Raw genomic sequence first — 87,257 nt, forward strand, 5'->3', positions numbered from 1 at the left:
CCCGGTGATCCCGATGACGTGAGGCGCCGAGCCCTTCCGTGGCGGGAGGCCGGCACAAGGCCGGCCATGACGTGGGGAGGTCCGCCGGACGGAAGCGGGATCACCGGCACGAGGCCGGTGATGACGTGCAGGTGTCTCAGCTATGGATCGGAGAGGTGTGGGTATGAAAGGCCTTCAGGCGCCGGAACAGAGGCGTGTCGTAGTTGGACGGCGTTTCGATCTCGCCGGTGATCCAGCCGAGGAGATCGCGGTCGCTCACCTCGATCAGACGCTCGAACTCGTCGAGATCCTCCTCCGAGAGGTCGCCGATCTCGGCATCCGCGAACCGGCCCATGATCAGGTCCATCTCGCGCATGCCGCGATGCCAGGAGCGGTAGAGGATCTGCCTGCGCCGGGTGTCGAGGCCGGCGCTGCTGCGTGTCGTTCCGCTCATGGCATTGCTCCGGTCGGTCAAAGAGGGCGCCGCGTCCGGGCGGCCCGCCGGGACCGCACCCGGCGATGCGCCGCATAAAGGATCGAGCCCCGGAATTGATCCCAAAAGTGCATTCCACTTTCGGCCCCGATGCTCTAGCCGCTATATAACCATCTCCCTGCCCGTTGCCATCCCGTCGAATGTCATTGCGTCCGTCCATTCTCGATCCGCTCTTCGCCCCGGCCAACACCCTGCCGGGCGTCGGTCCCAAGATCGCCCCCCTGCTCGACCGCCTCCTCGGCGAACCGGGCAAGCCCACGCGCGTCATGGACCTCCTGTTCCATGTGCCGACCAGCGGCATCTCGCGGGAGATGAAGGGATCGGTTGCCGACGCGCCCGTGGGCGAGCCGGTGACCCTGTCGGTCACCGTCGTGGCTCACCGCCCGCCGCCGCCCGGCCGCCGGGCGCCGTACCGGATCCTGGTCGAGGACGAGACCGGAGACGTGACACTGATCTTCTTCAACGGCCAGAAGGCCCGCCTCGAGAAGATCCTGCCGGTGGGCGAGCGCCGTTACGTGTCGGGCAAGATCGAGCTCTGGGACGGGCGGCGCCAGATGGTCCACCCGGATCGGATCCTCGACGAGAAGAGCATCGAGAGCCTGCCGGCCGTCGAGGCCGTGTACGGGCTGACCGAGGGGCTCTCCTCGCGCATGGTCGGCAAGTTCATCGGCTCGGCGCTCGACAAGGTGCCCGGGCTGCCGGAATGGCAGGATGCGGCCTGGCTCGACCGCAACGCCCTACCGGAGTTCCGGCAGGCTCTACATGTTCTCCATAGGCCGGACAGCGCATCGCAACTGTCCGAGGAGGCGCTCGCCAAGTCGGCCCCGCGCCGGCGCCTCGCCTATGACGAACTGCTCGCCTCCCAGCTCGCGCTCGCTCTGGTGCGAAGCCGCATGCGGCGCCTTCCGGGCCGGGTGAACGCGGGCGACGGCCATCTCGTCGAACGGCTGAAGGCCGCCCTGCCCTTCGGCCTCACGGGCTCCCAGGCCCAGGCTATCGAGGACATCCGGAACGATCTCGTGTCCGACAAGAAGATGCTGCGCCTGCTCCAGGGCGACGTGGGGTCGGGCAAGACCGTTGTCGGCCTCCTCACCATGGCGAGCGCCATCGAGGCCGGCCGCCAAGCCGCCATGATGGCCCCGACCGAGATCCTCGCCCGCCAGCATTACGAGCGTCTGGCCCCCATGGCCGAGCAGGCGGGGCTCACCATCGCGCTGCTCACGGGGCGGGAGAAGGGCGTCGCCCGCCGGACCATCCTGGCCGGTCTCGCGGACGGCAGCATCCAGATCGCGGTCGGCACCCATGCCCTGTTTCAGGAGGGGGTGGCGTTCCAGGACCTCGGCGTCGCGGTCGTGGACGAGCAGCACCGATTCGGCGTGCACCAGCGCCTGGCGCTCGGCTCCAAGGGCGAGGCCGTCGACATCCTGGTCATGACCGCCACACCGATCCCCCGCACCCTGGCGCTCACCTATTTCGGCGACATGGACGTGTCGGTGCTCAGCGAAAAGCCGGCTGGCCGCAAGCCGATCGCCACGAAGCTCATCGCCATCGACCGGCTCGACGAGGTCGTGGGCGGGATCGGGCGCGCCATCGCCAACGGCGATCAGGTCTATTGGGTCTGCCCGCTCGTGGGCGAGTCCGAGTCCATCGACCTCGCGGCCGCCGAGGAGCGGTTCGAGATGCTCCAGGGCTTCTTCGGCGACCGGGTCGGCCTCGTGCACGGCAAGATGGCCGGCCGGGACAAGGACGCCGCCATGGAGCGCTTCTCCGGCGGCGAGACCAAGATCCTCGTGTCCACCACGGTGATCGAGGTCGGCGTCGACGTGCCCAACGCCACGATCATGGTGATCGAGCACGCCGAGCGCTTCGGCCTCGCCCAGCTTCATCAGCTGCGGGGCCGCATCGGCCGCGGTTCGAAATCCTCCACCTGCCTCCTGGTCTACAAAGGGCCCCTCGGCCAGGTGGCCCAGGCGAGGCTCGAGATGATGCGGCAGACCGAGGACGGATTCCGAATCGCCGAGGAGGACCTGCGCCTGCGCGGCGAGGGCGAGGTCCTGGGCACCCGCCAGTCCGGCACGCCCGGCTTCAAACTCGCCCGCCTGGAGACGGACGGCGACCTTCTCGCCGCCGCCCGGGACGACGCCCGTCTGATCGTCGACCGGGACCCCGACCTGGTCAGCGAGCGCGGCCAGGCCCTGCGGGTCCTGCTCTACCTGTTCGAGCGGGATTCCGCGATCCGGCTGTTGAGGGCCGGCTAAACCAGTTTCAGTGCCATGAGGCAGCGCCGGGCCGGATCGTGCCCGGCCTCCGCCTCGGCGCGCAACTTGCCGCGATGACCGGGCCGGGCGTCCTCCGGGTCGATCTCGACGAAGCCGAGGCGGGCATAAAACGGTCCGTTCCACGGCAGGTCTCGGTAGGTCGTCAGCGTGATGGCGTCGAATTCCTCGCGTCTGCCATGTTCGATGACAGCTTCCACCAGCCGCCTACCAATTCCCTGCCGGTGACAGGACGCTGCAACCGACACCTCGGCGATGTAGAGATGCCCGTCCAGCTCGTGGGCGGCGAGGAAGCCGACCGGCTCATCCCGTTCGTCGGCAGCCACCCATACCGTTTCGTCCCGGCACAGGGCCGCCAGAACGGCCGAATCCATCGTGCCGCCCTCCGCCAGCCATGCCAGGCCCACATCCCTGAAGACCGAAGCCGCCGAACGTTCGACGCCGGCGAGCTTGGTCAGGTCGCCAGGTCGGGCAGGACGGACCGATCCACGGAACGCCGTCACTCCACCGTCACGGACTTGGCGAGATTGCGTGGCTGGTCCACGTCTTTGCCCATGAACACGGCCGTGTGATAGGCGAGAAGCTGGATCGGAACGGCGTTCACGATCGGCGCCACGATCGGGTGCACGGACGGCAGCACGATGGTCGCCATTGTGTCGAGCCCGGCTTCGAGGGCGCCGCGCTCGTCCGTGATGAGGATGATGCGTCCGCCGCGGGCCGCCACCTCCTGCATGTTGGAGACGGTCTTCTCGAAAATGGCGTCATGGGGCGCAATCACGATGACCGGCATCGTCTCGTCGATGAGCGCAATGGGGCCATGCTTCAGTTCGCCTGCCGCGTAGCCTTCGGCGTGGATGTAGGAGATCTCCTTGAGCTTCAGGGCGCCTTCCATGGCGAGCGGGTAGGACGTGCCGCGTCCCAGGTAGAGCACGTCCTTCGCCTTGGAGAGGTCGCGGGCCAGGATCTCGATCTGGTGCTCGCGTTTCATCGCCTCGGTCATCTGGCCGGGAACAGCGATGAGGGCGTCCACCAGTTCCTTCTCCTCGTCCGCGCTGAGCGTGCCCCGCGCGCGGCCGGCCGCGATGGCGAGCGATAGCAGCACGGTGAGCTGGCACGTGAAGGCCTTCGTCGAGGCGACACCGACTTCCACGCCGGCGAGCGTCTGCGCGATCACGTCGCTCTCACGGGCCATCGTGGAGGTCGGCACGTTCACCACGGACAGCGTATGCTGCTTCTCGGCGGTAGCGTAGCGCAATGACGCGAGCGTGTCGGCCGTTTCTCCGGACTGGGATACGAAAAGCGCCAAGCCGCCTGGCTCCATGGGAGCCTCCCGGTAGCGAAACTCGGACGCCACGTCGATCTCGACCGGGATCCGCGCGAGGCGCTCGAACCAGTATTTGGCGATCAACCCAGCCAAGTAGGCCGTTCCGCAGGCTGAAATGGAGATGCGTTTCAGAGACTTGAAGTCGAAGGGCAGTTCGAATGGAAGTTCAACACGTTCGGAGGTGAAATTGACATAATGGGCGAGCGTACGGCCTACGACCTCGGCCTGTTCGTGGATCTCCTTCGCCATGAAATGGCGATAATTGCCCTTGTCGGCCAGAAAGTTTCCGACCGGGATCTTATGACGAACCCGCTGCACCGGCCTGCCGCTCTCGTCCCGGATATCGGCGCCGCGGCGGGTCAGGATCGCCCAATCCCCGTCGTCCAGATACGCGACCTCGTCGGTGAACGGCGCCAGCGCCAGCGCGTCGGATCCGAGATACATCTCGCCGTCGCCGTACCCGATGGCGAGAGGAGCTCCGTGCCGGGCGCCGATCAGCAGGTCGTCCTCCCCTGAGAACAGGAAGCCGAGGGCAAACGCGCCACGCAGCCGCGGCAAGGTCACGGCAACCGCCTCGATGGGCGGGCGCCCCTGACGGATCTCGTAGGTCACGAGCTGAGCCACCACCTCGGTGTCCGTCTCGGTTTCGAACCGGATGCCCTTGGCTTCGAGCCCGGTCTTCAGTTCACGGAAATTTTCGATGATTCCATTGTGAACGACTGCGAGCCTGTCGGTGGCATGCGGATGGGCGTTGGTCTCATTGGGCTTGCCGTGGGTGGCCCAGCGGGTATGGCCGATCCCGATCACGCCGGACAGCGGGGACTGGGACAGCTTCGTCTCGAGATTCCGCAACTTGCCCTCGGCGCGCCGGCGGTGAAGGCGCCCCTCTTCAAGGGTTGCGACGCCTGCGGAATCATAGCCCCGATATTCGAGCCGCTTGAGGGCCTCGACGATCTGAGACGCAACAGGAGCTTTTCCGACGATTCCAACGATCCCGCACATGCCTGCTACCTTCTCATCCGATCAGCGCCACGCTTGCCGTTCTCTTACAGAGGCTCGACGGCGCGGGGGAATCAACTTGCATAACGTATTGTGACAAGGGCGTTTATTTTCCCTTGGCGGCCTGCGCCTTTTCCCGGAATGCGATGGCCCAGTCCTCCTTCACAATCTGACGTCCACGGCCAAGACCCAAGGCATCATCGGGGATATCGTCCGTAATAACCGAGCCGGACCCGACGAAAGCGCCCTTCCCGATCGTGACAGGAGCGACGAGCGAGGAGTTCGACCCGATGAAGGCTCCCTCGCCGATCTCGGTCCGGTATTTTCCGAAGCCGTCGTAATTGCAGGTGATCGTGCCCGCGCCGATATTCGCCCCGGCCCCAACGCTCGCATCACCGAGATAGGTCAGGTGGCTCACCTTGGCGCCGGCTCCGAGTTCAGTGTTCTTGATCTCGACGAAGTTTCCGACTTTAGCCTTCGGGCCGACGGAAGCGCCCGGACGCAGTCGCGCGAATGGTCCGACGCCGGCCCCGGGTGCGATCCGTGCGCCCTCGAGATGACTGAAGCTGTGGACGACAGCGCCATCCTCGACGACCACACCGGGGCCGAAGACCACGTGAGGCTCCACCACGACGTCCCGGCCCAGTCGCGTATCGTGGCTGAGAAAAACGGTCTCCGGCGCGACCAGGGTGACGCCCGACGCCATGACCTCCTGGCGCAGCCGATCCTGGATCATACGCTCGGCGGCCGCGAGCTGGGCTCGATCGTTGACGCCGTGGACCTCGTCCTCCGGCACGATGGCGACGGCCGTTCGGTATCCGAGGCCATGGGCGATCTCGACGATGTCGGTCAGATAGTACTCGCCCTTGGCGTTGCGGTTTTCGACCCGCCCGAGCAACGAGAGCGCCAGGTCGCCGCGGATGGCCATCAGGCCGCCGTTGCACAGGGTGATCGCCTGCTCGGCCTCGGTGGCGTCCTTGTGCTCACGGATAGCGAGAAGCTCGTCGCCCGAGGTGATGAAGCGGCCGTAGCCGGTGGGATCCTGTGCCTCGAAACCCATGGCGACCAGACCCGCCCCTCGAGCCAGAGGAGCCCGAAGCTTGGCGAAGGTTTCGGCCAGGACGAGCGGCGTATCGCCAAAGGCGACGATCACGTCGTCTGCCCCCTGCTCGAGAGCGTCCCGGGCGCTCAGGACCGCATGGGCGGTGCCGAGTCGGTCCCGCTGAACGAAGATCTGCGCTCCGGGGAAGCCTTTCCGAACCTCGTTCGCCACGTCCTCGCGGTCAGGTCCGACGACTGCCGCAACGCTCGTGGCACCAGCCTTCGCGAGGGTGGACAGCACGTGTCCGATCATGGAGCGGTTCGCCACCTGGTGCAAAACCTTGGGCTTCCCGGAATTCATCCGGGTGCCTTCGCCGGCCGCGAGCACGACGGCAAGGCAGCTCCGATCAGAGGGCGTCTTGAAGGAGGCGGTCGAGGTCATACAGTTTCAATCCGGTGGCGCTTTGCCGTGGAGCTAGATCAGAAGGAGTATTTCGGCAATCATTTCATGAGCAATGGGGCGCTTTCCGCTGCGGGGCTCGTTTACTTCATGCTCACGATTGACGATATGTATAGGGCATTCCAACTGTCTGGCTGAAGAGCCTCGTTCACACAAGAGTATTGCTGTGCCGGTTTCGCCAAGGGGCCCGTCCCCCTTCTCCCTTCGCCGGCGCGACATGCTGGCCTATATCGGCGTCTCCGTCGCCGGGCTTGCTTTCGCGCCAGTCGTCCGAGGTCAGACACCCCAGGCGACGATTTCGGCCAGGATGGGCGACAATCAGCGGTTCGACCCGGCGGTCGTGGTCGACATCGCGCGGCAACTCTCCAAGAAGCCCTATGCGGCCGCCCCGAACGACCTGCCGGACGTGTTCGCCAACCTGAACCAGGAGCAGTACTCAGCGATTCGGTATACCCAACCTGCCATCTGGAGCACCGAAGCCCGCGGCATCTCCGTGGAACCGCTCCACCGAGGTTTCGTCTTTCGGGATGCGGTCGACCTGTTCGTCGTGGAGGACGGCGCCGTCCGGCGGATCGGGTTCAGCCCAACGCAGTTCGATTATGGCCGCATCAATCTGCCGAACAATATAGCGGATATCGGCTATTCCGGCTTCAAGTTGATCGCGCAGCTCGGAAACGGCAAGCCGTTCGACTTCGCCTTCGTTCAGGGCGGCACGTTCTTTCGTGCGATTGCCCGGGGCCAAACCTATGGGGCCATCGCAAGGGCCTTGACCCTGCGTCCGGCCGAAGCTCGCGGCGAGGAGTTTCCGGTCTTCCGCGCCTTCTGGCTGGAACGGCCAGGAGTCGGCAGCAATGCCATCACGGTCCATGGGGTGCTCGACTCGGAATCGACCAGCGGAGCGGTGCGCATGACCTTCCGCCCGGGCGACATGACCATCGTCGACGTGGAAACGACCCTCTTCCCACGGGTCAACCTGGAACATGTTGGCTTGGGCGGCATCGCGTCGACGTATCTCTACGGACCCAACGATCTCCTGAACTCCGACGATATCAGACCGGCAGTCTATGAATCCTCCGGTCTCCAGATGCTCAACGGGTCTGGAGAGTGGCTGTGGCGTCCGTTACACAATCCGGAAACCCTTCAGATTTCGGCCTTCGTCGATAGCTCGCCACGCGGATTCGGCCTTTTGCAGCGCGAACGCTCCTATGAAGCGTTCCAGGATGACGAGCAGCGGTTCGAGCGCCGTCCCAGCCTCTGGATCGAACCCCTCGGCGATTGGGGCCAGGGCAGCGTCCAACTCCTCGAGATCCCGACGGATGCGGAGATCAACGACAACATTCTCACCTACTGGCGGCCCAAGGCGCCGATGACGGCTGGATCCGAGGTCGCGGTTGCATACCGTCAATACTGGGGATGGAACTCGCCCGAGCGTCCGCCGCTCGCGACCGTGTCATCCACCCGCTCTGGACGAGGCAGCGGAGGCCGGAGGCGGCGTTTCACCGTCGACTTCACCGGGGACGCGCTGGGTGACAATTTGCCGGCGGACCTTAAATCCGTTCTAACCGTTGGCCCTGGGACGTTCCAGAACCTCAAACTTTTGCCATATCCGGAACGAAAGACGGTACGTGTTGCATTCGAGCTTGACCCGGGCAACGAAAACGCGTGTGAGATGCGCCTGATCCTTGAATCAGGCGGGAAACCGATTAGCGAGACATGGCTTTATCGTTGGACACCGTAAGTCCCGACACAAACCCGAATGTGGCCGCGCTCGAGCGGCCTGCATCCGCTATGCCCCCGGAAAAGCACCTCGACATGCCGACGCAATCGCTGCGGCATTGGTCGGACGCGGAGGAGCGCAGGCCGCTTTCCCAGCATTCCAAGATGGGAACATGGCTGGCCCGTCTCTTCGTGTTCGGAGGAGGCCTGCTGCTGACGGCCTACGGCACCTACGAGATGTACCAGGTCGTGTCGGTGAGCCGCACGACCGCCCTCCAGTGGGTTCTCGTTGCCCTGTTCACGGTGAATTTCTCCTGGATTGCGGTTGCGTTCACCAGCGCCCTGTTGGGCTTCTTCGCCCTGCTGCGACGGCCCGGGCACCGGGGACCGCTGCCGTCCTCGCTGCAGCAATGCACCGCCATCGTCATGCCGGTCTACAACGAACAGACCGACCGCACCTTCGCGGCCCTCGAAGCGATCTATGAATCAGTTCACGCGACGGGTCTGGGTGATCATTTCGATTACTTCATCTTGTCCGACACCACGAATCCGGATGCCTGGATCGCCGAGGAACGCGCGTTCCTGGCTCTCAGGGAACGGTTGGGCCCCAATGCGCGGTTCTACTACCGGCACCGGCAGAAGAACCATCACCGCAAGGCTGGCAACATCGCCGATTTCGTGTCCCGGTGGGGCGGTCACTACGAGCACATGCTGGTGCTTGATGCCGACAGTCTGATGACTGGCGACTGCATCGTGCGGCTCGCGGCAGCCATGGAAGCCGATCCCGATGCCGGCATCATCCAGTCGCTGCCGCTGATCATCAACCGCAACACGCTCTTCGCCCGCCTCCAGCAATATGCCGCCCGGGTCACCGGGCCGGTCATCGCCATGGGGCTGGCGGTCTGGATGGGACGCGACGGCAATTACTGGGGCCATAACGCGATCATCCGCACCAGGGCCTTTGCCGCGCACGGCGGGCTACCAGACCTCAAGGGCAAGCCCCCCTTCGGCGGCCATATCCTGAGCCATGACTTCGTCGAGGCCGCGCTGCTGCGCCGCGCCGGCTGGTCGGTCTACATGCTGGCCGACCTTCAGGGATCCTACGAGGAGAGCCCGCCGTCCCTCATCGACCTGTCGGCCCGCGACCGGCGCTGGTGCCAGGGCAATCTCCAGCACATGCGGGTCATCGGCGCAAAAGGCTTGAAGCTGCCGACGCGACAGCATTTCGCAACCGGCATCATGTCCTACTTGGCCTCCCCGTTCTGGCTGTTCCAGCTGATCGTCGGTATCGCGCTCGTCCTGCAGACGACCTATATCCGGCCGGAATATTTTGCCCGCGACTTCCGGCTCTACCCGATCTGGCCCCGGTTCGATCCCGAGCGAGCCCTGGCGCTCTTCGCGCTGACAATGGGGATTCTGCTGGCACCGAAAGTCTTCGGTCTTCTGCTGATGCTCATCCGCAACCACGACCGGCGCGCGTCCGGCGGGGGCATCCGCCTGATCATCTCGTCCACGATCGAGATCATTCTGTCTGCCCTCCTGGCCCCGATCCTGATGCTCATCCAGTCCGGGTCGGTCTTCCAGATCCTGCTCGGCCGCGACACGGGCTGGCAGCCGCAGCGCCGCGACGACGGATCGATTCCCTTTAAGGATATCGTCCGCCGCCACCGGGCCCATACGGTTCTCGGTGCCCTGGCGGGCATCTCGGCCTTCATGATCGCCACGTCCCTGTTCCTGTGGATGTCGCCGACGATCATCGGCCTGCTGCTCGCCATTCCCCTGTCATGGCTCAGCGGTCGGCTCGGGGCCGGACTGGCGCTGAAACGCCTCGGGCTCCTGAGGACCCCGGAGGAGCATCAGCCCCCAGCCATTGCAACCCGCGCGAACGAACTGCAGGCGCGCAACGTGACGTTCGGCTTCGACGATGCGGACAGCATCCGGGCCATCTACGCGGATGCGAACCTGAGGGAGCGGCATATCGAGATGCTTCCGCCCGCCCTGCCGCGCAAGCGGGGCATCATCGAGACTGAGCGGGCTCTGGCCGAGGCCAAGCTGGTCGACGCCGAAACCATCGAGGATGCGGTCAGCTGGCTTCACAACAAGGAGCGCATGGTCGTTCTCCACGACCGGGCGCTGATCGACATGCTCGTCCACCTGAAGGCGAAGTCCCCGGAGGCTCAGGCGGCCGAGTAGCGATCACAGAAATTCGGGGCGTCAGGCCCCGTTTTTCATCGGGCCTCCGGGAGAGGCCCTCTCGCTATCGCCGACCACTTCGCTCAAGACCCAATCGCGGAAGGCTTCGATCTTCGCGGAGCGTTTTCGGGCCTTCGGGTAAACGAGCCAGTAGCTCCGATCCGTCGTAGCCAGCAGGTCGAACGGCTTGACGAGCCGTCCGGATGCAAGATCGTCGGGAAAGAAGAACGGATTGATGAGCGCCACGCCCTGACCGGCAATGGCCGCCATGCCTTCGAACTGCTGAACGCCGAGGGAATTGTCCGGACGGCGCGAGAGATCGACATCCTGCACGCCGGCTGCATTGAACCAGTCCTGCCACCACGGATCGCTCGGCGATATGAGAGGAAGCTTCAGGATGTCGACGGGCTCCCGCAGCTCGACGTCCCTGAGCAGGGCCGGGCTGCACACGGGCACGAACTGGTTCGGAAACAAGACATGGGCTTCGAGCCCTGGCCAATCCCCTGTACCACTTCTGATCCCGATATCGAACTCGCTTTGAGCGAACTCGACAACCTCGGTCGAGACGGAGATCTGAACCGCGATATTCGGATGGAGCTGGCGAAAGCGGCCCAGGCGCGGCACGAGCCAGTTGGAAGCGAACGTCGACAGGGTGGTGATCGACAGGACCGTCTGCACCATCTCCTCCACGCCTGCGAAGGCGTTGCGGAGGGATTCGAAGGCTTCCGTCACGGCCGGGGCGAGTTGCTTCCCCTTGGCCGTCAAGGTCACCTGACGGGGCAATCGGATGAAGAGCGGTGCCCCGACACGATCCTCGAGGATCTTGATCTGGTAGCTCACGGCAGCCTGCGTCATGCCGAGCTCCTCTGCCGCACGGGTAAAGCTCTGATGACGCGCAGCCGCCTCGAAGACCCGGACAGCGCTCATCGGCGGGAGTTTTGACGGCGGTTTAGACATAATGATCCATAAGGCTGCCTTATGCCAGCCCATCGGCATTTGCTTTGTCAAGTGCCGCCCTCCGGCGCATCCTCAATCTTATCGGCCGGGGCTCTCACGCCCCACCAAACAACCACGGTAGCTGTCATGAGATACGACGATGCCCGCCGCCTTCGCGGCGCCGAGGGCGCTTGGCTGCGCCTGAAGCTCTGGTTCCGGCCCGTTTCCCGGAAAACACGACCCGTGATCTGGGATCTGGGTGCCCTGTCCGATCACGAACGTCGCGACATCGGCCTGCCGGAGCCTGTCCGCTACATGGATTGGCGCGCCCTGAGGGACCAGAGGTAGATCGAAGGTTACGACGTCAGGCGGCTCGGCTTGAGCTCTCCGCTCTGCTCGAGGAGCGAGTGCCCGGTCGAGGCGATATGCGCTTCGATTCGCTTGAGATCGCGCACGATATCGAGCTGAAGTGCGCTGGTGTCGCCAGCCGTCCTGCCGGACCGAAGCTGTTCGAGGTGTTTCTGGGCGACAGCGCGCTCGAGATCCCGGAAGCGCTCCTTCTCGGACACGAGCCGGCGGGCTGACCCGAGGTCCTGGAACATCAGAACGGATGCCGCGAGTTGCAGATGTTCCAGCAGCTTCCCGTGCATGCCAGTGATGTCGTCAAGGCTGTCTTTCGGCAGGCGGAGGTGGTTCTTGATGCGCTTGGCCGCCAGTTCCATCAGGTTCTTGTCGATGATGTCGCCGACATGCTCCAGGTTGATCGCGAAGGCCAGAATATCGGAGAGACGTTTCGCCTCCGCTTCGCTCAAGGCCTCATGGTTGATCGAGCTCAGATATCGGCGAATCGCGCTGAAGAGCCGGTCGAGCACGTCGTCCGTCCGGCTGACCTGATCGACCCGGCTGATATCGTCCAGACGGAAGAGATCCTGAGAGCTGCGCAGCATCGACTCCACCGTATCGACCATGCGCAGCACCTCGCGGGCGGCATTGGACAGGGCGACTGAGGGCGTGTCGAGGGCATCCTTGTCGAGATATTGCGGCGTGCCCGGGTCCGAGGGGCGGAGCTTCTCCGGAAAGGTCTTCAGCAGGAGATCCGCGATCCAGGGCAGCGGCAGGATGAAGACCGCCGCGATGGCGACGTTGAACAATGTGTGAAAATTCGCCGCCAGCCGGGCCGGGTGCGGGTCGAAGACCGCCATGGCGGCAAGGATCGGGTCGATCAACGGCAAGGCCGCGAGGCAGCCGACAGCCCGCATGGCGAAGTTGCCGAAGGGGACCCGCAACTTGGATGGGTCGCCTCCCGCCCCTTCGAGCAGAGGATTGAGAGAACTGCCGAGGTTGGCGCCTAAGACCATGACCAGCGCCGAGTGAGCATCGATGACGCCGGCGCCGGCGAGCGACATGATGAACAGCAGAGCCGCGACGCTGGAATGGGCAAGCCAGGCGAACAGCGCGGACAGGAGCACCATGATCAAAGGATCGGGGGCGATAACGGCCAGTAGATCCTTGATGACTTTGGACGATTCGATGGGCCTTATCGTTTCGCCCAGGAGATGCAGCGACAGCAGCATCAGCCCAAGACCGATGGTCACTCGCCCGAGATCCTTAATCCGGCTCGTTCTTCCCCTGCGATAGGCCACGAAACCGCCGAAAATCAGGGCCGGAAAAATCAGAGATACGTCGAACGACAGAACCTGGACGATCAGTGTCGTCCCCACATTGGCGCCGAGCATCACGGCCAGGGCGGGAACGATGTCGACAGCCCCGCCTGCCGTGAAGGACGCCACCATGAGGGCCGTGGCGGTGCTGCTTTGAAGGACCGTCGTCACGCCGAGGCCGGCGAGAAAGGCCTGAAGCCGTGTCCGCAGTGCCACCCCGAGAATCCATCTCAGATCACTGCCGAACGCCCGCTGAACACCGCTGTTGACCATGTTGATGCCCCACAGAAGCAGGGCAATCTCACCGAACAGGTGGATCAAGACGGAGGTTGCAGACATTCAGTCCTCTGAAATCGGGAAATGCGGCACAATCCTGTTACATACCGGCCAATCGTCGCGACCGCAATCAGGTTGCCGGCTAATCATGAATATGTCTCGGAACAAACTCTGGAAATTCGCGACGAATGCCTGCCTTGGGGAATGTTGCAGGCGAGAGACCCGACCTGCGGATCCGTTGCGCTGTGATTCTCAACCAGACGATCAAGCTAAGCCGTTAGAGTTTCGTCATGAGCTGAAAATCCAACAAGATCGCCCCGATACCAATTTGGCTACTCCTAACGCATGCCGCCATCTCCTTAAGGTCGTCTGCTCTTTTCGTCATATAATCGGTACGCATGGAATGTCCTAAAAGCTAAGTTCTAAGGCGGTTCGGGCGTTGATTGACGGGATCTCACTGGTTGGTGTGCGAGGGCGTGAGATGGGTTTGGACGATCCATTTCCAATCGAGAAATGCTCCGGACGCGTCCGGGGAGCAATCTTGGCGGAATTTCGTGGGAGGTGCCCCACCATCCGCGAAGTTGCCAGCATTTCAGATGCCCAATGGCTCACCGTGCCCAATATCGGCCCAACCACCCTGGAGGAGTTGCGCAGCATGACGCAACCTGCCCCCAACGGAGAGTCTCGCCCGAGCCCGACAGGCATGCAGGACGGTGAACTCCTGTCGCGCCTCAACCGACTGCAACGGGAATTGAACATCATTGTCGGAGAAATCCGGGCACGCTTCAGCGCCGGCGCCTCGAAAAAGAACCAGCCACGATAGGTCCGAGGTCCTGGACAACCAACAGGCGCGATCATCTCGATGCCGCATCTGCGAGCGTCGCGCCCGTTCCGAACACCGTCTTCGGGTTTTCAAACTCAGATCGCGAAGGACAGGACCGCCCGGGTCCCGGTATGGCTCTGATCGAACTCGATAGAGGATTGCAGGTTGGACGCCATGGCCTTCACGATCTTCGTGCCGAGGCCGCTTCCCTGGACCACACCGGTGCCCCTCCACCCGATTCCGTCATCTTCGACGACGAGCACCGCCTGCCCCCCTGAAGACGACAAGGCGACGCGGATGTCTCCCGTCGCGCCATTCGGATAGGCATATTTGAAAGCGTTCGTGACGAGTTCGGTGACGATCACGCCAAGGGACACCGCCTTGTCGGTCGGAACCGAGGTCGGCTGGGCGCTCAGGGTGATCGTATGCTCCCGCCCGGCCGCCCGCATGGCACCCTCGAGCTCCTCCACCAGACCCTGCAGATAGGTGTCCATCTCGACGAACCGCACATCGTTCGATGTGTACAGCCGTCGATGGATCTGTGAGATGGCCGTGATGCGGCTTTGGGTTTCGGTTAGGGTATCCCTGGCGATGGTATCGCTGCTCAAGGCGCGCTGCTGCATCGCGACGAGGGCCGCAACAAGCTGGAGACTGTTCGCGACGCGATGGTTGACCTCGCGGAGCAGCATCTCGGCCCGCTCGCGCGCCTCGCGCATTTCCCTTTCGGCCACTTCCTTTTCCCGGCGGAGCCTTTCGGCGGCGAGCGCCTGCTCGGTGGCCGTCCGTAGGAGATCGAGGAAAACCCCGCCGACATCCTTAATGACGTAGTCGGCCGCCCCCGCCTTCAAGGCCGCGACCGCGATCCTGCCCTCGTCGGCCCCGGTCACATAAATGACCGGAGGAGGGTTCGGCATGGCTTGGATGTCGGAGAGGACCTCAAGCCCCTCCTTGCCGGGCATGAAATGGTCGAGCGCGACCACGTCGAACTTCCCGGCGGCGAGCTGGTTCAGCCCCTCATCACCGCTGAGGGCGTGCCTGACCTCGAATCCATGGCGCGCGAGGGTCCTTTCGACGAGGCGGCCCAGGCCGTGATCATCGTCGATATACAGCAGGCGGATGGGTGGGCTTTCGGCAGCTCCCACGCTCATAGGGTCTCGGGAACCTGAATCACTGATAGAAAAAGCCCGAGCTGACGGATGGCCTGAGAGAACGACTCGTATTCCACCGGCTTGGTGATGTAGACATTTGCGCCAAGGTCGTAACAGCGCTGCACTTCGCGCTGATCGTCCGTGGTGGTGAGCACCACCACGGGTGCACGTCTCAACTTCTCGTCGTTTTTCAGACGGGCGAGAATGTCGACCCCATTCATGTCCGGCAGGTTGAGGTCCAGCAGCACCAGGAAGGGGCCGGCGTTGCGCACCTCTTCGTTGAACAGATGCTCCAGCGCGGCCGTTCCGCTGGCGAAGGTGCGAAGCTCGTTGCAGACCCCTGCCCGGCGGATGTTCTTTTCGATCAGGCGGGCATGTCCCTCATCGTCCTCGACCATGATGATGGTGACGGCATTTTGCTGCGGCATCAGGCGGCTTCCGAATTCAGGCTTATATATCTTGGCAGGGCAACGGTGAAGGTCGAGCCCTCCCCTGGCCGGGACGATACGGAGATCGTGCCCCCAAGCCTTCGCACGAGAGCTCGCACATGCGCAAGCCCGATTCCCTCGCCCTGCTGATCCTGTACGCCGGAACGCCGGAACAGATCGAAAATCCTTTCGAAATCCTTCGGATCGATACCGCGTCCATTGTCTTCGACTTCGTAGAGAACCTCCGACCCGCGCTCAAGCCCCCGGACGACGATCCGGCCCGGGCGGGACGGCTGAAGGTACTTCACGGCGTTGTCGATCAGGTTTCCGAAGATCTGCTCGACGGCGAGACGGTCGCTGGTGATGTCGGGCAGAGCCTCGATCAGCAGGTCGGCGCCCCGTTCCTGAAGCTGGTGGGCCACGCTGCAGCGCTGGGCCTCGAGCAGTTGAGCCATGTCGATGGGTTCTGGGGCCAGAACCCGTCTCCCTTCGCGGGACAGCCGCAGGATCGCGCTGATCAGCTTGTCCATCTTCAGGGTCGACGACCGGATGAAGCCGATGGCCTCGGGCAGGTCCGCCTCGATGGCTGCCCGGGTCTCCGACGCGATCAGGCCAGGGTCGGCCTGGCTGACATTCCGATAGAAGCGTTCGATCTCGGCCTGAGCGCCTTCGAGTTCGCTCGTAAAGCCCATCACGTTGACGAGCGGCGCCCGCAGATCGTGGCTCACGATATAGGCGAAGCGCTGGATCTCTTCGTTGGCGGCGTCGAGTTCCGCCACCCTGTCCGCCAGGATCGATGCCAGCCTTCGGGTTTCCTCCTCCGTGCGCAGCGCACGCTCCCGGCTCTCCCGGAGAGCATCCTGGGCCTGCTTCAGATCGTGGATATCGGTGCAGGTTCCGAACCAGCGCTTGATCCGCCCGTCCTCGTCGCGCACCGGCTGCGCCCGTCCAAGGACCCAGCGGTACTCCCCCGAGCGATGACGAAGCCGGTACTCGATGTGATAGGGCTCGCCGGTCTCGAGGCAGTGGCGCCAGACGCCCCAGGCCCGCTCCTGATCGTCCGGATGGAACATGCCGTTCCAGGCCTCGCCGTCCGTGGAACCCTCCGGGACGCCCGTGTACTCGTACCAGCGTTGATTGTAGTAGTCGTGAAAGCCGTCGGGACGGGTCGCCCAGATCAGCTGATCGATCGAATTGGCAATGGCCCGGAAGCGCTCCTCGCTTTCCCGCAGGGCGGTCTCGACCCGGCGCCGCTCCTCGAGTTCCCGTTGGGCGGCCTGGAACAGGCGGGCATTGTCGATCGCGACGGCCGCCTGGCCGGCGATACCGGCGAGCAGGATCTCATGTTCCTGCCTGAACATGCCCGGCTGGGGATGGCCGAAGAACAATCCGCCGAGCACCTCGCCCGAGCGCGATGTGACCGGCACCGCCAGATAGCTGCGAACCGGCAGGTGCCCTTCCGGCATTCCTCGATGGGGGCTGTTCCGCCCGTAGCGCGGATCCTGGAGAATATCGTCGGACCGGATGATCCCCTCGCCCTGAAAAGTCGGCTGGAACACGGCGGTCGCCCTCGGCATCGGGAAAGCGGCGAAGGCCCCTCGCTCCACGCCGGACAGGGCGTAGAGCATGTAGCTTTCGCCCTTCTCGTCCAGGACATTGTAGAAGAAGGCCCCGAAACGGGCGCCGGTCAGCGCTACGCCCGCATCCGTGACGATCTGGACCACGCGATCGAGATCGAGCTCCGCCGCAATCGACGCGCCGGTCCGGTTGAGGATGGCCAGATTCCGGGTTTCGGCCCTGAGAGCCTCTTCGGCCTGACGCGTCTCGGTGACGTCGTGCCCTTGGACGAAGATGCCCGAGACCTGCCCGTCCGACCCGAAGATCGGCTGATAGACGAAGTCGAGAAACCGTTCCTCGTGAACCGTTTCAGAGCCCTGTTTCAGGAGGACTCGAATGCTCCGGCCGACGAAGGGCTGCCCTCCGTGATAGACGCGATCGAGGAGATCGATGAAGCCCTGCCCGACCACCTCCGGAAGCGCCTCGCGGACCGGTTTCCCGATGATGTTCTCGCGGCCGATCAGCTGGAGATAGGCCGCATTCGCCATGGTGAAGACGTGATCCGGCCCGCTGAGAGCGGCCATGAATCCCGGTGCCTGCTGGAACAGCCCCCGCAGGTGCTGGCGCTCCTCGCTCAGAGCATGGTTCGCCTCCTGGACGGCCTGCGCTCTTCGGAACATATCCGTCTCGATCAGGGCGGATGGGCCGGAAGGCAGGACCGTGCTCTTGGCCAGGTTCCGCAGCCGGTGAAGCTCGGTCACATCGACCGTGTGCTGGAGAATGAAGGCGGCCTCGCCCTGCTGGTTGAAGAGCGGCGTGTGGGTCGCGCTCCAGTAGCGCTCCTCGAAACCCTGTCCGTTCGGCAACGGAATGGCGTATTCGATCAGCGGCAGATGGTCCGCCACCCGGTCCCGGATGACCTTCTCGAACGATTTGCGCAACTGCCGGTGGCTGGCAGAGTCCGGATCACTGGGAAACGCCTCGAACATGTTTCGCCCGACCAGGTCTTCCCGGCGGCGCATCGTGACCTGGAGATAGGCGTCGTTCATCCCGACGATGGTGAGCGACGGGTCCACCAGCACGTAGGGGTTGGGAGATGCACTGAACAGCGCTTCGAAATCGATCGTCTTCAATCGCAATGCTGGTCAGCCGCCAGCCCCCTCGTTCGTTGTCTCAAAGAGCTGCACCGTATTTAGGTGGCTCTCGGCCGAGTGCCATAGGATGCGACATTCTCCCTGCACCTGTGACCGATCCGTCACTGGGACGGCCTAGGGCGTACCCGGCGCGATGCGCCCTAGATCACTCGCCATACTTGATTTGGATCAGCGCAGCCGCCTCCCGGGCCCGCTCGCGGGCTTCCTCGACGGTGTCGCCCGATGCCAGGGCGACGCCCATCCGGCGATGCTTGCGGGTGGTCGGCTTGCCGAAGATGCGCACCTCCACGTCGGAACCCGGCGTCGCCAGAGCGAGGGCCTCCCGCAATCCCTCCATGGTGAAGCGCTCGGCCTCCCGGTCGGCCAGGATCACCGCCGAGGCCGTTGGACCATGCAGCCGGACCGGCGGGATCGGCAGCCCGAGAACCGCGCGGGCGTGCAGGTCGAATTCCGACAGGTTTTGGGACAGGAGCGTCACGAGTCCCGTATCGTGCGGCCGGGGCGAGAGCTCGGAAAAGATCACCTCATCGCGGGTCACGAAGAACTCGACCCCGAAGATCCCGTATCCGCCCAGGTCGTCTACCACCTTCCTGGCCATCTCCTTGGCGTCGCCGAGCAGCTTCTCGGTCATTGGGGTGGGCTGCCAGGATTCCTGGTAGTCGCCGCGCTCCTGCCGGTGTCCGATGGGCTCGCAGAAGGAGACGCCCTCGCGGGATCGGATCGTCAGCAGCGTGATCTCGTACTCGAAGGCGACGAATTCCTCGACGATCACCTTCTTCCGGTCCCCGCGCATGTTCGCCACCGCATCGTTCCAGGCCTGCTCGAGCTGATCGACCGTGCGCACCGTGCTCTGCCCCTTGCCGGACGAGGACATGACCGGCTTGATCACGCAGGGCAGGCCGGTGTGCTCGGCCCCGGCCTTCACTTCCTCCAGGCTCTCGGCATAGCGGTACCTGGACGTACGCAGGCCGAGCTCGGTGGCGGCGAGTTCCCGGATGCGGTCGCGGTTCATGGTCAGCGAGGCGGCTCGGGCCGAGGGGACGACGGTAAAGCCGTCGGCCTCGAATTCCTGCAGGACCTCCGTGCGGATCGCCTCGATCTCCGGGACGATGAAATCCGGCCGATGCTTCTCGATGGCGGCCCTGAGGGCATCGGCATCGAGCATGGAGAAGACCTCAGTCTCGTCCGCCACCTGCATGGCCGGTGCGTTCACATAACTGTCGCAGGCAACCACGTGGCAGCCGTACCGCTTGGTCGAGATCACGAACTCCTTTCCGAGTTCGCCGGATCCGAGAAGGAGAATCTTGGCTGTGTACACGCGGATGCCTTTCGTTGATGGCTGGGAGCTTGTGCCCGGATAACGATGCGCAGGACTTGGTCCGTCGATCGCGCGGAACAGGCGGCGCCCTCAATCACCAATGGACGACAGGAGCCCTCCGGTCGAGTCCCGGCACAGTCCGTCAGGGCTCGGACCGGACTGGTCTGCACAAGATAGCGTCGGACCCGCGTCCTCGCGACCGCTGAATGGGCCGAAACGTCCCGCTTTCGGCATTTTAGCGGCCTGTCATGGATCAAGTTTCTCCGGGTAGCGTTCAACAGCAACGGCAGAAACCGGCTTCGCTTGCGTTGAATGCAGCCCTGCCGTCTCAATCGCGCATTACGCAATCGGAAGTTCAATGGGTTAAGGGGTCTGCGCAGGAGAAACCCAATGCTTGCCAAGAAGAAACCGTCCGAGAGCCGGCATCGGCGCGTCACCCGGGTCGAACCTCCGGTCCTCGAGGAGGCGATTGTCGCCGCCCAGGGCCTCACGGATGACATCGACAGTCAGGTCGAGATCGCCGCGCAGCTGATGGGGCTGCCGCAGGAAGAAGTCCGCCCTGTGGTGCTGAAGACCCCGGCCCAGCCGCGCCGTCACGAGCGGATGCCCGAACGCATGATCATGCCCGAGCGCAGCGACGGGCCCAAGGTCGTAGTGGTGGAGCGCAAGCGCCCGCGCCTCGTGATGCCGCGATAAGTTCTCTATTCTGCCAGCCCGTCCGGATGCGCCGCACGACGGCTTCGTCCTCCATGCCCCATTGCCGCCGTCCCGCGGGATTGTCCCACCATGGTCAAAGGTATTCTTCTCGCTTTCCTTGCCTTTGCCGTCTTCGCATGGGGCGATGCCGTCGTGAAGGAGATCGGGCATGGGCTCGATCCCTTCGAAGTGACCTTCTTCGGCTATCTCATCCCCCTTCTCCTGTCGCCCGTCTTCATGAAGAGCGGCGACAGGATCGTCGATCTGGTGCGCTGGAACCGGCCCTGGCTGATGGGGCTCAGGGTCTTCCTGATCGCCGCGACCACGCCGTTCAGCGTCATGGCGTTCCGGAGCCTGCCCTTTGCGGAAGCTTTTGCCCTTCTGTTTCTCATGCCGAGCCTCGTCACGGTGCTCTCCATCCTCGTGCTCAAGGAGCATGTCAGGTGGCGGCGCGGACTCGCCGTCTGCGCGGCCTTTATCGGCGTGCTGATCATCGTACGCCCCGGGTTCAAGGAGTTTCTCCCGGGCCACCTGGCCGCGCTCGCGACCGCTCTGTGCGCCGCGGGCGGGGTCATCACGGGCCGGATGATCGGGCATACGGAGAAACGCTTCACCCTGATCGGAACCGTCTTTCTGGCCACGACCGTTCTGGCGGGACTTCTGATGATCCCGGGTTTTGCCTGGCCCACCGGCCATCAATGGGTGCTGCTGCTTTCCTTCGCGGCGACAGCCTTCGTCGCGCAGGCGCTGTTCATCATTGCGACCCTGTACGCTCCGGCCGACCGGCTGGGAGCGGCCCAGTACAGCCAGATTCTTTGGGCTTTGGCCATCGGAGCGCTGTTCTTCGATGAATGGCCGGACGCTCTGGCCTTGGTCGGCATCTTCATCGTCGTGGCGGCCGGATTGTTCATCTTCGCCCGGGAGCAGACCCTCAAGCGGGATCAGCCTCGGACGTCCGCGCCCGCCGAGGCTGTCCCGACCGGACCAGCTGCACCTTCCCTGCCCGGCCGACGCTGACCAGGGTGCGACTTCTGCGTCAACGTCGTTTTTTCCGTTCGGTGCCGCCCTATCTCGGCCTGAAGGGCTCTGATCGCTCGACGTCCGGGCCAGAGCCGAGGGTGACAGGTGGTTTCGTTGGCAGGCGCGTATATCAACCGGATCGGCACGGCCGTCCCGCAGCATGACGTCCATCAGACCTTCATCGGCTTCGTGGACCAGTTTCTCCCCGATCGAAAAAACAAGCTGATCTTCCGCCGCATGGTTCAGCGGTCGGGCATCGAACATCGCTACTCAACCTTGCCTCCGAGCGAGAACCTCGAGGCCGCAGCCGATCGGGAGGGCTTTTTCCGTCCCGGACAGTTCGCCGGGACGGGCGCCCGGATGGAGCGCTTCGAGACCCATGCCGTTGATCTCGCTCAGCAGGCCATCGAGGCGCTCGAGCTGAACGAGGTCCTTTCCACCCTCACCCATATGGTGGTGGCATCCTGCACCGGCTTCACCGCCCCGGGGCTCGATCAGCAGATCATGGAGCGTTTGGGGCTCAACCCCTCCATCGAGCGGACCATGGTCGGCTTCATGGGCTGCGCCGCTGCCGTGAATGCCCTTAAGGTGGCTCATCACATCGTCCGGTCCGAACCGGAGGCCCGGGTTCTGGTGGTCAACCTGGAGCTCTGCACGCTCCACCTTCAGGAGACCTCCGATCTCGAGGTGATCCTCAGCGCCTTGCTCTTCGGCGACGGCTGCGCGGCGAGCCTTGTATCGGCGGAGCCGCAAGGCATCGCGCTCAGGGATTTCCGCGTCGCGACGATCCCGGACACCCGCGACCTGATCACCTGGCGGATCGGCGATGCCGGGTTCGAGATGAGCCTGTCCGGAGAGGTCCCGCAGCAGATCACGAAGGCGCTGCGCCAAGAGGCCACCCGCAACGACCTGGGTGGCATCCTTCGTGGCCAGCACAAGGACGACTTCGATCTCTGGGCCGTCCACGCGGGCGGGCGAACGATCCTCGACGCGGTCGAACAGGGCCTCGACCTCGCCCCGGATGCCCTGCACTGGTCGCGCGGCGTGCTGCGGGACTTCGGCAACATGTCCTCGGCCACCCTGATGTTCGTCCTGGGCCGGATCATGCAGGGTGCCCCCCCGAGCTCGAACGGTTTCGGCATGGCGTTCGGACCGGGTTTGGTGGCCGAGACCTTCCGCTTCACCCTTGCCGGATAGAGGCTCCCATGAGCCGGAGTTTCGCCCAGCGCAGCCCCGAGACGGAATGGATGGACACTGAGTCCGTCAGCCTCGACGATTACCGCGCCTGCCTGAAGGATCTGGCAACGGTCAATGTCGTCACCATGACCCATGGACCCGTCCTGAAATGGCTCGACCACGCTACCCGTCACCTGAATCCCGGTGACCGCGTGACGATCCTGGACGTCGGCTATGGATACGGGGATCTGCTGCGCCGGATCCATGCCTGGAGCCGGCGCCGGAGCCGCCCCGTCTACCTGATCGGGGTCGATCTCAACCCCATGAGCGAGCCGATTGCGCGCGCCGCGACCCCTGCCGACGTCCTCATCGATTTCCGGACCGGCAATGTGTTCGATTTTCGGCCTGAGCAATCCATCGACTTCATCATCTGCTCGCAGACGACACACCACATGTCGGACCGCGAGGTCGCGGGCTTCGTACGCTGGATGGAGCGGACCGCCGCACGCGGCTGGTTCATCGCCGACCTCCACCGCCATCCGATCCCGTTCCATTTCTTCCGCGCTCTCTCCTGGGCGGCGCGTTGGCACCGCTTCGTCCGGCACGACGGGCCAATCTCGATCGCCCGCAGCTTCCGCCGGAACGACTGGAAGCAGATCCTGGCTGCAGCCGGGGTCGAACCCGGGGCGGCACGGATCCGCTGGTATCCCTCCTTCCGCCTCTGCGTGAGCCGGTTGAAATGAACATTGGATGCGTCGAGGAGACCGTGATCGTCGGCGGCGGCCTGGCCGGCGCGTCGGCAGCGTGCATCCTGGCCGAGGCTGGACGTCCGGTCCTTCTGCTCGAACGCGATGCGGAGCCCCGGCACAAGGTCTGCGGCGAGTTTCTGAGCATTGAGGCACAGACGTATCTGGCCCGCCTCGGCGTCGACCTCGACGGCCTCGGAGCAAGCCGGATCTCGCGCCTGCGCCTCGTCCGCAAGCGCGGCGCGACGGAGGTCTGCCTGCCTTTCGTGGCCAGAGGATTGTCCCGAAAGGTCCTGGACGAGGCCCTGCTGTTTCAGGCCCGCTCCCGAGGGGCTCGGATCGTCCGAGGCGAGCCTGTCAGGTCCATTTCGGTCGATCGGTCGGCGGCTCGGATCGAGGTTGACGCCGGCGGGCCGATCATCGCGGACAGCGTTTTCCTGGCGACGGGAAAGCATGACGTGAGAGGTGTGAAACGACCGACGGCGAATACCACGGGCGATCTCATCGGCTTCAAGCTGCATTACAGACTGACCGACGACCAGCAGCGGGCGCTTCAAAGCTTCGTCGAGGTCATCCTCTTCTCCGGCGGATATGCCGGACTTCAGATGATCGAGCAGGACATTGCCAATCTCTGCCTCGTCGTGTCCCGCCAACGGTTCGAGGAACTCGGCAGGCGTTGGGATCCCCTCATCGCCGACATGGCGGATGAGTGTCCGCATCTGGCCGAGCGCCTGCAAGGCGCGCAACCGCTCTACACGCGCCCGTTATCGATCTTTCAGATTCCCTATGGCTTCCTCCATGCCCCGGATGAAAGCGAGCCGCAGGGCTTGTACCGCCTGGGCGACCAGGTCGGGGTCATTCCCTCGTTTACCGGGGAAGGCATGTCGATAGCCCTGCACAGCGGGTGCCTGGCCGCCGCGATCCATCTTTCCCATGGCAGGGCCAGCTCGATCTTTCACCATCGGGTCCGATCCGACATCAGGCGCTCGATCCGGCTGGCCTCCACCTTGAACCGCGTGGTGCGACATGCGGCAGGCCAGCAGGCGGCGTTCCATCTGAGCCGGATCTGGCCTGACGCCATGCGGCATGTGACGACCCTGACGCGCGTGCAGGAGATCGCCATGACCCGCGCGCTGACCGCCTCATGATCATCCCCCGGAAGCCGCAATCGTCCGAAGCGGTCGCGGAGCATTACGACGAGCTCGATCCGTTCTACCGTGAAATCTGGGGTGAGCACGTCCATCATGGCCTCTGGACGACGGGCCGTGAAACGGTGGATCAGGCCGTGGAGGCGCTGATCGCCCATCTTGCCGACGCCTTGGCGCTCGCGCCGGCACAGCACGTCTGCGACGTCGGTTGCGGCTATGGCGCGACGGCCGAATGGCTCGTCCGGCATCATGGTGTCCGGGTTACTGGGGTCACCCTTTCGGCCGCCCAGCTCCGGCGTGCGGAACAGCGCGCAGACGGATTGCCCGGTCTCCGTTTCCGGCGGCAGGACTGGCTCGCGAACACGTTCGAGAATGGTGCATTCGACCATGTGATCGCCATCGAGAGCTCAGAGCACATGCCGGACAAGCAGCGGTTCTTCGACGAGGCGTATCGAACCCTGAAACCAGGCGGCAGGCTTGCCGTCTATGCCTGGCTGGCCCGCGACCGGTCGCGTCCCTGGGAGGAACGCTTCCTTCTGGAGCCGATCTGTCGCGAGGGCCGCCTGCCCGGTATGGGAATGGAAGCGGAGTATCGCGCCTGGGCCCGAAAGGCGGGCTTCTCCGTGGACGGCTTCGAGGATCTCAGTCGCAAGGTGAGGCGCACCTGGTCGCTCTGCGCCGGTCGGGTGGCGACGAAGCTCCTGACCCGATCGGATTACAGGCGCTATCTGCTCGATGCGCGCTCCAAGAACCGCGTTTTCGCCTTGAGCCTTCCCCGGATCTGGCTCGCCTATCTCGCCGGATCGATGCGCTACGGGTTCCTGACGGCCCACAAGGTGCCGGACCGCGCCTGACCTCAGACCTGGCGCGCCGCCCTGGCGAGTTGATCTGCGGTCTCGGCTGCCCCCATGGCGCCGGCCAGCGCTTCGGCCGTGAGGCCGCCCGCATCCGTCGCCTGGGGATTTGCCCCCCGTGCGAGAAGCACATCGACGATCCCGGTGCGATTGAACATTGCGGCGACCATGAGCGGGGTCTTGCCGCCTTCGCTGCGCCCGTTGGCGTCTGCGCCACCGTCCAGCAGGCACTGGACCGTGGCCATGTCGCCCTTGAAGGCGGCGCCGGCGAGTGGCGTCTGGCCGCGATCGTTGGCGAGTTCCGGATCCGCTCCATGCGCAAGCAGCACCCGCACCGCGTCCACATGGCCGTGATAGCTCGCGAGCATCAGGAGCGAGTCCCCTTTCTCGTTGCGCAGGTTCGGCGGCAATCCCATGCGCAGCAAGTCCCCGAGTTCCTGTGCCTGTCCGGCTCTCGCATGCTGGAACACCCGCTGGGCGAACGCGATCGTCTCTTCGTCCAGTTCAGGCTTGGGCGGTCCATTCTGCATCGTGCTCTCCGGGTTCCGCCTGCGGACGGATCATGCGTCAGGCGGCGGTCAATGTCCTGGCGAGAAGATCGAGAACCGCCGGGCCGTCGACCCCGATGGCGACCTGAACCGGCGTTCCGTTTCCGTCCACCGTCAACGCTCCCGCCTCCTCGGTTGATCCGGTGTTGACGACGAGGTGCAGGTCCTCGAGACGGAACAGTTCCGGCGCCAGGGCGAAGAGCATCACGCAGGGGTCATGCAGCGGACGGCTCTCCTGATGCGTCTTCGTCTCGAAATAGGATTCGACGAGATCGGCCACCATCGACGCGAGAGGCTTTCCGGCCACCCGCAGCGCCTGCGCGAACTCCCGTGAGGCGCGCACCCTCCGGGTGACGTCGAGCGGCACCAGCACGAGGGGCAGTCCCGACGACACGACCACGGCGGCGGCTTCAGGATCGGCCCACAGATTGAACTCGGAGCGCGGGCCGACATTGCCCGCCTCGTGAACCACCCCGCCCATGGCGATGATCCGGCCGATGCGCCGAGCGGCATCCGGGTTGTCGATAAAGAGCCGGGCAATGTTCGTGAGCGGTCCGAGAGCGAAGATGTCGACCGTGCCGGCGGGCTGGTCGAGCAGGAATTCGGCGAGCCATGCGGCGGCAGGCAGGCTTTCCGGCGGCCGAACAGGCTCAGGCAGAGCGACGCCGCCGATTCCGTTCTCGCCATGAAGATTCAGCGGTTCGGGTCCGGGCCGCGAGAGCGGCGCCGTGGCTCCCTGAACGACCGGAATATCCTCCCGGCCCGCGAAGGCGAGCAGCCGGCCCCCATTGCGCGTCGTCGTTTCGATGCCGATGTTCCCGGCGACGGTCGTCATGCCGGCGATTGAAAACGTCGGTGAGGCGAGAGCGAGCAGGATCCCAATGGCATCGTCGATGCCCGGGTCCGTGTCGATGACGATCAGCCGGGGTTTTGCGTCGGGCATGATGGGTCTAGAAACCTTGCTGTGAGTCCGTTCGACCGCTTATCCGACACCGGACCGGATTTGACCATAGCCACAGGTGCCCCGTGAAACCTACAGCCTCGCTCCCCGACGATCTTCTCGTGAATGCCGCGGACGAGGTGGCGATCAGACAGGACCTCGTTCTGGTCGCTCTGGGCAAGCGGCCTGCGGACCTGCTCCTGCGCGTCGGATGCCTGCTCGATGTTCATACGCGAACTTGGCTCGACGATCAGGAGATCGCCATCCGCGGCCGCCGCATTGCCTGGACGGGACCGGCGGGCACCTTTCCCGGCACGGCCGAGGCTCGGGTGGATCGGAGCGATCTCTCGGCGGTTCCGGGTTTCGGCGAGGTGCACAAGCATATCGAGAGTTCGCACCTCACGCCGGAATACGAAGCCGCGCTCGTCCTGCCGCGCGGAAATACCTGGACCTGCGAGGCGAGCCACGAATTTTCGAACGTGGACGGGCCTCACAATCTCGAATTCTGGCTCACCGCCCGGCGCCACGGCTCGCCGATGAAGATCTTTCCGCTGCCGGGTTCGGCCGTTCCGCCGACCGCCTACGAATGGGGCGGCGGATATTACGGCTACGACGAGCAGGCAGGATTTCTGAAGGACAGCCTCATGGTGGCGGGCCTCGACGAGGTCATGGACTGGCCCGCCGTCTGGAATCCGGACAACCCTTCGCACAGGCGGCTCTGGGGCATGATCAAGGCGACGTTCGAGAAGCGCGGCGTGGTGGAAGGCCATGGGGCCGGCCTGCGGGATCTCCCTTCGATCAATGCATTCGCGGCAGCCGGTCTGGCATCGGACCATGAAGGTTGGACGGCCGAAGAGGTGTGGGACAAGCTCCGCCACGGCATCTTCATCGAGATCAGGCCGCATTCCATGCCGGAAATCATCGCCGGACTTCTCCAGCGCGGTCTTTCCGACTGGTCGCAGGTCGCGTTCGCGACCGACGACCGCAGCGCTTCTGACACCCTGCGGATGGGTGCCACGGACCACAATGTCCGCCTCGCCATCGAGTCGGGACTGCCGCCGGACATCGCGATCCAGTGCGTGACCATCAACCCGTCCCGCCACATGCGGCTGACGCCCTGGGTCGGCAGCATCGCGCCGGGCCGCTTCGCGGACATTGTTATGCTCGACGACGTTGCAAAGGTGTCCATCGCCGAGGTCTGGGCCGACGGCAAGCCTGTGTCCACAGGACAGGATTATCTCGGCCCCCTGCCCCCGATCGGCTGGCCTAACTGGGCTTCGCAGACCGTGAAGATCCAACGCCGGATCGAACCGAAAGATTTCGCCATCGCGGCCGAGCCGGGCCGCGCCACGATGCAGGCCGCTCTCCTGCGCCCTTTCCACTGGCACGACGACTTCATTACCATGGAGCTCCCCGTCGAGAGCGGCGAGGTGCAACGGGACGCGAGCCGGAACGTCACGAAGTTCTCCATCGTCGACCGCTTCTCGGGCGATGGACGGATCTCGCGCATGTTCTGGCTCGGCTGCGGACCCAAGACACCGGATACGGCGGTCGGGTGCACGGTCGCGCACGACAAGCACAATCTCTGGGTCGTCGGCTCCTCCGACGAAGCCATGGCCATGGTGGCCAACCGCGTGGCGGAGATCGGAGGCGGCTGGGTCCTCGTGAGCGGTGGTAAGGTTCTTGCCGAGGTGCGCTACGAGATCGGCGGGTTGATGACGCAGCGCTCCGCGGCGGATCTCGACGCGGAGATGCAACGGCTCTATGCGGCAGCGGATCGGATCGAGTGGCTCTACGAGCCCACCTTCTCTCCACGCTGGTATCCTGGGTTTCCGGAGCGGCTCCAGTTCGCGACGCTGACCTGCGCGCCGTGGCGCTGGGTCCTGGTGGCGCCCTGCGAGGCCGCCCCGCAGGGCTTCGTCAACGTGGCGACCGGGCAGACGCACCCGGTCGTCTGGTAGACGTCATCGGGCCGCGTCGATGCGGGCCATCTCGGCCTTGAACGCGGCTGCGATCTGGCCCGCGTCGCGCAGGATCTTCTTGCGCTCCAGGCTCTCGACTTGGCGGCTGCGCATGATCCAGCGGCCGCCGACCATCACGTCCTGCACGTCCACCGGCATGGCGGAGAACACCAGCGTGGCGTAGATGTCGTAGACCGGCTGCAGGCGCGGCGCGGATAGATCGATGCGGATGAGATCCGCCTGCTTGCCAGGCTCGATCGAGCCGATGCGGCCGTCGAGGCCGAGCACTTGGGCCCCTTCCAGCGTCGCCATGCGGATCACCTGGGCGGCCGGCATGGGCTTACGGCTGTGGCCCAGCAGCTTCTGGAACATGGAGACCGGTCCAAACTGGCTGAACAGGTCGAGGGTGTTGCCGCTCATCGGTCCATCGGTCGCGATGCCGACCTTGATGCCGGCCGCACGCATGGCCTCGATGGGGGCGATGCCGCGTCCCGCCTTCGCATTCGACCGCGCATTGTGGGCGACGCGCACATCCGCCTTCGCCATACGGTCAATCTCGAACGGGTCTATATGCAGGCAATGGGCCGCGATCAGCCCGGGTCGCAGCAGCCCCGCCTTCTCGACCACCGCGACGGGCCGCAGGCCGTGGTTCTTGCGGCACCACTCCATTTCGCTGTCCATCTCGGCCAGATGGAGCTGCACCGGCACGCCGGGATGCGCCTCGGCCCAGCGCGCCACGCGGGCCATGATCTCCACATCGGTTGAATAAGGCGCATGAGGCGCGATGGAGGGAACGATCCGCTCGTGCCCGGAGAACTCGGCCACCAGTTCCTCGACGAGCGCGAAGCCCTCGTCAATCGTCCGGTGATCCGGCGGATCGAAGGTTGCGAGCGTCTGGCCGACCACGCCGCGCAGCCCTGCCTGGTCCAGGGCGCGACCGACCTCCCTCTCGTAGTAATACATGTCGGCGATGGTGGTGACGCCCGCCTCGATGGATTCGAGCGCGCCGAGAAGCGTACCGACCCGGACCATCTCGGGCGTCACGAACTTGCGCTCCATGGGAAGCACATAGCGGAACAGCCGGTCGTCCACGTCCTCGCCGAGGCCGCGGAAGAGGGTCATGGCCAGATGCGCGTGGGGATTGACCATGCCGGGCATGATCACGTCGCCGCCGACGTCGATGATCTCGGCTCCCGCAACGGGGGGCGGCTCGCCAGACCCAAGAGCCCGAATCGTGCTCCCCTCGACATGCACCCATCCCCGCTCGATGACGCTCATGGTCCCGTCGATGGGAAGCAGGCAGGCGTTGACGATCAGGATCGACGCCATCACTCGTCTCCCTCGCCCGCCAGGATGGTGCATTGCTCGGGAACGGGAACGAGCTTCGCCTGGGTGCCGGCCTGCAGGGGAGCCGTGAGGCTGCCGTTGGCGACGAGGGGGCCGGCCGCGGTCTCGCACTGATACTGGTAGGCCCTGCCGAGATAGGTTCTCAGGCCCAGCCTTGCCGGAAGCCCTTCGGCGGCCGCATCGGTCGAAACGACGAGCCCATCCGGGCGCGTGGCAAGCAGGAAGGTGTCGGGAACGGCACCGAACAGGCTCTGCGAGAGACGCAGCCGCATCCCTGCCGTCTCGGCCGTCACCCCGTCGCCGTCGCGCGAGACCACCTGGAACGGGATGATGTTCTCGAACCCGACGAAACGGGCCACGAAGGTATTGGCCGGGCGCCGGTAGAGCACCTCCGGCCGGTCGAACTGCATGAGACGCCCGGCATTCATGATCGCGACGCGGTCGGAGATTGAGAACGCCTCCTCCTGGTCGTGCGTGACATAGACCGACGTGGTTCCGTTCGCCCGCTGGAGCTGGCGGATCTCGACGCGCATGTCGACCCTGAGCTTGGCATCCAGGTTGGAGAGCGGCTCGTCGAACATCAGCAGCGGCGGCTCGATCACGAGCGCCCGGGCGAGAGCGACACGCTGCTTCTGCCCGCCCGAGAGCGCTCCGGGCGCTCGGCTCGCCAGAGCCGAAAGCCCGACGCGCTCCAGCATCGCCATGGCCCGCCTCCGGCGTTCATCCGTGGCAATCCCGCGCTGCTTCAACCCGAAGGCGACGTTGTCGAGGACGGAAAGGTGCGGGAACAGGGCGTAGTTCTGGAAGACGAGGCCGATGTCGCGCTTATGGGTCGGCAGGCGCGTCAGGTCGCGACCGCCCAGCGTGATTGATCCGCTGGTGGGCGACAGGAACCCGGCGATGAGCCGCAGGGTCGTGGTCTTGCCGCAGCCGCTGGCGCCAAGGAGGGACACGAGCTCGCCCGCCTGGACCGAGAGCGAGAGGTCTTCGAGGACCTTGGTCGTCCCGTAATGGGCGGAGACGGCTTCGAGATGGAGAGGCTGAGTCACGGAAAGCTACTTCGCAAGAAAGGTGAGGCCGAGGGTCCGCTCAACGATGGCCATGACGGCCACCGTGAGGAACATCAGAAGGACGGACACGGAGGCGACCGTCGGGTCGAAGAACTGCTCCACATGGGCGAGGATCTGGATCGGCAGGGTGCTGATGCCCGGCCCGGTCAGGAAGAGCGACACCGATACGTCGTTGAGCGAGGTGATGAAGGCGAGGATGAACGCCGCGATCACCCCTCCCCTGACATTCGGCAGAACGATGGTGAAGAATGTCTTCACCGGAGCGCTGCCCAGGCTGATCGCCGCCTCCTCGATGGAGAAGTCGAAGGACGCGAGGCTCGCGCTGATCACCCGAACCACGTAGGGCAGGACGATGAGCGTGTGGCCGATGAGGAGGGCCAGGAAGATCGGCGCTCCCGTTCCGACCGTCAGCGACTTCAGGAGGGCGAAGCCGAACACGATTTCGGGCACGAGGATCGGCAGGACGAACAGCGTGCCGAGCCATTTCGGCAGTTCGACCCGGAAGCGGTTGAGCGCATAAGCCGCCGGGATGCCGATCAGCAGCGCGATCAGCGTCCCGAGGAAGGCGATCTGCAGGCTGGTGACGATGGTCCGCCGGAAGGCGCTGATCTGAAAGATGTTCTCGAACCAGCGCAGGGACAGCCCCTGCGGCGGAAAGGTCAGATACGTCGTGTCGCTGAGGGCCGCGCCGACCACGATGACGAGCGGCACCATCAGGAAAAGATAGACCAGCGCCGCAACGACGATGAGCAGGGGATGAGGTCTGTCGGACATCACGTGGCCATGGGGTTGATGCGGCGGGCGATGTGGCTCATCGCGAGAACGATGGAGATCGTGATCACCGTCATGATGGCGGCGATGGTCGAGGCGCCGACCCAGTCGAAGGACACCATGGCACGCTGCTGCAGGAGCGTCGCGAGCACGGTCTGGCGTTCCCCGCCCAGAAGCTGCGGCGTGGCGTAGGCCGTGAAGCTGCCCGTGAAGACCAGCACGGCGCCGACGATGAGCCCGGGCACGGCCAGGGGAAGCAGCACCTGCCAGAACGTCGCCATGGGCGATGCGCCCAGCGACGAGGAGGCCTGCAGCACGTCCTTGGGGATGTTCTCCAGGACGCCCACCAGGGACAGGACCATCAGCGGCACAAAGAGATAGACCATCCCGACGATGACGGCGCCCTGCGTGTAGAGCATCTCGAGCGGTTCATCGACGACCCCGAGCGCGAGCAGGGCCTGGTTCAGGATGCCGTTGCGGCCCAGAATGATGAGCCAGGCGAAGGCGCGGACCACGACGCCGGTCAGAAGCGGAAACACGGCCGCCACGATGAGAAGGCTCTTCAGCTTGCCCGGCGCGCGAGACACCACATAGGCGGTCATGAAGCCGAAGATCAGGGAGATGATCGTCGTCAAGGCCGAGATCTGCAGGGTCCGGAACAGGACGGTCGTGCGGAAGCCGCTGTTGAAATAGGAGATGTAGGGAGCGAAGGCCCCACGCGGGTCCATGAAGGTGCCGGCGATCACGGCCCCGATCGGTACGATCAGGAACGCGATCACGGCGAGTGTGGCGGGCGCCGTCAGCGCCCACCCGGTTGCGCCGTTCCGGCGCCAGAAGCGTCTCGATGTCATGATGACCGGATTATTTCCCGAAGACCTCGCTCCAGGCGTCGAGCCAGTCGCTCTTGGCCGCGTTGAGCTTCTCGTAATCGAGACGCTTCAGCGACGAGATCATCTTCTGGCCATAGGTCCAGCGGGCGGCCTCCTCGGGCTTGAGCTGCACGGCGGTGGCCACCGGAGCATCCACGCCGCGCTCGGCCAGCGTCTGCTGGATCTTGGGATCGAGGATGAAGTTGATGAACTGGTGCGCGAGTTCGGGGTTCGCCGCCCCCTTGGCGATGTTCACCGTGTTGAGGGTGGCGTAGTCGCCCTCCTTCAGCTCGGCCCAGCGCACGGTCGGGACCGCGGCCTGGATCTGGGCGAGGGTGAAGTCCTGGGCCATGGCGACCGAGACCTCCCCGGTGGAGAACAGGTTCACGAGCTCCGAGCCCGTATTGTAGTTCTTGACCACATTGGGCTTCAGCTGCTCGAGAGCCTTGAAGGCCGCGCTCTCGTCCTTGTAAGGATCGACGCCGGCCTTGTTGGCCGCGACGAGAACCGTCATCGGGCCGGCCGTGGTGGTGATGCCCGGCAGGGAGACGCGGCGCTTGAGATCATCGCGCCACAGGTCGTTCCAGGATGTGATCGGGGCCGACACCTTGGCGCTGTCGTAGATGATGCCGACGCGTCCGATGGTATAGGCCGGGCCGTATTTGCCCTGCGGCTCCTTGGCGAGATCGTAGATGCCATTGACGTTGGGGATCTTGGAGCGGTCGACGGGCTGGAACAGCCCCTCCTGGATCCCAAGCTGCGAATAGCTGTCGGTCAGGTAGACGACGTCGACCCCGCTGCCGCCGCGGATCTTGATCTTGTTCAGGCGATCGGCGTTGTTGCCTGTTTCAAAGACCAGTTCGCAGCCGCACTGGGCGCGGAACGGCCTGAGAATGATCTCTTCCAGCTTGTCGCCGTTGAAGCCCCACCAGGAAATCGTCAGGGTCTTGTTCTGGGCCACGGCCGGCCCCCCGGCCAGAGCGGTCAGAACAAGAGCCATGCCCGCCAAAGGTTTCTGCCAACGCCCTACCATCTGAGGATCTCCCGGGTTCCACTGTATCACGGCCAAGGGAAAGGGTGCCGATGCCCTTTACGCGGTCGATGACCGCCCTACGGGGTCCACGCATTAACACAACCACGGCCGCTGGAAAGCCCCGCCCGCCGAGGACCCTGCCTACCTTACAGCCATTCTGCTCAAAAAACCTGCAAATCAAAGGCACCCTATTCGGGAGCCCAGGCACCGGCCGCATTCCGCTTCAGGCGCGGGGTCCGGAGCACCCCCACGACCCGGTCCCGCGCTCCGGGAAAGACGGCCGAGACCGGCTCCTTCCACGCGTCCGTCTGAAGCATCGCCGCCCCGATGGCGACCGGTCGGACGCCACAGGTGTCCAGCAGCCGAAGGGCGGCAGCGATCGAGCGACCGCTGCTGATCACGTCGTCGACCAGCAGCACCTGCCGGCTTTCGACCAGCGGCAGCATGCGCGGATCGAGATAGAGGCGCTTCACCTGCTCGGGACTGGTGATGGAGCTCATCGGGACGGAGAGCTCGTCGCGGTACCAGAACTTGCGCGAGGTCCCGAGCGGGACGTAGCGGGCATGCCCCAGCTTTTTCGCCGTGCCGCTCGCCAGCGTCAGTCCGAGGGTCGGCAGTCCGATCACCACCTCCGGGTCGAAGGGTCGGACCAGTTCGGCGAGGCTGGCGCACAGCGCTTCCTCGACGGCGAAGCCGGCCTGGTTGATGATGAGGGACGCCAGCGCGTGCTCTCCGTCGGCCAGCTCGCGGATCGGAAGACGCAACTGGCGCCCGTCCGCGAAATCGGCCGGGAAGAACCCGCGATGCCCGTCGGACGGCGACGGGTCGAATGTTCGAGGCGGATGGATCTCCTGCCAGAAATCGTGCGGCTGCATCGCTCGTCTCGTTCCTCGAATTGTACAGGATGATTGTCGTGGGTGTTCAGCCGCGTTATCGAACGATTCCGGCCGCAAATCCAGGACGACATCGCGATGCCCCGACAGGACCTCATCCAGGCGGATCTCCCGTTCCTGCGCAGTCTCCGCCAGGACCTCCACGCGCATCCGGAGCTGGGTTTTGAAGAGGAGCGCACGAGCGGGATCGTGGCCTCTTTGCTGGAAGAGGCCGGACTTCGCGTGCATCGGGGCCTAGGTAAGACGGGCGTCGTCGGCACCCTGCAGGTCGGCAGCGGCACGCGGACCATCGGCCTGCGCGCCGACATGGACGCGCTGGCCATGCCCGAGCAAGCCGAGCGTCCCTATAGGTCGAAAATTGCCGGAAAGATGCATGCCTGCGGCCATGACGGGCACACGACCCTGTTGCTCGGCGCGGCCCGTCATTTAGCCAAGAACCGCAACTTCTCCGGCACGGTTCACTTCATCTTCCAGCCGGCCGAGGAAGGCCGGGGCGGCGCCAGGAAGATGGTCGAAGATGGTCTGTTCGACCTCTTTCCCTGCGACGCGGTCTACGGCCTGCACAACATGCCGGGTCTGAGCACCGATGAGATGGCCGTCACCCCGGGCCCGCAGCTCGCCTCGTCCGATACATGGCTCGTGACCTTCAAGGGCGTCGGCACTCACGGAGCAAAACCCCATCTCGGCAAGGATCCGATCACGGCGAGCGGCCACTTCCTCTCCGCGCTCCAGACGATCGTCGGCCGCGTGGTCAATCCGCTGGAGCCCGCCGTGGTCAGCGCCTGCTCCGTCAAGGCGGGCGATCCGCGGGCGCTCAACGTCATCCCGGACGTGGCGGAGATCGGCGGAACGGCGCGAGCCTATTCCGCACAGGTGCGCGACCAGCTCGAAACGGAGATCGAGCGTCTGGCGCGCGGTGTCGCGGTGACGTTCGGGATCGAGGTTTCGTACGAATTCCGCCGCCGCATCCCGCCGGTCATCAACCATGCCGATGCTACGGCCCGCGCGCTCAAGGCGGCGCGGGCCGTATGTGGGGCCAAGGTCCTGACGGATTTCGAGCCCTCGACCGCAGGCGACGACTTCGCGTTCTTCGGCGCGGCCGCGCCGGGAGCCTATGTCTGGCTCGGCAACGGGCCTGCCGTCGACGGAGCCCTGCACCACAACACGGCTTACGACTTCAACGACGAAGCCATTCCGACCGGCGTCGCCTTCTGGGTCGCTCTCGTGGAGCAGGAGCTGGCGGCTTGAGGCCTACCGCCCCCTGACGAGATAGGACTCCGCCTCGCCGGCCGGAGCCTCGTCCCGGCCGCGGCGCCTGTTCTTCTGCCGTCGTGGCTTCGCGCTCCGGTCGCGCCGTGCCTTCTCGTCGGGTTTGCGGCGGTGCGAGACGGAGGTCGCGACGAGCTTCTCCTCGATCTTCGCATTGAGGCTCGCGCGCAGGTCGACGACTGCCTCGACATCGTCGAAGACCTGCGGGTAGCGCTGCGCAAGCCACAGCCAGCTGGTGGCGATCTTCACCCTGGCTTCCAGCTTGAGAAGATCCGTGTTCACGCCGAAATCGGGAGCCTGGACCCTGCCGTACACCGCATGTTGCCGTGCCCAGTCGAGAAGGAGCTCGACCGCCAAGCGCTCGCGACCGTCGACCGGCGCCATGGAGTAGGACAGGCGGTCGAGGATCGGCAGGTCGACCGTATCGAGGAGCGACGCCAGTTCGATCATCTCGTCCATGTCAGCCATGCGCAGATCCGGATGACCTGCGACAAGGTTGTCGTTCAGGTGGCGCAGCACGCGGCCGAGGCGGTCGGTCTGCAAGACTTCGCTTGCAGACAACACCGTCTCCTGGTTCGGACGGACGAACGCCTTGCCACGCAGCTTCGCGGCATCGCCGTTCAGAGCGTTGCGGATGGCGGTCTCGACCTGCGCATAGGCTCCGACCTCCGGCAGCGCCGTCACCAAGCCTTCGTCGTGGTGGCCGAACCGCCCCGCCCGGCCTGCGATCTGCTTGATCTCCATGGCGTTGAGCTGCCGCTCCCGCACGCCGTCGAACTTGCGCAGCGTCGAGAACACGACTCTCCTCAGCGGACCGATGTTCAACCCCATCCCGATCGCGTCGGTTGCGACGAGGACTTCCGCCTCTCCATTGCGGAACCGCGCAGCCTCGGCGCGGCGAACCTCCGGGCCCAGTGCGCCATAGACGGTGGCGACGGTGCGACCGGCCGCGACCAGGCGCGTGCGCAAATCGTGCACGTCGCGGCGGGTGAAGGCCACAACGGCGTCGCCCCGCATCAGCTTGTTGAGATTGGCCGGAACGCCCTCGACGCGCAGCTTGCCCTTGCGCTTGAGAATCTTCACCTCCAGCGGCTCGCCGGTCATGGCCAGCAGATGCTCCACGAGCGGGATCGCTTCGGGGGCGCCGGTCAGAACCACGAGCTTCGCCGGCGCTCCGACCATCGCCTGGGTCCAGGCCCAGCCGCGGCTCGGGTCGCCGAGCATCTGGACCTCGTCGATCACGCACACGTCGACGACGCGGTGCAGATCCAGGGTCTCGATCGTTCGGGCGATATGCGTCGCGCCCTCGGGCAGCACACGCTCCTCGCCGGTGATCATGCCGGCCGCGAAGCCCTGCTCGCTCAGGCGCTCGTAGTGCTCGAGGGCGAGGAGCCGCAGGGGCGACAGGATCTCGGCGGTCTGCGCCTCGCCGGCGAGCCTGAGAGCCTCATGAGTCTTGCCCGAATTGGTCGGCCCTGCCAGGAACAGGAAACGGCGGTCCAAGGACCGCGCTACGGGAAAGATCGCCGCGTAGCTCTCATAGCCCGAGGCTTCCCGGATCTGCGCCTCGCGCAGGTGCCGCAGGCGCCGGGCGGTGGCCTTCGAGCGGAAATCGTCGAGCTTTTGCCGAAGCTTGCGCCCGGCTCCTGCGGGACCGCCCTTGTCCGAGGCATGAACCCGGTCGAGCTTTTCGAGCGCCGAGCGGATGCCGTCAAGGATCGCCTTCCGCTCGTTCGCATCCTCGTAAGCATCGAGATAGGTCTCGAGTTCGTCGCGCCAGCCGGCCAGCTCCTGCTCGCAGGCCGCAAAGGTTGCGTCCCGGAGCTCGATCAGACGAGCCTCGAGCGCCTCGGACGCGGCCGCGAGCTCGGTCCGCTCAACGCGCGCCGGCGCGAGCACGACGGCCGCGACCTCGACAGGCTCTGCGAACGCGTACTCGACCGCGATGTCGACGGGAGCGCCGTCCGGAAGGATCTGCATGGGCCAGCTGAACATCGCCCGGTATCCCGCAAAGACCCGCTCCGGCTTCCATCGTCCGCTCTCGATCCGACGGATGTCTTCGGCGAGATAGATCCCGGTGTTCTTCCGGACCGGCGCGAGAATGCTTTGCCGGCGGCGATGCGCGGCTTCATCCACGGGTTGAGAACTGTCATCGGCCTTCCGGCGGACAGGACCATTGCGCTCAGGCGTCTCGCCTCCTTGCGCGCGCCATGCCGGAACCTCGGCCGCCAGGGCGGCGACGGTGTCCGGGTCGAACATGGGGGCCTCGAAGCTGCGTCCGCGCTTCTGGAAGGTCCGGCGCTCGGCCACGGGGATCAGACCGGCGTCGATCCAGCGCTCGCATTCGGCCGCGCTGGCGAGCAGGATCCCGGGCAGGTGATTGAGACTGACGAGATGTTTCGACTTCTTGGACATTCGGACTTTCGCTGACTGGAGCAGCCCAGGCGGGCCCGCCCCGGCCCATTTCAGGAGCGCCTCACGACGGATCGGTTTCACACCGGTTTCAACACCCGAAAGGCGCAGATGTTTGCGAGGAAGAACTTTCGGCCTGGCCGAGGATCATACCCTTGTGCCGCGGGAGGTGATCTAAAGCATTGGGCGGCCGAATCTTTCTCCCTCTATGTGTCGATGGACCGGGCAGATATCAAGGGATGAGCGTCTTCTTGAGGAAAGACAATCCCAGGGCGGTCAGAAAAGCTGCCTGCTCCTTGTTGGCGGCACCGTGGCCACCATCGTCGGGCTCGTAGAAGAGCACGGGCTGCTCCATGGCTTCGAGCTTGGCCGCCATCTTGCGGGCGTGGCCCGGATGGACCCGGTCGTCCCGCCTCGACGTCACCAGAAGCACGGGCGGGTAGGCCTGGCCCTCCTGGAGGTTCTGATAGGCCGAGAAACCTGCCATGTAAGCCCAGTCCTCGGGACTGTCCGGGTCGCCATATTCGGCCACCCAGCTCGGGCCCGCCAGCAGGCGGGTATAGCGCTGCATGTCGAGGAGCGGCACGGTGCACCAGACCGCCCCGAACAGCTCCGGGTAACGGGTCAGCATGTTGCCGACCAGGAGGCCCCCATTCGAGCCGCCATAGGCTGCAAGCTGCCTTGTCGAGGTAACGCCACGCCCGACGAGATCCCGGGCGATGGCGGCAAAATCATCGTGGGACAGGCGCTTGCCCTCACGCATGCCCGCCTTGTGCCAGGCGGCCCCGAACTCGCCGCCGCCCCGGATGTTGGCGACCACCCAGACATAGCCGCGCTCCAGCCAGGTCTTGCCAATCCCGCCAAGATAGCCGGGCGTCAGGGAAACCGAGAAGCCGCCATAGCCGTAGAGCACGGTCGGCCGCTGGCCGCCCTGCTCCTTCGGGCCGATCTGGTAATAGGGAATGCGCTCGCCGTCCACGGAAGCCGCCTCGTGCCGCGTCACCTCCAGGTTCGAGGCATCGAAGGCGGATGGCGTTTCCTTCAAAACCTCGATCCGCTTGTCCTCGGTCACGAGGGCCAGTTTCGTGGGCTCGATGAAGCTCGAGACCGACAGCAGGAACTCATCCGTCCGCTCGAGCTGGCTCGCATCGAGCGCCATGGCGTGAACGGCCGCTGTCTCCGGCAGGCCGGCCAGCCGCTCCATCTGCCAGGACGTCCCCGGCGTCGCCAGCCAGATCTGGCTGGCCAAATTGTCGAGCACCGTCAGCACGAGGCGGGACCTGGTCCACCAGAACCCTGACAGGACCCGCCTCGGGCCAGGCTCGAACAGCATCTCAAAGCGACGATCACCCGCCATGAACCGGGCGAAGCTGATCGCCAGAAGCGCGTCGGCCGGATAGGTGCGGTCCGGCAGGGCCCAGTCGCTTTTCAGCTTCACGAGCAGCCAGTCCTTCTCCACGTCGAACCGGGCGTCGCGCGGGAGCTCGATGAGAAGCGGATCGCCCTGCTCCTGGGCCAGGTAGCTGATCCCCTCCTCGAAGGTGATCTGGCGCCGGTAGAAGATTCGCTCATAGCCCGGCTCGAGATCGACCGATGCCGAGATGTAGATGTCGTTGAACTCGCCCTGAAACAGCAGCGGAGATTGGTGGAAGTCGGTGCCGCGCTGCCATAGCCGCACCGTCCGCGGATAACCTGAAGCGGTCGCGGCATTGTCGCCGAGGGTCGTGGACACCAGCAATTGATCCCTGTCGAGCCATGTCGCCCCGCCCTTGGCTTCGGGAAGCGCGAAACCATCGTCCACGAAGCGCTTCTCGACGAGGTCGAACTCGCGCACCACGGCCGCATCGGCTCCCCCGCGGGAGAGGCTGACCAGGCCGTAGCGCTGCTCCGGCTGGAGCGTCCCGCACCCTTTCCAGACCCAGTCCGCCCCTTCGTCTTTCGCCAGTGCATCGATGTCGAGCACCGTCTCCCAGGACGGATCCGAGGTGCGATAGCTTTCCATCGGCGTCCGCCGCCACAGGCCGCGCACGTGGTTCATGTCCTGCCAGAAATTGTACAGGAGGCCTCGCCTTCTCGTAATGAACGGAATGTTGTCGGGGCGTGTGGAGATCTCGTAGAGCGCCTGTTTGTCGGCCTGGAAGCCTGCATCGCACAAGGCGGCCTTCGTCATCTCGTTGTGCGCCCGCACCCAGGAGAGCGCCTCATCGCCCTCCACGTCCTCCAGCCAGAGATAGGGATCGGTTTGCTCCTGCATCCGTTCGGCCATGATCGTGCTTTCCGTTCAGGTTGTTGCATTTCGGCGGGCGAGAATCGGTTCGATGGATTATTGGGCACCCCGGGTCCTGGGCAACATGTCGCCGAGAACCGAACCCATCACCATCCGTTGACGATGATTGCATCTGAAGGGGCCGACATGGATCCGTTCGTATCCGCACTCGAAGAACTCTCCGACGCCCTCTTGGCGGGAGAGGATCCGGAGGAGGTCCTTCCCGAGATCGCCGAGGAGCATGGCGTGCCCCTCCCGGCCCTGCGCAACCGGGCCCTGCGGGCGCTGGGCCCGCTCGAGACCTACAAGCAGCGTCAGGCGGAGTTGAAGAAGGAGCGGGACCAGACAGCGCGGCGCCGCGATCCAGTATTTGCGGGTGCGTCCTTCCTGGCCGCGGTGGCGAGCCTCAGCCCCAGGCTCTCGACGGATGAGAGGCAGGCCGAGATTGCGCGCCTGGCTGCCGAGTACGATGTGGACCCGGCCGCGCACAAGGAGGCGATCGAACGCCTGCGCAAGCGCTGAGCCCCGCCACACCCGCCGTTCTCGCCGCCGCAGACTAAACCTCTTTCGCCGGCACGTACTCTGGCACGACCGGCGTCGCCTCTCTTCCAGTACGCCTGCGCTCCCGCGTTACCAGGCGGAAGAACAGCGGCACGAAGAGGACGGCCAGGAAGGTTGCGGCGAGCATGCCGCCGATGACGCCGGTGCCCACCGAGTGGCGGCTCGCCGAGCCTGCGCCCGTCGAGATCGCGAGCGGCACGACGCCGAGGATGAAGGCGAGCGAGGTCATCACGATGGGGCGGAAGCGGAGGCGGGCCGCATCCAGGGCGGCGTCATAGGCAGTTTCCCCTGCCCTATAGCGCTCGGCCGCGAACTCGACGATCAGGATCGCGTTCTTGGCCGCAAGGCCAATCAGGGTGACGAGCCCCACCTGGAAGTAGATGTCATTCTCGATCCCGCGCAGCCAGATCGCCAGGACGGCGCCGAAAACCGCGAAGGGCACGGCCGTGATGACGGCGAACGGCAGCGACCAGCGCTCGTACTGGGCGGCCAGGATGAGGAAGACCATCACGAGGCCCAGGAGGAACCCCTGGGAACCGGTGCCGGCCGATTGCAGCTCCTGATAGGCCGACCCCGTCCAGCCGATGGAGTAGTCGGACGGCAGGGTCTGGGCGACGATCTGCTCCATGGCCGCGATGGCTTGTCCCGACGAGTAGCCCGGCGCCGGATTGCCTTGAATCTTCGCGGCCGGGAAAACATTGAACCGGTCGACCACGTCGGGCCCCACGATGCGGACGGTCGTGAGGAGCACGTTGAGAGGCACCATGGTGCCGTTGTCCGACCGGACGAACACGTGCCGCAGATCGTCGGGCGATTGCCGGAACTCGGCCTCCGACGAGAGACTGACCCTGTAGGTGCGCCCGAACAGGCTGAAATCGTTGACGTAGAGGCTGCCGAACGTGCTCTGCATCGTGTCGAAGATCGCCGAGATCGGCACCCCGAGGGCTTTCGCCTTGTCGCGGTCCACGTCGATCCGATACTGCGGCACGCCGGTGCTGAAGGTCGTGGAAACGCCCGTCACCTCGGGGCGCTGCCCGGCCGCCTGGATGACGCGCTGCGCCGCCTGCGCGAGGTTGTCCAGGCTCCCGCCGGAGCGATCCTGGAGATAGAACTCGAAGCCGCCGGTCGTGCTCAGCCCCTGGATCGGCGGCGGGTTGAACCCGATGGCGACGCCGTCGCGGAAGTTCGCGTTGAGGGCTGCAAACGAAGGGGCGAGATTACGGGCGTCGAGCCGGGGGTCGGTGCGCTCGGACCAGTCCTTCAGCGACACGAAGGAGACGCCGGCATTGGTCTTCTGCGCGCCGGACAGGAGATCGAACCCCGCCAGGGTCACCACATCGGCCACGGCGGGGTTCTGCATGACCCCTTCGGTCACCTTTCCGGTCACCGCAAGGGTGCGGTCGAGCGATGCCGCAGGCGGCAGCGAGGTCACGACGAAAACCGACCCGAGATCCTCTGCCGGGACCAAGCCGCCCGGCACCCGCTCGAACAGCCACCAGGTCGCGCCGAGCATGACCGCGATGATAACCGATCCGGCCACGGCGTGGCGCAGGAAGAAGGCCGTGCCGGCCGTGAAGGTGCGCGTCACCCGGTCGAAGCCCCGATTGAAGATCCGGAACGGGAGCCAAGGCTCCCGATGCCCTTCCTTGAGCAAGAGGGCACACAGAGCCGGCGTGAGCGTCAGTGCGACGATGCCGGAAATCACCACCGACACCGCGATGGTCACGGCGAACTGGCGGTAGAGCTCCCCGGCGAGGCCGCCGAGAAAGGACACAGGGATGAAGACCGCGCACAGCACGAGCACCACGGCGATCACCGGGCCGCTCACCTCCTGCATGGCCTGGATCGCGGCCTCGCGGGGAGGCTTACGCTCCGTCGTCATGATGCGCTCGACGTTCTCCAGCACGATGATCGCATCGTCGACCACGATGCCGATAGCCAGGATCATGCCGAACAGGGTGAGCAGATTGATCGAAAAGCCGAGAAGATACATGCCTCCGAACGTGCCGATGATCGATACCGGAACGGCGAGCAGCGGGATCAGCGTCGCGCGCCAGTTCTGCAGGAAGAGGAAGACCACGAGCACGACCAGAACGATCGCCTCGATGAAGGTCCTGACCACCTCCTCGATGGAGACCTCGATGAACCGTGTGGTGTTGAACGGCACATCGTAGCGCAGCCCCTCCGGAAAGCGCTGCGCCAGTCGGTCCATCGTGGCGGCAACGGCGTTCGACACCTCCAGGGCGTTGGCATCGGGCTGAAGGTAGATGCCGATCGGAACGGTCGGGGCTCCATTGAGCGATGCGACTGTCGAATAGTTCTGGGACCCGAGCTCGACCCTGGCCACATCCCTCAGGCGCAGCGCTCCGCCGTTCTCGTCCGAGCGCAGGATGATCTGCTCGAACTCGCGTGGGTCGGCCAAGCGCCCTTGGGTCGTGACCGAGTAGGTGAAGGCCTGCTGGCCGGGACTCGGCTCCTCGCCGAATCGCCCCGCGGCAAACTGGGCGTTCTGGTCGCGGATGGCGGCGGCGATGTCGCTCGGTGTCAGGTTGTATTGGGCGACCTTGTCGGGCTTCAGCCAGATCCGCATGGAGTAATCGGAGGCGCCGAAGAGCGAGGCATCGCCCACCCCCGGGGTGCGCCTCAGCTCGTCGATGATGTTCACCAGCGCATAATTGGAGATGTAGATCGTGTCGTAGCGCCGATCCGGCGACGACAGCGCCACGATCTGGAGGATGGAGGACGACCGCTTGGTCACCGTCACACCCTGGCGGCGCACTTCCTCGGGAAGAACCGCGGTCGCCCGCTGGACGCGGTTGTTGACGTTGATCGTCGCCTGATCGGCATCGATGCCGGTCTGGAAGAACACCGACAGGCTCATGGTCCCCGAGCCGGTCGACGTCGATTGCATGTAGATCATGTCCTCGACGCCGTTGACCTGCTGCTCGAGCGGGGCCGCAACCGTTTCAGCGATGGTTTGAGCGCTGGCGCCCGGATAGGTGGCGGAGACGACGACCTGCGGGGGAACGATCTCGGGGTACTGGGAGACCGGCAGCACCCGCATGGCGATCAGGCCGACGAGCACGATCACGATCGACAGGACGGAGGCGAAGATGGGCCGGCCGATGAAGAATTTGGAGATCATGGCCGGGCTCCGGACGGCTGTCCGTTGGCCGTTCCGGTCGTCTGCGCGGCCTGCGGGTCGATCGGCACCGGCCGGACGGCTTGGCCCGGCCGCACCCGGATGACGCCATCGACCACGACCCGCTCGCCGCCCTTCAGGCCGGACTGGACAACCCACCCCTCGGCCACTTCCGGTCCCAGCCGGACCGGCACCGCCTGTGCGACGTCGTTCGCTCCGACCACGTAGATCGACGGCCCCTGGGGCCCTTGGCTCACGGCCTGTCGGGGCACGACGATAGCCTCGGGCAACGTGATGCCGATCAGGCGAACCCGTACGAACTGGCCCGGCAGCAGGGCGCCGTCGGGGTTCGGGAAGATCACCCGCGCCTGGATCGTCCCGGTCTGCGGGTCGACCCGCTGGGCGGCGGTGTCGATCCTGCCGGTTTGCGGGTAGCCGGCCCCCTGGCTGAACTGCAGCTCAACCTTAAGGTCTTTCTCGGAAATGGGTTTCTCCCGCCGCTCGTTTAGGGCGCGAAACTCCCGCCCCTCCTCGTCCGTGAAAGAGAAGTTCACATAGGCCGGGTCGAGCTGGGAAATGGTCGTCAGAAGCGTCTGTTGGGCTTGGATGAGGGCTCCCACGGGAGGTGATTCCAGGGCGGTGATTCCGGCCGCGGGCGCCGTGACGGTGGTGTAACCGAGGTTCAGCCGCGCATTCTGGACCTCGGCCTCGGCGAGTTGCACGCCGGCGCGGGCCTGGTCGCGCTGGGAGCGCGCCTCCTCGAGCTGCACGTCCGTCGACACGCCGCGCCGGGCCAGCGGCTCGATGCGGTTGAAGTTCTCCTCGGCTTGGCGCAAGGCCGCCTGGGCCTGCAGCAACTGCGCCTCCGCACGGCTCAGGGCCACCTGATAGCTCGCCGGATCGATTCGGAAGAGCACCTGATCCTGCTTGACGGGCGCCCCCTCGTCGAACTCCCGCTTGAGCAGGAGACCGCCGACACGCGGGCGCACCTCGACGTCGCGGAAGCCCGCCACGCGACCGGCGAAGACGACGGGAAACGGCACTTCCGCCGGCTGGGCGACGATGACGCCGACCTGGGGTGGAGGCTGGGTCGGCGCCCCGGAGGCCTGCATCCGCGCGGCATTCTCCGGCGAGCGGCTCATGTAGAGATAGACGCCACCGGCCAGCGCCAAGCCTAACACGGCAATGAGAAGGATGCGCCTGACCAATGTGCCCTCCAGACCTCGGTACGAACTGCCCCGATTGGACGCGTTGACCTTGAGCGATTCATCAAAGGCGAGCGGCAGGCCGCAGATCTCCGACCCTAGGCATGAACATCTGGGTGATGCCTGGGTTCCGCGACGGACCGGCCGGCTTCCGGCACCCGGCCCAAGGACACCTGCGGCACTTTAACTTGTGTTAACAAAATCTTTCCTTGTGTCGGGTTTCTGACAGACGAACAGCGATGCTTCGGTATCATCCGCGGCAAACACGACAACGAACAAGTCACCGGGGGCACAATCATGGCCATCCGTACGCCGTCCGCTCCTTCATCGAAGGCGGTGGGCTGCGCCGGACCATGGAGTGCTTGATGAAGAGCAAGAAACGAAAGCCCGTTACCTCCGAGGTCCGGCGCACAGCCAGGCTCGAGCGTGAGCTCAAGGCCGTGGAAGCGCAGATCGCCCTGCTGGAGAAAGACACCCGTCTCGATCTCGCCACACAGGATCATTTTGTCCTATGGAGGCGTCCGAACCTTTTTGCTCCCTGGCCATTGGGGCTGCAGCACTAGTTGAAAACCCACACCCACCATGGAGCCGCCTGCGCCAAGCGCAGGATCATGTCTCACTGGAACCTGGAGAGCGGATCATGAACACGCGTAAAATCACTCAGGCCCCACCCGACAGGGCACGGGATCTCTTTGAAAAACTTCTGGCGACGTCGGACAACGCGGTCAAAACCCGTGAGCGTCTGTTCTCGGAGCTCCAGGAGGAGCTGACTCTTCTGGCGACCCTGCAGGAGCAGCATCTCCTGCCGGTTCTGCGCCGGCACGGAATGGAAGACCTCGCCCGCCAGGCTCTCGGCGATCATGAGGAAACCACCGCACTTCTGACCGATCTCGAGCACATGCCGAAGAACAACGGCGATTTCCTCGCCAAGGTAGCCGAGCTGAGAAGGGTGTTCCAGCAGCATATCCGTGACGACAGAAAGGAGCTTCTGCCTGCAGTGCTCAAGGTACTGAGCGACGACGAGGCCGAAGCGGTCGCCGAGAAGGTGGAGGACGACATGGTGGCATTCGATGAAAGCAAGCGCTCCGAGGCGCGCCGCCTCCGCGAGCCGGTCGAAACGGTTCAGCGCGTCACCGAGGATCTCGCCGAGAGCGTGCGAGCCGGGACCGACGGTGCCCAAAGCATCGCCAAGTCGATGCAGCAGGTCGTCGAGAACAGCTTCGGGTTGTTTTCCGAGCTCGCCCGCCGCTCGACGGGCCAAGCCATGCAGATGTTCGGTCGTTCCGATGGGGAGGCACGCGGCCTCGCGGCACAGGATTCCGGCGGCACGACGGGCGCAGTCCAGCCGAACGCGGTTCTCGTGCGCGGCTTTCAGGACGTGTCGCGGGAGTGGTTCGAACTCAGCCAGAAGCGGCTGCAGACGAATCTCGACGGGCTGAATGCCCTCGCCCGCTGCCGCTCCCTGAACGACTTCGTGACGGTTCAAAGCTCTCTCATCCGGGACAATCTGGAGCAGACCGTCGACAACAGCCGCCGCATGGCGGAACTCACGATGCAGCTGACCGACGAGGCCGCCCGCAACGCCACGGTCGAGGTGAAGCAACTCGCGGAACGGGTCGGCCGGGCGGCCTGACCTCCGGACGCAATGACGCCCCCGGCCAAGGGCCGGGGGCGCCACTGGCGTCCTGCGCCAAGAGAGTTCAGAGCTGCTTGTCGGACCGGTCGAGGGCTGCCGTCCAGCGATGCGGCCAAAAGGCCAGGACAGCAACCACGAAGGTCAGCAGGAGGAGGGCCACCATCATCTGGGCCACTCCGAAGATCGGGGCGTCCTTGGCGACAAACCAGCTCGTGACGACGCCGGCGGCAACCATCAATATCCGGACGATCCAGCTGATCATGTGTGCCTCCACGGCCCGCACGGACCAAGACAGTTTCTCCAGACTAACCGTCAATCCGTTTGGCATTATGGCAGGTATCCCGCTTCCGCGTTCGACCGGATCGAGGCCGATCCGGCCAAGGCACGACAGCCTGAAGGAAAGCACGCGAAGGCAATTCTGTAGCGCCAAGCTGCCCCATCCCGACCAAAGTCGTGGCGCTAACTTAGGTTAACTCCCCGCAGGAATCGCAGGCTTCAAGAACACCGTCGGAGGAAGCCATGGCCAGTGCTGTCGGACGTGCCCGTTTCGAGAGTGTGTCGCACAGGAGCGGGTTCTACGCGCCCGATCTTCTCCCACGGCTGCAAGCAGTTCTCGCGGACCTCGCGGATCTCGACTTCGCCTACGAGAAACGCCTCGATGCCGTCAGGCAGAGTTCCGAGGACGAAGGCCGCAAGAGCGCGATGATCGCGAGCCTCCGGCATGAGCACCGGGAGCGGCGAGCCCCCTTTGTCCGGGAACTCACGGCGCTCAAGGAGCAGATCGAGGCGACCTTCGCCTGACGGGACCAGGACCCCGGTCGCGGCGGCTTCCCCTAACGGGCAAGCACCTGCGCGGCCTTCTTCGTCGTGTCGACAGCCTCCGATACCCGTCCGACCGCTGCCGATATGGCCCCGATGCTGCCGGCGATGCGCGTCACGGCGTGGGACGCATCCTGCATGTTTGACGACATCTCCTGCGTGACGGCGCTCTGCTCCTCGACAGCGGTGGCTGCGCCAACTACGTGGGCCCGCATGGTTTCGATGGATCCGCGAATTTTCGCGAGCGCCTCGACCACTCCGCTCGACACGTTCCGGACCCCGTCGATCTCCGTGGAGATCTGCTCGGTTGCCCGGGCCGCCTGGGAGGCCAAATTCTTCACCTCGCTTGCAACCACCGCGAAGCCGCGACCTGCCTCGCCGGCTCGGGCGGACTCGATCGTCGCATTCAGGGCCAGCAGGTTGATCTGACCCGCGATGCTCTGAATAAGGCCGATGATGCCTCCCATCGCCTCCGCGGTGGCGGAGAGTTTATTCGTATATTCGTTCGCGCTTTCCGCTTCGGCAAAGGCGATGTCGGTCGCTGCGCGGGAGGTCGCCATGCTCTGGGCAATCTCGCGAACCGAGGCGGCCAGTTCCTCCGACGCGGAGGCCATCATCTGGACATTGCTGGAGGTCGCGGTCGCCGCTTGGCCGGCTGAGATCGCCTCCTGAGAGGATTGGCCGACGGCCACATCGATGTCGCCGAAATTGGTCTCGATCATGCCCCTGAGACTGATCAGAAGTCCGACCTGCTGGGTCACGTCGGTCGCATATTTCACGACCTTGTATGGGCGTCCGCTAGCGTCCAGGATCGGGTTGTAGCTCGCCTCGATCCAGATCTCCCGCCCGCCTTTCCCGATCCGCTTGTACTGGGCCGCCTGAAACTCGCCGCGCTTGAGCCGGCGCCAGAATTCCAGGTATTCCGGACTGGTCCTCTGTCCCGGCTCGACGAACATGCTGTGGTGCCGTCCCTGGATTTCGGAAAGAGTGTACCCGACGGCTGCGAGGAAGTTGTCATTCGCGTCGAGGATGTTTCCATCGAGATCGAACGAGATCACGGCCTGAGACTTCCCGATCGCCTCGACCTGCCCCTTCAGATCGGCCTGCTCGTCCATCTGTTGTGTGATGTCGGTCGCGAACTTGACGATCTTGAAGGGCCTTCCGTCTCGCCCGAGCAGCGGATTGTAACTCGCCTCGATCCAGACCTCCCGGCCGCCCTTGCCGAGGCGCCTGTACCGCGCCGCCTGATACTCGCCGGCTCTGAGCCTGCGCCAGAACTCAACGTAATCTGCCGTCTCGCGGTAGGCAGGCTCGACGAACATGCTGTGATGCCGCCCCTGGATTTCCGCGAGGGAGTAGCCGACAGTGCAAAGAAAATTCTCGTTGGCGGTCACAATGGTACCGTCAAGATTAAATTCAATAATCGCTTGCGCTCTGTCGAGAGCTGCAAGTCTTGCTTCCGCTTCGGATCGCGCTAGAGACAAAATGCCCAACATGGATCGACTCCGATACGCAACACCAAAATAAAGCTCGCCGCAACACTGCGACCGTTGCTGTCATCAAGGGTGCGGAGAAAATGATAACGACCGGTAAGCGCGGGCCTAAGTAATTCCACTTAGACTGACGCCATGCTCCCGGTTGTTTGCAGATTCGCCGTCGCGAACACTTCTGCCCATGTCGCGCGTCGAGTGGAACGAAGCCAATCCGCTCAACGCGCTCGACCATCATGTGGACGAATTTCGAAGGGATCCTTCGATGTCATCCAGTGCGCAACGGCCAACGCCCGGGAGATCGACATGCCGGCTCCTACATCCTCCACACCCATGGGGAGCCGGAAATTGCCCCCGCAAGCCGCCCTGCTGCCGATTCAGCCGGCTGCGGCTGACGCCTCGGCGACCGGGCTGCCGTCGGACCTGGGACCCTGGGACGGTGCGGAGCTCCACCGGCTCAGGGACACGCTCGATCATATCGCCCATGCCGGGCTTGCGCGCCTGACCGGCGGGCTCTCGCCCGCAGCCATCGTCGATGCCTATATGGATTGGGCCGTCCATCTTGCCATTTCGCCGGGCAAGCATGTCGAACTCGCCACCAAGGGCGTGCGCAAATGGGCGCGGCTGGCGCAGTTCGCCTCGCGCTACGCGGTCGATGGCGGCGCCTGTGAGCCCTGCATCGAGCCGCCGCCCCAGGACCGGCGCTTCGCCGAGACGGAATGGTGGCGCTGGCCTTTCAACCTCGTTCAGCAGAGTTTTCTACTGCAGCAGCAATGGTGGGACGATGCGACAACGGATGTGGACGGGGTGACCAAGCAGCATCAGGCAGTCGTCGAGTTCATCACGCGACAGATCCTCGACATGGCCTCGCCGTCGAACTTCATTGCGACCAACCCGGTGGTTCAGCGCCGCATCCTTGAAACCGGCGGCCAAAATCTCGTGCAGGGCCTTCGCCATTTCCTCGAAGACTGGGAGCGGATCGTCCGCTCCAGGCCACCTGCCGGTACGGAAGTCTTCCGTCCGGGCCGGAACGTCGCCGTGACACCCGGACGGGTGATCTACCGCAACGATCTCATCGAATTGATCCAGTATGCGCCGACGACCAGGAAGGTGCGGCCGCAGCCGATCCTGATCGTGCCGGCCTGGATCATGAAGTACTACATCCTGGATCTTTCGCCCGAGAATTCCCTGGTCCGCTATCTCACCGAACAGGGCTTCACGGTGTTCATCATCTCCTGGAAGAACCCCGACGTCGGCGATCGGGATCTCGGTCTCGACGAGTACCGCCGGCTCGGCATCATGGCGGCCCTCGATGCCGTGAATGCCATCGTGCCCGACCGGAACGTCCATGCGGTCGGCTATTGCCTCGGCGGCACGCTTCTGTCGGTCGCCGCCGCCGCCATGGCGCGCGATGGCGACAAGCGTCTCGCATCCCTGTCGCTCCTGGCCGCGCAGGCGGACTTCCGCGAGGCTGGGGAACTCACGCTCTTCATCAACGAAAGCCAGCTGCACTTCCTTGAAGATCTGATGCGAAGCCAGGGTTTTCTCGATACCCGGCAGATGGCCGGCGCTTTCCAGCTTTTGCGGTCGAACGACCTGATCTGGTCACGCCTCGTCCGGCATTACCTGATGGGCGAGCGCACGCCCTTGAACGACATCATGGCCTGGAACGCCGATGCGACGCGGATGCCCTACCGCATGCATGCGGAATACCTGCGGCAGCTCTTCCTCAACAACGACCTCGCCGAAGGACGCTTCGACGTCGACGGCCGCCCGATCGCCATCAGCGACATCCGCGCGCCGATCTTTGCGGTCGGCACCGAGCGCGACCACGTGGCCCCATGGCGTTCGGCGTTCAAGATCCATCTGCTTGCCGACACCGACGTGACGTTCCTCCTCACGACGGGCGGACACAACGCCGGCATCGTGGCTGGCCCGAGCCGGACCAGCGGGAGCTTCCAGGTTCTCACACGATCCTCGGTCGGCCACTACCTCGATCCGGACACCTGGATCAAGATCGCTCCTCGCTTCCAGGGCTCGTGGTGGCCAGAATGGAGTCACTGGCTCACGCTGCATTCCGGAGAGCTCGTCGAACCGCCGGACATGGGAGCCCCTGATGGAGGCTATCCCGTCCTCTGCGACGCCCCCGGCACCTATGTGATGCAGACCTGACGCAAGACCGCGCCGCCCTCTCGGAAGCGCCCGCCGTTCAGACCTGCATGCGTCGATACAGGGTGCTGCGGCTGACGCCGAGCCGGCGGGCGGCAAGGGACACGTTGCCCCTGGCGGCCCGCAGAGCATCCTGCATGGCCGTGGTCGTGACGGCCTCCAGGGTCGCCTGCCCTCTCCCACGCGGGAACGCGGGCCTCTCGGGGGTTGCTGCGCCCGCGCGCAGGTCCGGCGGCAAGGCGTCGACGGTCAGGGTCTCGCCGGGTTCGCAGAGCGCCATCATGGCCCTGAGGCAGCCGACCAGCTGACGGAAGTTGCCTGGCCAGTCGTAGGTCACGAGCCGCTCCCGGCATTCCTGTGCCATGACGATCCCTTGGGTTTCTGCCCCGAGGTCGTCCCATATCTGCTCGATCAGCTGCACGCGATCCGAGCGATGGCGAAGCGGCGACAGCTCGATCGTGTATTGTGCGATCCGGAAGTAGAGGTCCGAACGGAACGCGCCCGCCTCGACGAGATCCCACAGGTTCCGGTTGGTGGCGCAGATCAGCAGGAAATCGACCGGGACCGGCCGCCCGCCGCCGAGCGGCACGACCTCCCGCTCCTGCAGGGCGCGCAGGAGCTTCGTCTGCAGGGCCAATGGCATGTCGCCGATCTCGTCGAGGAACAGCACGCCCCCATCGGCCTCCCGCAGCGTGCCTTTCGACCCGCCGGGCCGCGCGCCCGTGAAGGCTCCGGCCTGATAGCCGAACAGCTCGGCCTCCATGAGGGTTTCGGGCAGAGCCGCGCAGTTCACCGCGATCAGCGGCTTGCCGGACCGCCCGCTCCTGGCATGCACGGTGCGGGCGAAGACCTCCTTGCCGGTCCCGGTTTCACCGCGGATGAGAACGGGAACGGCCGCATCGACCAGCCGGACCGCGCGAGTCAGGGACCGTGTGGTCTCGGGATCGAAGATGGGGCTCGGGGCTGGAGAAGGGCCGGATCGTGCCACGCGGGCACGCGGCGCTGTGGCTCTTCTGAACCCCTCGAGGCGGCCCACCAGTGTGGTGCCGTTCTCCCGCTTGAGGCTTCCGTTCTCGACCAGGCTGGCCAGTTGCTCGCGGAACAGGTCCGCCCAAGTGGCCCTGCCAATATCGTCGAACCGTCGGCCGATGAGCGCCAAGCCGTGCCGGTTGGCCGCCTTGAGCCGTCCGTCCTCGAAGACCAGGATGCCTTCCCGGGACGTCCCGAGCATGGCCGGATCCACATGGAGCCGCACCACGTCGGCGCCGGCGAACCCCTGCTCGAAGAGCCGGTGCTCGATCTGCTCGGCCGCCAGCTTCACGAGGCCGAGGGCGTGGGCATGATGCGTTTCGGCCGGGCCGGAAAGATCCAGGACACCCAGCACGTTTCCCTGGGGGCCCATGATCGGAATGGCCGAGCAGCTCAGGATCCGGTTGCATTCGAGGTAATGCTCCGCGCCGCGGACCTCGATGGGCGATCCTTCGGCCAGGGACGTCCCGATGGCGTTCGTACCCACCACCTGTTCGCTCCAGGGCACTCCGGGCCGCAAGGCGACCCGGGCCGCCCGCTCCGCGAAGTCCAGGCTTCCGATCGTGTCGAGGACGAGACCCGAGGCATTGGTGAGGATGACGATGCTGTCCGTCGCCTGGGCGTCCGCATAGAGCGCTTCCACCTCCGGCCGGCACAGGCGCTTGAATGCCTCCGCCTCTCCGGCCGTCAGCGCGAACTCGTACGCCGTCAGGGGCTCCGGAAGCGCGTTGGCCCGCCCTTCGAGACCCAGAGCCTGACAGCGGGTCCAGGACCGGAGAATGGATTGCGGGATCAGCCCGCCGGGAACGGCCTTCTGCGAGAAGAAGCGCTGGCGGGCATGCTGGATCGGATCTGGAGTCAAGTGGCGTCCTCCCGTCCCGGTGTCGCAAATTGCAACAGGTGTTGCAGATGCGTTTCTTTCCGCGACAGAGTCCATGATAAGCGAAGCTGAGGCAAAAAGAAGTCACCTGGAGCAGACAGGCCGATCGGGCGTCGCCGCCCCTGCTCTCTCAGAGACTTACCGCGGCGCAAAAGGAGACCCGACCCGCGGAGCGCGCTCTGGCACGGAACTTGCTCAGGCTGGCTTGTTCATCCAGGGAGGAAACCAATGAACAAGCCAGAATTTCTCAGCGCCTCACGTGCGCCGTTCAAAGACCGCTACGGCAACTTCATCGGCGGGCAGTGGGTCGAGCCGGTGAACGGCCGCTATTTCGAGAACACCTCACCGGTCACCGGCAAGGTGGTGTGCGAGGTCGCCCGCTCCGACAAGGACGACATCGAGAAGGCTCTCGACGCGGCCCATGACGCCAAGGATGCCTGGGGCAAGACGGCGCCAGCCGAACGGTCCCGCATCCTCAACGAGATCGCAAACCGGATGGAAGCGAACCTCGACACGCTCGCCCTGGCTGAGACCTGGGACAACGGCAAGCCGATCCGTGAGACCACCGCGGCCGACATCCCGCTCGCGATCGACCACTTCCGGTACTTCGCCGCCTGCATCAGGGCTCAGGAAGGCTCGGTCGCGGAGATCGATCACGACACGGTCGCGTACCACTTCCACGAGCCGCTCGGCGTCGTCGGGCAGATCATTCCCTGGAACTTCCCGATTCTGATGGCGACGTGGAAGCTCGCGCCGGCTCTCGCGGCCGGCAACTGCGTCGTCCTCAAGCCGGCCGAGCAGACCCCGGCATCGATCCTGGTCTGGGCCGAGCTGGTGGGCGACCTGCTGCCGCCCGGGGTGCTGAACATCGTCAACGGCTATGGGCTTGAGGCCGGCAAGCCCCTCGCCTCGAGCTCACGCATTGCCAAGATCGCGTTCACCGGGGAGACCACCACGGGCCGCCTGATCATGCAATATGCGAGCCAGAACCTGATCCCGGTGACGCTCGAGCTCGGCGGAAAGTCGCCCAACATCTTCTTCAACGACGTGACGGCCGAGGACGATGATTACCTGGACAAGGCCATCGAAGGTTTCGTGATGTTCGCCCTCAACCAAGGCGAGGTCTGCACCTGCCCGAGCCGGGCGCTGATCCAGGAATCGATCTATGACCGCTTCATGGAAAAGGCCCTCAGGCGCGTCGAGGCAATCAAGCAGGGGAGCCCCCTCGACCCGTCGACCATGATCGGCGCCCAGGCGTCGAGCGAGCAGCTGGAGAAGATCCTCAGCTATATCGACATCGGCAAGCAGGAAGGCGCCGAGGTGCTGACCGGGGGCGAGCGCAACACCCTGCCGGGCGATCTGGCCGGCGGGTACTACGTGAAGCCGACGGTGTTCCGCGGCCATAACCGGATGCGGGTCTTCCAGGAGGAGATCTTCGGGCCGGTCGTCTCCGTCACCACCTTCAAGGACGAGGACGATGCGCTCGCGATCGCCAACGACACCCTCTACGGCCTCGGCGCCGGCGTCTGGACCCGCAACGGCAACCGCGCCTACCGCTTCGGCCGCGCGATCCAGGCCGGCCGCGTCTGGACGAACTGCTACCATGCCTATCCGGCTCATGCGGCCTTCGGGGGCTACAAGCAGTCGGGCATCGGCCGCGAGACGCACAAGATGATGCTGGACCACTACCAGCAAACCAAGAACCTCCTGGTCAGCTACAGCAGCAAGGCCCTGGGCTTCTTCTGATCATACAGCGCACCGGGGCGGGAGCGATCCCGCCCCGGCCTTCCTGCACCGGAGAAGCACCATGGACGGCGAGATTCTACGGGTCATGGCGACGCCTGCGGCGCTCGACCTGATCGCGACCCTGCGGACGGAATACGGACCGGTCCTGTTCCACCAGTCCGGCGGCTGCTGCGACGGCTCCTCGCCCATGTGCTACCCGCAGGGCGACTACATCGTCGGGGACGAGGACGTGCTCCTCGGGACCATCGGCGAGTCACCGTTCTACATGAGCCCTTCGCAATACGAATACTGGAAGCACACCCAGCTGATCATCGACGTGGTGCCGGGCAAAGGCGGTATGTTCTCCCTGGAGAACGGCCGCGGCGTTCGCTTCCTGACCCGGTCGCGCCTGTTTACCGACGAGGAGGCGGCAGCCCTCCACCTGACCGGCTTGTCGGCCTGACCCGCCGGCAGCGACGTCTCCTGTCCATCACCGTCCCTGGGGCTGCGTGCGCAGCCTGCACTGATACCCGACGAAACACTGCGGGTTGTCGGCGGTCGGCACCCAGGCCGGCTCGATCGTCTCGCCCAACGCACAGCGGTTCGTGCCGCTGACATACCGGTCGTAGGTGTAGGGACCCGTGCCCAGCACGATGGCGCCCTGGGCCGCGACGAGACCGGCCGCACGGGAACAGCTCATCGCGGTGCTGACGGGTCTGCTTTGCGACCACGCTTCGGTGACGATGAGCAGCATGGGAAGGATCACAGCGAGCTTGAGCATCGAACCAATCCTTGGTGTCCAGGAGACCGGGTGTCCACGAGACTGGAAGCTTGGGCATGCGACCCTTATGGTCAAGGAACCTTCCATTCACAGGATCGTCAGATCGGACGGTCTGCGCCTGGTGACCGAGATTCGGGACGGCCCGTGACGTGGAGGCGAGGACGACTTCGCGCGAGCCTTGAAACCGGTCCTTCTCAGACCAGTTGATGTCGGGCCCGCCGTCCGGCCCGCGCCCTGTCGTCCTTTCAGACCCGGAGATCGTCCTATGCAGCAGCGTCAGCTTGGTCAGTTGCAGGTACCCGCCCTCGGCCTCGGCTGCATGGGCATGTCCGAGTTCTACGGCAGCGGCGACGAGGCCGAGTCCATCGCCACGATCCATCGTGCCATCGAGCTTGGCGTGACCTTCCTCGACACCGCGGACATGTACGGCGTCGGCCGCAATGAGGAACTCGTCGGCCGCGCCATCGCCGACCGGCGCGACAAGGTGGTTCTCGCCACGAAGTTCGGCAACGTGCGGGGCCCGAACGGGGAGCGCCTCGGCATCAGCGGCAAGCCCGACTACGTGCGCCAAGCCTGCGAGGCGAGCCTGAGGCGCCTGAAGGTCGATGTGATCGATCTCTACTATCAGCACCGGGTCGACCCCGAGACGCCCATCGAGGACACGGTCGGGGCGATGGCCGACCTCGTGCGCGACGGCAAGGTCCGCTATCTCGGCCTGTCGGAAGCCGGCCCGCAGACGATCCGGCGTGCCCATGCGGTTCATCCCATCACGGCGCTGCAGACCGAATACTCGCTCTGGAGCCGGGAGCCTGAGGACGAAATCCTGCCGACCGTGCGCGAGCTCGGCATCGGCTTCGTGCCCTATTCGCCGCTCGGCCGCGGCTTCCTCACCGGGCAGATCAAGAGCGTTGACGATCTCGCGGCCGACGATTTCCGCCGGATCTCGCCACGGTTCCAGGGCGAGAATTTCCAGAAGAACCTCGACCTCGTGCGCGAAGTCGAGGCCATGGCCCAGGAGAAGGGCTGCGCGCCCTCTCAGCTCGCGCTCGCCTGGGTACTGGCGCAGGGCAACGACATCGTGCCGATTCCCGGCACGAAGCGCCGCCGCTATCTGGAGGAGAATGCCGGCGCGCTTGACGTGAGTCTCACCGAGGACGATCTGGCGCGCATAGACCGGATCATCCCGCCGGGAGCTGCGGCGGGCACACGCTATCCGGAGCCGGGCATGAAGATGGTCGGGCTCTGAGGCGAGCCACCCGACGGAGGGAACGCTCTGTGGCGGCTCATTCAGGCAATGTGTCTGAATGAGACCCGCGCAATCCGGCTAAGTCATTGATAAGGATGGCGACTCCGGTAGGGCTCGAACCTACGACCTGCCGCTTAGAAGGCGGCTGCTCTATCCAGCTGAGCTACGGAGCCATCCGGACGTGGGTCCTGCCCTAGTGGGTCCAGGGACCGACGCGGTTGAACTTGAAGTTGTCGGAATAGGAAATCGTCCGCCGCTTCACCTCATGCGGCTCCTCGACCCGGTAGGCGATGCCCTCGCGCTCCGCATAGGCCATGGCCTCTTCCTTGGTGTCGAACCACAGGCGGAGCTGCTGGCGGGTGTCGCCCGAGCTCGTCCAGCCCATGAGGGGCTCGATCTCGCGGGGCTTGTCCTGCTCGAAGACGAGAAGCCATTGCTTGGTCCGGGCCAGACCGGACTGCGTTGCAGACTTGGCGGGCTTGTAGATCCGTGCAGGCATCGGTTTCGGACTCTCTCCAAGGCTCATCCGGTGAAGATGGTCGGGGCGGCAGGATTTGAACCCGCGACCCTCTGCTCCCAAAGCAGATGCGCTACCAGACTGCGCTACACCCCGTTATCCTCAACAGCTTGGTTTCTCTATCGATTTGAGAACTGGTCCGCAAGGGGTCAAGTTCCAATGCACAGACCCGACGGATCGTCGAGCGTCTGACCCGCAACGCGCTGCCGCTCGGCTCCATGGTATGTCGACGGTGTGACCGGCGGCTCTCGGCCAGAGAGGATGGATGAGCCCCGAGCCGTTGAACGTCGTGGGGACGCTTCATCCCGGCTCGGCAAAAACCCGCGCAAGCCTTTGAAGTGATGCAACATATCGCGGACCGGAATGGCGCTGTTCCCCTTACGATCGGATGGAACGCCGAGGGGACCATCAAAGTTGATGACTTTGCAGCGCGACAGGCAGCCTCACGACCTGCGCGCAATTCAAGGAGCCGCCATGCCCACCGTCATTGCCATTGAAGCGAAGCCCGTTGAATTCGAGAATGTTAGCAGCGGCTTTCTTCACCTTTACCTCGTCAAGACTGTGACCGACGACCAAGGGGCCGTGATATCCGAAGAGGTCATCCGGGGCTCTCGGGTGAGCGGCGACGACCTTGGAACGATTGCCGGGGCGAATCTCGCGACGTCCCCGGACAGGCGAGGATCCGACACGCTCGAGGAGCGGCACCGCACGGTTCTCGATCTCGGCGGACGGAACGCCGACGAGGTCTGGCAGGTCATGGTTCAACACGCCGCGAATATCGACAAGGCTGATTTGCGGTACAGCCTGGATATCGCTCAGTCGGTGCCGGGCTATGATGTGAACAGCAACTCGGTTGTCGCATCCGTCCTTCATTCTGTCGGGCTCGACTGGACCAAAAGCCTTCCGGCCGATGTCAGCCGGTCCGATGTCCCTCTGTATGGCCAACTCCAGTACATGAATGTGGACGACGGGCTCTTCGGAACCGCGGGCAACGACTGGATTCTGGGAGGCATCGGAAACGACCGGCTTTACGGCCGGGGCGGGGATGACCGCCTCTATGGCGAAGGCGGAAGCGATCGCCTTCATGGCAGCGAGGGCGCTGATATTCTGTCCGGCGGAGCCGGCAATGACAATCTGGACGGCCGGGCGGGCAACGATGCTTTGAGCGGCGGCAGCGGCCATGACCGCCTCTACGGCAGCTTCGGAGACGACGTTCTGAGCGGTGGCAGCGGCAACGATCGCCTCTACGGGGAGTCGGGCGCAGACATTCTTCACGGCGGCGGCGGCAAGGATGCCTTCGTCTACAATACGGTTCCGACGGCGCCTGCCGAGGTCGATACGGTCCAGGACTTCTCGGTCCGCGACGACACCTTCTGGCTGAACAACAAGGTGTTCACGGGTCTCGGAAGCGAGGGCGCACTGAAATCCTCGGCTTTCTGGACCGGGACGGCGGCCCATGACACGACCGACCGCATCATCTACGACCGCGCCGCTGGCGTCCTCTATTACGACCAGGACGGCACGGGCGCGTCGGAACAGATTGTGGTGGCGAAGCTCTCCGCTGGGCTCAAAATGACTAGCCTGGACATTCTCGTCATATAGTAGGCTAGCAGGTCCGGGTGATGCGGCGAGGGGCTTCCTCTCGCCGCATCACTGCCTATCTGATCCTGATTTTCATGCGTGGCGGCTTCCTCAGGACCGATCTTCTTTTCTAGGCCTCGAAAGCGGTATCCAGCGCACCTATCCGGACGGCGGCCTCTTCCGAGGTGTTCCATACCTCTCATGACCACGGACCGGGTCCTTCCCTCGATCTGCATACGGGCCATAATCCCAGCACCGGTCCAGGTTTGCCCCTACGGATCGTACCTCAGCGCCTGCCTTCGGGAGGCGCTTCTTTTTTGACCTCGGCGGGTTCGCCCGGCCCGGGCCTTTGGCGGCTCTCAAAACATGTTCGCGCCAGCTTCGCCGTATAGAAAAGCACCTTCCTCAGAGACGTAGGATCGCAAGTATGAGCCGTCGGATACCCGAGCGTCGATCAAGTCAGCGCCACCCCACCTATCTGGAAGGACGGATCGCAGGACAGACCGCTCAGGCACCGATCGCATGCACGGTATGGGATCTCTCGGAAGCAGGCGTGCGCCTCGTCGTCACCCCTCCGGCCGATGTTCCCCTCGAGTTCGAACTCCAGATCCCGTCGGAAGGCGCCAGAGCGCGGGTCAGGCTCGTCTGGACCACCGGAATCCATTACGGGGCCCGCTTTACAGACTGAAGGCAGGCGGCTCGGTGATGGACCCAGGAGAATTCAACCGGTAGGGCAATCTTCCCAAACGGCAGTGAATCGGGCAAAGGACCCCGCTGGATGACCAGCGACCAGGACGTTCGACGCTCGCAACCGGGATGAGCTGCCATGAAAATCTATCGTCTCTTCAACACGCTGCCACGGCCGCGCAGCTATGCGGGCCGGGTCTTGTTGATCTGCTTTGTAGGCACTCACATTCCCCTCATCACCTTCGCGCTCTGGGCGCTGGTGAAGAATCCGGCTTTTGGTCGGGAGAACTGGGCGGACCTTCTCGTGCTGCTCCTCGCGACCCTGGCTGGCACAGCCATCACCTTCGTTCTCGTCCATGGGATGCTGGCGCCGGTGCGGGTCGTCACTCAGGCTCTCGGCGACTACCGGCAGAACAAGCAACTGCCGGCCCTGCCCCGCAACCTGTCGGACGAAGCCGGCACGATGCTCAGCCAGGTTCAGGAAAGCCTCGAGGAGCTGGATCTGACGTTGAGCAACCTGGCGAGAGCCGCCGAGACGGATCCGTTGACGGGGATCGGGAACCGGCGCTGGCTCGTCAGCCGCGCGGAGGAACAGATCGACCGCGCACAAAGAACCCAAGCGCCGCTCTGCGCCGTGCTCTTCGACCTCGATCGGTTCAAGGCCATCAACGACCGCTACGGCCATGCGAAAGGCGATGCCGTTCTCGTCGGCGTGTCCCGGTTCGTGAAAGGCGAATTGCGGTCGTCCCATCTCTTCGCGCGCACAGGCGGCGAGGAATTCTGCCTCATTCTGCCCAAAACCTCGCTGGACGACGCCGTCGCCCTCGCCGAGCGGATCCAGAAGGGCCTGTCCGGTCAGTCCATCGCCCGGCTCGATCCCGGCGTGGTGACGGCGAGCTTCGGCGTCGTCGAGCGCGAAAGCGGCGAGAAGGATCTGTCGAGCCTGCTGAGGCGGGCCGACGACCTGCTCTACCAGGCGAAGAACGACGGCCGCAATCAGGTGGCGACGTCGACGCTCGCAGAAGGGTTCAGAAGTCGCTGACGGTGCAGGGCTGGTCGCCGGACGTCACGTCGTCCGTGATCGCCCAGTGAATGATCCTCTCGCTCTCGTCGATTTCCAGGATCATCTCGAGAACGGCCGTCTCGGCGTAGACGCCGAAGAACCCATAGCGGCGCCCGCCCCAGGACGGAATGCTGAACCGGTCGATCTCAAGCGTCAAAGCCCGGCAGCGGGCCAGCACTGCCTGAAGCCTCTCGATCGGATATTTGACCTGCAGGGCCGGCGACAGGAGTTCCTGGAAGGCTCGGGCATCTTCCGCCTTGTAGGCGCGAAGCAGATCCTGGGAGACGTTCAACAAAGCGTGCGGGCCGACCTCCGACAGGGCCGGCACCGGGAGAAGGGCCAGCATCAGCGAAACGGCCCGGCCCCCCAGTTCCTTGACCATTCGGACTCGATCACCGCTTGAAGAGCGGGTGCTCCACCCGGTCACCCGGCTTGATGCCGAGCTTGGCCGCCGTGCCGGCATTCAACTCCAGAACCGAGAGAACCGGTTCGCCGGACGGGATGGTACGGGTCGAGAGCGGCTCGGTATTGGCCGCAATCCGGGCGATCGTCCCGTCGGCCCGGATGAACAGCATGTCGAGGGGCAGGTAGGTGTTCTGCATCCACATGGACACGGGCTCGACCCGGCCGAAGTCGAACAGCATGCCTTGATCGGCCGGCATGGAACGGCGGAACATCAGGCCCTGGGCCCGGTCCGCGTCGTTCCGGGCGACTTCGACCCTGAACGTCTGCCGCTGCCCGCCCTGCGTGGCGATGGACAGGTTCTCGAGCGCCTGCGCGTAGACCGAGCCGGTCAGCAGAACGAGACAACTCAGGGCCGCAACCGCGGGCCGGATACGCGACAGCACGGGCAGGCTCATCAGTGGGAGTGCGGCAGGGCCATGTCGGCCAAGCGGACTTCAGCGGCCATGAGGCCCTTGGATCCGTCGCCGAAGCGGACGAAAACCCGCTCGCCCGGCTTCAGCTCGGCGATGCCATAGCGGCGAAGGGTTTCCATGTGGACGAAGATATCGGGCTTGCCTTCCCCCTGAGTCAGGAAGCCGAAGCCGCGCAGGCGGTTGAACCACTTCACGACCGCCGGCTCCAGGCCGCTCGTCGGGACCACCTGGACATGGGTCCGGGGCAGCGGCAGCTCGGAGGGATGCAGGGCGGTGGATTCATCCAGCGACAAGATGCGGAAGGCCTGAAGGCCGCGCGGGCGCTGAACCGCCTCCACGACGATGCGAGCGCCTTCGTTCGCCGCCTGATAGCCGTCCCGGCGCAGGCAGGTCACATGAAGCAGAACATCGGGCATGCCGTTGTCGGGAACGATGAAGCCGAAGCCCTTGGCAACGTCGAACCATTTGATGCGGCCGCTGACCTGGACGAGCTCGAGAGCGCTCTCCTCCGGGGCCGGCTGACCGACCTCGCGGCGACCCTGATCGAATGATGGATTCTCCTCGCGGAGACTGAAAGAATTGGAGCCGTAATCGCCAGTCATGAAATTACCCAAACTCGAATCATGATCCCGATTCTTAATAAGAGGATAACATCGTCCTGAATCAGGGGAAGCCAGAAACGCGCATTCGAGGCCGATGAAATTTTCGGCAACGGGCATGTTCTTGAAGTTACGACAGAAATACTGAAAAGACTGAACCGATCTCCGCATGGATCGCCAGATCGGCCACCCGGTCCAGGGGCGTAGGCTCCCGGTTGACGATCACGAGACGGGCTCCGTTCTCCTTGGCGAAGGCCGGAAAGGCCGCCGCCGGATAGACGACCAGGGACGATCCTGCGACCAGGAAAAGGTCGCAGGATGCGGTCAGTTTCTGGGCCCGGCGCATGGGCTCCTCCGGCATGGTCTGCCCGAACGAGATGGTGGCCGTCTTGAGGATTCCGCCGCAGCTCCGGCAATCGGGCGGGTCGCCGTCGACATCGAAGCACCGCCGCACCCAGTCGAGTTCGTGACGGGTGCCGCAGGCGAGGCACTTGGCATAGGTTCCGTTGCCGTGCAGCTCGATGACCTGATCGGGCGCGAGGCCGGATTCCTGATGGAGCCCGTCGATGTTCTGGGTGATGACGGCAGGCATCCGTCCCGTTGCCACGAGGGACGCGAAGCCGCGATGTCCTGTGCTCGGGCGGGCGCCCCGATAAAGATCGTCCATGGCGAACTTGCGCCGCCATGCGTCCCGGCGCGCCTCCGGGCTCTGCAGGAACAGGGCGAAGGAAATCGGCTTGTGGCGCATCCACGGACTGTCCGGCGACCGGAAGTCCGGGATGCCGCTCTCCGTCGAGATGCCGGCGCCCGTGAAGCCTGCAACGACACGAGCGTCTTGAATCATGTCTCGTAATGTGGCGATTGACGCGGCAAGGCTCTCGGTCATCCCACTCACATATGGTCTAGGGCATCGAACCTGAAAGTGATTCCACTCCTAAAACCAATTCGATGCCTTTTCTATGTTGGCGCATCGTTGGGCTCGAAAAACCGGATCCACTTTTTCGCACGATGCGCTAGGGACCGGGAGAGAACGCCTTCAACCCCATGAGGCCAGCAGATTTGACCGCCCTCTCCTCGCAAGCCCGAACCGCCGCGTCCCAGCGCTGGGATGCGGTCGACGTCGCCCGCGGCATCGCGATCGCCGCGATGATCCTCTATCATTTCAGCTGGGATCTGAGCTTTCTGCAGCTGATCGGGACGAACATCCTCCAGGTCCCGGCCTGGCGCTGGTTCGCACGCGGGATCGCCGGCTCGTTCCTGATGCTTGCGGGCTTCGGCCTTGCGCTCGCCCATCTCCGGGGCTTCCGGAAGGGCCCGTTCCTGAAACGTCTCCTGAAGGTCGGCGGCGCGGCTCTCGCCGTGACCCTGGTGACCTATGTCGCCTTTCCTGAAAGCTACATCTTCTTCGGCATCCTTCACTGCATCGCCGTCTCCAGCGTGCTGGCCCTGCCCTTCCTGCGCCTGCATCCCGGTCTGACGCTGGCCGTCGCGGCGTTCTGCCTAGCCGCCCCCCGGTTCTTCACGAGCCCCGCCCTCGACGTTCCCTGGCTCGAGTGGCTCGGCCTCGGCGCTGCCGATCCGGTGACGAACGACTACGTGCCGATCTTCCCATGGTTCGGCCTCGTGCTGATCGGCGTGGCGGCCGGCAGGCTGCTGCTGAGCCGGCCGGAGACGCTCGGCCTGACCGGCTGGCGCGCCAGGAACCCGCTCTTGAGGACCTTGGTCTGGGCCGGACGCAAGAGCCTGCCGATCTACCTGATCCATCAGGTCGCCCTGCTCGGCCTGCTTTACGGCGTCGCACAGATCGTGGGTCCCAGTCCGACGGCGGCCTGCCGCCAGATCTGCCTGATGCAGAACGGCGACCCGGCGCTGTGCCCGTCGGTGTGCTCCTGCATTCTGCAGCAGGCTCCGGATCGGGATCTCTGGCAGAGGCTCATGGCCGGGAAGGCCGCCGCCGAGGACAGCACCCGCATCTCGCGCGCCGCCCAGCAATGCATGCGCCTGAGCCCGCCTTCGTAGGGGGCCCCACATAACCTCGTGGCCGGCCTTGTGCGGGCCATCCCGATCCGGTGAGGCACGGCGGCTTCGTTCATCCGGATCACCGGGACAAGCCGGGGTTGACGCGGAGCGTGCCCTGGCGGCCTAGACCACGTTCAGCCGGGTCTCCCTGGCGGCACGCTCTGCCCTCGCCTCCGCCAGAAGGCACAGAAGCTCGAAGGCGATGGACGCTCCGACCAGAGCGGTGCCGCCGGACTGATCGAGTGGCGGCGAGACCTCGACCATGTCGGCTCCCACGAGGTTCAGGTGCCGGAAGCCGCGCACGAGCTGCAGCGCCTCGCGGCTCGTAAAGCCGCCGATCTCCGGCGTCCCCGTGCCGGGCGCGAAGGCCGGATCGATGGAATCGATGTCGAAGGTGAAGTAGGTCTGCTCCAGGCCGACAACCCGGCGAGCTTCGGCAATCGCGTAGGGAATGCCCTTCTCCGCCACCTCTTCCATGTCGATGATGCGGATGCCCTGATCGAGCGCCCATTCCCTCTCGTCGGCCGAGTACATGTGCCCGCGAATGCCGATCTGCACCATCCGCTTCGGGTCGAGCACACCATCCTCGATGGCCCGGCGGAACGGCGTGCCGTGGGTGAGCTTCTGGCCGCCGAAATAGGTGTCCCCGGTGTCGCTGTGCGCGTCCACATGGATCATGCCCACGGGACCGCTCTTCGCCGCGAGCGCACGCAGGATCGGATACGACACGATATGGTCGCCGCCGATGGAGAGAGGCGTCACGCCGCCCTGGTGGAGGTAGGAGATCTCGGCTTCGATCCGGCGGAGCGTGTCCTGCACGTCGATGGGATTGACCGGCACGTCGCCCACGTCGGCGCAGGCGCACAGATCGTAGGGAGCCACCAGCGTCCCGTAATTGACCATGCGCATGAGCGACGAGGCCTCGCGCACCTGGCGCGGCCCGAGGCGCGTGCCGGGACGGTTCGTGGTCGCCCCGTCGAAGGGAATGCCGAGAATCGCGATGTCGATCTCGCCCGGGGCCTCGGTCGGCGCAAGGTAAGGCAGGCGCATGAAGGTCGAGATGCCGGCGAAGCGGGGCACCACCATTCCGGACAGGGGCTGATAGGTCTCCAGTCGCTGCTCGCGGGAGGCGGGCTTCGACTTCATCTTCAGGTTCTGTGCCATCGATCCTCGTCCCCGTGCGTCAATGAACGGCGCGGGCGAAAACCCGTTCGATCCGTTCCATTCCCCAGTCGATCTCCTCGCGGGTGATGGTGAGCGGCGGCGCGAAGCGCAGCACCGTGCCGTGCGTGTCCTTCGAGAGCACGCCGTTCTCGAGCAGGGCATCGCAGACGGCACGGGCCGAGACCACGCTGGCATCGACCTCGACGCCGACCCACAATCCACGCCCGCGCACATCCCGCACGATGTTGCTGCGCATGGCGCGCAGGCGATCCTGGAGGTAGCCGCCCAACTCCGCGCTGCGCTCGACGAGATGCTCCTCCTCGATCACGGCCAGCGCCTCGAGGCCGATCCTCGCGGCCAGCGCGTTGCCGCCGAAGGTCGAGCCGTGCGACCCGGGGTTGAAGACGCTCATGACGTCGCGCGTGGCCACGAAGGCTGAGACCGGATAGACGCCGCCCCCGAGGGCCTTGCCCAGGATCAGGCCGTCGGGCTTGATGCCCTCATGCTGATGGGCGAACCACCGGCCCGTGCGGCCGAGGCCCGACTGGACCTCGTCGAGGATCAGCAGAACGTTGTGCCGGTCGCAGAGCGCGCGCAGGTCTTTCAGGTAACCCTCCGGCGGGACGACGATGCCGGCCTCGCCCTGGATCGGCTCGATCAGGATCGCGCAGGTGTTGCCCGTGATGGCCTGTTCGACCGCCCGTGCATCGCCGAACGGCACCAGCTTGAAGCCGCCGGCGAAGGGACCGAAGCCCTCGCGGTAGGACTCGTCGGACGAGAACCCCACGATGGTGGTGGTGCGGCCATGGAAATTGTTGTTCGCCACGATGATCTCGGCCTGATCCTTGGCGATCTTCTTCCTGGCGTAGCCCCAGCGCCGGGCAGCCTTGACGGCGGTCTCGACGGCCTCTGCGCCGGTGTTCATCGGCAGCGCCATGTCGAGGCCGGTGATCTGGACGAGACGCTCGAGGAAGGGGCCGAGAAGCTCCGTGTGATACGCCCTGCTGGTCACCGCAAGCTTCGAGGCCTGCTCCATCATCGCCTTCAGGATCCGCGGATGGCCATGGCCGAGGCTGACGGCCGAATAGGCGCTCATCATGTCGAGATAGCGCCTGCCTTGCGTGTCCGTCGCCCAAACGCCCTTCGCGTCCCTCAGGACGACAGGCAGCGGGTCGTAGTTTGCAGCGGTGACCGAGCATTCGAGAGCAATGGGATCCATGGAAGTCCTCCATGGACAAGCTTACGAGCGCGCCGCTCCGGTTGAAGCTGAAATCCCGGCCTGCCGCAGCCGATTCTGTCGCCAAGGCTGCCGGGCAGGCTCAGTCCAGGTTGTCCGCCACCGGATACCCCTCGAAATTCTTCAGGGTCTTGAGCACGAAGGTCGTGTGGATACGGCCGATTCCAAAACCGGGATCGGCCAGATAGGCCTCGGTGAGCGCCTCGTAGGCCGCAAGGGTCGGGGCCACGATCCTGGCGATATAGTCGTATTCGCCGTTCACGACCTGCAGCTCGATGACAGCAGGATTGGCTGTCAGGGCGCGCTCCAGGCGCTGACGGGTACCGGTCGACGGGTCGCGCATGCTGATGCCGGCGAGCGCGATGATGTCGTGACCGAGGGCGGAGGGCTCGATCAGGGCGGTATAGCCGCGGATCACGCCCTTCTGCTCAAGGCGCCTGACCCGTTCCAGGCAGGGGCGGGCCGACAGTCCGACCCGTTCCGAGAGAGCCTGATAGGTGATGCGTCCGTTGTCGCGAAGAGCGTCGAGGATCAGAAGGTCGATCCGGTCGAGAGAAGGTTTGACGCTGCGGCTCAGCAGCTTCGAAGGCGGCTTCATGGTGCAGCTCGAACAGGCCCGGAAGAAAAAAGCGGGTCAATCTCACGACGGACTGGCAGGTCTCTATCCTACGAGGCCCGAGCCTTGCAATTCCACCTAAGGACTGAGGCGCCTCCCTAGCGGGTTGGCGCCGGTCACCCGCCGGCGACAACATTCTGAGAAAATCGGCCTGCGCCCGCCGCATTCCTCATGACATTCTGTTACAATTACGCTAGGATCGCCTCAAGTCGCCTTATATAATTTTAGATCGTTTGTGCTTGAACCAATGCCGTCCATGGATGTGACTCTACGTCATCGATAAGGGGGCAGAATCAGTGAGCTTTCTGTCAGAGGCGGATGTGGGCGAACGGATCGTCGCGCTGTGCCAGTCGCTCAACGGGCAAGGCGAGGCGCCGATCATCCTCGACATGTCACTCACCCATTCACTCTCCTTCGATTCCATGAAGCTCGTGGAGTTCTTTACCGGCGTCGAGGCGCTGTATCCGGGCGTCGCGCTCGAGGACTGGTTCATCGAGAACTGCACCGACGGTCGCGACACCCTGCGCAGCGCCGTTTCGTATCTGGCTCGATTTCTCGTTCCTCAAGCCGCAAAAGGTTGAAACCCGCGGTCATCTTTGCCAACTAGTAGCGGCCCCGGGATGGGCGGCGCCGATCCACGACGCCCCCATAGCGCGACGGGGTTGGAGGTGATGCCGTGCTGCGAGATTATCTGACCGATCTTCCCTTGGTCGCCATCCTGCGCGGTCTCAGGCCGGAGAACGCGCAGGCCATCGGCAACAGCCTGGTCGAAGCCGGCTTTCGCGTCATCGAGGTCCCGCTGAATTCGCCGGAACCGTTCCGCAGCATCGAGATCCTGTCCAAGACCATGCCGGCGGACGTGCTGGTCGGGGCCGGGACGGTCCTCGACCCGGATCAGGTCATCGGCGTCCATGACGTGGGCGGCAAGCTGATCGTCATGCCGCATGCCGATCTCGACGTCATCCGCGCGGCCAAGAAGGCCCGTCTCGTCTGCACACCCGGCGTCGCCACCCCGACGGAGGCCTTCGCAGCCCTGAAGGCGGGCGCGGACGCCATCAAGATCTTCCCGGCCGAGGCCATTCCCCCGGCGGTCGTGAAGGCGTGGCGGGCCGTTCTGCCGAAGGACGCGATCGTCCTCCCGGTCGGCGGCATCAAGCCGGACAACATGAAACCCTATGTGGACGCTGGCGCGAACGGTTTCGGGCTCGGCTCCGCCCTGTTCACGCCAGCCATGTCGGTCGAGGAGATCGGCAGCAGAGCCCGCGATTTCGCCGCGGCCTGGCGTGACCTGCGGGCCGCCTGAACGGCACCCGGCTGCCATCTTGAACGAAACTGAGCAGGAACCCCTGGCGGAGAAAGCCGTTCTCAGGGGGAAACGTTTGTTCAGGGAGTTCACGATGAAGAAAACGGTACTGCTTCTTGCGGCTTCGCTTCTCAGCACGGCTGCCTTCGCACAGGACACGACCACGACCATCAAGAAGGAAGAGGGCATCCTGGGCAGTCAGACCACCATAGAGCGCAAGACCGAGCCGAGCACCACCTCCTCGACCTCGGTCACGACCACCACCGGGTCGGTCGGCTGCACGACGGAGACCAAGCAGAAGACGGACGAGTTCGGCGATACGACGACCAAGAAGAAGACCGAGTGCTGATCGGGCTGCTTCGGCCGTCGAACAGGGCCCGGCATCACGCCGGGCCTTTTTCTTTCGAGACCGTCAGCGACGCCGGCCGCCCTGCCCGCCGCGGAAGAACGGGACCGTCAGCAGTCGGCGTCCGGTCTCGTCCGTGATTTCGAGCTCGATATTGCCCGCGTCGGCCAGTTCGTCCCGCAGCTCCTCGACGGTCGCCAAGGCCTCCGCCCGGGCTGCTTCGAGGTCGGGAAGCTCGATTCCCTCCTCGTCTTCATCGACGTCGTAGCCGTCCCGAATGTTGAAGAAAAAACGCGGCATGGAGATTCAGCTTCGCTCGGTGTCTGGCGGACAAAACGCCCTGACGGGCGGCAGGTTCAATCCGGCGCCTGCCCCTTCTCTATACATGGATTTTCAGGAAGCGATGATACCTTTCGCGGGATCGGCGCCTCGCACGAGCGATCAGGAAAACGTCCAGACATCGCCGAGGCTCCGGTCAGGCGCCTGGATGGAGCTTTTTGGAGAAGAGCGCGTTGATTGGCACGCCAAGGGCAATCGCGGGCCAACCGTCAGGGACATGTCATGATCCGTATCCCTCTGCCTCCCTTTGCCATCCTTGGCGCGGCGATCGCTCTCGGCGGCACGCCGGCCTCCGCTCAAACCTCCTGCGGTCCGCGCGAACAGCTCGTGAAGCTGCTGGCCGATCAATACAAGGAGGGCCCAGTCGGCATCGGTCTCGCCCAGCCCGGCCAGGTGCTCGAGGTCTTCGCCTCGTCCAATGGAACCTGGACCATGGTCATGACCATGCCGGACGGCAAGGCGTGCATGATCGCCGCCGGCGACAACTGGGAAATGGTCACCAAGATCAAGGGCAACCCGATCTGACCGGGGTCGTGATGGGACACGCCTCCGGCGCGGTGGGAAGCTATCGAAGCTGCGAGAGCCTCGAGACCTCATCCAGCACGTCGTCGAATGATGAATTGTCCGGGATTGGGAAGTGGCGCGCCCTAGGGGAGTCGAACCCCTCTCTCCAGCGTGAAAGGCTGGCGTCCTAACCGATAGACGAAGGGCGCAGGTCGTTCGGGGCGGTGCCGCCGAAGTGGGCGAACCTATAGAGGGGTTCGTGACGCATCGCAAGCACCTTATGCCGGAAAAGTGGTCCCGCTTCCACGCGGCGAAGGATGCTCCGATCGGGGGTCGCAAGCGCGTTATTCCGGTCGCGCCGCATCCATGATCCGGACCTCGACCTTCTCGTTTCCACCCCAGCGATCGATCGAGAGAGTCCCGGCCACATGGAGTGTGTTGCCGATGGCCTGCGACAGGGCGATGCCGAGCGGCTGCCCGGCGGCCCGGAAGGCGATTCCCCCGATGACGCTGCCGTCGCCGCCACGAAGCTTGACGCGCATATGCCCGCCGCTGCCGACCTCCCGCGCCTCGACCAGCCGATGCTGAGGGAACGCGAAGACCGGTTCCGGCTGGCCCTGGCCGAACGGCCCTGCGCGTTCCAGGGCGGTCACGACCGCCGGCTGCGCGCCCCCTGCCGTGAGCGTCGCGTCGATGGCGAAATTGTCCCGGAGGCGCATGGTGCTCACCGGCTCGGTGAGCCTTTCGGTGACGAAGGCGAGGAAGCGCTCGAGATCGACCGCCTGGATCGTCACGCCGGCCGCCATGGTGTGGCCGCCGCCCTTGATCGCGAGCCCCGCATCCACGGCCGCACGCACCGCATGTCCGAGGTCGACGCCCGGCACGGAACGGCCCGACCCGGTCGCCGTGCCGTCCGGGTTAAGGGTGAAGGCGAAAGCGGGGCGGCGAAACCGCTCCTTGGTCCGGGCGGAGATCAGGCCGACCACGCCCGGGTGCCATTCGGCCGAGGCGGTGACGAGCACCGGCAGGTCCGGCATGCGCTCGAGCGCCATCAGGGCCTGGGCCTCGGCTTCGGCGACCGCCACGACCTCGATGGCCTGGCGCTCCCGATTCAGCCGGTCGAGCTCGGAGGCGAGCCGTCCGGCCTGCATGGGATCCTCCGTCAGCAGAAGCCGCGAGCCCAGGGCCGCGTCGCCGATGCGTCCGCCGGCATTGATCCGCGGCCCGACCAGATAGCCGAGATGCCAGCTCTCCGGCGTACCCGCGAGACCGGCCGTATCGAGAAGCGCCGCAAGACCGACCCGGCGGCGGCTCCTCATGATGGCGAGCCCCTGGCGCACGAAGGCCCGGTTGAGGCCGATGAGCGGCACCACGTCGGCCACGGTTGCCAGCGCCACGAGATCGAGGCTCCCCATCAGGTCGGGCTCCGGACGCCCCTGGAAGAACCCGCGCAGACGCAGAATCCGGTTGAGGGCGACGAGCGACAGGAACACGACGCCGGCCGCGCAGAGATGGCCGAGGCCGGAGAGATCGTCCTGCCGGTTCGGGTTCACGATGGCGAGCGCGTCCGGCAGCTGCTCGGGTGCCTGGTGGTGGTCGAGAACGATGGGATCGAGGCCGAGGCGGCGGGCCTCCGCCAGAGGCTCGATGCTGGCCGTGCCGCAATCGACCGTGACGAGGATGTCGGCGCCCTGCTGCTTCAGCGCCCGGATGGCGTCGACATTGGGCCCATAGCCTTCGGTGATCCGGTCGGGAATGTGGATCGCGTAATCCAGGCCGCAGGCGCGCAGATACTCGGCGAGGAGCGCCGCGCTGCAAGCGCCGTCCACATCGTAGTCGCCGAAGATCGCCACCTTCTCGTTGCGCAGAACCGCATCGGCCAACCGGGAGGCCGCAGCCTCCATGTCGGTCAGCTTGTGGGGGTCGGTCATCAGATCCCGCAGGCGAGGGTTCAGGAAGCCGTCGGTATCATGCAGCCCGACGCCACGCCCGGCCAGAACCCGCGACAGCACATCCGGCAGGCCATGGGTCTGGGCGATGGCGAGCGCGATCGTTCCCTGGGCGGCGTCGCAACGCTCCACCCAGGTGCGCCCGAGGGCCGAATTGGTGACGCCGAGGAAGGCTTTCGGCAGGACAAGTGGGGATGATTCGGTCACAGCGGGAGTCTTATCCGCGAATTGTGGTCAAAGCATCCTGCGATACTGAATGAAGCCGGTGCGGGACGCGACCTTGTCGTAGAGCGCCTGGGCGGTCGTATTGGTCTCGTGCGTCAGCCAGTAGACCCGGGCCGCTCCGGCGGCCCTGGCCTGTTCGTAGACGGCCTCGATCAGGGCCCTGGCCACGCCGCGCCCCCTCGCCTCCTCGGCGGTGAACAGATCCTGCAGGTAGCAATAGTCAGCCGTCGTCCAGGTGGAGCGGTGATAGACGGTATGGACGATCCCGGCGATCCGGCCGTCGAGGATCGCCGCAAGGCCGTGCAGCGGCTCGGCGGGATCGAGGAACCGACGCCACGTCTCCTCGGTGACCTCCGGCGGCACGGATGACTTGTAGAAGGTCAGGTAGCCCTGCCACAGGGGCTCCCAGGCCTGCCGGTCGTCTGCCGTGAAGGGGTGGATCTGAAGCATGAGATTGTCCATCTTGTCGTTCGAAGCGCGGCGCTCTTCAGGTCGGGATGGCCGGGACAAGCCCGGCCATGACGTCGTGGGTCGTCGGCCGTGACCTGGCCTGCCAGGATGAGACGAAAGAGCGTCGATATGCAAATGGCCGGGGCAAGCCCGGCCATCACCGTGGGAATGCTCCCGATGCCGCTAGTCGAGGTGGAACTTCGACAGCTCCCGGTGCTCGCCGTAGATCCGGCGCACGGTGCCGGTCGCGGAGCGGTAGACCACCGTCTCGGTGGTGATCACGTCCTTGCCGAAGTGGACGCCCTTCAGCAGCCCGCCATCGGTGACGCCGGTCGCCGCCACGATCACGTCGCCGCGGGCGAGATCCGTCACGTCGTATTTCTTGTTGGGATCGGTCACACCCATCTGCAGGGCGCGAGAGCGCTTCTCCTCGGTGTCGAGGATCAGGCGTCCCTGCATCTGGCCGCCGATGCAGCGCAGGGCGCCTGCCGCCAGCACGCCCTCGGGCGCGGCCCCGATGCCGAGATAGATGTCGATGCCGGTCTCTTCGGCCTTCGTCGTGAAGATCACGCCCGCCACGTCGCCGTCCGAGATCAGCCGGATGCCGGCCCCGGTCTTGCGGATAGCCGCGATGAGATCCGCATGACGCGGCCGGTCGAGGACGAGGGCCGTGAGCTCGTTCACCTTCACGCCCTTCGCCTTGGCGAGGCTGTGAAGGTTCTCCTCCGGCGAGGCGTCGAGGTCGACCACGCCGGCCGGATAGCCGGGTCCGACCGCGATCTTGTGCATGTAGACGTCGGGAGCCGCCAGCAGGGTTCCGGCCTCGGCCATGGCCATGACGGCGATGGAGCCCGGCATGTCCTTGGCGCAGAGCGTGGTGCCCTCGAGCGGATCGACCGCGATGTCGACCTTCGGGCCCTGCTTGTTGCCGACCTTCTCGCCGATGAAGAGCATCGGCGCCTCGTCGCGCTCGCCCTCGCCGATCACCACAGTGCCGTCGATGGGAAGCTTGTTCAGCTCACGACGCATGGCGTCCACGGCGGCCTGGTCCGCGGCCTTTTCGTTGCCGCGGCCACGCAGCCTGGCGGAGGCAACCGCCGCGCGCTCGGTGACGCGGACGAGCTCCAGGGTCAGGATGCGCTCGATGATTTGGCCCGGTTGGACGGTAATGCCTTGCGACATGGACGTGTCGTCTCCCTCTTGTGATCGTGTGGGGACCGGAAAGGCCCGGTCCTGGGTTACTCGCGCTCGATGCGGATGACTTGGGGCGGCTCGGCGATAAGACCATCCCCGGAAATTTTTTCCAGCGCCGAACGGATCGAGGCTTCGGTGGCCGCATAGGTGATGAGCACCAGCGAGACCGGGGCTCCCGACCTCCCGTGCGGATCCTTGGTGGCGGCCAGTTCCGAGCGCTTCTGCAGGATGCTCTCCAGCGAGATGTCGGCCTCGGCCATGCGGGTCGCCACCCCGGCGGCGACGCCCGGGCGGTCATGGACCGTCAGGCGAACGTAATAGCCGCCCTCGTGGCGCTGCATGGGAGCGCGCGGCGCCTTCTCCAGCCGGTCGGTCGGCGAGCCGAAGAGCGGCTGCACGGTGCCGGTGGCCACATCGGCGATGTCGGCGACAACCGCGGAGGCCGTCGCGTCGCCGCCCGCGCCGGGCCCGATGAGCGTCAGCTCCCTCACGGCATCGGCATCGATGGTGACCGCGTTCGTCACGCCCATCACCTGGGCGATGGACGAGGTGCGGGGCACCATGGTCGGATGCACGCGCTGCTCGATCCCCGTCTTGGTGCGCTCTGCGACGCCGAGAAGCTTGATGCGGAAGCCGAGTTCCTTGGCCATGGCGAGGTCGAGGGGCGTGATGGAAGAGATGCCCTCCACGTAGATCGCATCGGCGTCGATCTCGGTCCCGAACGCGAGGCTCGTCAGGATGGCGAGCTTGTGGGCCGTGTCGAAGCCCTCCACGTCGAAGGTCGGATCGGCCTCCGCATAGCCCAGGCGCTGGGCATCCTTCAGGCATTCGGCGAAGGTCAGGCCCTCCAGCTCCATGCGCGACAGGATGTAGTTGCAGGTGCCGTTGAGAATGCCGTACAGGCGGGAGATCCGGTTGGCGGGCAGCGCCTCGCGCAGGGTCTTGATGATCGGGATGCCCCCGGCCACGGAGGCCTCGAAGGCCAGGGACACGCCCTTCTCCTCCGCCAGCTTCGCCAGTTCGAGCCCATGCTTCGCAAGAAGAGCCTTGTTGGCCGTGACCACGTGCCGGCCGAGCGAAAGGGCCGCGCGCACCGTCTCCAAGGCGGCCCCGTCCGCGCCGCCGACGAGTTCGACCACGCAATCCACGTCGGCCGAGCGGGCCAGATCCGCCGGGCTGTCGAACCATGCGAAGCGGGAGAGGTCGACGCCCCGGTCCTTGGACCGGTCGCGGGCCGATACGGCCATGACCTCGACCGGCCGCCCGCCGCGCTGGGCGACAGCCTCGTTCTGGCGGTCGAGAATGCGAATGACCGATGTGCCGACGGTGCCGAGGCCGGCGATGCCGACCCGAAGGGGACGTGTCACGAACAACAGCTCCTTGAAAATCTCGGGCTGCTTTTACGACCCCTGCGGTGTCCTGTCCATGCGGACGCGCAACCCTGACAGGTTGCCTGTCCGGGACTGGTCAGCCCCGCCGGACCATCGGCACCACGTTGTGGAGCGTCTGGTCGGCGTTGTCGAAGAACCGGCGGATGTTGCGCGCGGCCTGTCGGATGCGCTGCTCGTTCTCCACAAGGGCGATGCGGACATAGTCGTCGCCGTGCTCGCCGAAGCCGATGCCCGGCGCCACCGCCACGTCGGCCTTCTCCACCAGGAGCTTCGAGAATTCGAGGCTGCCCATCGGCCGGAACTTCTCGGGAATCTGCACCCAGGCGAACATGGACGCGGTGGGCACGGGAACGTTCCAGCCGGCCTTGGCGAAGGAATCGACCATCACGTCCCGGCGGCGCTTGTAGGTGGCGCGCATATCGCGGATGCAATCGTCCGGCCCGTTGAGGGCCGCGGTGGCGGCCACCTGGACGGGCGTGAAGGCGCCGTAATCGAGATAGGACTTCACCCGGGCAAGCGCCGCCAGCAGGCGCTCGTTGCCGACCGCAAAGCCGATGCGCCAGCCGGCCATGGAGAAGGTCTTCGACATGGAGGTGAACTCCACCGCCACGTCGATGGCCCCCGGCACCTGCAGGATTGAGGGCGGCGGATTCGATTCGTCGAAATAGACCTCCGAATAGGCGAGGTCCGACAGGAGGATGAGGTCGTGCTTCTTCGCGAAGGCGACGAGGTCCCGGTAGAAATCGAGGGACGCCACATAGGCGGTCGGGTTCGACGGGTAGCAGACGACGAGCGCCACGGGCTTGGGGATCGAATGGGCGACGGCGCGCTCGGCCGCGACGAAGAACTCGGGCGTCGGCTCGGCCGGAACGGACCGGATCACGCCGCCGGCCATCAGGAACCCGAAGGCGTGAATCGGGTAGCTCGGGTTCGGCACCAGAATGACATCGCCCGGCTCGGTGATGGCCTGGGCCATGTTGGCGAAGCCCTCCTTGGAGCCCAGCGTCGCCACCACCTGGGTGTCCGGATTGAGCTTCACGCCGAAGCGGCGCTCGTAATAGCCCGCCTGGGCGCGGCGCAGGCCGCCGATGCCCTTGGACGCCGAGTACCGGTCGGTGCGGGGCTTGCCGACCGTCTCGACGAGCTTGTCGATGACGTGCTGGGGCGCCTGGAGGTCCGGATTGCCCATCCCGAGGTCGATGATGTCCGCCCCATTGGCGCGGGCCGCGGCCTTGATGCGGTTGACCTGCTCGAAGACGTAAGGCGGGAGGCGCTTAATCCGGTAGAAGTCAGGCATAGGTCTCGTCCTCGGGCGGAATCACATGGTTCCGGTATAGGTTCTAAGGCGTTCTCTTGGAATTCGTCTTCTGGCGCACCGGCTGCGACGTGTTGGCCGGAAGCCTGACAGGCTCGGGAGGCGGCGTCTTGCCGAGTTCGGCCGCAGCGGCGCCGGCCGCCTCGTTCTGGGCCCGAATGGCATCGAGCTCCGCCTCGGCCGCCTTGATCTGATCGGCTGTGCGCGCCGGAGTCGGGCGCTCCGCAGCCGGAGTTCCGATCGGCATGTATTCCAGGTCGGCCGGCCTCGAACGGGCCACGAAATCCGGGGTCGCGGCCGTCTGCGGACCGGCCCCCACGGCGGTCGCCACGTCCCGGACAGGATTGAAGCTGCCGTTGCATCCGGCGAGCCCCACGGCGAGGGCCGTGGCGGCAAAAGCCGGGATGCGGCGGATCAGAAAGGGCTTCGTACGCATTGTGATACCTAAGATCTGCAACATGGCTCTGGCATATCCGACGAGCCGAACGCTAGCGCATCGTGCGGTAAAAGTGGCCCCGGTTTTCCGGTTCCACGATGCGCCGCTCGGAGGCTTGAGCATCGGATCCATCCCAAAAGTGGAATCCACTTTTGGGTCCGATGCTCTAAGATGTCGGAAATGCAGCCTGGGGGCAACGCTGCTGCGATAGAGGGAGGTCGCCTTATGGACAAGCCATACGGTGAGGAGAAGACCCAAGGCCCGATGCCGGACTTCGAGACCCTCTCGCACAACATGGCCCGGTTCGTCGAGGGAGCCGGCAAAGCCGCGGCCGCCTACCTCAAGCCCGTCCAGGAAGGCCAAGCCGGGCCCGAGCTGTCGAACGACGCTTCCGAAGCCATCAAGTCCCTCAGCCGCGTGGCCGAGGCCTGGATGAGCGACCCGCAAAGGAGCTTCGAGGCTCAGTCCCGCCTCGGGACGCAGTTCATGTCGCTCTGGGCCTCGACCCTGAAGCGAGCCCAGGGAGAGCCCGTGGAGCCGGTGGCCGAGCCCGAGCCCAAGGACAACCGGTTCAAGGACCCGGAGTGGTCTGAGAACCCGATTTTCGACTTCCTGAAGCAGGCCTATCTCATCTCGTCCCGCTGGGCCGAGGACCTTGTGGAGGACGCGGAGGGCCTGGACGAGCGCACCCGTCACAAGGCTCAGTTCTATCTCAAGCAGCTCTCCAGCGCGCTCTCGCCTTCGAATTTCCTCCTGACCAATCCGGAACTCATTCGGGAGACCCTGCGCGAGAACGGCGCCAACCTCGTGCGCGGCATGACCATGCTGGCGGAGGACATCGAGGCGGGTGGCGGCGAGCTGAAGATCCGCCAGTCGGACACGAGCAAGTTCAAGGTCGGCGTGAACATCGCCACCACGCCCGGCAAGGTGATCTTCCGCAACGACCTGATCGAGCTGATCCAATATGCTCCAACCACCGAGAAGGTGCTCAAGCGGCCTCTGCTGATCGTCCCGCCCTGGATCAACAAGTTCTACATCCTCGATCTCAACCCGGAGAAGAGTTTCGTCCGCTGGGCGGTCGCGCAGGGCCTGACCGTATTCTGCATCTCCTGGGTCAATCCCGCCGAGCAGCACGCGGAGAAGGGCTTCGAGCACTACATGGTCGACGGCATCTTCGCCGCGCTCGACGCCATCGAGCAGGCGACGGGCGAGAAGAAGGTGACGGCCATCGGCTATTGCGTCGGCGGGACTCTGCTCGCCACGACGCTCGCCTACATGGCGGCCAAGCGCGACAAGCGGATCGACAGCGCCACCTTCTTCACCGCCCAGGTGGATTTCACCCATGCGGGCGACCTGAAGGTCTTCGCCGGCGAGGAGGAGGTGCGCAGCCTCGAGGCCACCATGAAGAAGCGCGGCTATCTCGAGGGCTCGCGGATGGCGAACGCCTTCAACATGCTGCGGCCCAACGATCTGATCTGGCCCTACGTGGTCAACGTCTACATGAAGGGGCAATCGCCCTTCCCGTTCGACCTGCTCTATTGGAACGCCGATTCGACCCGCATGCCGGCGGCCAATCACGCCTTCTACCTGCGCAACTGCTATCTGGAGAACAGGCTCGCCAAGGGCGAGATGGAGCTTTCCGGGGTGAAGCTGGACCTGAAGAAGGTGAAGGTGCCGATCTTCAATCTGGCCACCAAAGAGGACCACATCGCCCCGGCCCGGTCCGTGTTCGCGGGCTCGAAGGCCTTCGGCGGACCGGTCGATTACGTGCTCGCCGGCTCCGGCCATATCGCCGGCGTGGTGAACTCGCCGAGCAAGGCGAAATACCAGTTCTGGACCGGCGGCCCCGTCGAGGGCGAGATGGAGGACTGGTTGAAGCAGGCCAAGGAGACCACGGGCACCTGGTGGCCCTATTGGTTCGACTGGATCAAGGCCCAGGCGCCCCGTATGGTACCGGCCCGGGAACCCGGCGGCGGCAAGCTGGAGCCCCTCTGCGATGCGCCGGGGACCTACGTGCTGGAGAAATCCTAGCCTCTCCGTGATAACGCACTCCGTCCGCTTTCTCCGACCCGCAACGTCATGGCCGGGCTTGTCCCGACCATCCCGATTGTTCGTGGCTCGGCGCCTTTCCGGTCGGGATCCATCGCACGAGGCGGGTGATGACGTGGGAGGAAACGACGCCCCCCAAAAAGAAAGGCCGACATTCCTGCCGGCCTTCGGGTCGTCGCTACGGGAGCGCTCAGTACTTGCGGACGAGCGGGACGGCCGGGATGGCGACCTTCGGGTCGTCCCAGCGATAGCGAATCGCCGCCGACACGATGTCCACGTCCGAGTCCACATCGGCCACGTAGGGAAGCCCGGCATAGTCCTGATGTCCGGGAAGAATCCGGATATCCGTCTCCTTGGCGAAGATGTGGGTGTAGGCCAGGTCGAAGGACACCCGGTCGTTCCACTGGTAGCTGGCGCCGATCGACGCCCAGATGCGGTCGTTGTCCGGCAAGCGGGTCGAACGGATCTCCGTGTCGATCGGGGATTCCTCGTAGGCCACGCCGGCGCGGAGCGTCCACTGCTCGTTCAGCCGGTAATCCGCGCCGAGGGAGTAGAAGAACCCATCCTCGTAGTTGAGCGGAATGTCCGTCACGGCAACGCCGCCGGGGCCGATCACGAGAGGCGTCTTGAGGACGCTCCAGTTGGTCCACTCGAAGCCGGCATGAACCGTGATGTTCGGCGTGATCACCTGGGAGAGACCGACGGTCAGCTGGTCGGGCGTCTTCAGCTTTGCGGTGATCGGAACTCGGGCGAACGGCCCAATGGAGCCGAACGGAGCCGACAGGTTGCCCTCGAGCTCATGCTCGACCTGCGACCGGTAGCCGACACCGATCGTCGTTCCGGCGAAGGGCGTGATCGTCACGCCGGCCGTGAAGCCGAAGCCAACGTCATCGCCGTCGAGGATCGCGCTCGGCGCGCCGGGCAACACCGCGGATGTCGCCGGGCCGCCCGGGAACGGCACCGCCCGCTTGAGGCGGATGTCGAAATACTGCAGCGACGGTCCCACGGCGACCGACAGCCAGTCGTTCACCTTCACGCCGAGCACCGGGTTCACGTTCACGGAGAAGATCCGCGACGAGCGCGAGTAGAGCTGGCCGGACCAGTTCTGGCGCGGGTCGGTGACGAGACCATAGGGCGTCGTGCTGGAGACGCCGAGCCAGAGCATGTCGTTGATCTGGTAGGAGGTGTATCCGGCCGGAACGACCGCATCCTCGCCGATGTCGCCCGAACCGCCGAACACGAAGGTCGGCATGGACGGGAGCGGATTGATGTCGACCCGAGGAATGATCGCCGAGGCGTGCCATTCGCTCTGCCAGCCCGGCGCCATGGTGATGACGGCCGGGTTCCAGAACATGGAGGAGAGGTAGCCCGAGCCCGAGGCCGCGCCGGCGAAGGAGTATCCCTGCGCGGTGGCGCTCTGCTCGCGGAGCGCGAAGGCCCCGGCCTGAGCGCCGCCCTGGGCAGCGATGAGGGCTGCGAGGGACACCGCAGCCAATGACAACGAACGAGAGAGACGACCCATGGAGTTTTCCTGCCCTTGGTGTTCTTGTACGGGAGAATCCCGTCGTGAGGGCAATGTGCCAATGCTTAAATTTGGCCGCAATCTTTTCCTGAGCTTCCGCCCGAGTCTTAACGTTTCCTAAAATACGCCGTCCCTTACTTAACTGATCTTTGTTTTGCTTTGTTAATCGCAAATACAGGAAAAGTATGCACAGATGGTTCACATGTAAACCGATGTATAGTCGGCTGTCATCTTGAGGCTGGATACCTCGGACGGATGAGTGGACATCCGGTCGTTTGTGAGCCGTCGTGGCATAACAGCAACATATTTGCGGCTAGAACGTGCATTGTACGGTGACGCATTCGGGCCAATGATGCCCATGCCTTAACAAGAGGAGCGCTTGATGAAGCTGGTGAGATTTGGCGACGCTGGACGGGAGAAGCCGGGCCTGATCGATTCGAACGGACAGATCCGCGATCTCTCGGGACTCGTGCCCGATATTACCGGGGCGGCCCTGTCGTCCGACACCCTGGACCGCATCCGCAACACCGACCCGAGCACCCTCCCCATCGCCCCGTCGGGCCAGCGCCTGGGGCCTTGCGTCGGCCAGGTGCGCAACTTCATCGCCATCGGGTTGAACTATGCCGACCATGCGGCCGAGACGGGAGCGCCGATCCCGGCCGAGCCGATCGTCTTCAACAAGGCCCCGTCCTGCATCGTCGGCCCCAATGACGACGTGATCATCCCGCGCGGATCCCAGAAGACCGACTGGGAGGTGGAGCTCGCCATCGTGATCGGCGAGCGGGCCTCCTATATCGGGGCGAACGAGGCCTTGGATTTCGTTGCCGGCTACTGCGTCTGCAACGACGTGTCCGAACGCGAATACCAGATCGAGCGCGGCGGCACCTGGACCAAGGGCAAGGGTTGCCCGACCTTCGGCCCCTTAGGACCCTGGCTCGTCACCAAGGACGAGATCGCCGACGTGCAGAACCTGTCCATGTGGCTCGAGGTGAACGGCGAGCGCGTGCAGAACGGCTCGACCAAGACCATGATCTTCAACGTGGCGCAGATCGTCTCCTACGTGTCGCACTTCATGATCCTGGAGCCCGGCGACGTGATCACCACCGGGACCCCGCCGGGCGTCGGCATGGGCATGAAGCCGCAGCGGTTCCTGAAGGCAGGCGACGAGGTGAGCCTCGGCATCGAGGGCCTCGGCGAGCAGCGCCAGCGCTTCGTCGCCTTCGAGGGCAACGCGGTCGACACCAGCAAGAGCTGGAAGGGGCACTGATCATCCCTGGGGTCATGGCCGGCCTTGCGCCGGCCATCCCGATACGGGCAAGGGCTGTGCTTCAATCCATCGTCATCACCGGCACGCGGCCGGTGATGACGCGAGGATCCCCGTTCAAACCAGCCCGAGCATGAGCTGGATGTTCTGTACCGCCGCGCCGGACGCGCCCTTGCCGAGATTGTCGAGCCGCGCCACCAGAACGGCGTGGTTGTAGCTGTCGTGCTTGAACACGAAGAGTTCGAGGCGGTCCGTGTCGTTGAGGGCCTCCGGCTCGATCCGCTCGATTGTTTTGCCGTCCCGCAGCGTGGGCACGACGCTGACTAGGCCGCCCTCCCGGTAGTGCTTCAGGAGCGCCGCCTCGAGATCCGCCGCCTTCGGCCGGCCGGGCAGGAGGTCGAGGTGCAGCGGCACGCTCACCAGCATGCCCTGCCGGAAATTCCCCACGGACGGGATGAAGATCGGCCGCCGGGTCAGGCCGGTGTACTTCTGCAGCTCGGGCACGTGCTTGTGCTCGAAGCCCAGCCCGTAGAGCTCGAAGGACGGGGCCGTGCCGGCCTCGTAGGCCTCGATCATCGAGCGCCCGCCGCCGCTATAGCCGCTCACCGCGTTCACGCTGATCGGATAATCGGCCGGGATCAGGCCCGCGTCGACCAGCGGCCGGATGAGCGCGATCGCGCCGGTCGGGTAGCAGCCCGGATTGGCCACCCGGTCCGCGCCGGCGACCGCGTCGCGCTGCTCGGCATCGAGTTCGGCGAAGCCGTAGACCCAGCCGGGCGCGACCCGATGCGCCGTGCTGGCGTCGAGGATCCGGGGCTTGCGGCCGCTCAGGCCGTCGACGAGGGAGACCGTCTCCCGGGCCGCGTCGTCGTGCAGGCAGAGCACCACGAGATCGACTTCGGCCAGGATCTCGCGCTTGGCCGCCGGATCCTTGCGCCGCTCGGGATCGATGCTCCGGATCCTGACGCCGGGAACGTCCTTCAGCCGCTCGCGGATTCCGAGCCCGGTCGTGCCGGCCTCTCCGTCGATGAACACGGTCTTGGTCTGCTGATCGAGGCCTGATGATCTGTCGAGCGTCGCGGTCATGGTCGATCCAATCTGTCGTCGATGCTGGGAGATAGGGCGGGACGCTTCAGCCCCGCAAGGTGTCGGAAAAACAAAAGCCGCGCAGAGGGCGCGGCTGGCAGACGAGCGGACGAAGAGCCCTCATCGCAGGCGCGCAGGCGCGGCGGAGAAGCGACGTCGGATGTCTGAGAAGATCGTCATGGGCGATCTATGCGGCGCAAAGGCCATGCTTGTCAAGGAACGGCCCGGTGGAACCCTCCCCCGGTCCCACGGTTCCCCTCGCAATCCCGGATCACGACAGGCGGCTCTCATGGCAGGCACGGCGAAGAAGACCAATCCCAAGCTCTGGGAGACGGTGAAGGCGAAGGTCACGAAGAGCTCCAAGGGCGGCAAGCCGGGCCAGTGGTCGGCCCGCAAGGCGCAGATGGCGGTGGCCGAGTACAAGAAGGAAGGCGGCGACTACGAGGGCCGCAAGTCCACGGACAATCACCTCCGGCAATGGCAGGACGAGGATTGGGGCACGAAATCCGGCAGGAAGAGCAGCGAGACCGGCGAACGCTACCTGCCGGCCAGGAGCCGCAAGGCGCTGAGCGACAGCGAATACGAGCGGTCGAGCGACAAGAAGCGTGCCGATACCCGCAAGGGCAAGCAGGTTTCGAAGCAGCCGCGCGACGTGGCCAGGAAGGCCGCGGCCGTGCGCAAGAGCACCGGGCGGGCCGCATCGACCAAGGCGCAGCTCATGGAGCGGGCGCGCAAGCGCAACATCCCCGGCCGTTCGCGCATGACAAAGGCCGAGCTGGAACGCGCCCTGGCCTGAACGCAGAAAGGGCGGCCCGAGAGCCGCCCTTTCCAAACCATATGGCTGAAGGAGCCTTAGCGCTTCGAGAACTGGAAGCTGCGGCGGGCCTTCTTCTTGCCGTACTTCTTGCGCTCGACGACGCGCGGGTCGCGGGTCAGGAAGCCTTCCTTCTTGAGCGGGCCGCGAAGCTCCGGCTCGTAGTAGGTCAGCGCCTTGGCGAGGCCGTGGCGGACCGCGCCAGCCTGGCCGGAGAGACCACCGCCGTCAACATTGACGGTGATGTCGTACTGGCCTTCGCGCTGGGCGATCTGGAGCGGCTGGGCGAGGATCATGCGCAGCACGGGACGGGCGAAGTAAACTTCGGCCGTACGGCCGTTGATCACGATCTTGCCGGAGCCGGGCTTGATCCATACGCGGGCAACCGCGTCCTTGCGCTTGCCGGTGGCATAGGCGCGGCCGAGCGAGTCGAGCTTCTGGACGTGCTTCGGAGCTTCCGGAGCGGCGGCCTGGGCATTGGTGCCGAGATCGGCGAGAGACTGGAGGGTCGCCATGATTACGCTCTCACGTTCTTGCTGTTGAGGGCACCAACATCCAGCGTTTCCGGCTGCTGAGCGGTATGCGGATGCTCGGCGCCGCCATAGACGCGCAGGTTGCCCATGATCTGACGGAAAAGCGGGCCGCGGGGGAGCATGCGCTCCACAGCCTTCTCGACCACGCGCTCAGGGAAGCGGCCGTCGAGAATGAACTTCGCGGTGCGCTCCTTGATGCCGCCCGGATAACCGGTGTGGTGATAGTACACCTTCTGCTCGCGCTTGCGGCCGGTGAACACCACCTTGTCGGCGTTGATGACGATGACGTTGTCGCCGCAGTCGACGTGGGGCGTGTAGTTCGCCTTGTGCTTGCCGCGCAAGCGCATGGCGACTACCGAAGCGAGACGGCCCACAACGAGGCCCTTCGCGTCGATCACAACCCACTTCTTCTCGACCTCGGCGGGCTTCAGCGAAGTCGTAGTCTTCATTGCGCTGTATCCCGTTGAAGAGCCATCTGGCTCAGGTTCTGAAAACGACAAACCGCCGCGAGATGCGGCGGCGAGTGACGGCTGTTTAGTCATATCAGCCGTACAAGTCAACACTGTTTTCGAGCAATCGAAACGCGCAAAACCCTTATAAAACAAGAGTTAGCTGGTCAACGGTATTCAAATACCGTAATAGAGGTATCTCAATACCACGTCGCGTTTTGGATCCGGCCTGAGAACAGCTATGCTTGGCCGTCAGTTCGCTTTTCGCCGTTCTGGAGGGGCTCCCGATGACCGATGACCTGATCTTCTTCACCAATCCCATGTCCCGCGGCCGCATCGCCCGTTGGATGCTCGAGGAAACGGGCTGCGCCTACCGGACGGAGGTGCTCGCCTTCGGCCCGGACATGAAGTCGCCCGGCTATCTGGCCCTCAACCCCATGGGCAAGGTGCCGGCGATCCTGCACAAGGGCAGGATCGTCACCGAGGCAGCCGCCGTCTGCGCGTATCTGGCCGACGCTTTTCCCGAGGCCGGCCTTGCTCCGCCGCCCCAGGACCGCGCCGCCTACTACCGCTGGATGTTCTTCGCGGCCGGACCGGTCGAGGCGGCCCTGAGCAACAAGGCGTTCGGCTTCGAGGTTCCGGAGGACCGGCAGCGGACCATCGGCTACGGCAGCATCGAGCACGTGGTCGATGCCCTGGATTATGCCGTCACCCAGTCCGAATACATCGCGGGCGACCGGTTCACCGCCGCCGACGTCTATGTGGGCTCCCAGATCGGCTGGGGCATGATGTTCGGCACCCTCGAGAAGCGGCCCGCTTTCGAGGCCTATTGGCAGCGGAGGAGCGCGCGTCCCGCGGCCATCCGGGCGCGCGAGATCGACGACGCGCTGGTGCCCGCGAAGGCTTGAGACGAGCCGGCTACCGGCGATCCGGGATCGAATAGGTCCCGGTCGCATGGCAGACCACGTCCGGGCCGCCCTCCGAGGTGATCGATACTTCGCCCACCGCGAGGCGCCTGCCGAGCTTGAGCAGGCGGCACTCGGCGATGAGGTCCCGCGGCTCGGGCTTGCGCAGGAAGTTGAAGGTGAGACTCGTGGTGACGGCGAGCGCCACGGGTCCGATATGGGCGAGAATCGCCGCGTAGAGGGCAAGATCCGCCAGCCCCATCATGGACGGACCCGAGATCGTGCCGCCCGGCCGCAGATGGCGCTCATGGTAGGTCATGCGCATGCGGGCCGAAAGCGGGCCGATCTCGTCGACGAAATAGGTCCGGCCTCCCGCATGCATCTGCGGGAACTCCCGGTCGAGAAACGCCGTCAGGTCGTCCTTGGTCATGATCGGGTGATGCGAAGCCATGCGTCAAATGCTCATTGAACTGCCCTGCCCTATCCCATACGTTCCTGCCATGGATCACAGCAATTACCCGAACGATTACATCCGCGGCATTCTCAACAGCGTGAAGACCATCGCGCTGGTCGGCGCCTCGTCGAATCCCGCTCGTCCGAGCTGGATCGTCACCAAGTACCTGCTGGAGCGCGGCTACGACGTGATCCCGATCAATCCGGGGCTGGCCGGCGGCGAGCTTCTCGGCAAGACGGTCTATGCCTCCCTGAAGGACGTGCCGGTTCCCATCGACATGGTCGAGATCTTCCGCAACTCGGAAGCCGCCGGTCCGATCACCGACGAGGCACTGGCGCTCGTTCCCCTGCCCAAGGTTCTCTGGATGCAGCTCTCGGTGCGCAACGACGAGGCCGCGGCCAAGGCCGAGGCCAGGGGCCTGAAAGTCGTCATGGACCGTTGCCCGAAGATCGAGTTCGGACGCCTGTCCGGCGAGATCTCCTGGCAGGGCGTGAATTCGCGCATGCTGAGTTCCAAGAAGCCGGTCCTGTCTGGAAAGGGCTTCCAGAAGCTCAGCCTCAACCGGCCTTGAACAGACCTCCGCGGTCCGCTGCAAGGTGCTGGCCCGTCCCTGCGAGGGCATCGGTCTGAGCCGGCGTGAGACGACCTCGTCGCAGGTTTCCCGCCCCGGCCGGACGTGCCTGACCATTCCGCGTTACCCTCCGCCCGTGCCGGCCACCCTCCGACCGTCCTGACACCCTCCAGGTCATGGCCGGGCCTGTCCCGGCCATCCCGATCATGTGAAGCGCCGTGCCTTACGGGTCGGGATCACCGGCACAAGGCCGGTGATGACGTGGCAGGGTCTGCGCAACGATGTGTTCTCACTTTGTTCTTGACAGCTCGAT

80 protein-coding genes and 3 tRNA genes are annotated in these 87,257 nt (G+C 65.1%); 34 read left to right on the forward strand and 49 right to left on the reverse strand.

Features of this window, described 5'->3' with window-relative positions; genetic code table 11:
- Window positions 1–136: 136 nt before the first annotated feature.
- Window positions 137–433, reverse strand: coding sequence for a succinate dehydrogenase assembly factor 2 (locus KBI52_RS22615; RefSeq protein WP_210811842.1), 297 nt, complete (start codon window positions 431–433; stop codon window positions 137–139).
- 179 nt (window positions 434–612) lie between these two features.
- Here KBI52_RS22615 and recG point away from each other — a divergent pair, with 179 nt between their 5' ends.
- The gene (gene recG / locus KBI52_RS22620) at window positions 613–2,730 is read left to right on the forward strand and encodes an ATP-dependent DNA helicase RecG (RefSeq protein WP_173946873.1); all 2,118 of its coding nucleotides are present in this window, start codon (window positions 613–615) and stop codon (window positions 2,728–2,730) included.
- Here the strand turns inward: recG and KBI52_RS22625 are convergent.
- From KBI52_RS22625 to glmU, 3 genes are all read right to left on the reverse strand, one after another.
- The gene (locus KBI52_RS22625) at window positions 2,727–3,251 is read right to left on the reverse strand and encodes a GNAT family N-acetyltransferase (RefSeq protein ID WP_173946874.1); all 525 of its coding nucleotides are present in this window, start codon (window positions 3,249–3,251) and stop codon (window positions 2,727–2,729) included. The two genes, recG and KBI52_RS22625, sit on opposite strands and share 4 nt — an antisense overlap.
- Window positions 3,248–5,074, reverse strand: a complete 1,827-nt coding sequence (glmS, locus tag KBI52_RS22630) for a glutamine--fructose-6-phosphate transaminase (isomerizing) (protein WP_173946875.1) — start codon at window positions 5,072–5,074, stop codon at window positions 3,248–3,250. Before glmS ends, KBI52_RS22625 begins: the two co-directional genes overlap by 4 nt.
- Before the next feature lie 103 nt (window positions 5,075–5,177).
- Window positions 5,178–6,554: a bifunctional UDP-N-acetylglucosamine diphosphorylase/glucosamine-1-phosphate N-acetyltransferase GlmU gene (gene glmU / locus KBI52_RS22635; RefSeq protein WP_210811843.1), complete on the reverse strand. Its 1,377-nt coding sequence runs from the start codon at window positions 6,552–6,554 to the stop codon at window positions 5,178–5,180.
- A 184-nt stretch (window positions 6,555–6,738) separates the two neighbouring features.
- Between glmU and KBI52_RS22640 the strand changes: the two genes are divergently transcribed.
- A complete protein-coding gene (locus tag KBI52_RS22640; protein WP_262265642.1) occupies window positions 6,739–8,310 on the forward strand; it encodes a glucan biosynthesis protein in 1,572 nt (523 codons plus the stop codon).
- Window positions 8,286–10,481 (forward strand): glucans biosynthesis glucosyltransferase MdoH, encoded by a 2,196-nt coding sequence (gene mdoH, locus KBI52_RS22645; protein WP_173946877.1) that lies wholly within the window; start codon window positions 8,286–8,288, stop codon window positions 10,479–10,481. Before KBI52_RS22640 ends, mdoH begins: the two co-directional genes overlap by 25 nt.
- Before the next feature lie 21 nt (window positions 10,482–10,502).
- Here the strand turns inward: mdoH and gcvA are convergent, their stop codons facing one another.
- Window positions 10,503–11,438, reverse strand: a complete 936-nt coding sequence (gene gcvA / locus KBI52_RS22650) for a transcriptional regulator GcvA (protein ID WP_210811844.1) — start codon at window positions 11,436–11,438, stop codon at window positions 10,503–10,505.
- A 126-nt stretch (window positions 11,439–11,564) separates the two neighbouring features.
- Between gcvA and KBI52_RS22655 the strand changes: the two genes are divergently transcribed.
- Window positions 11,565–11,765: a hypothetical protein gene (locus KBI52_RS22655; protein ID WP_173946879.1), complete on the forward strand. Its 201-nt coding sequence runs from the start codon at window positions 11,565–11,567 to the stop codon at window positions 11,763–11,765.
- Window positions 11,766–11,773: 8 nt separating this feature from the next.
- Here the strand turns inward: KBI52_RS22655 and KBI52_RS22660 are convergent, their stop codons facing one another.
- Window positions 11,774–13,417: a Na/Pi cotransporter family protein gene (locus KBI52_RS22660; RefSeq protein WP_210811845.1), complete on the reverse strand. Its 1,644-nt coding sequence runs from the start codon at window positions 13,415–13,417 to the stop codon at window positions 11,774–11,776.
- A gap of 418 nt (window positions 13,418–13,835) precedes the next feature.
- Between KBI52_RS22660 and KBI52_RS22665 the strand changes: the two genes are divergently transcribed.
- Entirely contained in the window at window positions 13,836–14,177 is a 342-nt protein-coding gene (locus tag KBI52_RS22665) for a hypothetical protein (protein WP_210811846.1), read from the forward strand.
- 95 nt (window positions 14,178–14,272) lie between these two features.
- On the opposite strand, the gene KBI52_RS22670 is transcribed toward KBI52_RS22665, so the two are convergent.
- From KBI52_RS22670 to purT, 4 genes are all read right to left on the reverse strand, one after another.
- The gene (locus KBI52_RS22670) at window positions 14,273–15,325 is read right to left on the reverse strand and encodes a sensor histidine kinase (protein WP_173946881.1); all 1,053 of its coding nucleotides are present in this window, start codon (window positions 15,323–15,325) and stop codon (window positions 14,273–14,275) included.
- A complete protein-coding gene (locus KBI52_RS22675; protein ID WP_173946882.1) occupies window positions 15,322–15,753 on the reverse strand; it encodes a response regulator in 432 nt (143 codons plus the stop codon). Before KBI52_RS22675 ends, KBI52_RS22670 begins: the two co-directional genes overlap by 4 nt.
- A complete protein-coding gene (locus KBI52_RS22680; protein ID WP_210811847.1) occupies window positions 15,753–18,443 on the reverse strand; it encodes a PAS domain-containing protein in 2,691 nt (896 codons plus the stop codon). Before KBI52_RS22680 ends, KBI52_RS22675 begins: the two co-directional genes overlap by 1 nt.
- 166 nt (window positions 18,444–18,609) lie before the next feature.
- Window positions 18,610–19,782 (reverse strand): formate-dependent phosphoribosylglycinamide formyltransferase, encoded by a 1,173-nt coding sequence (gene purT / locus KBI52_RS22685; protein ID WP_210811848.1) that lies wholly within the window; start codon window positions 19,780–19,782, stop codon window positions 18,610–18,612.
- A gap of 390 nt (window positions 19,783–20,172) precedes the next feature.
- Between purT and KBI52_RS22690 the strand changes: the two genes are divergently transcribed.
- The 6 genes from KBI52_RS22690 to KBI52_RS22715 all read left to right on the forward strand — a co-directional run bounded on the left by KBI52_RS22690 (window position 20,173) and on the right by KBI52_RS22715 (window position 25,422).
- Window positions 20,173–20,478 carry a hypothetical protein gene (locus KBI52_RS22690; RefSeq protein WP_210811849.1) on the forward strand — a complete coding sequence of 102 codons (306 nt, stop codon included), beginning with the start codon at window positions 20,173–20,175 and terminating at the stop codon, window positions 20,476–20,478.
- A 90-nt stretch (window positions 20,479–20,568) separates the two neighbouring features.
- Window positions 20,569–21,495, forward strand: coding sequence for a DMT family transporter (locus tag KBI52_RS22695; protein ID WP_173946886.1), 927 nt, complete (start codon window positions 20,569–20,571; stop codon window positions 21,493–21,495).
- A gap of 108 nt (window positions 21,496–21,603) precedes the next feature.
- Window positions 21,604–22,695 (forward strand): type III polyketide synthase, encoded by a 1,092-nt coding sequence (locus tag KBI52_RS22700; RefSeq protein ID WP_210811850.1) that lies wholly within the window; start codon window positions 21,604–21,606, stop codon window positions 22,693–22,695.
- An 8-nt stretch (window positions 22,696–22,703) separates the two neighbouring features.
- Complete coding sequence (locus KBI52_RS22705; protein ID WP_210811851.1) at window positions 22,704–23,417, forward strand: methyltransferase domain-containing protein; 714 nt, start codon at window positions 22,704–22,706, stop codon at window positions 23,415–23,417.
- Entirely contained in the window at window positions 23,414–24,568 is a 1,155-nt protein-coding gene (locus tag KBI52_RS22710; protein ID WP_210811852.1) for an NAD(P)/FAD-dependent oxidoreductase, read from the forward strand. The genes KBI52_RS22705 and KBI52_RS22710 overlap by 4 nt, the downstream gene beginning before the upstream one ends.
- Window positions 24,565–25,422, forward strand: a complete 858-nt coding sequence (locus KBI52_RS22715; RefSeq protein ID WP_210811853.1) for a cyclopropane-fatty-acyl-phospholipid synthase family protein — start codon at window positions 24,565–24,567, stop codon at window positions 25,420–25,422. The genes KBI52_RS22710 and KBI52_RS22715 overlap by 4 nt, the downstream gene beginning before the upstream one ends.
- A gap of 2 nt (window positions 25,423–25,424) precedes the next feature.
- Here the strand turns inward: KBI52_RS22715 and KBI52_RS22720 are convergent, their stop codons facing one another.
- Together KBI52_RS22720 and KBI52_RS22725 are read right to left on the reverse strand one after the other, a co-directional pair.
- A complete protein-coding gene (locus KBI52_RS22720; RefSeq protein ID WP_210811854.1) occupies window positions 25,425–25,952 on the reverse strand; it encodes an ankyrin repeat domain-containing protein in 528 nt (175 codons plus the stop codon).
- Window positions 25,953–25,989: 37 nt separating this feature from the next.
- Window positions 25,990–26,913, reverse strand: coding sequence for a nucleoside hydrolase (locus KBI52_RS22725; RefSeq protein WP_210811855.1), 924 nt, complete (start codon window positions 26,911–26,913; stop codon window positions 25,990–25,992).
- 83 nt (window positions 26,914–26,996) lie between these two features.
- Between KBI52_RS22725 and KBI52_RS22730 the strand changes: the two genes are divergently transcribed.
- On the forward strand, window positions 26,997–28,871 hold the full coding sequence (locus KBI52_RS22730) for an adenine deaminase (protein ID WP_210811856.1): 1,875 nt from the start codon (window positions 26,997–26,999) through the stop codon (window positions 28,869–28,871).
- A gap of 3 nt (window positions 28,872–28,874) precedes the next feature.
- Here KBI52_RS22730 and KBI52_RS22735 read toward each other — a convergent pair whose 3' ends face one another.
- The 6 genes from KBI52_RS22735 to KBI52_RS22760 all read right to left on the reverse strand — a co-directional run bounded on the left by KBI52_RS22735 (window position 28,875) and on the right by KBI52_RS22760 (window position 34,836).
- The gene (locus tag KBI52_RS22735) at window positions 28,875–30,200 is read right to left on the reverse strand and encodes an amidohydrolase family protein (RefSeq protein ID WP_210811857.1); all 1,326 of its coding nucleotides are present in this window, start codon (window positions 30,198–30,200) and stop codon (window positions 28,875–28,877) included.
- Window positions 30,200–31,267 (reverse strand): ABC transporter ATP-binding protein, encoded by a 1,068-nt coding sequence (locus tag KBI52_RS22740; RefSeq protein ID WP_210811858.1) that lies wholly within the window; start codon window positions 31,265–31,267, stop codon window positions 30,200–30,202. The genes KBI52_RS22735 and KBI52_RS22740 overlap by 1 nt, the downstream gene beginning before the upstream one ends.
- A 6-nt stretch (window positions 31,268–31,273) precedes the next feature.
- On the reverse strand, window positions 31,274–32,065 hold the full coding sequence (locus KBI52_RS22745; RefSeq protein ID WP_173947291.1) for an ABC transporter permease: 792 nt from the start codon (window positions 32,063–32,065) through the stop codon (window positions 31,274–31,276).
- Window positions 32,062–32,910 carry an ABC transporter permease gene (locus KBI52_RS22750; RefSeq protein WP_173947290.1) on the reverse strand — a complete coding sequence of 283 codons (849 nt, stop codon included), beginning with the start codon at window positions 32,908–32,910 and terminating at the stop codon, window positions 32,062–32,064. The genes KBI52_RS22745 and KBI52_RS22750 overlap by 4 nt, the downstream gene beginning before the upstream one ends.
- A 10-nt stretch (window positions 32,911–32,920) precedes the next feature.
- Entirely contained in the window at window positions 32,921–33,961 is a 1,041-nt protein-coding gene (locus KBI52_RS22755) for an ABC transporter substrate-binding protein (RefSeq protein WP_173947289.1), read from the reverse strand.
- A 188-nt stretch (window positions 33,962–34,149) separates the two neighbouring features.
- The gene (locus KBI52_RS22760; protein ID WP_173947288.1) at window positions 34,150–34,836 is read right to left on the reverse strand and encodes a phosphoribosyltransferase; all 687 of its coding nucleotides are present in this window, start codon (window positions 34,834–34,836) and stop codon (window positions 34,150–34,152) included.
- A gap of 96 nt (window positions 34,837–34,932) precedes the next feature.
- Between KBI52_RS22760 and KBI52_RS22765 the strand changes: the two genes are divergently transcribed.
- Window positions 34,933–36,102: a M20 aminoacylase family protein gene (locus tag KBI52_RS22765; RefSeq protein ID WP_173947287.1), complete on the forward strand. Its 1,170-nt coding sequence runs from the start codon at window positions 34,933–34,935 to the stop codon at window positions 36,100–36,102.
- A 3-nt stretch (window positions 36,103–36,105) separates the two neighbouring features.
- Here KBI52_RS22765 and KBI52_RS22770 read toward each other — a convergent pair whose 3' ends face one another.
- Complete coding sequence (locus KBI52_RS22770) at window positions 36,106–38,538, reverse strand: helicase-related protein (protein ID WP_210811859.1); 2,433 nt, start codon at window positions 38,536–38,538, stop codon at window positions 36,106–36,108.
- Window positions 38,539–38,767: 229 nt separating this feature from the next.
- Entirely contained in the window at window positions 38,768–40,801 is a 2,034-nt protein-coding gene (locus tag KBI52_RS22775) for a prolyl oligopeptidase family protein (RefSeq protein WP_210811860.1), read from the reverse strand.
- Window positions 40,802–40,948: 147 nt separating this feature from the next.
- Between KBI52_RS22775 and KBI52_RS22780 the strand changes: the two genes are divergently transcribed.
- A complete protein-coding gene (locus KBI52_RS22780; RefSeq protein ID WP_173947284.1) occupies window positions 40,949–41,323 on the forward strand; it encodes a hypothetical protein in 375 nt (124 codons plus the stop codon).
- A 34-nt stretch (window positions 41,324–41,357) separates the two neighbouring features.
- Here KBI52_RS22780 and KBI52_RS22785 read toward each other — a convergent pair whose 3' ends face one another.
- Together KBI52_RS22785 and KBI52_RS22790 are read right to left on the reverse strand one after the other, a co-directional pair.
- Entirely contained in the window at window positions 41,358–44,504 is a 3,147-nt protein-coding gene (locus KBI52_RS22785) for an efflux RND transporter permease subunit (protein WP_210811880.1), read from the reverse strand.
- Window positions 44,504–45,712 (reverse strand): efflux RND transporter periplasmic adaptor subunit, encoded by a 1,209-nt coding sequence (locus KBI52_RS22790; RefSeq protein ID WP_210811861.1) that lies wholly within the window; start codon window positions 45,710–45,712, stop codon window positions 44,504–44,506. The genes KBI52_RS22785 and KBI52_RS22790 overlap by 1 nt, the downstream gene beginning before the upstream one ends.
- A gap of 362 nt (window positions 45,713–46,074) precedes the next feature.
- Between KBI52_RS22790 and KBI52_RS22795 the strand changes: the two genes are divergently transcribed.
- Both KBI52_RS22795 and KBI52_RS22800 read left to right on the forward strand, forming a co-directional pair.
- On the forward strand, window positions 46,075–46,272 hold the full coding sequence (locus KBI52_RS22795; protein WP_173947282.1) for a hypothetical protein: 198 nt from the start codon (window positions 46,075–46,077) through the stop codon (window positions 46,270–46,272).
- A gap of 77 nt (window positions 46,273–46,349) precedes the next feature.
- Window positions 46,350–47,342: a phasin family protein gene (locus KBI52_RS22800; protein ID WP_210811862.1), complete on the forward strand. Its 993-nt coding sequence runs from the start codon at window positions 46,350–46,352 to the stop codon at window positions 47,340–47,342.
- Between the two features lie 67 nt (window positions 47,343–47,409).
- On the opposite strand, the gene KBI52_RS22805 is transcribed toward KBI52_RS22800, so the two are convergent.
- Window positions 47,410–47,607, reverse strand: a complete 198-nt coding sequence (locus tag KBI52_RS22805; RefSeq protein WP_173947280.1) for a hypothetical protein — start codon at window positions 47,605–47,607, stop codon at window positions 47,410–47,412.
- A gap of 257 nt (window positions 47,608–47,864) precedes the next feature.
- Here KBI52_RS22805 and KBI52_RS22810 point away from each other — a divergent pair, with 257 nt between their 5' ends.
- The gene (locus KBI52_RS22810) at window positions 47,865–48,146 is read left to right on the forward strand and encodes a hypothetical protein (protein ID WP_173947279.1); all 282 of its coding nucleotides are present in this window, start codon (window positions 47,865–47,867) and stop codon (window positions 48,144–48,146) included.
- A gap of 32 nt (window positions 48,147–48,178) precedes the next feature.
- On the opposite strand, the gene KBI52_RS22815 is transcribed toward KBI52_RS22810, so the two are convergent.
- On the reverse strand, window positions 48,179–49,660 hold the full coding sequence (locus KBI52_RS22815; protein ID WP_173947278.1) for a PAS domain-containing methyl-accepting chemotaxis protein: 1,482 nt from the start codon (window positions 49,658–49,660) through the stop codon (window positions 48,179–48,181).
- Window positions 49,661–49,960: 300 nt separating this feature from the next.
- Here KBI52_RS22815 and KBI52_RS22820 point away from each other — a divergent pair, with 300 nt between their 5' ends.
- Window positions 49,961–51,826 carry an alpha/beta hydrolase gene (locus tag KBI52_RS22820; RefSeq protein ID WP_210811863.1) on the forward strand — a complete coding sequence of 622 codons (1,866 nt, stop codon included), beginning with the start codon at window positions 49,961–49,963 and terminating at the stop codon, window positions 51,824–51,826.
- A 37-nt stretch (window positions 51,827–51,863) separates the two neighbouring features.
- On the opposite strand, the gene KBI52_RS22825 is transcribed toward KBI52_RS22820, so the two are convergent.
- A complete protein-coding gene (locus tag KBI52_RS22825; RefSeq protein ID WP_247654582.1) occupies window positions 51,864–53,714 on the reverse strand; it encodes a sigma-54-dependent Fis family transcriptional regulator in 1,851 nt (616 codons plus the stop codon).
- Between the two features lie 246 nt (window positions 53,715–53,960).
- Between KBI52_RS22825 and adh the strand changes: the two genes are divergently transcribed.
- Complete coding sequence (gene adh, locus KBI52_RS22830) at window positions 53,961–55,478, forward strand: aldehyde dehydrogenase (RefSeq protein WP_210811864.1); 1,518 nt, start codon at window positions 53,961–53,963, stop codon at window positions 55,476–55,478.
- Window positions 55,479–55,539: 61 nt separating this feature from the next.
- Window positions 55,540–55,920 (forward strand): DUF779 domain-containing protein, encoded by a 381-nt coding sequence (locus KBI52_RS22835; RefSeq protein ID WP_173947274.1) that lies wholly within the window; start codon window positions 55,540–55,542, stop codon window positions 55,918–55,920.
- A 27-nt stretch (window positions 55,921–55,947) separates the two neighbouring features.
- Here KBI52_RS22835 and KBI52_RS22840 read toward each other — a convergent pair whose 3' ends face one another.
- Complete coding sequence (locus KBI52_RS22840) at window positions 55,948–56,238, reverse strand: hypothetical protein (protein WP_173947273.1); 291 nt, start codon at window positions 56,236–56,238, stop codon at window positions 55,948–55,950.
- Window positions 56,239–56,503: 265 nt separating this feature from the next.
- Between KBI52_RS22840 and KBI52_RS22845 the strand changes: the two genes are divergently transcribed.
- On the forward strand, window positions 56,504–57,484 hold the full coding sequence (locus KBI52_RS22845) for an aldo/keto reductase (protein ID WP_210811865.1): 981 nt from the start codon (window positions 56,504–56,506) through the stop codon (window positions 57,482–57,484).
- Window positions 57,485–57,580: 96 nt separating this feature from the next.
- On the opposite strand, the gene KBI52_RS22850 is transcribed toward KBI52_RS22845, so the two are convergent.
- The 3 genes from KBI52_RS22850 to KBI52_RS22860 form a co-directional block, all read right to left on the reverse strand.
- Window positions 57,581–57,657 (reverse strand) — tRNA-Arg (locus tag KBI52_RS22850).
- A gap of 20 nt (window positions 57,658–57,677) precedes the next feature.
- Window positions 57,678–57,983 carry an ETC complex I subunit gene (locus KBI52_RS22855; RefSeq protein ID WP_210811866.1) on the reverse strand — a complete coding sequence of 102 codons (306 nt, stop codon included), beginning with the start codon at window positions 57,981–57,983 and terminating at the stop codon, window positions 57,678–57,680.
- Window positions 57,984–58,020: 37 nt separating this feature from the next.
- Window positions 58,021–58,097, reverse strand: a tRNA-Pro gene (locus tag KBI52_RS22860).
- Window positions 58,098–58,475: 378 nt separating this feature from the next.
- On the opposite strand from KBI52_RS22860, the gene KBI52_RS22865 reads away from it, so the two are divergent.
- The 3 genes from KBI52_RS22865 to KBI52_RS22875 all read left to right on the forward strand — a co-directional run bounded on the left by KBI52_RS22865 (window position 58,476) and on the right by KBI52_RS22875 (window position 61,311).
- Window positions 58,476–59,603: a calcium-binding protein gene (locus KBI52_RS22865; protein WP_210811867.1), complete on the forward strand. Its 1,128-nt coding sequence runs from the start codon at window positions 58,476–58,478 to the stop codon at window positions 59,601–59,603.
- A gap of 406 nt (window positions 59,604–60,009) precedes the next feature.
- A complete protein-coding gene (locus tag KBI52_RS22870; RefSeq protein ID WP_173947269.1) occupies window positions 60,010–60,270 on the forward strand; it encodes a PilZ domain-containing protein in 261 nt (86 codons plus the stop codon).
- A 138-nt stretch (window positions 60,271–60,408) separates the two neighbouring features.
- Window positions 60,409–61,311: a GGDEF domain-containing protein gene (locus KBI52_RS22875; RefSeq protein ID WP_173947268.1), complete on the forward strand. Its 903-nt coding sequence runs from the start codon at window positions 60,409–60,411 to the stop codon at window positions 61,309–61,311.
- On the opposite strand, the gene KBI52_RS22880 is transcribed toward KBI52_RS22875, so the two are convergent.
- From KBI52_RS22880 to KBI52_RS22895, 4 genes are all read right to left on the reverse strand, one after another.
- The gene (locus tag KBI52_RS22880) at window positions 61,298–61,714 is read right to left on the reverse strand and encodes a hypothetical protein (protein ID WP_210811868.1); all 417 of its coding nucleotides are present in this window, start codon (window positions 61,712–61,714) and stop codon (window positions 61,298–61,300) included. The genes KBI52_RS22875 and KBI52_RS22880 overlap by 14 nt on opposite strands.
- A gap of 10 nt (window positions 61,715–61,724) precedes the next feature.
- Entirely contained in the window at window positions 61,725–62,192 is a 468-nt protein-coding gene (locus tag KBI52_RS22885) for a DUF192 domain-containing protein (RefSeq protein WP_173947266.1), read from the reverse strand.
- Window positions 62,192–62,812 (reverse strand): cold-shock protein, encoded by a 621-nt coding sequence (locus KBI52_RS22890; protein ID WP_210272076.1) that lies wholly within the window; start codon window positions 62,810–62,812, stop codon window positions 62,192–62,194. The genes KBI52_RS22885 and KBI52_RS22890 overlap by 1 nt, the downstream gene beginning before the upstream one ends.
- Window positions 62,813–62,939: 127 nt before the next feature.
- Window positions 62,940–63,653 carry a Sir2 family NAD-dependent protein deacetylase gene (locus tag KBI52_RS22895; RefSeq protein ID WP_173947265.1) on the reverse strand — a complete coding sequence of 238 codons (714 nt, stop codon included), beginning with the start codon at window positions 63,651–63,653 and terminating at the stop codon, window positions 62,940–62,942.
- A 200-nt stretch (window positions 63,654–63,853) separates the two neighbouring features.
- Here KBI52_RS22895 and KBI52_RS22900 point away from each other — a divergent pair, with 200 nt between their 5' ends.
- Window positions 63,854–64,828, forward strand: a complete 975-nt coding sequence (locus KBI52_RS22900; RefSeq protein ID WP_210811869.1) for a DUF1624 domain-containing protein — start codon at window positions 63,854–63,856, stop codon at window positions 64,826–64,828.
- Between the two features lie 123 nt (window positions 64,829–64,951).
- Here the strand turns inward: KBI52_RS22900 and speB are convergent, their stop codons facing one another.
- From speB to KBI52_RS22915, 3 genes are all read right to left on the reverse strand, one after another.
- On the reverse strand, window positions 64,952–65,992 hold the full coding sequence (speB, locus tag KBI52_RS22905; RefSeq protein WP_173947263.1) for an agmatinase: 1,041 nt from the start codon (window positions 65,990–65,992) through the stop codon (window positions 64,952–64,954).
- Window positions 65,993–66,011: 19 nt separating this feature from the next.
- Entirely contained in the window at window positions 66,012–67,211 is a 1,200-nt protein-coding gene (rocD, locus tag KBI52_RS22910; RefSeq protein WP_210811870.1) for an ornithine--oxo-acid transaminase, read from the reverse strand.
- A 100-nt stretch (window positions 67,212–67,311) separates the two neighbouring features.
- Window positions 67,312–67,827: an Lrp/AsnC family transcriptional regulator gene (locus tag KBI52_RS22915; protein ID WP_210811871.1), complete on the reverse strand. Its 516-nt coding sequence runs from the start codon at window positions 67,825–67,827 to the stop codon at window positions 67,312–67,314.
- Between the two features lie 338 nt (window positions 67,828–68,165).
- Here KBI52_RS22915 and KBI52_RS22920 point away from each other — a divergent pair, with 338 nt between their 5' ends.
- From KBI52_RS22920 to KBI52_RS22930, 3 genes are all read left to right on the forward strand, one after another.
- On the forward strand, window positions 68,166–68,426 hold the full coding sequence (locus tag KBI52_RS22920; protein ID WP_210811872.1) for a hypothetical protein: 261 nt from the start codon (window positions 68,166–68,168) through the stop codon (window positions 68,424–68,426).
- A gap of 95 nt (window positions 68,427–68,521) precedes the next feature.
- Window positions 68,522–69,148, forward strand: coding sequence for a 2-dehydro-3-deoxy-6-phosphogalactonate aldolase (locus tag KBI52_RS22925; protein ID WP_210811873.1), 627 nt, complete (start codon window positions 68,522–68,524; stop codon window positions 69,146–69,148).
- A gap of 94 nt (window positions 69,149–69,242) precedes the next feature.
- Entirely contained in the window at window positions 69,243–69,497 is a 255-nt protein-coding gene (locus KBI52_RS22930) for a hypothetical protein (protein ID WP_173947258.1), read from the forward strand.
- Window positions 69,498–69,560: 63 nt separating this feature from the next.
- Here KBI52_RS22930 and KBI52_RS22935 read toward each other — a convergent pair whose 3' ends face one another.
- Window positions 69,561–69,794, reverse strand: coding sequence for a hypothetical protein (locus KBI52_RS22935; RefSeq protein ID WP_173947257.1), 234 nt, complete (start codon window positions 69,792–69,794; stop codon window positions 69,561–69,563).
- Window positions 69,795–70,055: 261 nt separating this feature from the next.
- Between KBI52_RS22935 and KBI52_RS22940 the strand changes: the two genes are divergently transcribed.
- Complete coding sequence (locus KBI52_RS22940; protein ID WP_210811874.1) at window positions 70,056–70,358, forward strand: hypothetical protein; 303 nt, start codon at window positions 70,056–70,058, stop codon at window positions 70,356–70,358.
- A gap of 113 nt (window positions 70,359–70,471) precedes the next feature.
- Here KBI52_RS22940 and KBI52_RS22945 read toward each other — a convergent pair.
- The 7 genes from KBI52_RS22945 to KBI52_RS22975 form a co-directional block, all read right to left on the reverse strand.
- Window positions 70,472–70,546 (reverse strand) — tRNA-Glu (locus tag KBI52_RS22945).
- A 135-nt stretch (window positions 70,547–70,681) separates the two neighbouring features.
- Entirely contained in the window at window positions 70,682–72,493 is a 1,812-nt protein-coding gene (gene recJ / locus KBI52_RS22950; protein ID WP_210811875.1) for a single-stranded-DNA-specific exonuclease RecJ, read from the reverse strand.
- A 27-nt stretch (window positions 72,494–72,520) separates the two neighbouring features.
- Complete coding sequence (locus tag KBI52_RS22955; RefSeq protein WP_173947255.1) at window positions 72,521–72,961, reverse strand: GNAT family N-acetyltransferase; 441 nt, start codon at window positions 72,959–72,961, stop codon at window positions 72,521–72,523.
- 183 nt (window positions 72,962–73,144) lie between these two features.
- Complete coding sequence (gene glpX / locus KBI52_RS22960; protein WP_173947254.1) at window positions 73,145–74,143, reverse strand: class II fructose-bisphosphatase; 999 nt, start codon at window positions 74,141–74,143, stop codon at window positions 73,145–73,147.
- A gap of 56 nt (window positions 74,144–74,199) precedes the next feature.
- Window positions 74,200–75,522 (reverse strand): homoserine dehydrogenase, encoded by a 1,323-nt coding sequence (locus KBI52_RS22965; RefSeq protein WP_173947253.1) that lies wholly within the window; start codon window positions 75,520–75,522, stop codon window positions 74,200–74,202.
- 100 nt (window positions 75,523–75,622) lie between these two features.
- Entirely contained in the window at window positions 75,623–76,843 is a 1,221-nt protein-coding gene (locus tag KBI52_RS22970; RefSeq protein WP_210811876.1) for an LL-diaminopimelate aminotransferase, read from the reverse strand.
- A 43-nt stretch (window positions 76,844–76,886) separates the two neighbouring features.
- Window positions 76,887–77,297 (reverse strand): hypothetical protein, encoded by a 411-nt coding sequence (locus KBI52_RS22975; RefSeq protein WP_173947251.1) that lies wholly within the window; start codon window positions 77,295–77,297, stop codon window positions 76,887–76,889.
- Window positions 77,298–77,522: 225 nt separating this feature from the next.
- Between KBI52_RS22975 and phaC the strand changes: the two genes are divergently transcribed.
- The gene (gene phaC, locus KBI52_RS22980; protein WP_173947250.1) at window positions 77,523–79,328 is read left to right on the forward strand and encodes a class I poly(R)-hydroxyalkanoic acid synthase; all 1,806 of its coding nucleotides are present in this window, start codon (window positions 77,523–77,525) and stop codon (window positions 79,326–79,328) included.
- A gap of 208 nt (window positions 79,329–79,536) precedes the next feature.
- Here the strand turns inward: phaC and KBI52_RS22985 are convergent, their stop codons facing one another.
- Complete coding sequence (locus KBI52_RS22985) at window positions 79,537–80,868, reverse strand: OmpP1/FadL family transporter (RefSeq protein WP_210811877.1); 1,332 nt, start codon at window positions 80,866–80,868, stop codon at window positions 79,537–79,539.
- Between the two features lie 382 nt (window positions 80,869–81,250).
- On the opposite strand from KBI52_RS22985, the gene KBI52_RS22990 reads away from it, so the two are divergent.
- Window positions 81,251–82,135: a fumarylacetoacetate hydrolase family protein gene (locus KBI52_RS22990; RefSeq protein WP_173947248.1), complete on the forward strand. Its 885-nt coding sequence runs from the start codon at window positions 81,251–81,253 to the stop codon at window positions 82,133–82,135.
- Between the two features lie 114 nt (window positions 82,136–82,249).
- On the opposite strand, the gene argC is transcribed toward KBI52_RS22990, so the two are convergent.
- A complete protein-coding gene (argC, locus tag KBI52_RS22995) occupies window positions 82,250–83,218 on the reverse strand; it encodes an N-acetyl-gamma-glutamyl-phosphate reductase (RefSeq protein WP_173947247.1) in 969 nt (322 codons plus the stop codon).
- Between the two features lie 289 nt (window positions 83,219–83,507).
- Between argC and KBI52_RS23000 the strand changes: the two genes are divergently transcribed.
- Window positions 83,508–84,014, forward strand: coding sequence for a hypothetical protein (locus tag KBI52_RS23000; RefSeq protein ID WP_210811881.1), 507 nt, complete (start codon window positions 83,508–83,510; stop codon window positions 84,012–84,014).
- A 56-nt stretch (window positions 84,015–84,070) separates the two neighbouring features.
- On the opposite strand, the gene rpsI is transcribed toward KBI52_RS23000, so the two are convergent.
- Window positions 84,071–84,547 (reverse strand): 30S ribosomal protein S9, encoded by a 477-nt coding sequence (gene rpsI, locus KBI52_RS23005; protein WP_173947246.1) that lies wholly within the window; start codon window positions 84,545–84,547, stop codon window positions 84,071–84,073.
- A gap of 2 nt (window positions 84,548–84,549) precedes the next feature.
- Window positions 84,550–85,014, reverse strand: coding sequence for a 50S ribosomal protein L13 (gene rplM / locus KBI52_RS23010; RefSeq protein ID WP_173947245.1), 465 nt, complete (start codon window positions 85,012–85,014; stop codon window positions 84,550–84,552).
- Window positions 85,015–85,301: 287 nt separating this feature from the next.
- On the opposite strand from rplM, the gene KBI52_RS23015 reads away from it, so the two are divergent.
- Window positions 85,302–85,922 (forward strand): glutathione S-transferase family protein, encoded by a 621-nt coding sequence (locus KBI52_RS23015; protein ID WP_210811878.1) that lies wholly within the window; start codon window positions 85,302–85,304, stop codon window positions 85,920–85,922.
- A gap of 10 nt (window positions 85,923–85,932) precedes the next feature.
- On the opposite strand, the gene KBI52_RS23020 is transcribed toward KBI52_RS23015, so the two are convergent.
- Window positions 85,933–86,370, reverse strand: coding sequence for a PaaI family thioesterase (locus KBI52_RS23020; protein WP_173947243.1), 438 nt, complete (start codon window positions 86,368–86,370; stop codon window positions 85,933–85,935).
- A 49-nt stretch (window positions 86,371–86,419) separates the two neighbouring features.
- Between KBI52_RS23020 and KBI52_RS23025 the strand changes: the two genes are divergently transcribed.
- The gene (locus tag KBI52_RS23025) at window positions 86,420–86,944 is read left to right on the forward strand and encodes a CoA-binding protein (RefSeq protein WP_210811879.1); all 525 of its coding nucleotides are present in this window, start codon (window positions 86,420–86,422) and stop codon (window positions 86,942–86,944) included.
- Window positions 86,945–87,257: the final 313 nt, after the last annotated feature.

It is taken from the genome of Microvirga sp. HBU67558, from assembly GCF_018069605.1.
GTDB lineage: Bacteria > Pseudomonadota > Alphaproteobacteria > Rhizobiales > Beijerinckiaceae > Microvirga > Microvirga terrae.

Excerpts from the sequence above, each read along its gene's own strand:
- KBI52_RS22840 (WP_173947273.1), bottom strand. The coding sequence starts at position 56,238 with ATGCTCAAGCTCGCTGTGATCCTTCCCATGCTGCTCATCGTCACCGAA.
- KBI52_RS22835 (WP_173947274.1), top strand. The coding sequence starts at position 55,540 with ATGGACGGCGAGATTCTACGGGTCATGGCGACGCCTGCGGCGCTCGAC.
- mdoH (WP_173946877.1), top strand. The coding sequence starts at position 8,286 with ATGGCTTTATCGTTGGACACCGTAAGTCCCGACACAAACCCGAATGTG.
- KBI52_RS22615 (WP_210811842.1), bottom strand. The coding sequence starts at position 433 with ATGAGCGGAACGACACGCAGCAGCGCCGGCCTCGACACCCGGCGCAGG.
- KBI52_RS22985 (WP_210811877.1), bottom strand. The coding sequence starts at position 80,868 with ATGGGTCGTCTCTCTCGTTCGTTGTCATTGGCTGCGGTGTCCCTCGCA.
- KBI52_RS22940 (WP_210811874.1), top strand. The coding sequence starts at position 70,056 with ATGATCCGTATCCCTCTGCCTCCCTTTGCCATCCTTGGCGCGGCGATC.
- KBI52_RS22795 (WP_173947282.1), top strand. The coding sequence starts at position 46,075 with ATGAAGAGCAAGAAACGAAAGCCCGTTACCTCCGAGGTCCGGCGCACA.
- KBI52_RS22865 (WP_210811867.1), top strand. The coding sequence starts at position 58,476 with ATGCCCACCGTCATTGCCATTGAAGCGAAGCCCGTTGAATTCGAGAAT.
- KBI52_RS22935 (WP_173947257.1), bottom strand. The coding sequence starts at position 69,794 with ATGCCGCGTTTTTTCTTCAACATTCGGGACGGCTACGACGTCGATGAA.
- KBI52_RS22775 (WP_210811860.1), bottom strand. The coding sequence starts at position 40,801 with ATGGCCGAACGGATGCAGGAGCAAACCGATCCCTATCTCTGGCTGGAG.
- KBI52_RS22800 (WP_210811862.1), top strand. The coding sequence starts at position 46,350 with ATGAACACGCGTAAAATCACTCAGGCCCCACCCGACAGGGCACGGGAT.
- KBI52_RS22875 (WP_173947268.1), top strand. The coding sequence starts at position 60,409 with ATGAAAATCTATCGTCTCTTCAACACGCTGCCACGGCCGCGCAGCTAT.
- KBI52_RS22900 (WP_210811869.1), top strand. The coding sequence starts at position 63,854 with ATGAGGCCAGCAGATTTGACCGCCCTCTCCTCGCAAGCCCGAACCGCC.
- KBI52_RS22975 (WP_173947251.1), bottom strand. The coding sequence starts at position 77,297 with ATGCGTACGAAGCCCTTTCTGATCCGCCGCATCCCGGCTTTTGCCGCC.
- KBI52_RS22780 (WP_173947284.1), top strand. The coding sequence starts at position 40,949 with ATGGATCCGTTCGTATCCGCACTCGAAGAACTCTCCGACGCCCTCTTG.
- KBI52_RS22805 (WP_173947280.1), bottom strand. The coding sequence starts at position 47,607 with ATGATCAGCTGGATCGTCCGGATATTGATGGTTGCCGCCGGCGTCGTC.
- KBI52_RS22880 (WP_210811868.1), bottom strand. The coding sequence starts at position 61,714 with ATGGTCAAGGAACTGGGGGGCCGGGCCGTTTCGCTGATGCTGGCCCTT.
- KBI52_RS22715 (WP_210811853.1), top strand. The coding sequence starts at position 24,565 with ATGATCATCCCCCGGAAGCCGCAATCGTCCGAAGCGGTCGCGGAGCAT.
- speB (WP_173947263.1), bottom strand. The coding sequence starts at position 65,992 with ATGGCACAGAACCTGAAGATGAAGTCGAAGCCCGCCTCCCGCGAGCAG.
- KBI52_RS22705 (WP_210811851.1), top strand. The coding sequence starts at position 22,704 with ATGAGCCGGAGTTTCGCCCAGCGCAGCCCCGAGACGGAATGGATGGAC.
- KBI52_RS23015 (WP_210811878.1), top strand. The coding sequence starts at position 85,302 with ATGACCGATGACCTGATCTTCTTCACCAATCCCATGTCCCGCGGCCGC.
- KBI52_RS22820 (WP_210811863.1), top strand. The coding sequence starts at position 49,961 with ATGCCGGCTCCTACATCCTCCACACCCATGGGGAGCCGGAAATTGCCC.
- KBI52_RS23025 (WP_210811879.1), top strand. The coding sequence starts at position 86,420 with ATGGATCACAGCAATTACCCGAACGATTACATCCGCGGCATTCTCAAC.
- KBI52_RS22870 (WP_173947269.1), top strand. The coding sequence starts at position 60,010 with ATGAGCCGTCGGATACCCGAGCGTCGATCAAGTCAGCGCCACCCCACC.
- KBI52_RS22885 (WP_173947266.1), bottom strand. The coding sequence starts at position 62,192 with ATGAGCCTGCCCGTGCTGTCGCGTATCCGGCCCGCGGTTGCGGCCCTG.
- KBI52_RS22970 (WP_210811876.1), bottom strand. The coding sequence starts at position 76,843 with ATGCCTGACTTCTACCGGATTAAGCGCCTCCCGCCTTACGTCTTCGAG.
- KBI52_RS22770 (WP_210811859.1), bottom strand. The coding sequence starts at position 38,538 with ATGTCCAAGAAGTCGAAACATCTCGTCAGTCTCAATCACCTGCCCGGG.
- KBI52_RS22845 (WP_210811865.1), top strand. The coding sequence starts at position 56,504 with ATGCAGCAGCGTCAGCTTGGTCAGTTGCAGGTACCCGCCCTCGGCCTC.
- KBI52_RS22670 (WP_173946881.1), bottom strand. The coding sequence starts at position 15,325 with ATGAGCGTGGGAGCTGCCGAAAGCCCACCCATCCGCCTGCTGTATATC.
- gcvA (WP_210811844.1), bottom strand. The coding sequence starts at position 11,438 with ATGTCTAAACCGCCGTCAAAACTCCCGCCGATGAGCGCTGTCCGGGTC.
- KBI52_RS22695 (WP_173946886.1), top strand. The coding sequence starts at position 20,569 with ATGGTCAAAGGTATTCTTCTCGCTTTCCTTGCCTTTGCCGTCTTCGCA.
- KBI52_RS22655 (WP_173946879.1), top strand. The coding sequence starts at position 11,565 with ATGAGATACGACGATGCCCGCCGCCTTCGCGGCGCCGAGGGCGCTTGG.
- KBI52_RS22895 (WP_173947265.1), bottom strand. The coding sequence starts at position 63,653 with ATGATTCAAGACGCTCGTGTCGTTGCAGGCTTCACGGGCGCCGGCATC.
- KBI52_RS22690 (WP_210811849.1), top strand. The coding sequence starts at position 20,173 with ATGCTTGCCAAGAAGAAACCGTCCGAGAGCCGGCATCGGCGCGTCACC.
- KBI52_RS23020 (WP_173947243.1), bottom strand. The coding sequence starts at position 86,370 with ATGGCTTCGCATCACCCGATCATGACCAAGGACGACCTGACGGCGTTT.
- phaC (WP_173947250.1), top strand. The coding sequence starts at position 77,523 with ATGGACAAGCCATACGGTGAGGAGAAGACCCAAGGCCCGATGCCGGAC.
- KBI52_RS22765 (WP_173947287.1), top strand. The coding sequence starts at position 34,933 with ATGCCCCGACAGGACCTCATCCAGGCGGATCTCCCGTTCCTGCGCAGT.
- KBI52_RS22810 (WP_173947279.1), top strand. The coding sequence starts at position 47,865 with ATGGCCAGTGCTGTCGGACGTGCCCGTTTCGAGAGTGTGTCGCACAGG.
- rplM (WP_173947245.1), bottom strand. The coding sequence starts at position 85,014 with ATGAAGACTACGACTTCGCTGAAGCCCGCCGAGGTCGAGAAGAAGTGG.
- KBI52_RS22675 (WP_173946882.1), bottom strand. The coding sequence starts at position 15,753 with ATGCCGCAGCAAAATGCCGTCACCATCATCATGGTCGAGGACGATGAG.
- KBI52_RS22990 (WP_173947248.1), top strand. The coding sequence starts at position 81,251 with ATGAAGCTGGTGAGATTTGGCGACGCTGGACGGGAGAAGCCGGGCCTG.
- argC (WP_173947247.1), bottom strand. The coding sequence starts at position 83,218 with ATGACCGCGACGCTCGACAGATCATCAGGCCTCGATCAGCAGACCAAG.
- KBI52_RS22750 (WP_173947290.1), bottom strand. The coding sequence starts at position 32,910 with ATGACATCGAGACGCTTCTGGCGCCGGAACGGCGCAACCGGGTGGGCG.
- KBI52_RS22890 (WP_210272076.1), bottom strand. The coding sequence starts at position 62,812 with ATGACTGGCGATTACGGCTCCAATTCTTTCAGTCTCCGCGAGGAGAAT.
- KBI52_RS22725 (WP_210811855.1), bottom strand. The coding sequence starts at position 26,913 with ATGCCCGACGCAAAACCCCGGCTGATCGTCATCGACACGGACCCGGGC.
- KBI52_RS22855 (WP_210811866.1), bottom strand. The coding sequence starts at position 57,983 with ATGCCTGCACGGATCTACAAGCCCGCCAAGTCTGCAACGCAGTCCGGT.
- KBI52_RS22755 (WP_173947289.1), bottom strand. The coding sequence starts at position 33,961 with ATGGTAGGGCGTTGGCAGAAACCTTTGGCGGGCATGGCTCTTGTTCTG.
- KBI52_RS22915 (WP_210811871.1), bottom strand. The coding sequence starts at position 67,827 with ATGAAGCCGCCTTCGAAGCTGCTGAGCCGCAGCGTCAAACCTTCTCTC.
- KBI52_RS23000 (WP_210811881.1), top strand. The coding sequence starts at position 83,508 with ATGGCAGGCACGGCGAAGAAGACCAATCCCAAGCTCTGGGAGACGGTG.
- KBI52_RS22660 (WP_210811845.1), bottom strand. The coding sequence starts at position 13,417 with ATGTCTGCAACCTCCGTCTTGATCCACCTGTTCGGTGAGATTGCCCTG.
- KBI52_RS22955 (WP_173947255.1), bottom strand. The coding sequence starts at position 72,961 with ATGCTTCAGATCCACCCCTTCACGGCAGACGACCGGCAGGCCTGGGAG.
- rpsI (WP_173947246.1), bottom strand. The coding sequence starts at position 84,547 with ATGGCGACCCTCCAGTCTCTCGCCGATCTCGGCACCAATGCCCAGGCC.
- glmU (WP_210811843.1), bottom strand. The coding sequence starts at position 6,554 with ATGACCTCGACCGCCTCCTTCAAGACGCCCTCTGATCGGAGCTGCCTT.
- KBI52_RS22815 (WP_173947278.1), bottom strand. The coding sequence starts at position 49,660 with ATGTTGGGCATTTTGTCTCTAGCGCGATCCGAAGCGGAAGCAAGACTT.
- KBI52_RS22760 (WP_173947288.1), bottom strand. The coding sequence starts at position 34,836 with ATGCAGCCGCACGATTTCTGGCAGGAGATCCATCCGCCTCGAACATTC.
- glmS (WP_173946875.1), bottom strand. The coding sequence starts at position 5,074 with ATGTGCGGGATCGTTGGAATCGTCGGAAAAGCTCCTGTTGCGTCTCAG.
- KBI52_RS22735 (WP_210811857.1), bottom strand. The coding sequence starts at position 30,200 with ATGGCGTCGATCCTGATCGTCAACGCCTGCCTGCTTCCCATCGACGGG.
- adh (WP_210811864.1), top strand. The coding sequence starts at position 53,961 with ATGAACAAGCCAGAATTTCTCAGCGCCTCACGTGCGCCGTTCAAAGAC.
- KBI52_RS22720 (WP_210811854.1), bottom strand. The coding sequence starts at position 25,952 with ATGCAGAATGGACCGCCCAAGCCTGAACTGGACGAAGAGACGATCGCG.
- recG (WP_173946873.1), top strand. The coding sequence starts at position 613 with ATGTCATTGCGTCCGTCCATTCTCGATCCGCTCTTCGCCCCGGCCAAC.
- KBI52_RS22665 (WP_210811846.1), top strand. The coding sequence starts at position 13,836 with ATGGGTTTGGACGATCCATTTCCAATCGAGAAATGCTCCGGACGCGTC.
- KBI52_RS22930 (WP_173947258.1), top strand. The coding sequence starts at position 69,243 with ATGAAGAAAACGGTACTGCTTCTTGCGGCTTCGCTTCTCAGCACGGCT.
- glpX (WP_173947254.1), bottom strand. The coding sequence starts at position 74,143 with ATGTCGCAAGGCATTACCGTCCAACCGGGCCAAATCATCGAGCGCATC.
- KBI52_RS22710 (WP_210811852.1), top strand. The coding sequence starts at position 23,414 with ATGAACATTGGATGCGTCGAGGAGACCGTGATCGTCGGCGGCGGCCTG.
- rocD (WP_210811870.1), bottom strand. The coding sequence starts at position 67,211 with ATGGATCCCATTGCTCTCGAATGCTCGGTCACCGCTGCAAACTACGAC.